Raw genomic sequence first — 115343 nt, 5'->3', positions numbered from 1 at the left:
AATAGTACTTCAAGTCTTTCTAGCGCTTGCTCGTAATCACTTTCTGTTTTAATAGGTCTAATTTCCATAATTCTTAAGTTTAAATTGTGTCCGCATTTATTTTATCATATTCAGCATGTGTCCCAATGAATCTAATGAATGCCCACTGCCTTTCGCAATTGAACTTTACAATAAGTCGATATGAATTTCCTTTTATATTAAATACAATCCTGCTGTCCTTCAATATACTTGCATTAATATACGTTTGTTTGATTTCATTTAGTGAATTCCAATTTGAATTCTTAGCCGTTTCGTTCCAAGTCTTTAAATATTGCTCAGCATCAGCGTGCTTTTCCCAAAAATCTCTCAATGTCTTTTTGGCAATGATTCTTTTCATATCGTCTAAATATAAGGCAAATACATACAAAAGTTCTTGATTAGCGAACTTTTGTGTTCGTTTTGATAAATTATACACAGTTCATTGCGAAGAATCCTCTGGTGCTCGATTGCATCGAGTACCTGCTTACTTATGAAAACAATACAGAGCGTTTGCAACGCGGCTCAATACCAATTCACCATAACGGTTCACTTTTCAGTACAAAACACAGTATTTGTTTCTTTACAATTACTATTCAGTTAATCTCTTTCGCGCTAATCAATTTCAGCTTAAATAGGAGTTATTCAAGTTGCAAGCGCTACGATTTATTTTTTAATTTAAGTAGGTACTCATCGCAGACGACACTTTACTTTGTATTTAATAAAAAACACTAAATTTATTCAAAGGAAAGCAGAGGTGAACTTTTATGTTAGTGCGCTGTTCACGTATCACACCAAATGATTCTTGAGGTAGCCGGGCTACTACAGGTATTTTATATTATTTCTTGTTATCCAAGATGGTTTTCCGTTATAGAGTAATTTTTCTTCGATACAATTTCCGTGCAAGTCATATTTGTACTCAAATTTTGTACTCTCTATCAACTTTTTCTCTCCATTAGCAATACTAAATTTTTCAATTTTTATTCTATCATTATTGAAATTGTATGTAGTTTTATACAATGTATAAAGCATATTTTCGGAACTATACCATTTAGATAGAATTTCATTTCCGTTTTCATCATATTCAAATGCAATTTTAGACTCTTGGTTTCCTAAATTGTTATAAAATATTATCTCAAATTCTCTCCATTTACTATTATACTTAAGTAATGAATTACTGGAAATAGATCCATCGCTTTCTCTAATAATTTCTCTATTCAGTTTGTTTTTTCTGTCAATATCGTTTTTGGTTATAGATTTTTTCCCTCCACTTATATATTCCCTTTCCGTTTGTTGTCCATATTTGTTATACTTATAATTGTTTTGAACATTTATAGAACTATCGATGTTATAAAAAATATTTTTAATCTCGTTTCCGTATTTGTCATAAGTATACTTAGTTCCTCCAGAACTGGGAGAGCCATCTGATTTAAAATCCTTGCTTTTAACTTTTCGTCCTTTAGTATCATAGGAAGAAATAACTTTAAAGCGCATTTCTTCTTTAGATAAACTATCCGTATATGTTATTCTATAGGTTATAGATTCAACTTCTATTGGTTCATTTTTAAAACCGTCATAAGCATCTAAATATTTTAAATTAGAGCAACTAGAAAAAATGAATAATATTATTAGATACTGAATTTTCCTCATATGTGTGGTAATGTTCTGGCGCTTTGCGAGCTTGGGGAATAAAGATGCGAGATTTTTCGGTTAAACGAAAATACGATTTAAAAACGATAATTCGTCCGCTACCGCTGTTGTGAGACGTTTTTATCTTATTATAATTTATATTTTTAAAAGCTATTGAACAGGCACACCATCTTTAATTTTAAACTCTCCAATTACTTTATCTTTCCAGTATATTTTAAAGCTCCCCGAATCTTTTTGAGTTTTAAAAATCGGGAAACTGAATGTTAGTTTTAAATTATTACTTTTAAAAGCTTCAGGTTTTAATCTATATCTATATTTCTCATTTAAATTAGCAACAAGTGCTTTAGAATAAAAGTCAAAGTTTTCAATTCCATTTTGTGAATATCTTATGAATGGATCTTCGTTTTCTATCAATTCTATTTTATCGGCAAACAAACCATTTGAGAAGCCATATTGAATAACCCCGTCAGGTCGGTAGCGGATTTTATTGTCTACATCAACTACAGATATATTATTAAAATCTAAAGTTTTTTTTGTAGAAAAATCGTAAAATTTTGCACTAAAATATACTCTAAATCTAGTTTCATCTGGGCCCGTCAGCGTTTTAGAGCATTTTAGTTTTGCTCCGTCCAAAACATTTTTTTTTACACCATGATGTTCAAGTTCTATTTCTACATTTTCAATCAAAGGATGTTTATATTGAGAAAATGAAAGATTAATTAATGATAGATATAGTGTTGATAGAAACAAGAATTTTGTCATAGTCTATTTTGATTTTTTAATGAATAATTGATTAAATCTACCTGAGTTCGTTCTGCAAAATGTCTCACAACTCCTTTATGGGAGCCATAAAGTAGCTCCAATCCAACCACCTTTGGGCGACTTTGTGCCACAACTGTAGCTTATTTTACTTTTTCAAACATACAAATTAATCTCCGAAAAATCTGAATAAATAATTCGATAATCAACTCATTTTCAAATATAACTCCTTCTTAAAAATAAACTTTACGGGAAACCACATACAAACGAATTAAACCATATATCCCCTAGCCCCGGTAGTAGTGAAAACCCCATGGAGGTAGAAAACCACTTTTACTGACAGTGGCAGAGCGACAAGCCTCACCCCCAACCCCTCTCCGAAGGAGAGGGTAGCCAAAAGCTCCTGCCAGCGCTTAGTAAAAGGGTTTGAGACCAAATGGGTTGTAACGAATGACGGTATTAGCTACTAAAAAAGGAAATCCCCAAAATCTATACTACTAGACTCTGGGGATTTGTATATAAAATCAAATAGGGATTTAAGCGATCCATAAATCGATTGTTTCTGTAACCTGCTCTAAAACTTCAAATGCGGTCTCGGCCATCTTGTTTCCTTTGGTATCTAATAAAGGGTTTACCTCCACTACTTCTAAACAAACGACTTTTTTACTCTTCACAATTTGGTTGATGATTTCAATCACCTCAAATTGATCAAAGCCTTTTGGAACTGGAGTTCCAGTACCATAAGAAATCATATCACAATCCATTGAATCGACATCAAAAGAGATGTAAATCATATCGCAATTTGATAATTTAGCTAAGGCTTCATCAACGCAAGTTTGCAAACCTCTATAACGAACTTCAGCAACCATATAGTTTCTGATTTTCAATTTCTCAATTTGTTTATCCTCTGCTTCTTCAGTATCACGAACACCAAAATAGACTAGATTTCCTGGGTCAATTTTTGCACCAGGACAACCAATATTTTTCATGTCCTCCCAGTGTTTTTTTGTTTCAGGAGTAATTTCATTGACTTGACAATCTAAATTATCATCAGCAAGTGCTGCAGATAAAGGCATACCATGAATGTTTCCCGAAGGAGAGGTATACGGAGAATGCAAATCAGCATGAGCGTCAATCCAAACAACACCTAGTGTTTTTCTAGGGTAAACTGCTTTAATACCACTTATTGTTCCTAATGCCGAAGAATGATCACCAGATAATACTATAGGAAAGTAATTAGCTTCAATATTATGTTTTACGGCATAACTAACACGCGTACATTGCTCTACAACATGCTCGATTCTTTTGGCAAAATTATTATTATTCTTGTCGTAGATACTTTCGTTATGCGTCTTAACATCCTCAAAAGGAAACCTATTAAAGTAACCGCTATTTTGATTGATAGCAGCAATTTCAATAGCGTCGATCCCCATATCAGAGCCGCGTGTTCCAGCTCCGATGTCAGACCGGTTTTTTATTAATTTTATAGCTCTTTCCATAATAATTTATTTATTTGAAATCGTTAAGCGCTTTTTCTATGATTGCAAGACAGTCTTGAATTTGAGCTTCAGTAATAACTAATGGCGGAGCAAAACGTATTTTGTTACCATGTGTTGGTTTTGCCAACAAACCGTAGTCTCTAAATCTTAAGCAAATTTGCCAAGCTAAATCAGACTCTTCATCACAATTAATTACTATAGCATTTAGCAAACCTTTACCTCTCACTAGTTCGATTAGTGGGTTTCTAGAAGCTATATCATTCAGTCCTTTTCTTAATATAATTCCTAAACGTTCTGCATTTTCGGACAAGTTTTCTTCACGAACTACTTCAAGAGCTGCAACCGCAACAGCCGCTGCAACAGGATTCCCTCCAAAAGTGGAACCGTGCTGACCTGGTTTGATTACGTTCATAATAGCATTATTAGCCAATACCGCAGATACGGGATATACACCTCCTGAAATTGCTTTTCCTAAGATAAGGATATCTGGTTTCACTTCTGGTTTATTTTCACATCCTTTTTCACAAGAACAATTTCCACAAGTTGCTAATAATCTTCCTGTACGAGCAATTCCTGTTTGAACTTCATCTGCAATGAACAATACATTATGAGCTTCACAAAGTGCTTTGGCTTTTGCTAAATAACCTTCGGTAGGAACATAAACTCCAGCTTCTCCTTGAATAGGTTCCACTAAGAAACCTGCTATATTTGAACTTGATTTTAAAGCTGCTTCTAGAGCGTCAATATCATCATAGGCAATTTTAATAAAACCATCTGTAAACGGACCAAAGTTTTTACGTGCATTTTCGTCATTTGAAAACGAAATGATAGTTGTAGTTCTTCCATGGAAATTATTCTCACAAACAATAATTTGTGCTTGATTTTCAGGAATTCCTTTTACTTCATAAGACCATTTTCTACAAATTTTCAAAGCCGTTTCAACTGCTTCGGCTCCTGTATTCATTGGTAATACTTTGTCAAAATCAAAATATTTAGTCACATATTCCTCAAAAACACCCAACTGATCATTATGAAAAGCACGAGAAGTCAATGTTAATGTTTGTGCTTGTTTTACCATTGCCCCAACAATTTTTGGATGACAATGTCCTTGATTTACTGCTGAATATGCAGATAAGAAATCATAATATTTTTTACCATCTACATCCCATACAAAAACTCCTTCTCCTTTTTCAAGAACTACCGGTAATGGATGATAATTATGGGCTCCATATTTATTTTCTTTTTCGATTAACGCTTCTGCCTTTGAAGAGAGTGTTTGATGTTTTTGTTCCATGATATGTTTTATTTTTATGATTCTGAAATACAAAACTACAAATATTTTTGTCTTTCGCAATAAAAATAGACGTTTTTGACTTATTAATTGTTATATAAAACTAATTTTACTAAAAAATACAGTTTTAAAAGTCATTTTATAAAAATTAAATCTGCATTTCTACCGGAAAAAGAAAAAAATAATTACTTTTATAGCTAATAAAGTTACGCATTTAAATTTAAAAAAAATTTCATGGATATATTAGATGAATTTGATATTAACATCATAAAAGAATTAGAGAAAGATGGTCGTATGGCCTACTCGGCAATTGCTACTACTTTAAAAATATCAAACACCATGGTGCATCAGCGTATCAATAGACTGATGGAGCAAGGAATTATTACTGGTATAAAGCCAATAATCAACGAAAAAAAAATAGGCTATGACTGGGGTGCATTTACAGGAATTACCTTAAATAAAGATGAGGATTCTAGTAGAGTCATTGATGAGTTGAAAAAAATCCCTGAGGTAACGGAATGTTATTTTATCACAGGCTCTTTTACCTTATATATAAAAATGATAGCAAGAGACCATGAACACATGAGAAAGTTGCTGTATGAAAAAATTGATACCATTCAAGGAATTGCCAAAACAGATTCCATGATTGAATTGGGTTGTGCTTTTAAAAGAAACATTAGCCTTTAAAGTTACAGCCAGACATTGCGGCTAATTAGTACAAGCCTTTTTTTTACCACATAGAAAATCATAGAAACTGAAATTCCATTAAAAGGAAAAATATAAAGTACCACTATTTTTTAAATAGTTTAGCCAGCTCATCAGTTAAAGAGCAATCAATCTTTGTTAAAAACCTCTACTCCTATGCTCTTATATAGCAATAGGAGTGACAACCAATAGTAAAATACTTTATTCTGTTGCTAAACAATTATTAAAAAAACTGTAAATTAGTAGGACATTTAATAGTTCGCCATTTAATTTCGGATATTTGTACATACAAACATATAGCATTATGAAAAATATAAAATACTTTATTCTGGGGCTCCTTATCTATTCAAACAGCTCTTTCGCACAGTTAAAAGCGACAACTTACAAAGACGGAAATCAGGTTTTAAATGGTTTTGAAATTTCACCAAAGAAAAAGAAAAGCTCCAAAAAACCGGGAATCCTTATCCTTCCAGCCTGGAGAGGAGTTGATAAAGCATCTAAAGATATAGCTGCTGATTTAGCAAGCTTAGGCTACTACGCTTTTATTGCCGATATTTATGGAGCGGGTAATTATCCAAAAGATAATGCAGAAGCGGGTCAAAAGTCTGGTTACTATAAAACGAACTACACCGAATATCAAAAACGAATTTGTTTAGCATTAGATCAATTGATTAAGGCTGGAGCTAATCCTGACAACATTGTAGTTATCGGGTATTGTTTTGGTGGTACAGGTGCGCTTGAAGCCGCTCGTGCACATCTAAATGTAAAAGGCGTGGTTTCCTTTCATGGTGGTTTAGCAAGAGACGAAGCCAGAGCTATTGAACCTATCACAGTTCCTGTTTTAGTATGTCATGGTGCTGATGACCCGTACGAATCAAAAGAAGAAATTACCGCTTTCCAACAAGAAATGCGTGATACAAAAGCCGACTGGCAAATGATTTATTATGCGAATGCGGTACATGGATTTACCAATCCTGAATACGGAGACGACAATTCTAAAGGAGCTGCATACAATGAAAAAGCGGCAAAGCGCTCTTTTGAACATTTAAAACTTTTCCTGCATGAAGTTCTAAAAAAGTAACTAGGGTTCATAACCCCAAAATTTCTTTATTATGAGTAAAAATCCTCAAAGAAAAGATAAGACTTGCTTAAATTGCAGATATGTTGTACAAAACAGATTCTGCTCTAACTGCGGACAGGAAAACATAGATATCAGAAAAACTTTCCATCAGCTTTTTATCCATTTCTTTGAGGATTTGACCCATTACGAAAATGCGTTCTGGAAAACCATCAAAAACCTTATTCTCAAACCGGCAACCCTTACAAAGGAATACCTGTCCGGTAAAAGGCTATCCTATCTGGCACCAATACGCCTTTATATTTTTATCAGTTTCATTACGTTTTTCTTGATTGGTGCCTTTCCAGATAATAAAATCGAACTCTCCGATCCCAACCCAAAACAAACGACTGATTTAAAAATAAATAAACTGATCCATCCGGACCAACTTGCAAAAGACAATTTAGACTCCATTCAAAAAACGATCAATAAATCGGTTGAACTTAACGACCAGGCCGAAAAACCATTAAATTTCGGAATTAAAACAGTTAGAGAATTAGACTCCATCCAAGAATTTGGCAAAGCAGAAGACAAATACAGTAGCTTTGAATATTCAATTATTAAGAAGGTCTTGACAGTGACTGAGCATAATACAATAGATGAAATTATAGCAAAATTCAGAACTTCCTTCCTTCATGATTTTCCAAAAGTATTATTTATCTACCTGCCTATTTTCGCTTTTTTTCTATGGCTTTTTCACAACAAAAAAAAGTGGTACTATTTTGACCACGGTATTTTTACCCTCCATTATTTTTCATTCTTGTTATTACTTATTTTAATCCTGTTCCTTACTGATAAAATCTTTTTGTTAATTGAAAAATCCAGTACGACAAGTTTCATAAGCGGATTAATATATTTTGCAGGCTTTGGCTGGATGCTTTATTACTTTTTTCCAGCTCATCATCGTTTTTATGGCGAATCAAGACTGGTTTCCTTCATAAAAACGATATTTTTATTTTTTATAAACTTCATCATAATAATTTTATTACTTTTATTGTTTGCCTTTTACACTTTTATAAATCTTCACTAAATCATAATGAAAAAAATCATTTCATTGAGCCTACTGCTGACTCTTTGCATCAGTTGTGCCACTACCAAAGAAGCTGTCGCCCAAGACAATTCTGACCCAACAAAATACATGGCTTCTATTACAGCAAATGAATTAAAAACACATCTTTATGTTGTCGCTTCTGACGGAATGGAAGGTCGTGAAACTGGTTCGCCTGGACAAAAAAGAGCTGGTGCTTACCTAATTAGTCAATATGAAAAAAATGGTGTTTCTTTTCCTAAAGGCGCCACTAACTTTTATCAACCCATTCCAGCAGCTTACCTAAACGCAAAACGCAATGAAGGCTTATCTGATTCAGAGAATATCTGGGCGTTTATTAAAGGTTCTGAAAAACCAGAAGAGGTGGTTGTTATTTCCGCACATTACGACCATGTAGGGGTAAAAAACGGAGATGTCTATAACGGTGCTGACGATGACGGATCAGGAACAGTTGCATTACTTGAAATTGCTGAAGCATTCGAAATAGCAAGAAAAGAAGGTCACAGCCCTAAAAGGTCCATCCTTTTTCTTCATGTTACTGGCGAGGAGCACGGTTTACACGGTTCGCGTTTTTACTCTGAAAACCCATTATTTCCATTAGCAAATACTATTGCCGACATCAATATTGATATGATAGGCCGTCGTGATGAATTCCATCCTGATTCAAACAACTATGTATATTTAATTGGTGCTGATCGTTTATCGAGTGATTTACACAACATCTGCTTCGCTGCAAATGACAAATACACGCAAATGAATTTAGACTTGAAATACAATGACCCTATGGATCCTCAACATTTTTACGAGCGCTCTGATCATTATAATTTCGCAAAAAATGGTATTCCTTCCGTCTTCCTTTTTAACGGGGTTCATGCTGATTACCACCAAAAAAGTGACACGCCTGACAAAATCGAATACGATGCTTTAGAAAAAAGAGCAAAATTTGCTTTCACAATTGCCTGGGAATTGGCTAATAGAGAAAATAGACCAGTTGTAGATAAAAAATAGCTGTTGCATTTGGGCACATCCCGCAAAAAAAGCGGGTCGGGCTATTCGCTTCAATCTTTTTAGTCTCGTCCTAAAAACGAGATAAAAAAGGATTTTCGCTACTATCCCTTGTGCAAAACCCATAAAAAAAGAGCTTTGAAGTGATTCAAAGCTCTTTTTTTTATTCTTAATTTCAAGACAACAATCTTGAAACAACATTATTCTTTTCCGTCCACAAAGTCTTGTAAATAACTAAATCTTGGCGTCAATTTACCGTTTTCGGTCATTTTAGCTCTTTCTAGAATTCCATCTTTATCACCATTAAAAAAAGCAGGAATCACATGCTGCATAAACATAGCTCCAAAACCCTCACTAGCATCTTTAGGCAACTCACAAGGTAAATTATCAACTGCCATAACCACAATAGCGGCCGGGTGAAAAACATCTACTTCCTTGTGCTCCGAAGGTAAATAGCCATACAAAGGCTCTGCAATGGTAGAGGCTCTAAGTGTACATCCTATAGGACCATCGATATCACAAGACACATCACCTACTACTTTTACTTTACAATCTTTAGACTGTAACATGGCTTTAGTAAGAATATCTGGCGCTTCATTTCCATGAAAATGCCCTGTAATCACAATATCAGAAACCTTAGTAAAACGTTCAAAGTTACCCACGTACTCTTTTGGGTTAGTGTAAAAATCTTTACAATTTAAAACCTGCCCGTCAATACGCTTGTTATAGTCTAATACATCAATTTGAGTATAAACGGCCTGAGCATATTTCTTTGTCAAGAAATTATCAACTGATACTTCAGTAATTTTGATAGCGTCAAGGATTTCCTTTATTCCACTACCTACCTTACCACTTCCAGTAACTACAAATTTAATAGGAGGAAAAACAATACGTTTTAATTGCGCAATCAACTCTTCTCTTCCAGATAGCGTTTCTGCTTTTGGTAATTTAAACAATTCAAATTTTATCCCAAAAGCACGAATAGTATTGTATGCTCCTACAATCCCAGCGTATCTTCCAAAACCAATTAATCGTCGCCCATTAGCGTCAACTATAGTTTCATGATCATACATTGTGATGTTTCTTTCCAGAATTGTTTGTAATAACGTTCTGTTATAGGGTTGCTTTTTTATAGTGTGCGAAAAAAAGAAATAAGATTTATTTGGAATCAAATTATACACAGGAACTTCCTTCACCCCAAATAAAACATCGCAATCACTAATATCTTCAGCAACTTCAATTCCTAAATTTTTATATTGATCATCTGTGAATATTCGAATGTCAGAGCTTTCCACTTTTACAATAGCATCAGGAAAAAGCTGTTTTAACTGCACTAATGCATTGGGTGAAAAAACTACTCTTCTGTCCGGTGGACTCTTTCTTTCTTTTAAAATTCCGAATTTCATATCTTAATTAATGCTTTAGTTTTTAATATAACTTTATTAGGTCGTATTGTTACAAATATAACAATATAAGCTGAAATATACTTGATTTCATGAAAATTTTAAAAGGTCTAAAACTATTAAAAGCTGATGCCCAAAATGATAGAAAAATAGGCATTTATTAGTCTTAATAAAATACTGTTAAGGTTTAAAAAAAACACCTAACTACAGAGATTGATTCTATATATTTGCTTCTCATAGAACCACACAAATGATTTTCATAAAAAAAGCAAATATACTACAAATACTCATGCTGTTATTGGTTTTGAGTTCTTGTAAGCAAAAGAATGACTCAACATCTAAATCCTCAAAAAAGAAAGCTGCTGACTCAGTTGTTTTAATAAAAGCTGGGCCAAAACTGAGTACGCAATACATTGACAACAAAAAAAAATCAATAGAATCTTTTTACAGTAAAAACTGGGGACGTCAAGGGGCTAATGGTGGGCTTTTAGTAGCGCAAAATGGGCAGATTATTTTCGAAAAATACGATGGCTATGCCAACTATAAAGAAAAATCACCCATGACCAGTACTACCCCGCTTCACATAGCGTCAGTAAGCAAGGTGATTACAGCCACCGCGGTACTAAAGTTGATAAGCGAAAAGAAACTGACTTTGGACCAAAAAGTTACCACGCTTTTAAAGGAGTTTCCTTATCCTAATGTTACCATCAAAACCTTACTGAACCACAGAACAGGTATGCGTAATTATGCCTACTTCACGGAAAAAAAGGGGATTTGGGACAGACATAAGATCTTAACCAATCAGGACATACTGACGCTTATGGCCACGAAAGGAATTGATTTAGAATTCAAAACGGATACTAGGTTCAGCTACTGCAATACTAATTATGCCATATTGGCACTAGTTATAGAAAAAGTAACGGGCATGAAGTATATAGATGCCATGGAAAAAATTATTTTCAAACCATTGGGAATGACAGACACCTATGTCTTCGATTATGAGAAAGACAAGAAAACTGCAACTCCATCGTATAGAGGGAATTTTTCCTTAGTTAATATGGATTACCTAGATGCGATATATGGTGATAAAAACATCTACTCGACACCTAGAGATTTATTGAAGTTTGACGATGGTCGTAATTCAGCCAATTTTCTTGACCCTAAGTTATTAAAGCTAGCGTATATAGCGTATAGCAATGAACATAAGGGAACAAAAAATTATGGTCTAGGAATACGCATGGTCAACTGGGACACTGGAAAGAACTTCTACTTCCATAATGGTTGGTGGCACGGAAATACTTCAGCCTACATTACTATGCCTGACGAAAAAGTGACCATAATTGCATTGTCGAACAAAATGGACCGAAGAACTTACAAAGTAAAAAATTTGGCAACGTTATTTGGTGATTATCCATTCAAATTGGCTGACGAATAAAAAAGGAATGATTATTGAAGGTAATATAAGTAATGCAAATGGGGCTATTTCTGTTAAAAAGGAATACCTTTGCACTTTCAAATTAATCCTTTGAATATAAATAAAGGGGTCGACTGGTTTTGACAGCAAGTCGAATTGAAAAGTAAGCACGTGGAGAACTGGGACAATTCTCGTTAATAAAAGGTTTCAAAACACATACACGGCGAAGGAAACTACGCTCTTGCTGCATAATCTGAATCATAGTAAGATTAGCCTAGTTCCTATTAGATAGGAAAGCAGGATTTACCTCGAAAGCTTTGGTTTATAGCGGTCGATAAAGGTGAATCGTAAATTTAAACCTAGATTTCCATAAGCTTCGGGTGGACTTCGAAATAAAGAAGATAAGTATTGGGTGGCTGTTTCTGGCCTGGCTCACTATCGAAAATCTAATCAGGAAATAAACGTGTAGAAAGCCTTTTAGTTGCTTGTTTGGACCCGAGTTCGATTCTCGGCGACTCCACAAAAAATCTGTAATTCATTGAATTACAGATTTTTTTTTTACAATTCACACACCTTCACAACTAGCAAAATGTACAATAGGAAAATTACAAGAATTGGCAATAAAGCAAAGTTCATTCGCTTTGGCGTGCAAGCTTAATGCTTCGTTTATTTTTTCAGTTTGGCTAATAGTAACTTTAGGATAAAGTCGCACTTCAGTAAAACGACCTGAACCATTCTCTAAAACCTCAAGTGTTGCTTCGGCTGCATCAGAATAAGAAAGCACTTCTATTCCGTTTTGACTACAAACATATAAATACGACATCATATGACAAGAAACGACGCTACTTAATAGTAGATCTTCTGGGTTGTATAATTGCGGATCTCCTTTGAAAGCTTTTGCAGCCGAAACATTTAAAATTTCTTTTCCCTCTATCGCAATCGTATGGCTTTTTGTATAATTCCTAGTAGTTGAATCCGCCTCTTTTCCCTTGGAAAACCAATCCAATTTTGCTTTAAATAAATGCTTGAAACCCATTTCTTGATATTTATTTCAAAAGTAATGAAAACTGACCGTTTTGTTCCCTTATTGGTCTTTCAGTAAATCATCTAGTTTTAATCTGAATGCATCACTGTTCCAATCTGCAGGGCCTATTTTTGCTATTATCACATTCTGATGCTGATCAATAACATAAGTTGCCGGTATCGTTTCAGATGCCATATCTATAGGTGGATTAGAAACAGATTGAAAAACAGGAAGCTGTAAATTTTCTTTCATTAAAAAGGCATTCGCTTTTTCGAAAGAATCAGTAGTCACAAACAAGAACCCTACTTTGTCCTGGTAGTCTGCATATAGTTTGTCCATACTTGGCATTTCGGCAATACAAGGCGGACACCAGGTGGCCCAAAAATTAACGAAAATTATTTTTCCTTTATATTCTTCCAAAGACACTGTGTTCCCATTAGCATCAAGCAATTGCCATTGGTATGATGAAAGTTTTTTCTGTTCGCTTACTTCTATCGTTTTAGGAGAAAAGGACATTAAACGACTGACTTGTACTTTTAAAAAAGTCCCTAGCGGACTAAACAAAACCAAGCCTAAAAAGACAATAAAAGCAATATTTTGTAGGGTTGATTTTTTTGGTTTTTTAAACGACATTTTTTATTTTTTAATAATGTTGAATTAAAGATTCGTTGAGAATCTTTTTAGATTTGTTATGAGCAATTGTATAGCTATAATTTAGATTTCTATTTGGTTTGAAAAGATATACTTACCGGCAAAATCGAAAAAAATTAATTCTTATAGCCTATTCATTAGCACGCAAATTTAGACATTCTATTGTTTGTACATGGTGATATTTGTTACATAGTATGACTCTATTGCTTTAATAATCATTTAGTATATTATAAACTCCCATTATCATAAATTATGTACTTTTGATTACTAAATAATTAAAAAATAAAGTGAAAAATAAACTACTCAACATACCTCCAATACCAGCCGTACTTTTTGCAATAATAAGTGTACAGTCTGGTGCCGCAATTGCAAAAGGGCTATTTCCTGCTATTGGCGCTGCTGGAACTGCCTCGCTGAGGATTGGTATTTCGGCAATCATACTCTTCGCAGTTTACAAACCTAATTTATTTAAGATTACCCCTAAGCAATGGAAAGTTGTAATTCCTTATGGATTGTGTCTGGGAGCTATGAATTTAATTTTTTATATGTCTATAGAGAGAATTCCTATTGGACTGGCAGTAACACTAGAGTTTATAGGTCCTTTACTGGTTGCTGTTTTTGGTTCAAAACGTTTCATCGATTATTTATGGGTACTTCTGGCAGCAGCAGGAATTGTTTTAATTGCTCCGTGGACAAATAACGGTATAAACGTTCTAGGTGTTTTATTGGCGTTATTAGCAGGAGCCTTTTGGGCTTTTTATATCGTTTTAGGAGGGAAAGTTTCAAAAGTAATGAAAGACGGAGAGGCCGTTGCGACCGGAATGCTCTTTGCTTCTCTATTGATTGTCCCTTTTGGAATTATGGGAAATGGACTCAGTAATATCACACCCACATTTCTTTCTTTAGGGGTAGCGCTTGCCCTTTTATCTAGTGCCATTCCGTTTACATTAGAAATGAAAGCACTTGGCCAACTTCCAGCTCGTACATTTAGTATTCTAATGAGCTTGGAGCCCGCAGCCGCTTCTATTTGTGCACTGATATTTTTACAGGAATACCTTGCTCTTAACGAGGTTGTAGCTGTTGTATTTGTAGTAGTCGCATCGGCTGGATCAACCATGACAGCTAAAGCATAGCTGAATTAATTGAATCCAATATGATTTTCGAAAAAAGTAATCTAGTTTAAATGGTAAAATTTATTTGTCAAATAACGTAATAGCAAAAATAATAAACCGGCTACAACGGCGAATGAAATGGCAAAACTAACCAGATTGACAATAATATTGGGAATAAACTTCAATCTAGGATGGCTATAATAAGGCTCCCGATGTAGTCTTTCGATTATTCCTTGCTTTGCTGATTTGAGTTTCTTTTTGATAATTCAGTGGTTTTAAAGTCAATCAAAAATGCTACTACTTCGATTGACTTGTTGTTTCCTATTTTACATCCCTAAATTAAACAATTAATTTAATATAAGCGAGGTATAGAATTGAAAAAGTAGAATCAATTTAGCGTTCTTTTATTTAATTATTAGAAAACCGATCCTTATTAAACGGGATTTTTGCCATCGCTCTTTCAGCAATTGCAGTGATAGAAAGGGATGGGTTAACGCCCGGATTTGCAGATATCATCGCACCATCAATAACGAACATATTTTTATATCCAAAAACTTCGTTGTTCTTATTTATAACCCCTTCTGAACTGTCCTTACCCATTACTGCTCCTCCCAAAACATGAGCGGTCGAGGGAATTCCTGCGATGGATTCCAGTATGAAAGAAGTAGGTTTGCCACCAATTATTTCACTGTATTTTTTAGTGAGTGCTATAGATGCCGGAATATCTGCAGTGGGTTTCACGCCTGAACTTACAGAGGAAGACATACCACCGAAAACATTATTTTTGAACTTCAAAGTACTGTCGATAGATTGCATGAATAACAAAACAGTAGTACTTTTTGACCAGCTGTTTACAAAATAGATTTTGAAGTAACTCAAAGGAAACCTAACTATTTGTTTGGTCATATTTGCAAGACGTGTTACTATATTCTTCCCATTAGACAGCGGTAAATGAAGTAGCTTCCAAAAACCCGAACCTTCGCCATAACGCACCATTTCTAAATGGCTATTTTCATCAGTGTGCAACAAACTACCTATTGCCACTCCCTTTGATAGATTTTTATTTTTATCCAAAGTAGAAACACTGATTAGCGTTTCGTTATTTGTTCGAATATTATCGCCTAATTTATCAGATAGTAAAACCAGAGATTTCTCTTTTAGCTTTAGCAATAACTTTACGGTTCCTAATACTCCACCAGAGAATATTACGCCTCTCGCAGTGTACTCTTTTTTATTTTTAAAAAGACTAGTACTGGACTTTAGGCTAACACTATAACCCGTTGCACCCTCTTTTTTATCAATCGGTTTTACATCATATACTTCATTTTCGGCAAGAATTTCTGCGCCTTTCTTTTGGGCTAAATAAAGGTAATTTTTGTCCAATGTGTTCTTGGCATTATGCCTGCAACCTGTCATACAAGCTCCACAAAAAGTACATCCAGCACGGTCAGGACCATTGCCATCAAAATAGGGATCTTTAACGTTTTGCCCTTCCTTGCCAAAAAATACTGCTACATCAGGATGCTCAAATTGATCTTCGCGTCCCAACTCTTTTGCTAGTTCTTTTAAAGCAATATCACTGTCAAATAATTTTGGATTTCTTGAAGCGCCAAGCATTTTAAGTGCCGTTTGGTAAAAAGGCTTCAGTTCCGTCTCCCAATCTTCGAGTGCACTCCAACTTCCTGATTTGTAAAAATTAGTTTTTGGAATGGGTAATGTGTTGGCGTAGACCAAAGAACCGCCACCAACTCCCGCACCCGATATTACAACAATATGCCTAAAAACACTCATTTTCATGATCCCGAAAAAACGCAAATAAGGCATCCATAGCCATTTACTTAGATTCCAATTCGTTTTGGCAAAATCCTTTGCATTATACCATTTCCCTTTTTCAATCACAAGTACCTTGTACCCCTTTTCAGAAAGTCGTAAAGCACTTACAGAGCCACCAAAGCCGCTCCCAATTATTATGTAGTCAAAATCGTGTTGCATGGGTTTCAATTGTATATCGAAAAGTAAACAATTAAATCGAATATAGTATGCGTACACAATAAAATTTAGATTCCACTGTACTACTTCAATGAAAAAACCATCCTACTTTAACAAATAGAATGGTCTTTTAGAATAGAAAAATACACCTTTATTTATCCTCCATTGTATAATAGAAGATTTGTGGCGCACCTTCAACACCAGCTTCGGTCATTATATTTTTCTGTGCTTCTGAGGTAATTAGTGCTTTCGCTTTTTCCATATTAGAAATGGCAAATACTAAGGTCACCATATTAGGATCATCTATACTTCGAGCCATTCCGCGATCAATAAGTCCATTTTCCATCCTTTTGGTCACTCCTTCTCCATCGTAGACCCTGAGCCAAGCATCAAAATCTTTGACACGGTGTGTTACCATTAATCGGTTTTTAATATTAATTTTAGAATCATCATTTCGAATTACATTATAATAAGCGAATTCTGGAGTGCCGTTTACACCTGCTTTTTTCATCGCTTCTTTGAGACTGGGCATTGCACTAAATTCTTTGGCTTTCATCACATCATCCATTTTGTCAATGACAATGATTGTATTGGGATCATCCATTCCCCTTCCAATTACAAAATGACTTATGCCATGGGCAACCCTTACCGAATCGTGCGCATCATACTCTTTTCTCCATTTATCATAATTAGCCACTTTGTGCTTAATTACGATTACTTTAAAAGGTTCCATTATAGCAGAAACACTGGCTGTATCCATAGGCATTTCTTCTCCGGACTCTTCTTTCTCCGTTTTATTGTTTTTACATGATATAAATATAATGGCAAAAATCAATATCAAAACCGGCAAAATTTTCCTTTTTACGTTTTTCATACTACTATTTATTTAAATTATTTTTACCATGTAAATATACTGATTATTAGGTAGTTACGACTAATAATGATCGCTAATTAAAATATATTTATGCTATTCCCTTCTTGAATTCTATCCTCGTTAATTTTATAATCAACAATATCATTATATTCGCTGAATTATACAGCGATTGACAACGATATATAGGGTAATTAAATAAAATTTAAAATGAAAAAAAAAATAATACAATTGTTATTTTTATTAGTGCCTTTTTTATGTAACTCGCAAGAATACATAGATTTACTTTCTGTAAATTATGGGAAATCGCAAAAAACTACTTTTGAAAACTCATCAATCGACACCTACATATCAACATTTCAAACAAACCTTACTTTACCCGTTGTTATAGATGAAAAATATACTGTTATCACTGGAGTAAATTTTAGTAGTTATAATTTGCAACTATTTCCTGACTCCAATAACAATAATTTATATTCAGCAAATTTAAGAGCTGGTCTACGAATAGCGCACTCAGAACATTGGAGTGGAGTCTATCTTTTTTTACCAAAAATAGCTTCCGATTTTATCAACCTGACCACCGAGGATATTTATGTAGGAGGAATAGCGCTATTAAAATACAAAAGAGATAAAAACTTCGGTTCTACTTTTGGGCTTTATGCTAGTAGTGAAGCTTTTGGTGTTACTATGACTCCTCTTTTTGGACTTTATTATCATAGCCCTGACAAACGTTTTGAGATGAATTTCTTATTGCCTAACGATGCTGATTTTAATTACAGCCTGACTGACAAAACAAAAATAGGTATTGATTTTCTTGGTCATGGAAACAGCTATAAGCTAACCACTGATAATGTACGTTATAGTTATGTACAAAATAATTCAATAGACTTTTCTTCTTATGTACAGCAAGCGGTATTCGACAAAAGAGTTCTTTTACGTCTGAAGGTGGGCTACAATTTAAACCAGTTTAAAATCTATCCATTGGATCAAAAACTTGACTTGCAAATACTAGCGTTAAAATTTGGTGATAACCGCGAAAAATTATTCGAAGACAAATCAAATACCTTTCTTCTAAAGGTGGAGGCCATTTATCGCTTTGATTTAAGTAAGGTCAAAAAGTAATTTCCCCCCATTTGATTTAGTTTAAACAGCTTGTAAATTTAAGATTCAAACATACTACAAGCTATTTAAACCCATAAAAAAAGCCGGCTCATAAATATGAGACGGCTTCTAATAAAACTATTCAATACTTACAAAATATAATCAGTATTGATAAAATTAGACTCTTTGCTGTTTAACAACTCCTGTAAAATGGCATTGTTATAGTCATTGTCTTTAGAAGCAACAAAGGTTCTGATAGAAAACGAGCGTAATGCATCGTGAATACTTAAAGTTCCCACAGCTGAATCTTTTCTTCCAGTAAAAGGGAAAACATCCGGCCCTCTCTGGCAAGAACTATTCAAGTTAACTCTACAAACTAAGTTTACTAAGGTATCAATTAGCGGAGCAATTGTTTTAATGTCTTTTCCAAACAAACTTACTTGTTGTCCGTAATTAGACTCAGCCATATCGTTTAATGGTTCTTGAATATCTTTGAAAGAAAGAATGGGCACTACTGGACCAAACTGCTCTTCGTGATACAAACGCATTTCTTTATTTATTGGATACAAAACAGCAGGGAAAATATAATTATCAGAATGCTCTCCTCCTTTTTCGTTGATTACTTTAGCACCATTACTAACGGCATCGTCAATCAATTCTTGTATGTAAGCTGGTTTGTCTTTTTCTGGTAACGGAGTCAAAAACACTGAATTGTCCCAAGGATTACCAAAAGTTAGAGCATCTACTTTAGCAGCAAAACGCTTGTTGAATTCATCAGCAATTGATTCATGTACATACAATACTTTTAAAGCAGTACAGCGTTGTCCGTTGAATGATAATGATCCCGCTATACATTCTTGGATAGCCAAATCTAAATCGGCATCAGCAAGTATTATCGCAGGATTTTTAGCTTCTAATCCTAATACCAAACGCAGTCTGTTTTTGTTTGGATGTTGGTCTTGCAAAGCAATTGCCGACTTACTATTTCCAATCAAAGCTAAAATATCAACTTTTCCTGATTTCATTATTGGTGAAGCCACTTCACGTCCTCTACCGTACACAATATTGATTGCTCCAGCAGGAAAACTGCTTCTAAATGCTTCCAATAAAGGTGAAATCAATAAAACTCCGTGTTTCGCAGGTTTAAAAATTACAGGGTTCCCCATAATTAATGCTGGAATTAACAACGAAAAAGTCTCGTTCAATGGGTAATTGTATGGTCCTAGACACAATACAACTCCTAATGGACCTCTACGGATCATGGCGTTAACACCTTGTACTTTAGAGAAATGAGCGCTACGAGCATTCAGCTCTTTGTAACTATCAATAGTATCGTAAATATAATCTACAGTTCTATCAAATTCTTTTTCAGAATCTCCTAATGATTTACCAATTTCCCACATCAAAAGTTTAACAACCTCTTGACGAGTCGCTTTCATTTGAGTAACAAAATTTTCCATACACTGGATACGATCCACTACTTTCATAGTTGGCCATAAACCTTGTCCGTTATTGTATGCAGCCGATGCAGCATCAACCGCTTCCATTGCTTCCTCTTCTCCCATAAAAGGAATAGAGCCCAATATGGTTGGCGCATATTTTTCTGTTGATGAAATAGTAGAGAATACTGGCGAAGTTTGACCTTCCCACTTTTTCAATTCACCATTCACTAAATACGTATCTTGATTTAATAACTCTTTAATCTGAAATTCTTCGGGTATTGTGTTCATTTTGTTGGTTGTTTTATTTTCTTGGTATATAAGTATAGATTGAGATTATACTTTGTTTTATTCTGGTGAAACGACATCTCCGTTCCATGCTAGAATTCCTCCTGTAAGGTTATAGGCATTTTCAATACCCAACTCATTCATAACTTCACAAGCTTTTGCGCTTCTGGCTCCAGAACGGCAATAGACATAATAGCTTTTGTTTTTATCCAATGCTTCAATTGCAGAGACAAAAACCTGCCCTTGATGGATATCTATATTTATCGCATTGGCGATAATTCCGTCGTTATATTCGTCCTCTGTTCTTACGTCTAGTATCACTGCATCACCATCTGCTTCAAGCTGGCTGATCCAATCTTCTTGTGTTAAATTCATATTGTTGTTTTTTGTAAAAATACGATGTTTTCATAAAACAACAAACCGGCTTTTTGTGATTTGAGGAATATTTCAAAGAAAACGATTTCGCGAATCGTTAAAAATCAACAAACTAGAAGTTAAGTTAATAAATCACTAAAATTAATCCCATTAAATCTATGGGAAATACGATAATAAGTATTTTTTATAATTGTTATTGCAATTACTAATTCTATCTAATATCCCTTCAACTTTCTTGGTATTTTAGCGTACTTTTACAATACTTAACATGGTTTAATTAGAATAATAAACCAACTTATTTACACACAAAAACACATTATAATGCACGATTTAGGCGATTTAAAAAAAGTGTTCCCTTCGTTTTCAGACGATTTAATAAATGAAATTGAAACTAATGCCGTCAGACACTCCTATAAAGCAGGAGATATTATTATGCGTACTGGTCAATATATAAACAACACGCTTTTGATTTTAAAAGGTCAAATTAAGATCTATCGCGAAGGAGAAAACGGTGGTGAGTTTTTAATGTATTATTTACAACCTGGTCAAGCTTGCGCCGTGTCTATGATATGTGCCACGAAGAGCCAAACAAGCCAAATTATGGCGAAAGTGGTTGAAGACGTAGATTTATTAATGATTCCACTTACGCTAATGGAAAAATGGATGATGGAGTACCGTAGCTGGTATGAATTTGTGATTTTTACCTATCGTACAAGATTTGAAGAGGTTTTGGAAGTAATTGATAATATTGCCTTTAGGGCTATGGACGAGCGTTTGGAATTTTATCTAAAACGTCATGCAGATGCTTCTGGCTCAAAAGACCTAAAGCTTTCACATCAAGAAATTGCAACAGAGCTAAACACTTCCAGAGAAGTGATTTCTCGACTGCTTAAAAAAATGGAACAACGTGGTATGGTAAAATTACATAGGAATCACATGCAACTTTTGACTTAAAAAAAGAGCTAATGTGATAAATGTTACTGTATGCAAATTAAATACCAGCAACCTTTGTACTAAAATTTTATAGATGGAATATTTTGGTTATTTTGCTTCAATTATAATTGGTCTTTCTTTAGGTTTAATAGGCGGCGGTGGATCAATTCTTGCCGTTCCTATTTTAGTATATCTTTTTAAAGTTAATCCGGAACAAGCAACTAGTTACTCCCTTTTTATAGTAGGGATTACTTCAATGATAGGGTCCTATAGTCACTACAAACTGGGAAATTTAAAAATAAAATCTGCTTTAGTTTTTGCTTTCCCCTCCATTCTTTCTTTACTCTTAGTTCGCAAAATTATTCTTCCTATAATTCCTGACACAATCCTTACGATTGCTGATTTTGATATTACCAAGAATTTCTTGATAATGGTGGTATTTGCCATTCTGATGATTGCGACCTCCGTATCGATGATAAAGAAATCAAAAAAAATCAAGGAAGCAAAACAAATTAATTTTCCAGTACTTGCCGTGATTGGATTTTTAGTTGGTCTAATAATTGGATTTTTAGGTGCCGGTGGAGGATTTTTAATTATTCCAGCTTTATTATTTTTCGCCAATTTACCAATGAAACAAGCCGTTGGAACCTCATTATTCATCATTTTTATAAATTCTCTAATAGGTTTTAGCGGAGATTTACTTGGTGGCGTTAAACTAGATTTTACACTTCTGCTTTCTATCACAATAATGGCAATGATAGGACTGTTTATTGGTACCAAATTATCTAAAAAAATAGATGGAGCAAAACTAAAACCTGCATTTGGTTGGTTTGTACTAGTAATGGGGATTTATATTATTGCAAAAGAGGTTTTCTTTAAATAAATTCAATAAGTGACATAAGTCACTGATTTTCAATGATTATTTACGTAATATTGTGGTAACCATAATACTAATCAATCATGAAAGAACATTTTCAAATTTTAATAATCGGTGGTGGTAACGCAGGACTTTCTGTTGCTTCGCAATTACTTCGCAAAAAAAGTAGTCTAAACATTGGAATCATTGAGCCATCAGAAAAACATTACTACCAACCCGCTTGGACATTAGTAGGTGCAGGTATCTATGACATTCAAGATACCGTTCGACAAGAAAAAAAATATATCCCTAAAAACACTACTTGGATTATTGATGCGGTAACTGAATTTATGCCAGCAGAAAACAAAGTGCTTTGTAAGAGCGGTAAAGAAATTAGTTACGACTACCTTGTTGTGAGTCCTGGAATTCAGTTGGACTGGGACAAAATAAAAGGACTCAAAGAGACTTTAGGTAAAAACAATGTAAGCAGTAATTACTTATTTGAATTTGCTCCTAAAACTTGGGAATTCATCGAGAATTTCAAAGGAGGAACTGCTGTTTTTACCAATCCTTCTACGCCTATAAAATGTGGTGGAGCTCCTCATAAAATCATGTATTTAGCCTGTGATTATTGGAAAACTAAAGGTATTTTAGATAAGTGTGATGTGCATTACATATCAGGTGGAGGCGGTATTTTTGGGGTACCAGAATATGCTGAAACTTTAGTGGAAGTATTAAAAAAATATAAAATAATTACACATTTCAATTCGAATGTGACTGCCATAAATGGTGATACCAAAACAGTAGAGTACGAAACTAAAGCAACTGATGAGACTATCAAACAAAGTCTTTCAACATTAGACGCTTCCTGTTACGCTATTGCTCCGCATGATGCCACTGCAGAGCTGAAAAAAGTTTCCATGAAATTTGATCTATGCCATGCCGTCCCACCACAATCGGCGCCAGAATTCATTAAAAAAAGTCCACTTGCCGACCCAAATAATCCTTATGGCTTTGTAGCTGTAGATAAATATACCTTGCAGCATTCTCATTTCCCTAATGTGTTTTCGTTAGGCGACTGTATTAATGCACCTTGTAGTAAAACCGGTGCAGCCATCCGAAAACAAGCTCCTGTAGTTGTTGCGAATTTATTAGCTGTTATGGATCAGCAAAAACCAACAGCTCTATATGATGGATATAGCGCCTGCCCTATTCCTACGCAACACGGTAAACTAATGCTGGCTGAATTTGATTATGATAACAAACCAAAAATGACTTTCCCATTTGATCAGGCAAAACCACGCTGGTCGATGTGGATACTAAAAACTAAAATATTGCCATGGTTGTATTGGAACAAAATATTAAAAGGAACTGCATAACTCGTTCTTAATCAATAAAAAACTCCCTTGTAACACTATGTTCACAAGGGAGTTTTTATATTTAATATGCGTTGATTTAATGTTCTCCGTACCCAATATTATCCATTTTTCCACTAAACACTTTATACTGTATAATAAAATAAGCGATCACCAATACGATAGCAATTGCAAACCAATACACTCCCACAGATAATCCATAATCGTCTGCTGCTACATTGTAGATTGTTAGTGAAGGATTAACGCTATTCGTAGAAGGCAAAACATCTGGAAAAATCGAAGCTGCAGTCGCCGCAAAACCACCTACAAGAAACAAACTCGAAAATAAAAATCCAGCGCCATCATGGATAAAGGTTTTAACTCTAAACAACCCGAAAATACCAATAAAACATAAAATAGGAAAGATCCAAAGAATAGGAGTTTCGAAAAAATTATGAAATGGTAGTGGTTCTATATTGTGCCAAATTAATAATGAAACTATCACTAAGCCAAGCAGTACAAAGTTTAGCCTAAAAACAACTTCTTTTAACTTGGGATTCAAATCTGAATTTGTTTTATATATGATCCAGTTCGCACCATGAATCATTAATGCTATCACGCTTACAACTCCTAAAAATAAAGTAAACCAATCTATAATTCCCAGTTGATCAGCTTGTGGACTGAATGTTGGATTCCACAAAGGCAAAAAGAAAAAATGCGCTTCCTGAGTTGAAACTCCATTCTCCACCATTCCCAAATTTACTCCGCGAACAATATTACCCAAAGCCACACCAAAAAACAAAGCCAACAGTAAACTGGCGATTCCAAAGGCTTTATCCCAGACTACTTCCCACATAGGATGGTGTATTTGTCCACGTAATTCTAAACCAATAGCTCTAAATATAAGCAACCACAAGATCATCATCAATGGCAGATAAAAACCACTAAAAGAGGAGGCGTACAATGTAGGAAAAGCAAAAAATAAAACTCCACCTGCAGCTATTAACCAAACTTCATTTGCATCCCAAAAAGGGCCTATTGCATTCGTTATTGCTTTTTTATCTTTTTCAGTCTTCGCAAAAAACAAATGAATGATTCCTGCACCAAAATCATAGCCATCTAAAACGATATAGACAGCCAATATCCCCATTAAAACAACATACCAAAAGAATTCCATAATCATTTATTTTTTTACGGTTTCAGGACCATTTTTAATTATTTTTCCAATTAAAAGTAGAAACAACAAACCCAACAATAGATACAAACCTACAAAGCCAAGCAAAGTAAATAGTGTGTTTCCTGAAGAAACGGTGGGCGATGCTCCTGCTGAAGTTCGTAATAAGTTATATACCAGCCAAGGCTGTCTTCCTAATTCGGCAGTGTACCATCCCGTTGTGTTAGCGATATACGGAAAAGGCAACATAAATAACAATGACCACAAAATCCATTTAGTAACAAATAGTTTTTTTCTAATTAATTGAAAAACGGCAGCAGCCATTAGACCTATAAAAACAGTACCCAAACCTACCATTATATGATAGGCATAGTACAATCCTGAAATATTAGTGGGATGCCTTTCCTCCTCAAACTGGTCTAAACCTTGCACCGCTTTATCCCAACTTCCATAAGTAAGAAAGCTTAAAACATTAGGAACAGCAATCTTATTATCTAGCTTTTTATCCTTGACATCGGGCTGTCCTATTAAAACAATTTCAGCACCTTTTTGTTCAGTATGAAATATTCCTTCCATTGCTGCAAAAGTTACTGGTTGGTACTTCACTACGTTTTTGGCTAATAAATCTCCCGTAGGAACCGCAACAATTATACTTGACACTAATCCAAAAATAATCCCTGTTTTTAAAAATAATTTACCATAGGATTCACTTCTTTTACTAAGAATATAAAAGGCGCCAATACCAGAAACCACAAAGGAACTTGTTACCATAGAAGCCGCTTGATTGTGCAAGTAAGAAGGCCACAACCAAGGATTTGTAAACAAAGCCCCAAAATTATTAAGTACAAATTGACCGTTGGCTAATATCTCATAACCCACAGGATTCTGCATCCAGGAATGGGTTGCAATAATCAAAAAACCACTAGCCCAAGATCCTAAACAAATCAGTAATCCGGTGACAAAATGCCATTTATGTCCCAATATTTTTTCGCCAAAAAGAAACATCCCTAAAAATGATGATTCTAAAAAGAAGGAAAACATTCCCTCCATTGCCAGTGTCTGTCCAATAATCCCTCCTGTCAATTCAGAGAACTTGGCCCAGTTAGTCCCAAATTGAAACTCCATTGGAATACCTGTTACGACACCCATAGCAAAATTAAGCGCAAATATTCTCATCCAAAAATGAGTCGCTTTATTATATTGTATGTCGTCTGTTTTTAGGAATTTCCATTTGAAGTAGACAATGATTAAGGACAAACCCATTGTCAGTTGTGGAAAAAGATAGTGAAAGGTAATTGTGAATGCGAACTGTATTCTATCATAAAAAAGCATTTCTTCCATACTGCTGTAATTTTTTGTAAAACTACCCGTAAATTTAACCAATTTAACTAACTCAGCCCCCATAAAAATCACTTAATATCCTGATAAATATCATAGTTTATTACAATAAATTGTAATAGCTTTGTTATGAGTCATTTCTGCAATTATGTGGTATTTATGTAACAATAGTCACTGTGTAATAGAAATACAAGAATTACCTTTGTATAAGAATAAAAAAAAAATGTCATGAAAATAGAACAAATATATACTGGATGTTTAGCACAAGGTGCTTATTATATAACTTCAAATGGCGAGGCTGCCATAATTGATCCGCTTCGCGAGACTAAGCCCTACCTAGACCGATTAGAACGTGATAATGTAAAATTGAAATATATTTTTGAAACTCATTTTCATGCTGATTTTGTTTCAGGACATGTCGATTTAAGTAAAGAAACCGGAGCACCAATTGTCTACGGACCAAATGCAAACCCTGAATTTGAAGCAATTATCGCAACTGACGGCCAAGAATTCACTATTGGTAAAATTACCATTAGAGCTTTGCACACACCAGGACATACGATGGAAAGTACTACTTATTTATTGATTGATGAAAATGGAAAAGAGCACGCTATCTTCTCTGGAGATACTTTATTCATAGGCGATGTAGGAAGACCTGATTTAGCTCAAAAAGCAGCTTCGATGACTCAAGAACAATTAGCCGGAATATTATTCCATTCGCTAAGAGATAAAATAATGACTTTACCCGATGATGTCATTGTATATCCAGCTCATGGTGCCGGTAGTGCTTGTGGTAAAAACATGAGTAAGGAAACTGTAGGAACTATTGGTAACCAAAAAGAAACCAATTATGCTTTAAGAGCTAATATGACTGAAGCAGAATTTATCCAAGAAGTGACTGATGGACTACTACCTCCTCCAGCTTATTTTGGTATGAATGTAGCTATGAATAAACAAGGTTATGAAAGCTTTGAAACTGTTTTAAATAACGGTATGAGAGCCATTAATGTTAAAGATTTTGAAGCTATTGCTGAAGATGCTGGAGCATTGATCTTGGACACCCGAAAAAATGGAGAGTTTGCCAAAGGATTTATTCCGCAATCTATAAATATTGGAATCGATGGCGATTTTGCCCCATGGGTAGGCGCACTGATTGCTGATGTAAAACAACCTATTATTCTTGTTACCGAACTAGGCCAAGAAGAAGAATCCGTTACCCGCTTGAGCCGTGTAGGATTTGACAATCTAGTTGGACACTTGGAAGGTGGTTTTGAATCTTGGAAAAAAGCAGGAAAAGAAATTGATACCGTGAATAGAATAACTGCGGATGAATTTGCCAACGAAGTAAAGATTGGCGAAAGCAAAGTTATTGATATTCGTAAAGACAGCGAATATGCTGCTGAACATGTAGACGAAGCATACAGCAGACCTTTAGCGAACATTAACGAATGGATAAAAGATATCGATCCTAAGGAGCCCTTTTTTCTTCATTGCGCAGGTGGTTACCGTAGCATGATCGCTGCTTCCATTTTACAAGCAAGAGGTTTTAGAAATTTCTCAGAAATTGAAGGTGGTTTTAACGCTATTTCTAAAACTGCTACACCAAAAACAAATTTTGTCTGTCAAAGCAAAACCCTATAATTTACCTAAAAACTATTGATATTCAGTTATTTATATCGTAAATTTACTATTCATCAGTCCACTTACATTAAATTTTTATATTCGTATTATGAAAAAAAACATGGGTCTATTAGATAAGTCAATTAGAGGGATTCTAGCTGCTATCGTTGGAATTTTGTATGTTACAAATGTTATTAGCGGGACTGTTGCTTTAGTATTAGGAGCGCTGGCGATTATTTTTTTAATCACGAGCTTTATTAGTTTTTGTCCGCTATATGCTCCCTTCGGAATAAGTACTCGCCCTAAGAAATTAGAAGACAATTAAAAACAAATAATATATGAGTGAAAAAGTAAACAAAAATTTAATTTTAAGAGAGAGTCTGGCTCTACAAAGAACCACTTTAGCCAATCAAACTACATTTTTGTCTTTTCTACGCACAGCAATGTATTTTGCGGTAGCAGGATTAAGTACTCGAAATGTTTTACAAATTGAAAATAGTTTACTGATTGAAATTTCATTCTACACCATCTCCTTTTTTATTTTAATTTTAGGAATCGTGAACTTTTTTAAACATAAAAAGATGATTATTGAAAATGAAAAACACATTGGAGATTATAAATTAGACTATTATGAATAACGAACAATGTTGTGTAGTTTCCTGTGACAAACCATTAGATCAAGACTATTGGGACGCACAATACAAAGCTAAATCTACAGGATGGGATTTGGGACAGGTATCACCACCTATTAAAGCATATATTGACACATTAACAAATAAAAATTGCAGTATACTGATTCCCGGTTGTGGGAATACTTATGAAGCCGAGTACTTATTGCAACAAGGTTTTACAAATATTACTGTTATAGATATAGCCCCTACATTAGTTGAGGACATAAAACAAAAATTTGTAGCTAATTCACATATAAAAATCATCCAAGGTGACTTTTTTGAGCATCAAGGAAAATACGATTTAATTATTGAACAGACTTTTTTCTGCGCTTTACCTCCTACAATGCGTCAAAAGTATGTTTGGAAAATGCACCAGCTTTTGACTGAAGAAGGAGTTCTTTCAGGACTTCTATTCAATAAGTACTTTGAAGTAGGCCCTCCCTTTGGCGGAAGTAAAGAAGAGTACGAAAACCTTTTTAAATCGGCTTTTGACTTTTTGAAAATGGATGTAGCTCCAAATTCGATAGCACCAAGAGCGAATTGTGAATTGTTTTTTGAATTTAAGAAAAACAGCAGTGTAAAAGTAAATCTTTATCAATTTATAGGGATAACGTGTAATGGATGTATGAACACGGTTACCACCAAATTTGAAGCTTTAAACGATGTGCTAAACGCAAGTATGAGCACGAATTTTGCTGAAGTCTTGATAGTAGGTACAAAGGAAGTAGCGGTAGAAAAATTACAAAAAATCGTCTCTTATGACGAAAAATATAGCATCATTAAAATACATTAAAATGAAAAAAACACTTTTTACTAATTGGCATGCCATGCGTTGGATTCGTTTAGCTATTGGGCTGTTTTTTATTCAGCAAGCTTTTCAATACCAACTATTTTTACTTGGTTTTGTTGCTGCCTTTTTCTTGTTTCAATCTATATTCAATACTGGTTGTCATTTAAATGGCTGTCAAGTTCCATCCTATAAAACAGATAAAAATGAGTAGTTTTCAAAATATTATCAGTTCAGATAAGCCCGTACTAGTTGATTTTTTTGCAACTTGGTGTGGCCCATGCAAAATGTTAGGTCCAATTTTGAAAGAAGTGAAAGACAATTTGGGTGACCGAATTTCGATCATTAAAATTGATGTGGATAAAAACCAGCAAGTGGCTTCCCAATATCAAGTTCGTGGCGTACCTACAATGATTTTATTCCAAAACGGAAAGCAGTTGTGGAGACAGTCAGGAGTATTACAAAAAGGGGATATCATAAAAGTTATATTAGAAAAAAGTAATCAATGACAAAAAAAGCATTAACCATCACGGGAATGGGAGTAGCTGTAGGAGCTATTGCAGGCTATCTCTATTACCATTTTGTAGGTTGTGCCTCTGGAACTTGTGCAATAACATCCAAACCGCTAAATTCTTCCTTATACGGAAGTCTTATGGGCGGATAAGCATTTAATATGTTTGTTAAAAAAGAAAAAAAGTAATCCTAATTACTTTTTTTTTCTACCTTTGTTAACCAAATGGTTAAACCAAAAAGTTAATTCAAAATGAATACCGAAGAAAAAATATTTAATGCAGCGAGAACCGTATTCCAAAAAAAGGGATTTGCCGGTGCTCGTATGCAAGAAATTGCAGATGAAGCGGGAATCAATAAAGCCATGTTACATTATTGCTTTAAAAACAAACAACTTCTTTTTGAAGCAGTATTCATGAATGCTTTTTCACAATTAGCACCGCAAATCAATGCTATATTCAACTCTAATGAAACTGTTTTTGAGAAGATAACGCAATTCACACATTCATACATTTCATTTGTTATACTAAACCCTTTTTTGCCTCCTTTTGTCATTCAGGAAATGAATAATAATCCCGAATTTGTAAAAAGCTTTTTTAAAAATAAAAACACTCCAAACCCATCACAACTGATTGATCAAATCAAAAAAGAAATTGACCAGGGAATAATAAAACCTATTGATCCTCAACAATTGCTATTGGACATATTCGCCATGACTGTTTTCCCTTTTGCAGCTCATATGCTAGTAAAAGGAATACTACATATCAATGATATAGAATTCAATAAAATGATGGAAGAGCGAAAAACGATTATTGCTGAACAAATTATTAATTCGATAAAAAAATGAGAAAAATAATTCTACTCTTACTTTTAGGTTTACCGCTAATTTCTGTGGCACAACAAACCTTGTCTCTGGAAGATTGTTATGCTTTGGCCAATAAAAATTATCCTCTAAGCAAACAAAATTCACTTTTGCAGCAAAAATCAAATTTAGACACCGAAGCCCTTAATAAAGGAAAACTTCCTAAAATAGATTTGAACGCACAAGCTACTTATCAATCTGATGTAACGGCATTGCCCATTAGCTTGCCTAATGTTACCGTAACACCTCCAAACAAAGATCAGTACCGAGCAACCTTGGATTTTAATCAATTACTGTATAATGGAGGTTTGATAGATGCCAACACCAAAATCAAAGAGGCTCAAACCAAATTGCAACAACAGCAAGTAGAAGTAAGTTTATACCAATTAAAAACCAGAATCAATCAGCTGTATTTTTCTACTTTATTGCTGCAAGAACGCGCTAGTTTACTATTGGCCAAAGACGAACAATTGGATTCTAAAATTAAAGAAGTTAAAGTTGGAGTGAAGTATGGCGCCATTCTTCCTGCCTCAGAAAAAGTTTTAGAAGCTGAGAAATTAAAAATTAAGCAGCAACTCACCGAAATTCAATTCGATAAAAAAACAGCCTTAAAAAGTCTATCCACTCTCACCTACTCAACAATTGATGAAAAGGCGATTTTGGTAAAACCAGAAACGGTAACCAACTCTAATACTACAAACAATCGTCCCGAATTGAAGTTGTTTGACTTACAAAACGAGCAAATCAACCTTTCGAAAAGCCTAATCTCTAAAAATAATTTACCAAAAGTAAATGCATTTGGTCAAGCTGGTTATGGAAATCCAGGACTCAATATGCTTGACAATTCATTTCAGACTTTCTATGTTGTAGGTGTGAAAGCGAATTGGAATGTATTTGACTGGAATAAATCAAAAACAGAACAGCAGGCTTTGACGGTTTCTGAAGCTATTGTTTCGACAGAAAAAGAAACGTTTGAACTCAATACCAATTTGCAATTGCAAGAAATGGAAAATGAAATCATGAAAACGGAAACAGTCATCACAACCGACTCAGAAATTATTGCTTTAAGAGATTATGTTGTAAAATCTTCGGACGCTCAACTGAAAAATGGCGTTATCACCGCATCAGAATATCTGGTGGAATTGACGAATTTATTCGAAGCAAAAACAAATGAAAAACTCCATCAAATTTCATTGGCTTTAGCCAAGGCAAATTATCAAGTTGTAAAAGGATATTAAAAATTATTATAAATGATGAATTTTAAATTTTGAATGAACCGTTTTTACAATTTCAATTTAAAATGTAGAATTCAAAATTCAACCCAAACATGAAAAAAACACTAGCATTATTAATTCTCGCAAGTTTGTTCTCTTGTAACAACAACGATGAAAAAGCAGACGGTTATGGTAACTTTGAAGCTACTGAAGTCACGATTTCGGCGGAAGCCAATGGAAAATTAATTTCTTTTACGATCGAAGAAGGAGCTGTTTTAGAACCCAATACTCAAATAGGATTGGTTGACACCACACAATTGTACTTCAACAAACAACAACTAATCGCTTCACGAAACACGATTTTTTCAAAATCTAAAAATGTATTGTCACAAGACCAAGTTTTACAAGCACAACTCAAAACGACTTTAATTGAGAAAAAAAGAGTTGAAAATATGTTTGCTGAAAATGCAGCTACGAAACGACAAGTGGATGAAGTTGTAGGTAAAGTAAATGTATTAAAAGAACAGATAAAAAGTGTAGGAACACAAAATGCACCTATAAAAAACGAAGCAAAATCAATTGATGTTCAAATTGAAAAAATTGAGGACCAAATCGAAAAAAGCAAAATTATCAATCCAATTAAAGGAACTGTACTGGCCAAATATGCTGAACCAAACGAAATAACAGCCTTTGGGAAACCCTTATACAAAATAGCCGATATTTCTGAAATGACTTTGCGCGTTTATGTAAGCGAAACACAATTGCCTAAAATAAAAATAGGTCAAAAAGTCACAGTAAAAATTGACTCTGGAGCAGAAATGAAAGATTATCCGGGTACGATTTCTTGGATAGCATCATCGGCAGAATTTACTCCGAAAATAATTCAAACAAAAGAGGAACGAGTAAATCTAGTGTACGCTATAAAAATTATAGTTAAAAATGATGGCAGTCTTAAAATAGGTATGCCTGCAGAAATGTGGATTAAATAGTCCCTTAATTTTTAGTTAAGTTATTGATTTTAAACTTACAAAGTGACTTTTATTACTCCCGTTAATTATTAAGTGCCCTAAATTTGAGTATTATTAATAATTAAATATTTGTATTATGAAAAACATACTTTTTTCTACTGTTCTAACTTTGATTCTATTAAGTAGCTGTACTAATGACAACGATATTCAATCTACGGTACCCATTACACAGGCAGAAGTTGACGATTTAAAATTTTTAAGAGAAGAAGAGAAACTGGCTAGAGATGTTTATATTTTTTCTTACAACAAATATCAAGTTAGTATTTTTAATTCTATTTCTCAAAGTGAACAAAAACACATGGATAGCGTTTTGAGCTTAATGAATACCTACGGAGTTTCTGACTCAGCATCAACAAAGATTGGCGTTTTCAACAATCCTGATATTCAAGCACTTTATAACAGTTTGACTGATCAATCTAATATCTCACTAGTAGAAGCACTAAAGGTAGGTGCAACAATTGAAGATCTAGACATCAATGATATTGATGATTTTATTGGAAACACCACTAAATCGAATTTATTGACTGTTTATAACAATTTAACTTGCGGTTCAAAAAATCATATTCGTTCTTTCACAAGCCAACTCTCATCAAATGGAGTGACTTATGTTCCGCAATTTATTTCTGAAGAATATTATAAAATTATTTTGAGTGAACCTAATGGTGGATGTGCTAATAATTAATTAAATTATATAAAATGAAAGTAAATATAATAATAATTCTAGTTGTACTTTTTTCTAGTTGTAAAAACAAACAAGCTATAGAAAATTTGGATAAACGAGAAACGAAAGAAGTGAATGTCACAGCGGCTGAAGGTCAAAAATTGATGGCTGAAAATTGTTATGCTTGCCATAGTGTTGCCACAAAATCACATGATGAAATCATTGCTCCACCCATGATTGCCGTAAAAAAAAGATATTCAATGGAATATAATAATAAGGCAGATTTTGTTAAGGCAGTTGTTGCTTATGCAACGGATCCAAAGGCAGAAAATGCACTGATGATTGGTGCCCTAAATAAATTTAATACAATGCCAAAGCAAGCATTTAATGAAGAGGATTTAAATAAAATAGCCTCTTATATTTACGAAAATGAGATCGAAAAACCAGAATGGTTTGAAACCCATTTTAGACAAAATCACGGAAAAGGAATGGGACGAAACTAAATAAAAAGAAAAAAATGAACTTAAATCACCTTCATACAGACAATAAACCAGTACAAACAAAACTCCTTTTCTCAGCAACGGAAGGCAAAGTGATCTCGTTGCAAATCGCCGCAGGAGAACAATTGAAAGAGCATATTACAAAAGTCCCTGTACTTTTAGTCTGTGTTTCAGGAAGTGCCGTTTATAAAGATGAAAAAGAATCTGTTTTTAATTTAAAATCAGGTGACTTTGTGAATATAGAACCTGATGTTAAACACAGAATTGACGCCATAGAAGAAAGCAATTTTTTATTGATTAAATAATGGGTATCCAAGTTCAAAATATTTCAAAATCCTACCAAAACAACCTTGCAGTTGAATCTATTACTTTTGAAGTAAAGAAAGGGGAATTATTTGGACTTATCGGTCCTGATGGGGCGGGAAAAACTACATTATTCAGAATACTGACTACGCTCCTACTTGCTAATGAAGGAACCGCAACTGTAGCTGGTTTTGATGTCGTCAAAGAGTATAAATCTATTAGAAAAGTAGTGGGTTATATGCCCGGAAAATTCTCTTTGTACCAAGACTTAACCATTGAAGAAAACCTGAATTTTTTCGCCACTATATTTGGTACCACTCTAGAAGAAAATTACGACCTCATCAAGGATATTTATATCCAAATTGAGCCTTTCAAAAATAGACGAGCGGGAAAACTTTCGGGTGGAATGAAACAAAAACTGGCATTATGTTGTGCTTTAATTCATAAACCTAAGGTGCTGTTTCTTGACGAGCCAACTACGGGAGTCGATCCTGTTTCAAGAAAAGAATTTTGGGAAATGCTGAAGCGCTTACAGCAAAAAGGCATTACCATTCTGGTTTCGACGCCATACATGGATGAAGCTACTTTGTGTGACCGAATTGCTTTGATTCAAAAAGGAAGCATTTTAAAAATTGATACACCCCAAAACATAATTACGAATTATGACAAAACCATTTATGATGTCCAGTCAAAAAACACGCATCAACTAATACTAGATTTAAAAAATTACCCAAGTCAATACAGTGTTTTTGCTTTTGGAGAATTCATTCATTACATCGATAAAAATGAAAATTTCAATCCGCTGGAATTAGAAAAATATTTGCAACAAAATAGTCATCAAGAAATTGTAATTAAAACATCAAAAACAACAATCGAAGACGTATTCATGGATTTAACAAACCTAAACCAATAAGTTTTGAACCAAGAAAAAATCATATCCGTACAAAACCTCAGCAAAAAATTTGGTGATTTCACTGCCGTAAATAATATTTCATTTGAAGTAAATAGAGGTGAAATTTTTGGTTTTTTGGGAGCCAATGGTGCTGGAAAAACAACGGCCATGAAAATGCTTATCGGAATTTCAAAACCTAGTTCGGGAGAGGCAACTGTTGCAGGTTTTGATGTCAAAACCAATTCGGAAATGGTCAAGAAAAGCATTGGTTATATGAGTCAAAAATTTTCGATGTATGACGATTTAACCATTAAAGAAAATATTACTTTTTTTGGAGGAATTTATGGTTTGTCAAAAAGCCAAATTAAAGAAAAAACGTCCAAATTAATTGCAGAATTACAATTAGAGGAAGTGGCTAATAAACTCGTTGGTTCTCTACCTTTAGGATGGAAACAAAAACTAGCTTTTTCCGTCGCTTTATTGCATGAACCTAAAATTGTATTTCTGGACGAGCCTACTGGCGGTGTTGATCCCATAACAAGAAGGCAATTCTGGGAAATGATTTATGCCGAGGCGCACAAAGGAACCACACTATTTGTAACTACGCATTATATGGACGAAGCGGAGTATTGTGATCGGGTTTCTATTATGGTTGAAGGACATATTGAAGCTTTAGATACACCAAAAAACTTAAAAACACAGTTCAATGTAGATTCTATGAATGAAGTGTTTTTAAAATTGGCAAGAAACATAGAGTAAGATTAAAGAAGACAGATCAGAGATAATAGAAAATAGACTACGATCAGTTTAAACTTTAAACCTGAAACATTAAACTTTTAATAAATGAAACGATTTATCGGTTTTGTAACCAAAGAATTTTACCATATTTTCAGAGATAAACGCTCCATGTTTATCCTTTTTGGGATGCCAATTGCCCAGATAATGTTATTTGGTTTCGCAATTACAAACGAAATCAATAATGTAAATATTGCAATTTTAGACTACTCAAAGGACACGGAAACACAAAAAATAATCAATAAAATCAGTGCTTCTCCTTATTTTCATATCGAACAGGAAATTGATAGTGAAACCCAAATAGAATCGATATTCAAAAAAGGGAAAGTAAAAGCAGTTTTAGTTTTTCAAAATCAATTCATAAAAGATTTACAAACTAAAAAACAAGCAAAAGTACAAGTCATAACAGATGCCACAGATCCCAATATCGCCAATACCATAACCAATTACATCAATGCTATTTTGCAAAACTACATGCAGGAAGCCAACAAAAACAATCAAGTTAGTTATCAAATACATTCACAGACTCAGTTGTATTACAACCCTGAATTGAAGAGTGTCTTTACTTTTGTACCAGGTGTCATGACAATTATTTTAATGTTAGTTTCAGCCATGATGACTTCAATTTCCATCACCCGTGAGAAAGAACTTGGTACAATGGAGGTGCTACTTGTCTCCCCGCTTAATCCATTGCAGGTAATTCTTGGAAAAGTCTTCCCTTATATATTCCTTTCCGTTATTAATGCCATTGTTATATTGACTTTAGGCGTATTTGTATTCGCAATGCCCATTCAAGGAAGTTTATTTCTGTTGGCTTTTGAAAGTATTTTATTCATTGTCACAGCATTGTCTTTAGGTATATTAATTTCAACTGTGGCCAATTCGCAACAAACTGCAATGATGCTATCTTTAATGGGACTGATGTTGCCCGTAATTATACTTTCCGGATTCATTTTTCCACTTTCAAGTATGCCCCTACCATTACAAATTATTAGTAATATCATACCCGCAAAATGGTTTATTATCATCATAAAAGCCATTATGCTCAAAGGTGCCTCCATCAGTATCATCTGGAAGGAAACATTAATTTTAATAGGAATGACGGTATTTTTCATTGCATTAAGCATCAAAAAATATAAAATTCGATTGGAATAATTTTTAGGAGCTATTTCCTGCTTTACGCTTCAATCTTTTCCCTCGTTAAAAAACGAGTTAAAAGGATTTTCACTTCAATCAGGGCTAAAAAATAAAAAATGAGAACAATATTATTCATCATACAAAAGGAGTTCAGACAAATCTTTAGAAATAAAGCCATGCTGCCTATTATATTTGTTTTGCCTTTTATTCAACTATTGGTTTTATCTAATGCTGCGAGTTTTGAAGTTAAAAACATAAAGTTTTCTTATGTTGACAACGATCATTCAGCTTCTTCAAGAGAACTAATCAGTAAATTTCAATCATCAAGCTACTTCGTCATGGTGGATGAATTTCCTTCAAAAAAGGAAGCCAATTTACAAATGCAAAAGGGCAAAGTCGATGTCATTCTTGAAATTCCCAATCATTTTGAACGGAATTTATTAAGCGAAAAAAAAGCAGCACTTTCAGTAAGTATAAATGCAATTGATGGTGCCGCCGCAGGAGTCGAAAATGTCTATATTTCACAAATAATAGCTAGTTATAACCAAAAGATACGGACTCAATTGTCTCAATACAATGAAGGTACTTTTATACAGCCTCAAAACATTATTACAATTCCTTCTTTTTGGTACAATAAAACTTTGAATTATAAAACACTAATGGTTCCTGGAATTTTAGTTTTGTTAGTTACTATGCTTACCCTTTTTCTATCGGCAATGAATATTGTCCGTGAAAAAGAAATTGGCACCTTAGAACAAATCAATGTTACGCCTATCAAGAAACATCAATTTATCATTGGAAAATTATTCCCGTTTTGGGTACTGGGCTTACTAATTTTGACCGTAGGATTAATCATTGCCAGAGTAGTATTTCAAATTCCCATAATAGGTAATATTGGATTAATCTACCTCTTTACGTCTGTTTATTTATTGGTAATTCTGGGAATTGGCTTATTTATTTCTAATTATACTGAAACACAGCAACAAGCTATGTTCATAGCCTGGTTCTTTACTGTTATCTTCATACTAATGAGTGGATTGTTCACTCCAATAGAAAGCATGCCTAATTGGGCACAGCAAATTACACTGGTTAATCCAATACGCTATTTTGTGGAAATTATTAGAATGGTGATGCTCAAAGGGGCTACTTTTTCAGATATATCTACACCTTTTTTTATAATTGTTTTTTATGCCTTTTCTATAAATGGACTTGCTGTTTGGAGTTACAAGAAAACGAATTAGCGATAAGAACGTAAGCGATTAGAAAATCATTTTGTTCTGTAAGAGAAACACAGTAGCTTCTTGCTTATGCACAGTCTATTTCTTATTCCATTTATGTAGAATTCTCATCAAATCAGCAATGATAATTGGTTTTGGCATATAGTCGTCCATTCCCACTTCAAAACATTTTTCTTTTTCACCTATTAAGATTCCCGCAGTCATGGCGATAATAGGAGTGTTTTCAGCTCCCCTTAGCTTTATAATATCAGATGCAGCATCATAACCATTTTTATTGGGCATCTGAACATCCATTAACACCAAGTCCGGATGCTCTTTTACATATTTGTCAATGGCGTCATTTCCATCAACAGCTTCAATTATTTCGCAATCAGGAATAATTCTTTTCAGCAGTGTTTTAGCCAGAAGCATATTAATCTTATTGTCCTCAACTACTAGTATTTTATTATAACTTAAAGGGGATAGAGGAATCCATCGCTCTTCCTCTTCCACAGTAAAGTCCTCACCGTCATTACTTTCAATTTGATTAGACTTTTTGAGCTGAACAGTGAAGAAAAAATTACTTCCTTCTCCAAATTTACTTTCCAGATTTAGTTTACTACCCATTAAATCTAAAAGTTGATTTGAAATGGTTAGTCCTAATCCAGTACCTCCAAACTGTCTGCAGGTGGAACTGTCACATTGCATAAAGGATTTAAATATTTTTTCATTATTAACATCTTCTATCCCTATACCTGTGTCTTTTACAGAAAAATTTACTGTTGAATAATATTTATTTAAAGAAGGAGTTTCAGTAACATCTAAAGTAATTGTCCCTTTATGTGTAAATTTTACGGCATTGCTAACTAAATTGACTAATACTTGTTTTAATCTTGTCACATCTGCTTGAACAAATTGTGGCACAGTCGACCCTATATTTAATATCAAATCTATCTCTTTTTTGATAGTTTGAAATTTGAATAAATCAATGACTTGATTCGATAATTGAAATAGATTTGTTTCCGAAATTTCTAATTCAAGCTTACCAGCCTCAATCTTAGAGAAATCTAATACTTCATTGACAATATGAATTAATGAATTAGCCGACTCATTAATTGTAGACATATATTGCATCTGGCTTTTCTCTAGTTTGGAGCTCATTAATAGGCCAGTAAAACCAATTATTCCATTTAATGGTGTTCGAATTTCATGACTCATATTAGCTAAAAAATCAGTTTTAGCTTTACTTGCAGCAGTAGCCTGCTCCTTAGCTTTCACTAATTCCATTTCAATCAATTTCCTTTCCGTAATATCAACCATAATAATATGACACTGCTTACTATCTTCAGAAATAATTCCTGTAAGCATTACATAAATGGGATTAGCATCCTTACCTGAAAGAACAACTTCACATGATTCCTTAATCCTATCTTTAAATATTTTCTCTAAAAAAAGATTAAAAACTGGTTTTGTCTCATCCGAAATAAAAAAACCAAGCCTGCTATCGATTAATTTAACTCGTTCTTTCCCTAACAATTGCGAACCATACAAGTTTGCCGCTATCACATTTCCTTCCTTAGTAAGATTAAAATAGGCTGACGGCAAAAAATCATACAATTCAATATATTTTTCAGTAGCAATTTCTTTTTGCTCCATGGCAAGCAAAAGCTCCTCATTTTGCAGTTCCAGTTCTATCTGATGTACTTCCAGCTCATGAATAAGTTTCATTGCTTCAACCTCAGTCAGCTTGGACTGCAAAACTGAAGTTTTTGCTTTAAGTCTACTTTCTGCTTTTTCACGAAGTAGTTGGGCTGCTTTTAATATGTCCACTGAGTTTTTCATGATTCTTACTGTTATTAAAGTACAATTTCATCTTTCTAGAAACTATATATAGAAATTAACTATTCCGTTCTTGCATCACTTATTTCTTTAAGATCTTTAGGTTTTGTAACCTGATGAATAAAACATTGTATTATCTTATTGTAATCTGTAAAATAGATGTTACTGGTAAATTCAATATGAATTTTATTTCCATTGGCTATTTTTATAGGAACATCTTCGTAGTGAATAAATTCCCTTTGTTGCAATTCCAAAAATTTACTTTTATTTGGTACAATAGCTTTAAAAAATTCCATATCCCAAACTTGATGTTTAAAGAAATACTCTCTTGGATAGCCTAAGAGATCAATCAAAAACTTGTTTATATCTACTATTTTACCAGCATCGGCATCAATGAATAAAACCCCTTCATCTATAGATTCAAAAGGCTGATGGTAACGAACCTCATGCTCTCCTAGTACCTCATCCGCTATACTTTTCTTATCAGTTGTCTCTCTAACTATGCACTGAATAATCTTATTATTATTTACGGTGAACACATTGCTTACAAACTCTACATTAACTATTTCACCTGTTGCGGTTTCAAGTGGTAAATTTTCATAGCGGATGAAATTTTCTTTCTGCAATTCTAAAAACTTAGCTTTATTAGCCTTTACGTCTTGAGCCTTTCCAATTTCCCAAATTGTTTTTTCCATAAATTGCTCGTGTGAAAAACCTAGTTTTTCAATCAAAAATGGATTAACATCAATAATTTTCCCCGTTTCAGCATCCAGAATAAGTATACCATCCTTTGCCGATTCAAACAATCGTAGATACCTGTTTTCATAATTAAGTGCCTCTTCTGCCTTTTTAGCTAAAGAAATATCTATGAACGTTATAACCAGTCCGTCGATACGATCATCCAAAGTGCGATAAGGCATGATTTTCACATAAAACCATTTGCCATCCTTAGTTGTGACTTTAGTTTGTATCGAAGTTAGATTTTTAATTACCTCTAAGGCGTGCATCTTCAATTCAGGATATTCCAATTCAGTTACCAGATCGGTAAAAGGTCTTCCTACATCTGAACTTCGTAACTTAAATATTTTGCAAACAGGTTCCGTAAACCTACGGATATTCAAATCCATATCGAGAAAAAGAGTGGCTATATCAGTACTGTTAAGCAAATTTTTCATGTCATTATTTGCCTGCTCAAAATCGATTAACTTGCTTTGTAATTCTGCATTTATCGTTTGTAGTTCTTCGTTTAAACTTTGCATTTCTTCTTTTGAAGTGGTCAGTTCTTCATTAGTAGACTGTAACTCTTCATTGGTAGACTGCAATTCTTCATTAGAGGATTTGAGTTCTTCCTGTGAAGTTTGCATTTCCTCTCTAGTGATTTGAAGATCTATATTACTTTGCTTTAACTCTGCTTCTAACTCGCTCAATTCATCTTTCCCAAATTGAATATTTGATTTTACATTTGATTCAACTGTATTAGGTAATTCATTAAAAACAATCATAATCATCCCTTTTATCTCAGATGGACTTTCAATCTGCTGAAGGGTAATATCCACCAAAATTGATCCACTATCATTACCTATTTTTATTCTAGGCAATACAACTGGTTCAAAACTTTTTTTAGCTTTTCTAAAAGCACTAGGAAGTACATTGCGCAATCCTTCTCTAGCCATAGCATGTATATTCCAATTTGCTTTTCCCGCAACTGGCTCTATGTATTTTCCGGTTCGGCCAGTAATATATAAAATATCCCCATTTTCATTAACCATCACACTGGCAGGCGCAAAACGTTGCAGCAAAATTTGGTCTGCAAATGTTTGTATGTTTTCTGTCATTTTTGGGGTAGTCTTAGTCATCGTTAATTTTTTTTTGCCTCCTATGAAAGAGCTTGGGAAATCTATAAACTCCGTTAATTTAGAACTTTTCGTTTTTTTAAAAAATTTCAACTTGGAATCAATTACATCAAAATCAGTATTGTTTTGTCCTAGAGTTTCCGCTGTTCCAAGTATCATAATACCTCCAGGTTTCAAGCTATAATTAAACAATGCCATTATTTTTTTTTGTAATGGTGGCTCCATATAAATAAGCATATTACGGCATGTTAGTATATCTAGTTTAGTAAAAGGAGGATCTTTAATTAAATCATGTGGAGCAAAAATTAACATCTCCCTAATTTCAGAATTTACACGAAAACCTGCCGCCTCAGATTTGAAATTCTTGTTGATGCGGTCTGCTGATACATCAGCAACAATATTACTTGAAAACAACCCCTTACGTGCTTTTTCGATAGCGTGTATATCAATATCTGATGCGAATATTTGCAATGATAATCCCCTATCATTTTCCATTTCGCTAATAACTTCCTTAAACAATATTGCTAAAGAATACGCTTCTTCACCAGTTGAACAAGCAGTGACCCATGCTCTTAGTACATAATTGTCAGCTAGTGTTTTAATGTATGCAGGAAAAATTTCCTCTTTAAGTTTTTTCCAAACCTCTGGATCCCTAAAAAAACTGGTTACACCTATCAACAATTCGTTAAATAGCAGTTCAACTTCTCCAGGATTTTTCTGTAAAAAAAGGACATATTTATCTAAATCATCAATTCCATGTATCCCTTTGCGTCTTTCTATTCGTCGCATCATGGTACTTTTTTTGTACATCGAAAAATCATGTCCTGATTGATCCCGCAGTAGGATAATAATTTTCTCTATACCACTTTTACTTTTGGCCTCAATTGTATTTTTTTCAGCAGGGAAAAATTTCAAAAATTTAATAAGCTTGGCAGGTAATTCTTCCACCGGAGCTATAATATCTGCGGTAACTGCTCTAATGGCATTAGAAGGCATACTATCAAATTTAGCCGATGAAGGTTCTTGTACCATCACTAAACCATTTTGTTCTTTTATTGCTCTAAGACCAAGGCAGCCATCAGATCCCATACCTGACAAAATTATTCCTACACTTTTTTCTTTATTATCTGCAGCTAGTGAACGAAAGAAAATATCAATGGGCAAACGTAGCCCTCTAATTTCCAACGGATCAAATAGATGTAATGTCCCATTTAGTATTGACAAACTCTTGTTTGGAGGTATTACATATACATAGTTTGGTTTCACTTTTAAACAGTCACTGGCCTGCAATACAACCATACCCGTTTTTCGCTGAATCAATTCAGGTAACATTCCTTCATGGGTAGGATCTAAATGCTGAATAATCACAAAAGCCATCCCAGTGTCGATGGGCAAATTTTTAAAAAATAATTCGAATGCTTCTAATCCACCTGCAGAAGCTCCTATACCCACGATAGGGAATTTTTCTTTTACAGTACTAGAAAAATCATTTTCCGAATGGTCTTTAGAGATTTGGTTAATTTTATTGTTTGTACTTTCTTTCGTAATTATTTTCATATTGCAATTTTACTTTTAATCTCCCACCACCTAAACCAATTGATTATTAAGTAATTATTAAATAAATATATTAAAAAAAAACATAAAAATCAAAGCTTTTCTTAAAATTCAATAATCACTACACTACAATATTAGCTTTTATTTTTCCTTAACAAAAGTTTCTCTTCTACTTTATAAACAAATAAATAGTTGGATAAATTAGCTAACTAAAATATGCTTTGAATTTTCACTCTAAGTAAAATGCAAAAGTTTTCATTGGGAAAAGCAAAGAAGATTAAATTGATAAATAAATATAGTAAAAGAGCTTACTTATTCAGCCATTTAACTAGCATTTTTTCTAAGTCAGATTCGATAATAGGCTTAGATAAATAGTCATTCAATCCCGCATCTAAACATTTTTCTTTATCATCTGCCATTATACCTGCCGTAATTGCTATTATGGGTATTTCGGAAGCGTTTTTTAACTGTCTGATTTCCATTGTTGCCTCATATCCATTTTTATTTGGCATTTGAATATCCATTAAAATAATATCCGGCATCTCCTTTTTAAATTGGTCAATTGCCTCAAAACCATCCTTAGCTTCATATATAATACAATCTGAAATTAGCCTTTTAACTAATGTTTTTGCTAAAAGCATATTTATCCTATTGTCTTCTACAATCAATACCTTCTTATATCCATGAATTTGCAAAGTGAGAATGACTTCACCCTTATTTAGCTCCTCTGCTTTAGGAATTAAGTTATTGTTATGTTCCAACATTTCAAATTCAATTTCGAAGAAAAAATCACTTCCTTCACCGTATTTACTGATTAAATTTAACTTGCTATTCATTAATGCCAGAAGTTGATTCGAAATAGCTAGGCCCAACCCTGTTCCTCCAAATTTTCGGTTGGTCGAGTTATCTTCCTGAACAAAAGATTGAAATATTTTAGCGTTATTGCTCCCTTTAATTCCAATACCAGTATCTTTTACAGAAAACTTTATTAGTGATGAATTTATATTATTATTTAGTATGGTATCAATGTCCAAACGTATGGTCCCCGTATTTGTAAACTTTAAAGCATTGCTCAAAAGATTCACTAATATTTGTTTTAATCTCACTGAATCTGCAAGAATGAATTGTGGAACATCTTCGCCTAGATGAAGTGTTAACTCGATGTTTTTTTGCTCAGCTTGATATTTAAATAAGTCGATTGCCTGATGCGTCAATTTAAATAAATCCAGCTCATCAATATTTAACTCTAATTTCCCTGATTCAATTTTTGAAAAGTCCAAAATATCATTTACGATTTCCAGTAATGAAGTTGCCGATTCATTAATGGTTGACATATATTCTGATTGATTCTTTTCTAAGTTTGATTTCATCAAAAGATGCGTAAACCCAATAATCCCATTAAGTGGCGTTCTAATTTCGTGGCTCATGTTGGCCAGAAAATCAGTTTTAGCTTTATTAGCTGATTCGGCCTGTTTCCTGCCCTCAGTAATTTCAATTTCCATTAATTTTCGTTCCGTGATGTCAATAAAACTGATTACAATTTCGACCAAATTTCCATTCGTATCAAAAAAAGGATAGCCATTGACCAGAAGCCATGCGGTATCATTACTTATTGGGCGAAAAACCCCAGCAATAACATTTTTAATTGATTCCTTAGTGTTAACTATTCGGTTTGCAGGAAAATCATCAATGACCATTGAAGAACCGTCCTCGTTTAAAAACCTCCATTCGGGGTCAATTGATTGTTTACCAAGCATTTGCTCCACTTTCAACCCTAATAATTCGGAAGCATTCTGATTGCTCATAATTATTGAAGTGTCTAAGGCATGAACAACAACTCCCGCATCTAAGTTATTTAGTAAACCGCGATATCTCTCTTCACTTTTAAGTAATGCTTCATCTCCTTTTTTAGCATCGGTTATTTCCCGTGACAAGCAAATAAAATGTGTATCGTGCTCCTCACTTTCTTGCATAGGTGCGATAGAAAGTTCGAACCAACGAATACCTGTTGGAAAATCTAAGCTATACTGCCTACCAGTAGAAAATCCATTAACAGTTGATTCATGTATGGCTGACAATGCCAAATTAGCAGCATCAAGTGGTAAAATATCAAAAAACGTTTTACCTATTACATTATTAGAATAAATTTCAGGAAAATCTTTAAGTCGGGAGTGAAAATTATAAATATGTCCGTCAATTCCAACTTCAAATAATAAATCTGGAATAGCATCAAGAATGGCTTCCATTTTTTCATGGATTTTCTCGAACTCTTCTTCTGCTTTTTTCCTTTCTGTAAGGTCTAGCCCCATGCCAAATACACATTTTTTGCCTTCATATTCTATGGCAAGTGAATCGATAAAATAGGGGGTTTTATTTTTATTTTTCGTGTAAAACTCAACTTCAATACCCGGGAGCTTATTTTCAATACCTGGCAAACTATTGCTAAATACGCTTTTTATCCTTGCCGTAATTCTTTCTTTTTCTCCTTCATCAAAAAGATCTTCTGGCTTCATTTTCGCTATTTCAAATCTATTATAACCAGTAGCACGTTCGAAGTTTTTATTCCATTTTACAAATTTGCCAGACTCATCATATAGATAGAAAATTCCTGGCAAATTATTTATTATGGTTTCAGAAAGTTGCTTTTCTTTTATAATTACACTCTCTACATTTTTACGGTCCGTAATATCCGTTATCGTTCCAATATAGCCAATAATCTCATTATCTAAATTTTTCTCAGGTATCGCTTGTCCCATTACCCAAGTCTCAGTGCCATCAGGTTTTACCAAACGGTATTCAGACAGTGATTTTTCACTCTTAATTGTTGCGTTTTCCCAACCATTGAGAATTGCCTTTCTATCTTCAGCGTGGACTGCATCTAGCCATCCGTTTCCTAAAGCTCTTTCATAAGACAAACCTGAAATTTGCGTCCAACTAGGATTTACATAGGTAGTATAGCCCGAAGCATCGGTACGAAAGATTCCAACAGGAGAGAATTCTGTAAGGGTATGGTACCTTTTCTCACTTTGGAATACCGCTTCCTCCGCTTTTTTTCTTTGAATTTCTCTATCAAAAACTTCAAGTGCAAAAGAGACGTCATCAGTTGCTTCTTGGAGTAAGGCAATTTCTTGGTCATCAAAAAAGTTTTTTTCAGAAGCATATAAAGTAAAAAGCCCGATTGTATTTCCTGATTTTTTTATTGGTAAACTAATTAAGGAATTAAAATCTCGACCCAAAGCCTCTTCTTTCCATGGTCTCATTTGCACGTCATTTTCGATATCATTGCAAACCATATATTTTTCTTTGCGAAGGGCATTCCCAGCAGGGCCTCTGCCTTCTGGAATATCGTCTTTCGATATACTTTTGATTATAGACAAGTATCCATTATCTTCCCCTGCAATCATAGCTGGAATTACTCTATTGGTGTTTTCATCTACTAGACCTATCCAAGCCATCTTAAACTCACCTACTTCAACAGCAATATTACAGGCTTCTCTAAAAAGGGATTGTTCATCAGTTGCCCGAACAATCATCTGGTTTATCTGACTGATAAATAAGTAAAGTCTATTGACTTTGTTTAGTTTCTTGTCAGCAATTACTCTTTCGGTAATATCAGTTATTATACCATGACAAATGACAGTTCCCTCTGGTTCGACTACAGGCAATGAGTTTACTTCGTGCCACACTAATCCCTTATCTGGGTGCAGATAACGATATATTCCTTTAAGAGGTACTAGTTCTGTTTTGGTAGTATTTATTTTTTGAATCACAAGTTCAACATCTTCGGGGTGAATTAAGGCAAATATCTTATCTGAATCGCTCTCAATTTCTTCATAACGAAACCCATAAATATCTTCAATTGCCTCACTTGCATATGGGTAACAAAGTGATCCGTCCTTGTTTTGCCTCATAGAATAAATCAACCCTGGCGAAGTAGCAGCAATTTTAGCAAACTTATCTCTTTCCTTTATTAACAGTTCATTAGCTAATTTACTTTCAGTTACATCTCTTAGGTTTGAAATCAAACCTTTAAGGTTTTTATCATGAAACATGTTTTTGAGACTGCCTTCGAGCCACACATAATTACCGTTTTTACACTTTACCTTAAAAAGCGCAGGAATTAATTCTCCAGGCGATGCCAATAATTTTTCCTTAAGTTTTTTTATATATTGATAAGAGTCTGGATGAAAAAATTCTTCTTCAGACAACCGATCAAACTCTTCGTCTGTCCAGCCAGTTAATCTCTTTGAAGAAGAACTTCTAAATAAACTGTTCTTGTCCTTATCCACCAATGAAATAATACTGTCTGCATTTTCTATTAATGTATAAAATCTCTTTTCTCTTTCTTCAACTAAATCTTTTGCAAGTTTACTGTCTGTGATGTCTTTTAGGTTGACTATGATACCATTAACACTCTTATCATCTAGGAGATTATTCAAAACACCTTCAAGCCAAATATAATTGCCTTTTTTGTGTTTCACTTGAAATAAAAATGGAATTGGCTTTCCTGGATTCTCTAATACTTCCTGCCTTTTTTGTTGAATATATTCTAAATAATCGGGATGGAAGTATTCATTATACTTGATTTCGTCAAACTCTTTATCAGTATAACCAGTAACGCGAAACGACGATACGCTGCGAAATATGACTTTTAGATTTTCATCAACTACAGTTATAATACCGTCATTGTTTTCAACTAATGCACGAAAGCGCTTCTCACTTTGTTCAATTAATTCTTGAGCAATTTTACTTTCAGTTACATCTTGCAAGTTGGCTACCATACCCTTCATGCTGCCATCAATAACCAGATTTTTTAAAACCCCTTTTAACCAGATATAGTTCCCTTTTTTGTGCTTGACTTGAAATAAAACCGGAACTTGAATATTTGGATTATCCACTGTTTTTTGAATATTCTTCTGCATATATTCAATATAATCTGGATGGTAATATTCTAAATCAGAAATAGTAGTAAACTCCTCATTTGTATATCCAGTTATTCGTTGCGAAGCTGGACTGCGAAATATGGTTTTTGATTTTTCATCAAGAACGGTAATAATTCCCTCATTATTTTCAACCAAAGCCCTAAAATATTTCTCATTATTAATGATAGTATCAAAAGCTTTTTTGGTTTCTGTTATATCTTTTACAAAAGCAACATAGTGATTCTCCAATAATTTTACAGCTTCAATGGAACACCATTTCACCTCCCCTATTTTCGTAGTAATTTTAAGTTCTTTCTTCGCAATACCCTTTTCTATAAGCTTAAAGAATTCCTTAATAGCATTCTCATTTAACTCTGCTCCTGATAAATCACCAAATTTCATCGTTAAAATTTTATCCCTTGAATAACCCGTCATAGAAACTGCTGCGGGATTAGCCTCTAAATAATTTCCTTCTTTGTCCACAACAAATACACCGTCAGGTGCATTATCAATATAATTTTTAAACTTACGATTACTTTCCTCTTCTATTAATCTTAGTTTTAATTCTGTCTCTGTTCGTATTCTCGTATCAAGCTCATCGCTACTTTGCTTTTGTTCGGTGATATCTTGCGTATTACCCCTTAATGCAAATACAATTCCTTTTTCATCGGTAACTGGATAAACAACGGCATGAACCCATTTTGTAGTAGCTATACTAACAATAGCGGCTCCCTCTATTTCAAATGACTGTTTATCAATTTTACACTGTGTGATTTTTTTTAAAAACAAATCAACATCTGTCTTTGAAAACCTACTTATAAATTCTTGAAATAAATCTTGATTATTCTTCTTTTCTAATTCATAAATTGAATACAATTCGTTTGACCAAATCATTTTATGATCAGCAAAATTGTACTCCCAGCTACCTATCTTTGATATTTTTTGTGCATTTTCAAGTAACACTTCACTTTCCAGTAGATCTGCCTGTGCTTTTTTTATATTAGTAACATCCCGCCCAATTGCATAAATATTTTCTTTCGAAGAGTCTACACTGGCTGTCCATTGTATATAAACAATATCCCCCTTTTTATTGATAAATCTATTTTCAAATTGTAATGATGACTTTCCTTTACTTAATTGATCAATTTCAGCATTCGTTTTTGCTACATCAGCATGATGAACAAATGAAATGAAAGGAGAACTCAATAATTCTTGTTTAGTATATCCTAGACTTTTAATAAAAGCAGGATTAATCTGCTTAAAAAAACCATCAGTCCCAGCTATACATACCAAATCTAAAGATTCATTGAAGTAGAAATCTAAATTTGTTGCTGATAGTTCTTTTTTATTTAAACGATTAATTTCTAACTCTTGGACTTTTACAATCTTGAGAAGTTCTTCGTAGGTAGGTTTGGCAAAATTCGTACTCATAAAAACAAACTAATTATTAATAAAATTTTTATGCAGCTTAAAATACTAATACATAAACTTTTTTATGATCTGACTTATATATAGGGCAAGTAAATTAAGCAAAAGTAGTATTATAAACTTAGCGTTAATTACTAAAGATAATACATTCAAAAAATGTAATGAAAAATACAATTTAATTCCCTATTAATGCACAGATATAAATATAATTCATGAAATTCATATACCAAATTAAAAATAACAGCTTTTACTACAGTAATTACCCCACATTTAATTCAACTAAAAATACGCTGATTCAATAATTTCTGACATAAAAAAAAGTGATTTCATCACTTAATCTCCATTTATTTACTTTTAATCGATTAATTATAAATTATTGATATTCAATTATTTATAATTTCAAAATAATTATTAAATTTATTAGAAAACAGGCTCTAATTAAACAAAAATAAATTCGTAAATATTTGATTTACTGATAATTATCATGTTTAATTATTATTTACAACCTTAATTTTACTTTAATATTAATTCTTAAATAAACAAGACATGAAAAAGATTTTATTAACATTAGTTTTTGCAATTATAGGAAGTACAACAGTATTTGCTCAGGACCGTGATCAAGACAAAGATCAAGATCGTGACCGCGATCGGTTAATGCTTGTAGACGGCGATGTTCTACAAATTAGAGACCGTGATCAAATACGGTTAAATGATAAGTTAACTCTTGCAGATGGCACAATAGTAAACCCAGATGGTACTTATCAAAAAAGAGGAGGAGATAGATTGCGCTTACGTGATGGCGAATGTTTAGACATGAGTGGTAACGTTTATTCTAACGAGTATCAATACAGATCAAAAATAAAACAAGAAAACAAAAATCTAACACAAACCCAAATGATGGAACGCAATCAAAATCGTTCCCATTTAACAATGATAGATGGAAATCTTTATCAAATTAAAAACCAAGAGCAAAACCGCCTTCAAGAAAAACTGACATTGAATAACGGGACTGTTGTGAACCCTGATGGAACCTATCAAAAAGGGAATCGCAGACAGTTAAAATTAAAAGAAGGTGAATGTTTGAATATGGATGGTAAAATGTTCAAAAACACATATCAACAAAGAAAAATGTTGATTAAAAAGAACATGAATATGAACAAAATTCAGAATAAACCTTCGATGCAAAAAATGAATAAGGTTCAAGGAAAAGCAAGAGGAAAATAGCTATTAATTTAATTAGATATAAAGGAGTTTTTAATGCTAAAACTCCTTTAGTTCTAATGTCTAAATTTATTCAAAATGAAAAATCACAGTCAATTATTAATCCTATTATTTTTTTGTTTACCTATCTACTTGATAGCACAAGATAATAAAAAAGTAGACAAGGCAAAATCCTATATATTAACCGACATTAGTTTTCAAAATGATGCTGTATTTATGGGACGACGTGATTCAATTACGGCTCCTTATATCGTTCCTTCCATAGGATATTATGATGCTTCAGGTTTTTTTGCAGATGCCTCTTTATCCTATCTTACTAAGTCAAATGATAACAGAGTAGATCTCTTTTTACTAACGGCAGGATACCATTTTAAGTCTAATAAGTTAAGTGGTGCTCTTTCTGGAACTAAATATTTTTTTAATGATAATAGTTACAGCATTCAATCTGAAATTGAAGCAGATATCTCAGCAATTCTAAGTTATGATTTAGATATTTTTGAAGCCTCATTAACTGCAAGTAGTTATTTTAGTAAAAACAGTAATACCGACTTTTTCCTAGGAGGACAACTTGCTAAATCATTATATACTACCGACAAAAGTCTAGAAATAAAACCCACTTTTAATATTTATGCAGGTTCTCAATATTTCTATCAGGAATACTACAAATACAATCGTGTAGGAAACAGGAAGGGAAATGGTAACGGACAAGACCAACTAATAGGTACCACCGTTGTAGGAATTAATGAAGTCGATGAATTCAAATTATTAGATATAGAGTTCAGCTTACCTATCAATTACTATTACAACTCATTTATTTTTTCATTTACTCCACACCTAGCATTCCCTCAAAGCAGCGCTACTATTACAACTGAGGATGCCGTAATAAAAGAAGATCTTAAGGAAGTTTTCTATTTTTCTGCTGGCATTAGCTATTGGTTTAATACTTCAAAATCCAGTAGTAATAAATAAAATTTTTACTCCAAATTTATGGTAGCAAGCATACAAAAAGTCTTAATAATAGCATTAGCTACAAAATACTAGTCATATCTTATAAGCTCATTTGATACCTAAGGATTCAAATGGGCTCAACTAATTGTAATTTCTACAAAGCGACAAACTATAACCAAATCAAACAATTTTAACACTATTTTAAAATAAATTTTAGGGTATAAAAAATTGTTGTTATCACACATTGTCGTACCCAAAGTGAAAATAAAAACTTATTCCAAATTTAAATCCCCCCCTTTACTAATTAACTTCAAGCATTTTAAACAAAATCATTCATAGCAATTACCATTTGTAGCCCAAGTGTGACATTTGTTACTGTGTATGGCTTATTGCCAATTTATCTTTGTCCAATAATTAGAAATAAAAATTATGAAGAAAATAAATTTAATAGTATTATTAGGAACAATTTCTATTTCGGCTATTAGCTATAGTCAGGATACTTTGGCTATTTCCAAGAGTGAACTTTTGCAAAAAGTATCGGACAAAAATTTACAAATTAAAATTGCCAACCAAGAATTTAAATCCGCACAGGCGGATTACAGACAATCCAATGCTGTTTTCTTACCCAATATAACTGCCTCGCATACAGCTATTTCTACTACAAATCCTTTAATGGCTTTTGGATCTAAACTAAATCAAGAGATTCTAACGGCTTCTGATTTTGACCCTAATTTACTTAACAATCCAAATCGCATACAAAATTACGCTACTAAAATTGAGGTTTTGCAGCCTTTAATTAATGTAGATGGAATCTACGGAAGACAAGCTGCTAAAGCAAAAATGAATGCGTTTCAACTGCAGACAGAACGTACCAAGGAGTATCTGGAACTGGAGGTCAATAAATCTTTTATGGAATTGCAATTGGCTTATAAAGCAGTGGCTGTTTTAGAGAAAGCAAATACAACTGCAGATGCCAATTTGAAATTAATTGAAAATTATTTTAAACAAGGAATTCTTCAAAAAACAGATTTGCTTTCGGTGCAGGTTCGTGTAAACGAAATTAAAAACCAATTGCAATACGCTATTAGTAATGTTCAAAATGCATCTGATTATTTGGCTTTTTTATTGAATGAAGATCTTGGAGACAAGGTATACAAACCAACTGAAGCATTAGAAAATACAATTGCAATTCAAAATATTGACACAAATCTTTCCGAAAACAGAAAAGATATTCAGGCAATGGATCTATCAACGGAAGCGTATCAAAAAATGTTTCTTTCTAGTAAGATGAATTTCTTACCTAGATTGAATGCTTTTGGAAGTTATGAATTATATGACGACAGCCTTTTTGGAACAAAAGCAAAAGGATATACTGTAGGGGCACAATTGTCATGGAATGTATTTGACGGTTATAAATCGATTGGAAAAATGGAAAAAGCAAAAGCTGATTTTCAAAAAGCAGAAATTGAAACTCAACAATACAAAGCGAAAAGCCAACTGGAACTAAACAAAACTACTCGTCAAATAAAAGATGCTGAGAATAAGGTCAATCTTTCTAAGTTGGATTTGGAACAATCACAGGAAGCATACAGAATTAGAAGCAATCGTTTTACACAAGGTTTAGAAAAAACAACAGACTTATTACAAGCTGAAACTCAAATGTTCAAAAAAGAATTGGAATACTTACAAGCTGTTTTTGAATACAATTATACACAACAGTACCTACAATTCTTAACGAAGTAATATAATTAAGAAGATAGAGTAAAGAATATAGATCAAAGAGCATCTAATAAAGACAAAAATAATCAAACGAAAAACCATGAAAAAAATAATAACACTAATTTCAATTTCACTTTTTATTTTAACATCCTGTAATGGAGAGAAAAAAGAAGCGGTTGCTCAATCTCCTGCAATTGCCGTTAAAGTAAGTGGCGTTTCTGAAAATGACAATAGCCCCTATGTAAGCGCTAGCGGAAAAATCGAAGCCGAAAACAGTGCCGATTTGAGTACTAGAATGATGGGATATGTAACTAAAGTATATGTTCAGATAGGACAAAAAGTACGTGCAGGACAGACATTGGTAAGTATCAACAACTCTGATTTACAAGCAAAAAAAGCACAGGCAGATGCTAATATTCTTCAAGCAACTGCGGGATACAATAGTGCTAAAAAAGATTACGATCGCTTTACGAACTTATTCAAACAGCAAAGTGCTTCACAAAAAGAATTAGATGATATGACTGCTCGTTATGAAATGGCCAAAGCGGGACTTGAAGGGGCAAAACAAATGCGAAATGAAGTTTTGGCACAATTCAATTATTCTAATATTACGGCTCCATTCTCTGGTGTTGTGACTAATACTTTTGTAAAAGAAGGTGATATGGCAAACCCAGGAATGCCATTAGTAAGTATTGAAGGTGCATCTAAATTAGAGGTAAGCGCCATGGTTTCTGAAACTGATATTACTAGTATAAAAAAGGGAATGCCTGTTAGCATTTTAGTAAAATCATCTAATGAAAAATTGACGGGTAAAGTAAGTGAAGTGAGTCTATCTGCAAAAAACACAGGTGGACAATATCTGGTAAAAATAAATTTAGATAAAACGGACAGTTCAGTCTTGTCAGGAATGTTTGTTAATGTGCAGTTTCCTGTTGAAAACAAATCGAATACTTCCAAAAGTAATGTGATTTTAGTTCCAGAAAGTGCCCTACTAAGACAAGGTCAACTTACTGGAATATACACGATAGGAAATGAAAATGTAGCGATCTTAAGATGGTTGCGTACTGGAAAAACTTATGGCGACCAAGTGGAAGTATTGTCTGGATTATCAGCTGATGAAAACTATATTATCTCTGCTGAAGGTAAATTGTTCAACGGAGCGAAAGTTAGTATTCAGTAAAAAAAGTTTAAAGTTTAAAAGTTCAAAAATCAGAACACCTAAACTGAAAATGAATAAAAAAATAGTCCTTAATTCTGCGTGAGGGATAGAAGTGAAAATCCTTTTTCGTCAGTTCGAGTTTCCGCTTTTTAGCGGAAGTATCGAGAACAAGAAAAAGATTGAAACGAATAGCCCGTTCGCCGCGGCGAACACGCCCAAATAAATAAAATATTATGCAAGAAGGAATTTCAGGTAAAATTGCCAATTTTTTCATCAATTCAAAACTAACTATTTTGATGATGATCGGTTTGATGATCATTGGTGTGTATAGTTCTTTTCTTATTCCAAGAGAAGAAGAGCCACAAATTAATGTTCCGATGGCTGACGTCATGGTGGGTTATCCAGGAGCGAGCCCTACTGAGGTAGAAAGCCGTGTGGCAAAACCGCTAGAGAAAATCATCTCAAATATCAAAGGGGTTGAACATGTGCATACCATGGCCATGAATGGTCAGGCGATGCTTATTGTTCAGTTTTATGTAGGTCAGGATGTGGAGCGTTCGTATGTGAAATTATACGACGAACTGGCAAAACACGAAGATATGTTCCCAAAAGGAGTGTACAAACCAATGGTAAAAACACGTTCTATTGATGATGTACCAATGCTTGGAATCACGCTTTGGAGCGACAAAATGGACGATTTTCAATTGCGCCAAATTGCTGAAGAAGTAACATCTGAAGTTGAAAAGGTAAAAGATGTTGCGATTACTAAAGAAATTGGTGGAAGAAGCCGAGTGCTAAAAGTGATTTTGGACAAAGATAAAATGGCAGAGAATAACATCGACCCTATGGGTATTATGCAAATGATCCAAGCGAATAATAGCAGTTCGCAATCAGGGAGTTTTGTCAATAACGATGAGGAATATTTGATTACGACAGGGAAGTTCTTAACCTCAGCTGACGATGTAGAAAATCTGGTTGTAGGGATTAATAAAAACATGCCTGTTTACTTAAAACAAGTGGCTACAGTTCAAGATGGCCCGTCTACCGCAAAAAGTTATGTGTCCTTTGGGTATAGTAAATCAAACGAAAAATACAAAGATGCAAAATCTGAATATCCAGCCGTAACAATATCTGTAGGTAAGGTAAAAGGTGCTGATGCGATGAAAATTTCGGAGAAAATCATTGATAAAGTAAACCATTTAAAAACTACAATGATTCCTAATGATGTTCATGTCGAAGTAACTAGAAATTACGGTGAAACGGCATCAGATAAAGTGGGTGAATTATTGCTACACTTAGGAATTGCAATTTTGGCAGTAACGTTCTTAGTGATGCTTGCTATGGGCTGGAGAGGTGGATTAGTTGTTTTCTTCTCGGTACCATTGACTTTTGCATTGACCTTATTCAGTTATTATATGCTGGATTATACATTGAATAGAATCACGCTTTTCGCCTTAGTATTCGTAGTGGGAATTGTCGTCGATGATAGTATTATTATCGCAGAGAATATGCACAGGCATTTCAAGATGAAGCGATTACCATTTAAACAAGCCGCTATTTATGCGATAAATGAAGTAGGGAATCCAACGATTTTAGCAACATTTACGGTTATTGCTGCTATATTACCTATGGCGTTTGTATCTGGAATGATGGGACCTTACATGAGTCCGATGCCTATTGGTGCTTCGATTGCCATGATACTATCACTGTTTGTTGCATTGACTGTTACGCCTTATTTAGGATATCATTTATTACAAGAAAAAGATACGCAAGAACATAAAGAGCAGGAAGGACTAGAAACTAGTTTCATCTATAGAATGTACAGCAAGCTGGAGCGTCCTTTACTGGAAAGCAGCATGAAGCGAAGAGTACTTGTGGGGGTGACTGTTTTATTATTGTTTGGTTCTGTTGGTATGTTTTTTACCAAATCGGTTTTAGTAAAAATGTTGCCTTTTGATAATAAAAATGAATTTCAAGTAGTAATTGATATGCCTGAAGGAGCGACTCTGGAAAGAACATCAGCAGTTACTAAAGAAATTGCGCAGTATTTAACCACAATTCCAGAGGTTGTTGATTATCAAAACTACATTGGGACATCGGCACCAATCACTTTTAACGGATTAGTGCGTCATTATGATTTGCGTGGTGGAAGTAATATGGCTGATATTCAAGTGAATTTATTGCACAAAGAAGATCGGAAATTACAAAGTCACGACATTGCTAAAAATGTACGTCCGCAAATTCAGAAAATCGCTAAGAAATATGGTGCGAATGTAAAAATAATCGAAGTTCCACCAGGACCTCCTGTTTTGTCAACATTGGTTGCTGAGGTTTATGGTCCAAATTACAAAGACCAAATTAAAGTAGCACAACAAGTAAAAGATATTCTCCATAAAACGGAAGGTATTGTAGATATCGACTGGACTGTAGAAGACAATCAAACAGAATACAAACTGGAAGTTGACAAAGAAAAAGCAATGCTGAACGGGATTGCACCACAACAAATAGTAGGGAATTTGACTTATCTATTGAAAGAATATCCTGTTTCTAATTTGTATGCTGAAAATTCTAATGACAATGTAGGTATTGTTCTTTCGCTTGACGATAAAGACAAAACAAGCTTGCAAGACATTCAGAACTTGAAAATAAAAGGAAGCCAAGGGAATATGATTCCGGTGAGTGATTTAGTAAAAGTAAAAACAGATACGTTACAAAAAACCATTTATAGAAAAGATCAAAAACGTGTGGTTTATGTTACCGCTGATATGGCTGGAGCATTAGAAAGCCCTGTGTATGCCATTCTGGGAATGACGGAGAAATTAGACAAAATGAATATTCCAAAAGGATACAAAGTCAATGAATTATACATGGATCAACCAACGGATGAAAGTGATTTTACGGTAAAATGGGATGGGGAATGGCAAATTACATTAGAAGTATTCCGTGACTTAGGTGTTGCCTTTCTAGTAGCTATCGTGATCATTTACATGTTGATTGTGGGCTGGTTCCAGAACTTTAAAACACCAATGGTGATGATGTTAGCGATTCCGCTATCCTTAATCGGGATCGTGTTTGGGCACTGGTTATTAGGTGCTTATTTCACAGCAACTTCTTTCATTGGTATGATTGCCTTAGCAGGAGTTATGGTAAGAAACTCGGTTTTACTGATTGATTTTATCGAAATACGACTGAATGACGGTGTGCAGTTAAAACAAGCGATTATTGAGGCTGGAGCGGTAAGAACCTCCCCTATCCTATTGACAACTGGAGCGGTAGTTATTGGAGCTTCCATTATCTTATTTGATCCGTTGTTTCAAGGATTGGCAATTTCATTAGTATTTGGAGCCATTGTTTCTACTATTCTAACATTGATTGTAGTGCCGTTGATTTATTATGTGACGGAGAGAAAGAAATGGGAAAAATAAAAATTGTTCAACGTTTAAGGTTTAAAGTTACAGCACTAAAACCTTAAACTTCAAACCTTAAACAAAAAAACAAATGAAACTACTTATCATAACAGCCATAGCGGCATTTGACCAAGACATTAAAAAAATGCTGAAACAAGCTGAGGTAAAAAACTTTAGCTACAAAGAGGTAACAGGATTTAAGGATATTTCTGAAATGTCAATGGAAGGAAATTGGTTTGGAAGCGAAATGAGCCAAAACGAATCCATATTGTATTACGCCTTTGTAGACAATGGAAATGTAGATACATTTATTGAAAAAGTAAACGAATTCAATGCGAAGCAAGAAAGTTTATCAAACATTCATGTGGCAGTATTAAATATTGAGAAACACAATTAATAAAAATTATAAAAAATGAAAAATAAAGTTTTTAGAATTCTAGTAGGATCATTTATCCTAACCAGTTTGTTATTGGCAATCTATGTAAATATAAATTGGCTGTGGTTTACCGCTTTTATAGGAGTTAATTTAATTCAATCTGGTTTTACTAAATGGTGTTTATTAGAGACTATTTTAACTAAATTAGGATTGAAAGACTAATTCCAGTTTTGATATAAAATTCAAAACCCGAGTTGCAACAGCAGCTCGGGTTTTTTTATGGTTTTGAGGGAAGTAAACTGGGGAAGCTATCCCTCATTGTGAAGTAAAAATTAAGTACTAAAGAAAATGATTACAATTCCATATAATCGGAAAAACCAAAAGTACATAAATACACAACGAAAAGTATCAAAAAAAAAAGCCTGTGCATTTAATGCACAGGCTTTTAAACTAAGTTTAAACACTAATTAAAGACCCATTAACTAATATTATGCGTCCATTGCTTATAGAGCATGATATCCGTGTAGCTTGAGTTGTAGTTAACTGTAGCGTTCATAGACTCCACTGCAGCACCCGTGAACGGATTACTCATAGGTGTTTTAGTTTCAATCCACTCACATAGCTCAATGATAGAGGACTTGTTAGACGTGAAATAAAAGTAATTTGTACCGTCCAACACCTGCAGCACGTCCAGATAATCCCTTAACTTCCAGTAACTCTTGTACGTTCCGGCATCAGTTGACAGGTAAGGAGGATCAACTAGAAATACCACATTAACGGTATCTTTGTGGTTCCCAAATAACTCTTTGTAGCATTTGCTCACTACTTCAATGCCTTCCAGATAGCCCACGCCACTATAATTGGACTTCCTAACGCAATTATAAAGCGTCTCCTTTTCCAAAGCTTCAAACGAAAGCACGTATTTCATACTGAACAAAATACTAGAAGACAATGTAATATAATCCACATAACCGCCCTCGTGAGCTAATTTGACGCACGCTATAACACTATCTCTTGTGCGCCCAATAATTCTACTATCTTTTGGATAATCGCTTAAAATAGCCCTTAAGCCTTCAATAAGCTGATTAGTCTTATCGATATTCTCAAGGCGTTCTCTAAAATTATCAAAATCATTATAAATTACTTTTGCATCTGGGTAAACTGACTTCACTGTGTGACTTAGCAAACCACTGCCGCCAAATAAGTCTACATAGACTGCATTGTCAGGGTATTGCTTTAAAGCGGTTTTAAACTGCTTTAGAAATTTGCGTTTTTGCCCCATAAATGGCAAAGGTGCTGCAGTGAAAATTTTCTTTTTTGTTTCCATTCGATTTTTGATTGATGATTGATTAAATTATTTATTATACTATATTTGCCTGACCACAGAATTATTACAACAGCAAAGCCACGAGCATAGAAGACTTTGTCCTCCAACGCTCGTGGCTTTGGCTATATTTTTAATTCTGTGGTAAGACTTAAATTTGTTGGAGGACTATTTTTACTTCCCATCCTCCGTAGGAACTACACTAAACTATCGATGCTTTTTGCACAATGATCAGGATCTATTTTGTCCAGGACAAAGGCAACTCCTTTACCTATCCCCGTGAGCGTGTTATCACGCTGATTTTTACCTAATACACTCGATATTGTTTCTTTACGTTTACCAAATTCATAACCTCCTTTCTTTATTAAAATCAGGTTAAACAAGTCTTTGCAAACTACGTTAGCCGAGGCATCTATACTAGTAGCAATGCTTAAAAACTGATCATCTAAACGCTTAAAAGAAAACTTCCAACGCCTTTTGTACAAATTGATAAAAAATGTTGTCAGCAGACCTAGAGGAAAAAGCCATATTGCTAAAAAAAGTGACAAAAATGATAATGCGGTACCCATATTACTGTAAGTTCATAAATATTAATTCTTTGACTGTCATAGGCTCATACCCAAATACTTCAGTGTTTAAAGCATTTAAGACTTCTGTGTTAGTTTCTGCATTTACAGCATTTACAAAAGAGCTACTGGTCCCTGTTTTCATGTAGTTACTATACTCAGCAGTATAGGCGGTATTTAAAAGGGTGTACAATGCTATATTCTTAGCTTGAAGGTAATCATCAGCTTTAAATCTTTCTTCTCTCAATACAGACCTCATTTTAGGACTTGAAAAACCTGTTAATGTTTCAGTACCATCTGCTTTAAATACAGGTTCTAAAGTAAAGTAGTAGGGTTGCATTTCTTTAACTTGAGCTTTTTCTCCAGCCCAATCAATCCAATTCATTGTCTTTCTTAGTCCTAAATAAACATCAGGATATACAACTCCATTGTATTGATAGTCTCCTACAATCTTACTATACTCAATACGTATGGCTTCTTTGGTATTTTCATAATAATATGACTTTGATACCTTTTCGCCTTTCATATTGTACACTGGTTCTCTCTCATTCAACCAACTGATTGAAGAGAAATCTTTGTCTGTAAGGGTATTGATATTAATACCCTTTTGTTCTATAATGTAGTCTATAACTAATCTTGCACTCATAATTATTAGTTTTTAGTTTATTTCTATATATTCTATATCTGAAACATCATAAACTTTTAATTTTAATTTAAAAAGTAAATTCTCTGTAACAACAAGGGTAGAAGACACAGATATAATACCATTTACATAGTAATAAAGTGACCCATATTGATACCTAAATTCGTGTATATCTTGAGGTTTAGGTACGTCCCAATAAGAAGCAGGTCTATGTGCATAAAATGACACGTTGCCGTTGCCTAGCCAACCTCCATAAGACTTAAACGATCCTGAATTTTTATACATTCCAAAGTAAAAAACTTCCTCTTTTGTTGACTCTTTTACTAAAGCAAAATTTCTTTCATTAGTATTTCCTTCTGCGGCTGTTCCCATAGGGTCACCTAATGGAGTCTTTTGTAGCATAAATTTTAGTCTCCAATTTTTTGTAAAATCAAAAGATTTATTCCATGTTGCTGACTTATACGTACCATATACCCCAATCTTTGCTGCACCTTCTTCACTCATATCATAAGAGGGGTCAAGGTCTACCCAAGAAGTTGCATTTGGTTTATAAACAACCCCATAAGTAATCAGTAAAGCATTGTTTTTAGTAGTACTTAATCCATTATTCATAGTAATAAAAAAACTACCCTCTATTGCTCCTGTAATAACATTAACTAAAATCTCATTACTACTTTTAAAGGTTGCGTAGTTTATAGTATTAACTCCGCCAATAACAATAGCAGTAGGATTAGCCACTCTATCGCACATAGCAGGAGTAAAGAAACTTCCTAATATTCTAATATTTCCCGTTGTACTGGGTAAATAACTATCAGGTATTAACTCTTGAATATAAGGCGCAGGAGCAGTAGCAATAGAATACAATTTAAGGTTTCCTAATGCATCTGTACTTAATACTTTATTCGTTGGAATTTGCCCATCATTACGAGTGTTAGGGTAATTACTCAATCGCACATCTTTATTTAAAAAATCTGTAACGTCCAAAACATCTGCTGCAACAATTGCCGCTTGACCCACGCCAAAGCTTCTACCTCTTAATCTCAATTCAAAAACACGTCCAGTATCCGTAGTATTGAATTTTACAATTTCATTGGCAGCAACTGCAAGAACTGGATTTAACGCATTGATATACGCTACTATTCCCGCTGTGTTTTGAGCCGTCAAAGCCGTGGAAAGAATGGGTTTAAATGTTGTAACCACATTACTAGTAATATTGCCAACGGTTGTGCTTAAAGCATCAATCAACCCTTTCAAACTCTTCCCCATCTCAGCCGTCAATGCCTTAGTGTTTCCACCCGTGGTCAAGTCATTCACCAAGATCGTGCTCAATGAAGTTTGCACCGTTTCAATAGCATCTACAATCTCCTGAACGCTGTCTAAATTGATATTGTATGATGTCAACAATAAATTTATCCCTGTAATTTGTGTCTGTAAAAGTTTCCCCTGCTCGGCACTCAACAATGAAGTTGCGCCACCGGTAACTAGGTCATTTACCACATTCAAATATTCTATCGCTAGTTTTTGAAACTCATTCAAAGGCGCATAGCCATTAGCAGCACCTTTTTTGTTTTTATCTTCTTTGCCTAAAAACAAATCAGCGTGAGCATCCTCCGCCACCTTGTGTGCATTAAACTGGTCGTTTTCCGTTTTAGCGTTCAATGTGTTTGTAAGGTTAGAAATAGCGCTTTGCGGAATCGTTTCGCTCTTATTCCAAAAACTACCCCACGAAGCCCAAAACTGAGCTTGCGTAGGCTTTTTGCCTGTCATGAACCAATCGTATATTTGTGCTAATGTTGCCATAATGTTATCCTATATAAATGATGTAAGCTAATGTGTAATAAGGCGGTCTGTTCTCGTGCGGAGTGCCCGAACCTGATTGTTCCGTTGTAAAGGAGCCAGTTTGCGTATTGCTTTTATTAATCGCTCTTACACCGCTTCCGTTACTTGAAACCTCTTGATCTAATTCGTATTGTTTATAAGTGTGGGAGTGAGCCCCATTATTGGTAGCGGTCAAGCTTACTTTTTTGCTTCCGCCAATCATCCCAATCGCATTATAATCGGCATCATCAGGGTCGTAACCCACAATAAATTGACCTTTTAAATTTGGAGTACCGTTGCTACCGTCACACAATTGCCAACCCGTTGGAATAGTAGAAACTGAGCCGCAGTACAATTGCGGGTTAGTTCCCGCAGGCAAAAGCCTAGCCTGGATACTTTTCAGGCTGTCCATTCGTTTAAAGTCAGTCCACGGCCACGAAGTTTCCGCCGTGCCAAAAGTGGCGTAGCGTATCGTGTGAACTTCCTTGAGGCCTCCGTTTTTAAATCCACGGTTTACGGCTTCTTCAATTATAACTACAGTCGATGTTAGCGTGACGGCCGCCGCTTTGAAAGCGTATAATTCGCCACCAATGTACACAGCACCATCTCCAATAGTCTTACCCGTCAATTTACAGCCAGATATAATGGTTAAATCTCCCGCCAAGGCTCCCAAAGCGTTAAAAATCGAATACGCCGTTTGCATTTCCTGCAATCGTTCGGTTTTTAATGGATAACCGCCTGTTTGATTAAAATTTGATCTATTCATCTATAATAATATTATAGCGTTTGCCGCCAGCTTTATAAAGTTCAATGTGAGCACGTAGCCCGTTTAATTGCGTGTTGTAAATGGTTTCTGGAACATAAACAATGAAGTCTAAACCCGTATCCGCCGTTTCAGCTTCGGTTCTAAGCCACACCATTTCCTCCTCGGCTTCTGTACCTAACCAAACGTCCTGTTCTTCCGCCTCGGTAAAGATGTACTGCGTGTCAAACAGCAATCCGTCACCTATATAAATACGCCTCTCAACTGGGTCAAACTTATCGTTAAGCGACCCTCTTAAATAGCAAATTTGGTTCGTGTGTTCCAGTTTATAAATGTTGTCAATGCGCCAATTGTACCATTTGTAATAAAGGCTATTAAGCGGCTTTAACAGAATTTGCGCCAAGGCAGAGACAGACGGCTTTCGCAACATCGTTGGCAAATTATCCAACGCCAGAATATTCCAGTCTATCTTATACCACATAATTGATGTTATCAAAAGTTACAATTTCAAAATAGCCGCTTTCGGCAATCTTAGAAACAAATATCGGTTGTGGAGTTCCGTAGCCATTTAGTGCGGGATCAATCCACGAACTTTCGGCACTCAATAAAGTAGCGTCAAGAACACCAGGAATAATTTGCAACTTATCGATCAATAAAGAGAGCTGTAGCTCACCATTAAATTTAAGTTCTTTCATAAACTCCTGTAACGCTTCATTAACGGGGTAATTAGCGTCGAGTTTGCTCATTCCACTTTCGTCAAGCACTAAAGCATCCCGTTTGATTTGTAGATTGATATACAGTCTGTCAGCTTTGTAATTAATAATCGTAACCTGAACACCCGCCACTCTAATCTCATTGATGTAAGCCTGAATCGCTTCCACCTGTGAGGGGTCGTCAAAATCAGATAAAACGCCGTTAGTTTCTCCCGCTATTTTTAGAATTACACGGCTACTATCAGCAGCCTCATTTACGGCTGCATACTTGATAATTTTCGAAAGCGCAATTTGTTCCGCCGTCGCATTTCCATTATCGAAATAATCTTTATCAGCCACCAAGTCAAAACCAAATTGAAAGCGCAAAGCCATCGTTCTATACCAAGGCAGCGTTCCCGCTTTTTCATTGGCTAATCGCTCGTTGACTTCCTTTGTGTGTTGATCAAAAAATAACTCATGTATAAAAAGAGCCAAAGCCACAATTTCAAAAAGGATATTCTCCAAACTCACCAGCGAAAATTCAGCATCAAACGAAGCACCAACCGCGTAACCGTATTTTGCAGCCAAAGTTTCATTAGCCATAAATGGCGTAGTGATTTCTGCTTTTATTTGTTTTTTAGTTCTTGCCATTATCCTACTATAAATGTGTTTTCGATTATCATTGCACCAATTCCTTCATCGGCTACAATGAGCTCGTGGTTTTGTTTGGTTATTGCGGTGGCTGATTTGCTATTATTTGTTTTAAAATAATTAGTCACCGCTATTTCTGTATAAATACTTTCGGGATTTTCCAGAATTTCGCCCGTTACAAGTTCCTCTGTAATGGACTTATTGTTTTTTAAAGCCCAATCAAAAACAGCCGCTACATTGCCACTTTCCTGAACAGCAATATCAAATAAAGTTTGTCCTTGATGTACAATTACATTACTCATAACTGGCTTCTATTTTTAACGGTTTCCCTTGTGATAATTCAACCGCCCTTACATTCAACCCATCTTTAGAAAAATGCTCTCGAATACGGTGACGAAAACGCAAATAATCATTATCTAAAGTCAATTCAACAATAGCCACTCCAAGCGTAGGAACAAATTTGATTTCGCCAGGATTAGCAATTAATAAAAGTGCTTGATTTTGACTCAAAGTATTACCTATTATCAAACCCTTAGCAATCTTTCCATTACCATCACGTTGTACTTCAATTTTTAAGTCAATTGCTTCCAATCCGCCATTACCATCTGATAATTGAATTCCTCTATCTTTCATAATTAGCTTATAGTTCCTGTTCCACTTCCTGATTGATTTGTCGCTGTACCCGTTGTAGTAACATTTACGTTTACAGTTCCCGACTTTACAAAGGAATCAATACCATCACTTAATCGAGTTGCAAATTCCTCTATGGAATTTTCTTCTTTTGCTAACATATCAGTCAAAAGAGAAACAATCGTAGTTTTTAATGTTGTTTTGTTTAATGCCATTTTAATCGCTGTTTAAAAGTGTTTTAAATTTCGCATCTAAAGCCTCAAATTTCGTTATTGACGATGGAGCTACTTTACCTGGTCCAGTAGGTGTCAAAATGATCATAGTCTTAATTTCAGTTATGAACTGGGTAACCAATGCTCCAAAATTATTACTCGAGTTTTTCAAAGTCACCTTTCCGGAAGTTCCATCAACAGCGAATTCAAAATCTCCTTTTTTGTATCGAATGCTTTCTACAGCATCAACTTTAATAAGCATCAAACTACTTAAAGTCCCTGTTTGGCTCATTAATATCACCTCACTATTTATCTTAGGAACAATCAAAAACCGATCTTCGCCATCTGAAATAGTCGCTTTCAATCGCACATCTGACAAAACCAACTCACTTAATAATTTTACGGTGCACGTATCATTTTCAATAGACACAACCGTTGCCGTAATAGCGAGGTTTGGAGTAATTCCCAAAGCTTTAATTAAGGCTTGTTTTATTTCTGCTGCTGTATCCATTACAAACTCAATTTTATACCCGGTTTAACCGTTCTTTTAAAGCCATTTTCACTTATCGAAGTGCTTACGCCAACTACATAGTATTTTCCATCCTGATCGGGATAATCCTCGTCTTTAATTTTAACTGAGTAGGTTGGTTTTACAAATGGTATTGCCCAGGTGTCAAAACTTCCCTCATACATATCAGCCGATCGCCTTATTAGTTCCGCATCGGCTATTTTTTTTAAATCAGCTGTTGCAATTGATCCTACTTTCAAAGTAATTTTATCGCCTCCAGTTGTCCCTCCAGTATAACTCTCAACCTTTCCGTTCAAATTTGTTTTTTCAACCGTTACTTCAACTTTTCGGTCAATAGCTTTTTTAAATTCCAAAGAACTATTTTCAACATTTCTTTGCATCGAATAAATAGCTTCACCACCCTTTTCAGTATAAGGTGCATGAATATGCAACTCTTTTTTTTCGGTGTCGAAATAAATATTAGCCTTAGTTTCTTCCGTTATTTTTTTTAATACATCATAAGCTGTGGCTTGATGAATGACAAATTTTTCATAACTGATACTATAATCACAAACCAACGTATAAGACGAATCTATCTGATCAATTAAAAGTTGTGCTATTTTTGGAACTGAGGTAGGTTTCAATTCTACATCTTTCACCTCTTTTCTAAATAAAAAAAGAGCATCTTCACAATTAATTTTCAATGAATTATCATTATTGACCACATCCAGTACATAGCCCACAAATTCCGTTTGCAATTCACCATCATAGCCCGCTTTTATAATCACTTCCGAACCTCGCTTAACCTCCTTTCCAATATTGAAAACATCATTCATAAACGCCTCTGGTAATGTGATCACAGCCGTATCGACTAAATTATCTACACTACAATCAATATCAATAGATTCAAAAGTTCGCAACGAATAATTGATACCTTCAGTTTTAAATCGAATATTCCAATTGATGTTGTACATTAAAAATCTTCTTTAATCAACAGTTCATAAGAGTAATCACTTGTTAGCTTCAGCTCAAAAGCTTGAACATTTTCACCCTTTGTAAACGGGAAACGATAATCCTCTACTACCACTTTTGTAATTCCTGCTAATTCCAAAGGATGACAATAAATAAACAGTTCCTTCGAATGTTTTAAAAATTCAAACAACTTAATAAATTGATCTTTTGGAAAACAATCTTCGGGCTTTCCCTGCATGATACTTCCTATCAATACACCTGTGACTGTTATGTCAAAATCCTTACGGTTCCAACGTTCTTTTATCGTGCCTATTAATTTCTCCCCTTGTTTAGCTACGTTGCGTTTTACAATGTTATTCCCTGATCCAAAATCAATCATAGGCTCATACGGAAAAACCCAACGAACACTATTTTCTTTAAAGGAAAAACTTAACGGAAAAAACTGTTCGTCTTCATTAACAGCGTTAGGCGTTGTCCAGTTGTCATTTATATTAATTGCTTTGCCCGGTACATCCGAAACGTTATTATCATTTTTTAAAGGCAAAAAAGGAATAACTGGCAAAACGTGTTTACGCAACTGACCGTTCAAAATATTTACATTCTGAATTAAACTAACTGCTCGACTTCCCATCAAACTAGCAAACAATAAATCTTGATTATCTAAAGCCATATTATCCGTTAGCTGTTCCAGCCATTGCTAAAATTCTTAATAACTCATCTGTAACACCTTCGCCCGATTGTTTAGCAGCAGTTGCACCGCCGTTTACATTATCGGCTTTCAAACCGATTAATTGCTCAATCTTTATAGTGATGTAATTGTGCTTAGTACCACCAGTGGCGACGGCTTCATTACTTTTTTTCATTTTGTCCGAACCGCCATTAGTATTGCCAGAACCACCACCGTTACCTAAATTAGTTCCGGGTAATCCGGGTGTACTTATTCCGCTGGCTTCACTGGCTTTTTTCTCCTTTTTCCATTTTACGGAGTCGTAAGCAGCTCTAAATTCACCTGCTGCCTGAACTGCTGTGTTTCCTGCTTTTTTATAACCATCAACAATTGATTTCTTACGAGCTTCAATCTGTGTATTAAGCTGTGAAATCTGGGCGTTGTTTTCGGCTTTGTTGCCTAATCCAACTATGTTTTTAAACTTATACCAAGCAATTTGAATTTTATTGATACCAATCATAAATCCGTTCACTAACATATTAAATTGTGCTTTTGCTGTTTGAACATAGGCTACAAAAAGTAGTTTTGCACCATTAACGGTATGTTTCCATGCTTTTCCCCATCCTTCAGTTTTTGAAACAACGAGAGCAATTACAGCCACTAGAGCAACAACACCAGCAACAATCAAAACAACTGGATTTATTGCCATTATAGCGTTAAATGCCGCTTGTGCGCCAGTCCATGTGCTTGTAGCTCCAGTAACTATCGATGTCCACAACGCTTGCAATTTTGTAGCACTTGTTAAAGTTGAAAACACGGTGCCAGCTCCTTGCATTATTGGCATTAGATTCGAAAAATCACGAGCGGTATTACCTAAAACATCTGCATAGCCTATCCAGCCATTCGTACCATTAAAAAGTGAAATTTTAAAATCATCTATTTGAGCCTTTAGCCGTTTGTTTTTCTCCAAAGGGCTTTCCATAATAATAGCAGCTTGTTCATACGCTGTATTAGTTCCGGTCACGGCTTTAGTCAACCTTTCGGCTTCATCAGTATTCGAAATCATAGCAATAGCTGCGTTGCTATTTTCTTTACCAAACAACTTAGTTACTAATGCCTGGTCCTGCATGATATTTTTAAGTGGCTTTATCCTTTCGGATAGTGACACCGAATTATCCGTTAACTTATTAATATCAACACCCGCTGCTTTTAATTCAGTCCTTACATCTTTTGGTAAAAATCGTCCTTGTGCTAATGTTGCCATTACATTACGCAATGCAACACCTCCTTCAGCTCCTTTTTTACCATTTTTATCCAATACCTGAATCCAAGCGTTTGTTTCCTCAAATCCTACACTTGCCGTTTTAGCTGCTAATCCTGATTGTTCTAAAGCTTGTGCAATCTGTGGCAATTCAGCAGAACCTTCTTTGGCAGATGCTGCCATTACGTTGTTCATTCGTGCCATTTCCTTCGACGCAGCTATAGGGTCATCAAGCGCAACTTGATATTGATTCAATGCCGTTGTTAAAACATTAGTTGCAGCCACAGTATCACCGCCCATCAACTTACTGGTTATCGATGCCTCTCTACCCATTGCCTGTAAAGCTTTAGGAACCTTGGCAATCTCAGGTGACAATTGAGAAAGAATCAACTTATATGACTCAGCTGATTGGGATGCTTCACCACCAAATGTTTTAGCATTTTGGCGGGCATACCCTTCAATATCTTTTAGTTTTTGTCCTGTAACTCCAGTAATTGCTTGAAGGTCGTACATACTTGTACTTAAATCCAGTCCGGGCTTGTTCATGCTCGCAATTCCGTCAGCAGCTGCGCTCACGTTTTGGATAAAAGCGTTCATATTTAGAGAATTGAACCTTTTTTGAATTTTATCAATACCAGTAAGAACGTTATTCGAAAATTTATCAATAGTAGAATTAGCCTTATCAACATTACTGTTGATTTGAATCATGTAGCTTAATGTATTGCTCATTGTGATTAAGGATTTTCTAGTTTTCTGATATAAATTAATTCAGCGTATTTATTTGCCCATTCCTTGTCTGTCAAGTCATCAGGATTAAGATGATAATAATACCTTAATTGAGCGTTCGCTATTCGGAGCCAGTCATTCTCATGAACTGCCGATGACTCTACAGCTTTTCCAGCTCAAATTTTTCAAAGGCGCATATTTCGTCTAGCATAGGACAAATTCCTAAAAACAAACTATCGTTTGTCATGATTTCCTCATCACCATGTAGCCAGCAACTTTTTAAAATTGAGGCATTAAAATTTAAAGAATCGGTTTCACTTGCTTTTGTAGCATAGATTAACTCTTGACGTGTTGGTTTTCTCAAATAACAAATCTTATCCGATTCCTTGGCTTTCAGCGCATAAACATTTAGATGTTGCGCTTTCCATTCTGCTATTTGTTCTGCGGTTGCTTTTTTCATTGTTTATTGTTGTGGTTTTTATAAAAGCACTCCCGAAGGAGTGCTTTAATGTTATGCTTGATTTAAAACTCTCAAGGCCATAAATGGAATTGTAATTTCCATGAATTTATCACCCTGTTTCAATTCCTTTGATGATTCACCAAAAGAAATTCCAACAATTCTATTTGTTGTCATAGCGTCTCCTAAAGACGGATTACCATAAGCGACAACTGCATCGAGGTTTAGTCCCAAAATAGATCCGTTACCTGCTTTTTCCAAAGCAATAAGCTCCGATTGCAAAACAGTGATCTCTCCTTCTACAGTGATATTTCCACTTTGAATACTTTGAGGAAATCTCCCTTTAGCATGCAATGGTTCTTGCTCTATCTTTTCTGTGTACTTAATTGCTCGGATTCCAGTTACATCCCTACCTCCTAAAATGAGAGTCATATCGCCCCATTCGTATTGTCTTGAATTAAATGCCATAATTATTGCCCTGTATTAAATCCGATTGTAAATTCTAAGAATCGACCGTATCCATGAGGACGCACTCTGATTCTTCCTTTTATTGTTGAATCCTGTGCGATGTTGTTAGTAACATCAATTACACATTCAGCTCCTGTATCATTTGCTACGGTCTCATCAACTGAAAGTTCCCCTTTAGCTGACATTTCCTGTGCAATTTTTCGCTCCACTTCAGCCTCTAATGCCTTAGCATAAGCCGCTTGTATTTTTCCTTCGTTCGTCAACGGAACGGTGTCCAGGACAAAATTGGTTAAGGTTTGATTTGCTAAAACAAAAGCCTTATCAATAACACGTCTACGAGTTAAGAAATGATAATCATCCTCAACCGTACAAGCCAAATGATCATCTACAAAATAGTAACCCGATTTACCTACGTGAGTAGTCAATGTGATAAATCCTTTGTCATACAAAGCATCAATATTAACCTGCTCAATTGGTGTGTCCAGGACAAAGAACTCTAAAGGTTTCAATGCGCCATCTTTCACACGCCCAACATTAACATGTACTTGGTTCTTAGCGATACGACCACCCAAAACTCCAACCGCAGCACCTTTCGATGCGGTTGTTCCGGTTCTTGTTTCGGTATCCCCAATTAAAACCGCTACACGGTTGTAAGTGGTCGTCGAGAAACCTATTAGATCGGCAGGAACTCCCGTGTAATTATATCCTTCGATAACAAAAACAACGGGGTGTATTTTGTTTTCGGTGAAATCATCAGCAATCGCTTGAGCCGCTGCTAACGTAGCTGGAAAACCTTCACGCAAACCGTTTTCACTCGTTACTTCAGCAACGCTTGGAGCATATTTGCATAATACAACACGAATACGTCTATTAGATGCCATTAAAAGTGTTGCGCTGTCTGCAACTAATTCGTCTAAAGTTCTGGTTTTGGCAACGCCATAAATCCAAAGTTCAGTCCCGTCTCCCGCTTCAGCATAAAACTCCTTGATGGTTTTGTGCAATTCATAGTTAGAAATTCCACCTATGATGCCCAATGTTTCGGCTTCTTTCAAACTAAACACTGTATAAACAGTATTTAAAGCAAAAGTTCCGTTTGCGGTAGCACTTGCTATAATAGAGCAAATTCCGTCGGGGCTTGTAGCGACAACCCCAAGGTTGCCGTTTTCAAAGCCTATACTTACTTTTGGTTTTCCCATTACTCTTGAGTATTAGTTCCTTCTTGTGCGCTTGCTTTTGCAGCCACTAACAAAGGAAAGATTGTGTCTTTTTTCTCGTTTTCAGCCTCCAAACCTAAAGCTTTGAATAGCTTTACCGCTTCTGGATATTTAGTAACCGCTGGATCAAATTCGGCTAATGACTTAGCTAATTCTGCCTTAGCTTCTTTTTCTTTTTCTTTTTCAGCTGCTTCGAATTCTGCCATTTCTCGGTCGGCATCCGTCAACTCTTCCTCATCCACGACCTGTAATTCCCTTTCGTTAAATACGGGTTCAACGCTTTTATCCTTTAAGGTTTTGGCGTGATTCTTTGCGTCAGTCTCTTGATAAAATGGTGTTCCATCTGAAGTGATGTACGCTTTCTTTAAGTCTGGATTTGTTTCAAAAATTTTGTGCATGATTTTATGTGATTTTAGATTTTACAAATAGCCAAACTGCTAATAAGAGCGAAATAATGGCAATGATTCTTAATAGTTTAATTTGTGTTTCCTGCCACCAAGTCAGTTTATTTACTTCGACCGGCACTCTGATGACTTCGTTACTCGTTTGATGTGTGTTTTTATAATGAGCGAGTAATTCCTGAGCTCGTGCTTCACAGTCAATTTTCAACTGGTTGTTATCCAGCCGAACCTTTGGGCTTTTTAATGTGCGCCCTGGTTCGGCTTGAACAACCTGCTTTATAACGACTACTCCGTTTTGACACTCTAATAATGCCTGATAAGAGCTACTGTCTTTTTCTATCTTAAAAATGGTGTCGTACACCGTTTCTTTGATGGTGATGGTTTGTGATCTGTTTTCAAACGCGGCGGGCTTCGCGCTTCCGCAGGAAGCCAGTACCACGAGTGAGAAAAACGACAACACAATGTGTTTTAGTGATTTCATCAATACTCTTTTTTAGCGTCAAACGAAGGACATTCTTTAATGCGCTCCCAACTTTCAATGATTCCGTTTTTGTTCAAATCAGGTGAAAAGTCACGATGTCCTTGAATGATAATTTTGTTAGTGTTTGCGTTGTTTTTTAACCATTCCTGAGCCTCTTTTATACAGCTTTTAATAGCTGTTTTTTGGGCTTCTGTTCGGGTGTCTTTGCCTTTCCAAATTGGTTGTCGCGCCGTTCCCTTATTTTGAACACCTCCTACATAGCAGATATTGATTGTTTGCTCGTTGAAACCTAAAACACCGTTTGATGTTTTACTAAAATCGAGTAGCTTGTGTATGGTTCCATCCACTTCAATTAATCGGTGGTATCCAGGAGACTTCCATCCTTTGGTTTTCCAAAAAGCCTCTATTGATTCCCGCTTGCCGAAACCAGCCGAACAATGAATAGCTATGTGTTTTATTCCTTTAGCCGTTCTCATTATATCTTACCATTTAATTGCTTGTACTTTGTCAACTCTGTTATTAAGTGTGCTACCTGCTCGGTTAGCTCATCAAACTGCTTGTTTCTATTCTTGAGCTTCGCATTCAAGTCTTGAATTAGTAAATCTTGAGTATCAATAACATCATCTCTCTTTTTTATTTGAGCAATGGCTTTATCCAGTTGTTCAGTAGCAAAATCCAAAAGACCTTTTGTTAAATCAAGTTGTGACTTGTCATTTTCAATGTCCTTAGCCTTTGCATCTGCTGTTTCTATATCTTTTTGCGCCTTTGGTTTTACCCAATCCCAAAACTTGGTTCCAGCTATACCCAAAAAGGCAAAAAGCGAAGGATATAAGACTATGTTTAAAAATTCGTTCACGTTGATTGATTTAAAAAAAGGCTACTACTATGAGTAGTAGCCTTTTGTTTATGGTCTAAATTTGATTCTAGTAGATTGCTCCAATTCCTTTCGAATCAAAAGGCATTGCAATAAAGTAATGTCTGTAATTCAATAAATTGGTTTGCGCTTCAGGATCGTTTTTAGCTTCTTTGAAGTATTGCTTAGTCAAACCTGACTTTTTAGCAATTTGACCAATCCAGAAAGCAAATGATCCTCGACGATCTCCCGCTGCTTTTAAAGCTCCAAAGGCTTTTTTCACACCTGCATCCGTGTACAATGGGTTACCGTTGTATTGGAACAATTGGAATCCTGCAATCTGTGGAGCTGGCATTCCTGTGTTATAATTCACTAATTTGTCCCCAAAGTTTTTACGATCCACCAAAAGGTCATTCCAGTGTGCTGTAGACAACACTAATCTTCTACCTTCAGTAGATACTTCAGCCGTGTCCAATGCTTCTTTCAGCCTTACCATATCTTCATAGGTTAATGAAGCATTACCTCCAACAGTACGTGGCGCACCTGTAGCGGCAATAACTGGAGTTGCAGCATCATTTGAAGCTGGCGCAATAGCATGAGCCGCTTTCTTATACTTTTTTGTATTGATCGCATTCGTGTGCGATTTTGTCGCTGGGTCAATTACGGCATACGATGCCCCGATGATTTTATCGTCAGAGATTGACGTTGGTTTTGTTTGGTATTTATCCAAACTTACCACCGTTTCATCATCTGTATAGGCTTGTACCGCTAATGGATAAGCCGTGTTGTTCAACAACACATCAGGATTGAATGAAGTTCTTGGAATGTGAATGACGTTCAATTCCGAAGCGTCGCCTGAACCCATTTCTAACACATTTGTGTCTAGTTCTGGAATTCCATCCAACCAAGGAGCTACATCTTGTGTAGTTAGGTTCTGGCGAACTCTGTCCAACCATACCTCTGCAAAATTTGCTGGCATATTTTTAAAATTTTAGTTTAATGATTTGCTGTTACGAAAACAGTTTTTTGTACCCGTCTGGATTGTCAGCTTTAAAAGCTAACTGGTCACCAATAGACAATTTTTGAAACTCATCCATCGTTTTCACTTCAACCCCTCCAGTTCCTCCTGGAACGGTAATACCAGCACCAAGATTTGTTTTACCCGGAATAGCGGCTAAAGTGGTTTCCAATACTTCAGGTGAGCTGATTCCCAACTGTACAAAAGCTTCTTTTTTGTCTGCAGGAATTTTTCCTTGCGTAATGGCTAAATCTACTTTTTGAGTAGCTGCCAATTTTACAGCCGTTTCATGGGCTTCTTTTTGCGCTTGAGCGGCTAATTTCAAGCCCTTGTTTTCTGTAGTCAAAGCGGTCAGCTTAGCCGATAAGTCCAATACTTTAGACTCTACATCTGCCACGTCCAATCCATCGGTTGGCTGGTCTTTAAAACCTAAAACCATAAGAGTAGCTACGCTTAATAAGATTTTTTTCATAGTATGATCAATATTTAATTTGTCTTCAAATTTGTTAGAAATAGAAAGTGTCAGGTTGGATACTTCATCTTCAGAGAGTAGTTTACCATCGATGCTATAAATTGCAATAGCGCCACGATTAGAAGGCACAGGGATCATTGAAACTTCAGCGAGCTCGCACTCCATCAATACCACTCGGTCACCAATTCTTTCCATCGAATCCCAATTAGGAATAATTCCCATCGAGCAACCTTTCAAAATGCCTTTGTCTACTTTTTTTGCAATAGATGCGCCTGGCTCACTCTCTTCGTCAAAGTGAGGTTTCAATTTTAATAAACCACCTTCTTTAAGTGGTTCAGACCAATTGCCAATTGCGTTTTCAGTGGTGTTAATGTGATTGTTCAGCATAATTGGATTGTCGTTGAAACGATCCATTTTGATACCCAAAGTGTTAATGAAAAAACCATACGAGTTTTTCACATTTTCATCATTACACACAAAAAATTGAGGTCTTGGCATTGTCTAATTTTTAAATTTGAGTTGGCAGTTCTTGCCGTTTGAGATGACAAATATTAGCCGAATGCCATTCTAAAAAAAACAAATGCACAGCACCCGAACACTTATGTACCAAGACTTAACAGAGTTGTAAAGCAAGTAAACAGTAATTTTTTTCAAAGCCTCTATTCTGTCAACTTTGCTAGTAAATACGCAAATATGGGAGTCAAAAAACAGGTCGAGCACGATCTAGCAAAAAGGTATTATGTTAACGATGGTTTAAGTCAAAAAGAGATTGCCGAACGCTTGAAGCTTACGGAGAAAACCGTTGGCTCTTGGGTAAAAAAAGGCGATTGGGACAAAGAAAAAGTTTCATTGCTAGTTACAAAGGACAATCAAATCACAACATTATACGGACAATTACAAGCCGTAAATGATGAGATAAAGACACGCCCGGTTGTTCGTGACATACCCAACTTTATGTTGAAGCCTATCAAACTAAAAGACAGTTCTGGTGATGAGAAATTAGAATACCCAAAATACGTTGCTGAGGACTATCCCATTTTGATTGGGAACTTTCCCAACTCAAAAGACACTGATATGATCTCTAAACTCACCACCGCCATAAAGCGACTAGAGACAGAAACAAATATTGGCGAAACCATATCAGTTGCAAAAGGCTTGGTACTATTTATTAGAAGTGTCGATTCTGTTTTTGCAAATCAATTAACGAGCTATTGTGATGCCTTTATCAAACAAAAGATGACCGATGGCACTAAGTAGAAAAGACAAAGAACAATTAGTCGCTTGGGATGCCTTTGTAGTCAATCAATATAGGGCAACGCCTGTTGATTTGAACGAAACGGCAACTGATAAACTAAAAAGAATAGCGCGTTTAGAAGCCAATGATGAGGAATGGTTTAAGGAATATTTTCCTAATTTTTACACTTCAGAACCAGCCCCATTTCACAAAAAAGCAACCAAGCGGGTAATGACCAATGCCGAATGGTATGAGGTGCGTTCTTGGGCGAGAGATTTATCCAAGTCGGGTAGGACAATGATGGAAGTCATTAAACTAACAATGACGGGTAAAAAGAAGACCGTAATCCTAACATCTGCCACTTATGATGATGCCGAAAGGCTTTTAAAGCCCTATAAAACGATTCTTGAAGTCAATGATCGTTTGAAAAATGATTATGGTGTACAGGAAGCTTTAAGCGGTTGGTCGGAGGGGGATTTTACCACTAAGAAAGGCGTTTCATTTAGAGCCGTTGGTGCTGGACAATCCCCTCGTGGAACTCGTAACGATGCCGCACGTCCAGATTTGATATTGATTGATGATTTTGATACGGATGTTGATTGTAATAACCCGGATACCATTGAAAAGAAATACTCTTGGTTGGAAACCGCATTAATCCCAACCCGTTCCATTTCCGTTCCGTTGTTGATTATTGCCTGTGGTAACATCATTGCCAAATATTGCTGTATTACTGAAATGGCCAAAAAAGCCAACATTCACGACATTGTAAATATTCGGGACAAAAACGGGGTTTCGACTTGGCCACAACGAAATACTGAGGCGTTGATTGATTTAGCTTTTAGAACGATGACCACCAGCGCCATTCAAAAAGAGTATTTTAATAATCCTATCCGTGTTGGTAAATTATTCAAAAAAGTACATTGGGCGAAGTGCCCACCGCTTCGAGCCTGTGAGCATGTTCTTGTTTATTCTGATCCTGCCACATCCAACAAGGATAATAAAAGCAGCTCTCGAAAATTTACTGGAGTCATTGGATACCGACAAGGAAACTTTTATTTATACAAGGTTTGGCTTGATAACATGACACAGCAAACCTTTGTCACCAATCTCTACCACGCACACGATTGGGTAAAAAGCAAAAAGGTAGACACCTTTAAAACTTGGATTGAAAACAACTCGCTGCAAGACCCCTTTTGGGAACAAGTTCTTAAACCCTTGGTTAAAACCGTTGGTAAGCTATTGAACAAATTCCCGATTTTTATGTCATTGGACAAACGGAAAAAAGACGATAAATACACTCGTATCGAGGGAACTCTAGAACCAAAACACAAACAAGGTTGCCTGTACTTCAATGAAGATGAAAAAGACAATCCGCACATGCAAAGAATGGCGGAAGAATTTTTAGGGGTTGCACCCAATTCTAAAATGATGGATGGACCCGATGGATTGGAAGGTGGTGTTTGGATTATTGAAAACATTTCAAGCAAAGAGAATTCGGAGTATGTCGTAGGACATATTAACAATCGTAAATATTAAAACTATGATAGTAGAATACCAAATTGGTGTAGATGTATTGGGTTTCCCAATCTATTTCAGACACGAAATTTATAAAGGAGAAACCAATCAATCCAAGTTTCAGCCTAAGCCTCGAAAATGGCTTAAAGTCATTCAATCCATAATTAAACAGCATTAATATGTTTATCAATAAAGAAGATTTAGGAAGTGTCATTTATGACTATCAACTAGACCAAATTACAGACGGTAATGATGATCTCGTAGTGCAAGCGTGTAATGCTGCCATAGAGGAAGCAAGAAGTTATTTAACTCCAAATACCGACAATAAAAAATGGCTAGACGGGCGACTGTTGTATGATGTCGAAAACATTTTCAATAAAGTAGGGAACGACCGCCACTCGCTTGTGGTGCAACATTGCTGCACATTAGCAAAATGGTATGTTGCCGAATTGTGCAATGCTGACTTTATATACGAAAAAGCAAAAGAACGCTATGATCGTGCTACGAGTTGGTTTACAAAAGTAGCAACCGGAACAATCAATGTTTCCTCGTTGCCACAATTAGTAAGAGACGAAACAACAGCAGGCGACAAACAACCTTTTGAATTTGGTTCAAGAGCAAAATTCAATCACGATTATTAAGATGGGAAAAATTACAGATTTTATAAAAAACCCGTTTGGGCAAAAGCCCGAAACGGTAAACCTTGGAGTAAGTGGTAGTACTAAGCCAGGGAATAGTTACATTCAGAACATTGTACCCAAAACCATTAGTCAAACACGTCAAGACATAAAGACCTGGACTAACGCTCAAAATATGGCGATGGTAGAAGAGAATCCAAAATTCTTTCCTATCCAAAACCTGTACGACAACATTCTGAAAGATTTACACCTGCAATCTCAGGTCAATAATAGAATGCTTAAATCATTAAGCCGTCCTTTCAGTATCAAAAATGCTGACGGAAAAACTAATGATGATTTAACGACATTACTTCAGGACAAAGGTTTTGTTTTTCAAATCAATAAAGCGATTTTAGAAACCGTTTATAGACGCCACTCTTTGGGTGAGTTCTCGTATAAAATGGTCAATAATGAGCCTGTATTAACTTTTGACACTATACCGCGTCAAAATGTTGACCCAGTAACCGGCTATATTTATTATGACTATACCGATGATAAAAAAATCAAGTACAGAGAACAAAAAGAATACGGCTCTTGGCTGATTGAATTTGGAGAAAAAAACACCACTCTAGGCTTATTGGATGGTTGTGTACCAATGGTATTATTCAAGCGTTTTGGTGGTAGCTGTTGGAGTGAATTATGTGAGATTTACGGAATCCCGCCTCGAGTTATGAAAACCAATACGCAAGACCGGGTAATGGTCAATCGTGCTAAACAAATGATGGCTGATATGGGATCAGCTGCTTACTTTATCATTGATGATTCTGAAAGCTTCGAGTTTGCCAAAGGGGTGAGCACTAATGGTGATGTGTACGCTAATTTATTGCAGTATTGCAACAATGAGTTATCAATGGGAGTGTCTGGAACCGTAGTGGGTCAGGATACTAAAAACGGTTCCAACGGAAAGGAAAAAACCTCTATTGGTATCTTGGACGATTTAGTAGACAGTGATTTATCCCTAATTGAACAATGCTGGCGTGACACGGTAATTCCTGCTTTGCAAGTTTTAGGAATATTGCCAGCTGGCGTGTTGTATAAATACGATGCTACGGAAGATTTAGACGTGCTTTGGAAAATGGTAACTGAAGCTGCCAATTTTTTGGAAGTTGATCCAAAATGGGTGGAAGAGAAATTTGGTATTAAAGTTATTGGAACAAAAAAAACGGCTGAAACTGCTAATTTATCTTTAAATCTGGGCGAAGGTTTTTTCGTCTAAGCCCTGAATATTTTGGGGCATTGCATTTGCGAATTTCCAATTTGTACGATTGCGGTTGTGAAGACTGTAAAACTAAATTATTGACGCTAGCGCCATCTAATAACAAAGCATTTAAACAGCTTTTAAACACTGGTGAAAGTGCCTTTAAACGATTGCATGAGATTGGGAGTTACAAACCAGAAGATTTAAAAACGGAGAAAGCCTATCAGGAATTAATCAATCAAACTTTTGAAGCTTTCAATTTCGCAATTACTGATAATGATATACCTGAAGTAATGCGAAACGCCTTGCAGGATAACGCTCGTTTATTTGGTGGGCTAAAAACACATGCGCAATTGTTTGAAGCTTCAAAACTATTGCTAGATGACAAAGGCAATTTAAAACCATTCAGTCAATTGTCGAACGAATACGATAAACTGAATATAACCTACAATAAAAACTATTTGGAGGCTGAATATGAGTTTGCAGTGGGTTCGTCACAAATGGCCGCGAAGTGGAATGAGTTTGCAGACAATGACCGTTATGAGTTGCAATACCGTACAGCTGGAGACAATCGAGTACGTGCGGAACACGATGCGTTAAGAGATATTACTTTGCCCAAGTCTGACCCTTTTTGGAACTCTTACACACCGCCCAATGGATGGAACTGCCGTTGTACTGTGGTAGAGGTTTTAAAGGAAAAATTTGAAACCAGCGACAGCGAAAAAGCAATTGCAGCAGGCGAAAAAGCCACAAGCCAAATAGGTAAGGATGGCAAGAACCGTTTAGAAATTTTTAGGTTTAATCCTGGTGCGCAAAAAGTGGTGTTCCCACCAGCACATCCTTATACAAAAGTGAAGGGAGCAAATGAGGTTAAAGTCGAAATAGAAAAAGGCTTTGTTCCTAAAAATATTGATAATTACGAAAAGAAATTCGGAGTAAAATTAGATAGAAGTTTTTTCGAATTACTGAACAAAGAAACCACTTTAACTGAGGTTAATTTAGACAAAAGAGTTCGTGCTACAGGAGCGTATTACCATCCAACGGAAAACTATGTTCGAATTCCATTTGACGAAAGGAAACAAAGAAGTAAATGGAATGCCCAATCAATCATTTATCATGAATTTGGTCACGCTGCTGACTGGCAAAGAGGATTTAAAAATCAAAAAGAAGTTACTGATTTAATGCAAAAACATAAAAAGATTTTTGCTAAAAATAAAAATCAACAATTTAAGGAACTTGATGTTAAATTAAGACAGATGCTATATAATGCTCATATAAGCAAAGATTTTGATATGATTGAAAAAATTGGAGCTAGTGCTGATACTGTAGCCTCTTTAAATTCAAATTTCGGATTTGGACATACAAAAGCATATTTTAAAACGGCTGGAATGTCAGAAGCTGAGTTTATTGCTCATACATTTGAAAACAGATATGCCGGTAATGATGTATTCAAGGAGATTATGCCAGAGCTTTATGAAGAAATGATAAAACTTGCTGATGTTTTAAAAACTAAATAAAAGTAATATCTGAAACGGTGTATTCGTCAACTAATATGTCAGACTCAGTAATGGATGGTTTAAGAGCAAGCCTTTTACTTTCAGATTGAGCTTTCTCTAATAACGGGTAAAGTTTCTCACCTAATTGAACCATAAGCGTGGATAGGAATTGAGCATACTCATCGGCTTCATTGCCTGAATAATCTCTTTTTGATAAAAGTTCGTTAAGTAGTTCTTTACCTTCCATAAAACAAATGTACAAAAAATATTAATATGCAAGATTTTATAAAAAATATTCTATCTGATATAAGGATTGATCTAACTGACGAATTCGACAGAAATTTTGAACGCAAAGCCTTTTTTGATAAGCCTTGGGAAAATTCAAAAATCCCAAACCACAAAGGAAGCCTAATGATGCGCACAGGTAAACTGAGACGTTCCATACGATCAAAACAATCTAATAATGACATTAGCTGGTCGAGTAGCTTGCCTTATGCCAGCCTACAGAATGAAGGTGGAGAAATTGAAGTAACTGCAAAAATGAAACGCTTCTTTTGGGCGATGTTTTACAAGGCAAATGGTGCCGTAACTGCCTCAGGAAAAGGAGAACGAAACAAACGACTTTCACAGGAGGCGCAAACATGGAGAGCCTTAGCCCTGCAAAAAGTGGGTGCCAAAATGAAGATCAAACAAAGGCAGTTTATTGGCGATCACCCGCAAGTGAGAAAACGTGTTGAGCATGTGATTGACAAAAATATGAAGGAATTAGAAAAAGACATATTTAACAAATTGAAACGATGAGTAAAGAAGTTTTACAAAATATCCAAAACAAACTAGAGACTATTCCGGCACTTAGATATGTGGATGAAGATTGGGGACAACTCGATGATTATTCGCCACATCCACCCACGCAATTTCCTTTGGCGTTGATAGATATTGGAGCGCTGCAGTATTCTGATATTGGAACACACAGAACGTCCATACCTCAAAACCGGCAAATGGCCACAGGTACTATTGTGATAAGTATTGCTAATCTCAAATTAACCAATTCCAGTGCCAGAGCTCCACAACCGCAAAAGGATAAAGCTTGGGCTATTTGGGATATTGTCGAAAGCGTTCACGCCAAATTGCATGGTATTCCTGTAGGTGGTGCTGCGGGTGCTTTGATGCGCACGGCCATGCGAAAAGTGAAACGAGACGATGGTATTCAGGAGTATGAGGTTACTTATACCATTGGGATGACCAATGTTTAATAAAACAATCGAGTTTGAACAGCAATTAAATCCTCGACTTTTTTAAGTTCCGAAGTGACTGGAGTACAAAGCACTTCGTAAAGTGTTGTTCTTGAAATGGGGTAAATCGGGCAAATGTATTTGCGCCAAACTACTGTAGTAGGAATGTCTTCGGTCTTGTGTTTTTGGTACAACTCTTTGATAAGTCTGTAACGTAACAGCTTATTGCGTTGAATACCAAGACTGCGATTTAGGGAGATAGACATATAAGCAAATGTAAATAGTTTTTATCTATTGTGCAACACCAATTGATAGGCATAAAAAAAACCGCTCTATTGAGCGGTTTTTGAATAGTTAGAATGATTTGATATTGTCCAGGTGGTTTCGTTTTTTCTAAACCAGTAATTAACACCAACAGCTCGATGTTTGAGCTCTAAAAGTGAATAATCTGAAAGTGCTGTTTCTAAAGTTGCATTTGTTTTAAAAACTCGCTGCCATGTAGAAAATAAATCTAAATACTTACCAGTAACCTCTCTAAAACGATATTGCTTAACTCCTTTTATTTCTAAATCTTTATTCTCTCCTTCAAAGTATAATACAAAATTCACTTCAAAACATTTTTCACATACTTCACTCCCTTTTGTTATTTTCTCTTTTAAATCAGCAGGCACAGATGGATCTATATACTTTACACGACAATATCCTATTTTTTCATTTTCAGTTATTTTTAAAAATTCCCATTTAGTTTTACCAGAATTAGCTATTTCATCAGCAAAATTCCTAACTTGTTCAATATTCATCTTTTCTAAAGACATTATGAAGTCAGCGTTAGGGTGGTTAAAAATTGCATCTTTTGCCGCTTGTGCATCTTTTGCCGCTTTTTCTTTTATATCGCTTTGTCTCACGCTTTCCATAGCTATTTCAGCAACTGTTTGGGCTTGACTAAAAAAGCCAATTAATAATGCTGTGAGTAGTAGTAGTGATTTTTTCATAATTATTTGATTTATATTTTTAGTAGCGACTCGACATCTATCCATTTCCTTTCGTGAACGTCCAAAAGCATTATATCTGGTATCGAACGCCCTTTGATATAGCTAATGACTTTATCTAAACTATCTGTTGAAATTTCGTAGACTCCATCAATAATAATAAAATACCTTGCGACTTTTTGTTCATAATAATGTATCTCCATAAATCAAATGTAAAAATTATTTGCACATATTATTATAAAGGTGGCAAATAAAACTATTGCCATTATTTTCAAAACCCTAATCCGCATTTTAAAGCGGTGGTCTATCTCTTGTATTTGGCGGTGATGATCGTTCCAGATATGTTGCATAATTAAAGGTATTTAGATTGTTTTATGATTCCTTACGGTTTTCCTCTTTCTCAAAATTAATTGTGTGAATGACTGGTTTAAAAAAAATGGGGTTCAAGTGGTAGTCTTTAAAAAACACTACCACTTCATCACTATAATGGTACTGTATTTTAACATCAAAATACCTTGAATGTTCTAAAATCATTGCTAGGCTATGATCTAGATAATTAGTCATTGGATAGCTAGTTAAAAGCTGTTGTAGCCAATTAGGTAAGCTGACAATTAATTCATCCGGGTTACAGTTCATTACTCTGAAGTGGTATATAGCATCCCTTAAAAAATTATGAATAGCTAGTATTTCTGATTTATTTATTGATTTTGTTCTCATGTTTTTAATATTTTTTATCTGTCCAGTGAATTAGTTTACCTGTAAAATCTTCATTGAAGTAAGCAAAGAATTCTTCTACCGTGTCGAAACCGTCGTTTTGGGCTAGTTCTAGCCATTTATCTTCTGATAAACGTTTGTCGTCAATGACAATAGCCCTTTTGGGTGGTAAATCATTTCGTAACACTTCTCGATCTGTATAGTAAACAATCTCAAAATCTTGAACACTCACTACTGGCAGAACCGGAGCAAACCGAAACATCTCTTTTCTATACATATTGATAAAAAAATCAATCTTCATGCCTGCTTTCCATCGGTTGGTTTTGTCTTCACGGATGGTGTGGAGTTTAGCGGGTTTTTTATCCTTTGCAATATAGTTATAGTCCTTTGGGTAATGCAATGCGGGGTTTAATCCCGCAATCATGTAAACTTCTTTTAAAGAAAAACATTTATGAATTTTCTCTACAAAATATGTAGGCTTCTTGTTTATCTGTGTGCTAAATCCTAGTATCATTTTCGTTTCTTTTTTTTAGGAGTTAAATGAGTTTGTTTGTTTCTCTTTTTTTGCCACATTAATTTTGATGCTCGGGCTACTTCTTGATATTCCCGAGCTTGCCTTTCTAGCTCTGCTAAATTTCTATCTTGCATCTTCTATCAGTTCTAATATTATACTTTTAAATACTCCATTTGGTTTGTGATCGTTAAGCCATTGCTCAGTCGTGGTGTTAGTTGCCATGCGGTATTGATCTGTCATTTCTTGCATGGGTCTGCTGCGTTTGTAAACCCCCTGTTGCATGGGCGTGAGTGCTTGAAAGGCTTTGGTGTTTTTTATTTTTTGATTCATTTTATGTTGCTTTTACCCAGTCATCGTGATAGTACTGGCGGTTAATGAATGTGGCAAGGTGTGCCGTTCCGGTTTGTTTTTTGGCGAGATACTTCTTGTATCCTGGTGTAGCGAGAAAGCATTTTATTTTATCGGCTTGTGATAATTTATTAAAGCTTTTCTGGGCGTCAAACTTTGATACTTTGTTGCCGTAAAAATCCCAAAGGGCTTCAAAGCTAAAGTCTGGTTCTCCCACCTCGATGGTGAGTTGCTTGAGTTTCTTTTTCCAGTCCTTTATGTGGTCTTCGAGGTAGGGAAACTTTCCTTTCTTATACAGCCAGTCTGAGTGCGCGGTGCTGAGTTCGCCTTCCATGACATTAAAGTGGATTAAAACCCCGTTTAAATTGTATTTAAACTGCCAGATACCACCGCTTTCAATCTTTACTGTGTAGGTTGTCGTGAGTTGTTCCATTGTTTTAGTTCTTCTAGTTCAAAAAATACAGGGATTGACAAATTAAATGATAGCCACAATTCAACTTTTGCACCTCTTGATTGCTCATAACACGGCATCGCTAGTACGGCATCGCATTTCATTAGTGCGTTAAGGCATTGTTTCATTGCGCTGTTCCACTCGGCTTCAGGGTTGTTGACTACTTCAATAGGACTAATAGGTTCTAAACCTTCCATAGCTACCCTTGCGCAGGTTGTTGCAAACTTTGCCGCTACTTCTTCTGGTGGTAATCCGGTTACTTTACCGGCGATGTATATTTTTTGTTTCATGCTAATTTTTGGTTTAAATCATTTTTAATATAGCGAATCACGTTACGGTCATATTCACTCATAGGGTAGTTGTCCACTATGGTGACAAAATACTCGAGATAGTGCGCCTCGTAATATTCTAAAGTAAGTGTGGTTTTCTTTTTCTTAGAAAATAGCGTCTGGTTCCAGTCGATCTCGATGTGTTTTTTCTTGAGCTTGACAATTACTTTGTCCAGGATAGATCGCGCCACTCTCACGTCTCTTGTGTTTACTGGTATTTTACCAATGGCGTTAAACGAGTGAACGAGTGCGCCTAATTGCTGTGGAGATAGTTTAAGAGGAATTTTCATTACATTAATTCGATTAGAATGTTAATATCTATTGATGAAAAGTTTTTTTTACCTAAAGCTGCGCCGTTAAACTCTAGGTAGGCATTTAAGAATTTATTGCCAGCCTCATACACGTAAGTAACGTGAAGTTCAGAGTCGTTTTTTTGAAGTCCCCACCAACGATAATAGCCATTATTATCTAAGGCATCGCCTTCCAGTTCCTTAAAACCCATTTTTGTGAGCTCTTCTATTGTAAGATGTGTTGTTGTCATGCGCAATCTGTTTTTGGTGGTTCTAAGGCTTCCCCGCATTGGGTACAAATAAGTTGAGTGGTTTCGCAAGTGGCGACACTTTCTATTACTCTAATTTCGGCTATGTCGTGCGGACATACCTCGATAATGCTATAGCTTTCCATGATTAATGAATTAAGCTGCAGTTAGTACAATATAAACTACCGTTTTTTTCTTTTGTTGACATTTCCATTTCACATTCGAAACAATAGAGGTCAGTAGATCCACATTGAACGGTGTTCTTTTTTCTTTTTTTTGCTTTTCTTTTTTTTTTCGGCTCAGTCCATGCTTCAAAAAACATCCCGAGAATAAAACCTACTATTACTGAAATTGATATCTCCATATTACTTATATTTTAAATTGAGTTTTTCCAAATTACTACCCCATCCAGGGCGACTATTATTTTTGATACTTCCTTTTCGGTCATTTCCTTTAAAGGCTTTTTAATTGGGCTTTTATCGCTCTTTAAAAAGCGGTCAAACCATCCTGTCATGTCGGCAACTTCGCCCCAGCGTTCGCTTTTAACCACTATGTTTGCAGTGCGCAGGTTTGCCATGATGCGCTTGTGTTGGGGGTTTTTGTAGTCGAATAGGCCGTAGTTGCTTTTATTGTGACATCTACCGCCCTGTAGGATGTTTATGAGTTGTTCCTTTGGTTTTTGGTAGTCATCTATGGCACTTCCTGTGCCTTCGTAGATATAGGGTGATTTAGTTTTCATTTGTAATTACTTTTTTTCGAACTGTTTTTCCGTAGAAAGCTTTGAAAGGAATACCACTTTCGTACATGTCTTGATGATCTTTGCACATTTATTTACCTTGTCCAATATTTTTTTTATTGCATCCATCGGCGGCACAATCTTCTATAAATACTATGTTCATTTTATTGTTGTTTTAAATTTGCTCCCGAGGCAGGAATTGAACCTGCAATGCAATGAAGTGATAACCTATTTCCACTCGGGACACCGAATTAACTAACCAATAGTTTTTTTATAGTTTTTTCGTTTTTACTAATTTCCTCTTATTGTCTTCTCGATCTTGCATTATTAATCTATTGCATAAATGATTAAATTCTAAAGGACCAGTTTCGTTGCTTGTTAATCTTGCCATAATCATTTGAGGAACTCTAGTCGCCAATACATGAAAGAAATCGTTTGGTGAAAAATCATCTGAGAGAACATCAATGTGATTTTCGTCTTCTTCATCAAAAATATTTGCGATTGCTCGTGAAATTTTAGCGTAATACTGAATTTGGTTTTCTTCGTTCATTGCCATAATTATAATTTATAGGTTGCTTTTGTGTGTGTTTTAAATCTTGGATTGTCAATGACTATTTTCTTATACCTGGAGAAAGCTCGATTCTCTGTGTCTGATAAATCCGTTCTTGAGATATAGTTACCGTTGGTATCCTTGTAAACAGTATGCCCATTGACACTATATTGCTGATGATCTTCTAGGGGCAGTATCGTTACTGTTGGTCTCATTTTTTAGTTGGTTAAAGTGGGTTTTGATTTTGAATCTAAGCCATAACACATAGGTAATTATGGCTTTTCCGTTCAGTAGTACTAGCAGTATCGCTAATAATATGCTGGTATTACTGTTGTTGATCTCCATGATCTGCTGGTATTACTTCGCTAAAAAAATCAAACTTGTAATTTCCTGAGAAACCTACTGAGGACATGGATAACGGCACATTAGTTTTAGAGCCATCTTCATTGATTAATGCGGCCTCAATAAACCATGAAGAGCGCACCGGCTTGTATGCTGACCCAATGATGGCCACACCGTCTTTAAATTCTTCATCGTTAGATTTAGCTGCGGCTTTTTGAAGCTCGAGAACTCGAGATCCTTTCAAATTTCCTTTGGCATCTTTTTTTAGTAGGTTGAAAAGCATGTCTACAAGTGAAGCAGTTTCTTCGTCTTTTGACAAGGAACCTATGTACTTTTCGACTTTTGCAATCCCTGCGGTTACGGTATCGTCCCAACCCTCATTGATGCGGTACCCGATGGTAATTTCTTCTTTATCTGTAGAAAAGGTGTGTGACTGTTGTTTCTCTTTTATACCGTAAACGATATTTTTTAAGTCTAAAACCTGCTCAAAAAACTGAAACGTTTTGGTTTTGGCTTCGCTAATTACTTCGGAAGCTGCGCAAAGCTGAAACATAGCTTTGGGTACCGTTTCAAGGACTAAAGCTTTGTAAGCTTCACGGTCTGTGTCTTTTTTGGCTTCTTTTTTGGCTAAGGCTTCTTTTAATTGTTCCGCACTGAACGTGCTTAGATCTAATGTTGCTGCATTCATAATTATTGGTTGATTTACTATTATATTATTGATGTTCATTTATTTTAAATATTGATCTTGATTGAATCCGCCCCAGTTGGTGGCTTGTATCTTCTCTACGGTGAACTTTATTTTTGCCTCTAATGCGGGTGGGCATTCATAACCTCTCACTTCGTGTAGATAGTTCTCGTTGTTGTCAAATGATAGTTGGCTAAATAATGACCCTCTTTCCTGATTAATGCAGATGCGTTCGCCCACTTTGAACACATATATCTTTCCTTCTTTTTGCAATTCTGAACAATAGAACAATACGTTCTGCAGGTCTTCTAGGCGTTGGTTGATTTTTCGGTTACTCATAATCTTCGTGGTGTAGGCGGTTTTCTAAATTCCTGATGTCGGTTTCAATCTCCACTCGGTTGGGATGATTGGGCATTTCGATGAGGAAGTTTTGCAGTTTTTCGATTCGGTCTTTAATTTTTGTTTCTGTCATGGTTAGTTTTGATTAATGATGGAGTATTCAATTCTTTTCCCGGCTACTTTTGTCAGCTGTGGTTTTGACTCTCTTTTTTGCGCCTGGTCTAACAATGCTTTTGGAAAGCGAGACATCATTTTATTCACGATAGTGCAATAAAACTGATCTTTATCTTTACCAGTGATCTCTGGGTAAGAGGCGGCTATTTCTCTAAAGTGTTCCTCGTGTTTTGCTAGTTCTTGCAGCCACCATTTATTAACAGAGCCACTCGCTAGGACGTTCTGGAAATCTCTAAGCCTTATTGTGACATTCTCTACCCAAAAAATATAGAACTCGAGTATAAAATTTTCTTTTGTTTCTTGGTTTTGTAGCAATTCCATTAAATAGGCTACTGCGTTTTCTTTTGTTGCTGTTTTTGCTGTGTTCATGGCTTTTGTTTGTTTTTTTAAATAATCTCTTTCCAATATTTAGCGGCTCTTTGAGCCCATATAACGAATGGCTGACCACCTCCGTTTAACCGTCCGTCAGGAAACATCTTGAATCCCTCAACCCATAATTTCAAATCGACATCAAACATGATATCATCTGCTAAAGCACCTTTTGGCATACTCCCTTTGGCTTGTGATATCCAAATGATCCCTTTCCCTTTTTTTAACATTAACTCCTTTAGTTGGTAATATTGAGCCTTAGTAATTCGAGTGTATTGAACCGAATCGACAAATAAGAAATCAGGTGATTTGGGTTTACTCATTCTAATAATTAACTCATCAAAAGGTTCACGATCTAAGAGAACAAATGAGTTACCACAACTTTCCATATGGTTTCGCACCAATGCATTTTGCATTGTTGACGAAAGCCCCTGTTCTAGGGAATCGTAGGCTACTTTCCCGAAATTTGTGAGGTACTTTGCAAACTTTATAGCCGCTTCGGTTTTACCGTTTGTAGTACCTCCCCAAATGATCGCCGAAAAGGCCTTGTCAGGTTTTCCTAGTGTAGATTCCCATTCACCAGAGAACTCTAAAGGATTGAATTTTTTTGAAAGAACGTTTGAAACAGAGTAGGCTCTATTTATTTTTTTTGCCATGCTTTTTTTTATAATAGTAATAAGAGCTTGCATTGACTTTTAACTCTTTTAGAACAATGGTTAATTTTTCATTTGCTAGCCTATCACTTATTGATTTGAAAAGGTCTTCAGTCATTCGTATACCTCGGTTATTCCATTTGTGTCCCACAATATTACTTTCGGTCATTCCTTTTTTACCCCAGTATAAATTGCTGTAATGATCTCCATTTGTTTCCACTGTGCGCCTTGCTGCGTGTTCTCCTGTAGGAGCTACGCCATGCCAAGCTTCACAAACTAGCCTGATAGTGTTTACCGTTTTTCTATTGACAAAAACTACTCTTCTAATTTTTTTTGTGTGAGGTAGTTGTTGGCTACTAATCTTTAAAACTTCATCATTAAGGAGTATTGTTGATCCGTCTTCATTAATCTTGAGGTATTCTATGATGGGGTGGTATCTAAATTCACTCATTATACTGCTCTTTTATTAGCGAAAACCATACGCTTGACACGTCTTAAATCTCCGTCGGCATCTTTCGCAATTCCTCTGATGGCCTGTTCGTCATTCAAATCATTGGCCACACATACTGCTTTTATATCTGAGAATGTAGTTTGATCTAATTCTATAAATCGTAACCCTACACGACTATAAATCTCACGATATCCTTTCTTTTGCATCGCGATTCCTCTACGGATGCGCTTTTCTAAATATTGAGTTGCCATGATGGTAATGCCACAATGTCCTTCGAGCTCGTTGTAGAGCGTGATGAAAAACAATAGAACCGTATCTGATAACTTATCGGCTTCATCTAATATGATCTTTGGTTTTGATGCTGATTTTAATGTCATAACTGCCTTGTGCATCATTTCAGGCAATGTCATACCGTCTGTCTCTTTTCCCATTTTAGAAAGTAACTCACGCAAAAACCATTTTTTGTCCCAGTATTCATTGCAGGAAAGTCTAAACACGTTTTTATTCTCTTCTTCATATTTCTTTGCAATGGCTGTTTTTCCGCTTCCTGCGTTTCCTGTTACGGCGATCACCAAAGAGAATATTTGAGATTCTGAAAATAATTTCATCAGCAGTTGAGAGTTTCCCGTCTCAGCAATTTTCCATTCGCTGGTACCGATGCCTAAAAAGGCAGAAACTTTACGCCACATTTCTTCAGATATGTTTTCCCAGTTATGGTTTCTCATTTGAGAAAGTAACGAGGCTGAAACGTTTTTCATTTCGACCGCTACTTTATTCTGAGACCCTTTTTGAGTGATGTATTGATCTAAATGTTCTACTATCGTTAATTTGTCTGTGTGTGTCATAATCTTAGGTTTAATCAGTGTTTAAATGGTTTTTAAAATATCTTTAAATGGTTAAAATCTGGAATGAAAAGCAGTCCTATCCGTTTCCATTTGTTCCTCCTTGGGTAAGTGTCCTTGAAACTTGATCATCATTTCTTGTTCCTCGATTAAGCTTTCACGGCTGATGCCGGTACGCTTAATTAAATTTTGATAAGCGAGTTCATCTCGTTTTAATTCTTCATCTCGAATGGCAATATCTTGATCTAATAATGCTCTTGAATTTCCTTTCATGAGTACTGGAATAGACTCATGCATTCTTTTTGATTGCGCGTAGGCAACAAATCTTTTTTCGCCTGAAGGGGTCAATGCATACAATCCTATAAATTCATCTAGTCGTTCAGGATCGTATCTTACAATTAGACTTTCGCCAACAAATTTTCTTCTAAATTCTGTATCGATGTTGTTTGTTTCGTCATACACCTCGTAGATGTAATCTTTGCCTTCAACAGTAAGCGGCATTCCGTGAGCGTAGTATTTTTTAACTTTGGTTTCATCAATCCAGAACATTGATAGCTGATCCATAATGCTAATTTCTTCGCGGTGCTCCGTTTCTTCATTGTATCTTTCGATGCGGTTGATTGCCCAATCTTCTTGTTTGCCAGCATTCCATTTATTAACCAGGGCAGAGAATATTTTATTGAATTGATCTACTGTAGGCAGGGCTTCTTTGTATTCCATGATAAAGTCCGTGTTGGGCTTATTAGTGGCGGTTCTTACCTTGATACTTTGCTTATCAGAAAACCACATTTTAGAAATTACTTGCTGTTGCAAGCGGTTAAAAATTTGCTCTGCTGGACTTGATTTCCTACCCACTTTATGGCTGTAGTGATGCCCTTTGACTGGTAACTTATCGTATAAATCTTGCATCTTTCCTGAGGTGTGCCCTGATTGCTTATCGTACGTGAACAAATGTGGACGACAACCGGAATGATTAACAGCCATTTTAATAGCTCTAAAGTGCGATGCATGGTTCTCGCTGTATGCAATGTCCCAACCAATTATTTTCTCGCTGTGAACGTCAAAAACAACGTTTATTTTAAGTGATGCCGCCATTTTCTGTTTGTTGTCTGCAAAGTGTACTAAGTCTAGCTTGGTACCATCAATTGCCCACCAAGCATTAGGGAACCACTGGGAACGGTTACGGGTTACGGTGTGGCCAAAGTGCTTCATGTATTCGTCTTTTCCGTCACGTGCTAGCATCCAAATCCTTTTTTGCTCCGTTTTATCAAGCCAAGCACCAACTGCTCTCTCGCTTAATGATTTCCATGCTTTAGCTTCTCGTACTGATTCGTAAATTCTAAGTACTTCAGTGATGGTGTATTTTACCGGCAAACAATATTGAGACATAATAAAATCGGCAACATCGTCAATGATTTTAGAAGGGTTAGAGTTCATCCATTTGCCTGAAACTATTGAACCGTAACTTTCAGTATCATATTTTTGGATAGCTCGCTTGAACGAAATCACGTTTTTGTACCGGGTGTGTAACCACGTTTCAGGTAGATTCCCGATTGCTTCGAGCATACGATCCCACATTTGTTTTTTACCTCCGAAGCGTTTTTGTACCACTACATTAAGTGCGATGTGTTTAACAGCGTTGAACATGATCGCCTGGTGTGTGTATTCTTTCTGCTTTTCTTCAGGAAGGTGTGAGCCGTTTTCTAATAGGTAATCTCTGAAATACTGTTCAGCGGTATGGTCCCAGTCCATGTAGTCGCTAAAAACAATGTTTTTCACGCTTGCGTATGGATCGCCTACTTTTTCACGTATCAGTTTCTTGAAACGGTCAGGGATGGACTCGTATGCTACTAAAGCCTTACGACCGTTACCGCCGATTGTTAGCTTTTTGATTTTACCGTTAGAGCATAGATATTTGTAATTTGCTTGTGACATTACTCCGGAGGAGTAAAGCCAAATACTAGCTACGCATAACGTGTTTTGTTGATACTCGAACATAAATTTGTTATTAAAGTTTATTCTGTAAATCCTTTACTAAATCTTCTCTATTGGTGATAATTCTATCCAAAGCATTAAATGCTTCAATATTACCACGGATGAATCGTTTTTTGGCAGCATCAGGAGAGCAACTTAGTGCAGCCCCGAGAGTTGTATAATCTCCATACTGCAATCTGTTTTCCAATAGATCGATTTCTTTTTTACTTTTCAGTCCGTTTGTTAGGACATTATTTATTTTCTCCATAGTTTTGTCTTGTTGTCGTGACAAATGTAGATAAAATAATATCTAAAAATAGCATTATGGATAAAAATATATCCTATATCAAGGAAAGAATATTGCAATACTCTGAATACAAAGGAATTGGGAAGGAAAAATTTATTGAGAATCTAGGTATGACCTATGGTAATTTTAAGGGAAAACAGAAGTTGACCTCTGTAAATTCTGATTTTTTAGATAGATTTTTATCTAAATATCCTCAGGTCAATATTGAATGGTTGCTTTCTGGAGTTGGTGACTTAGAAAAAAAAGCGGTAAATAATTCGATCTCGGACAACGTAAATTCAATTATTAAGGAGCCAACTGGATTAGTTTATGAAATTCATAATGAGGCTAAGCTTTTCGATGATAAACAAGAGCCCGAAATATTAGAAAACTCGAGTGGAAATAAGTACTTTATTTATCCCGATGGTACAATTAGGATTGAGGTTATGAAAGTTCCATTTTTAGCATACGCCTCTTATATAGAGTGTTACAATGACATAGTGATTTGCAAAGAAGAGTTTTCTACAATTACATTTAAAGTTGATCACATAGGCCGTGGAAACTATGTAGGGTTTGAATCCTTTGGTGAAAGTATGTGGAATAGTGGCGGTTATGACACGCCTTCCGGAGCCGATATATTAGGAAGAGAGGTGGGGAAGCATTTATGGGCTAATGGGTTTCACACTACAAAATACGGATTTATTATAATATCAAAAACAGGTATTTGGCATAAAGACATTATAGATTTAAAAGAAAATGGAGATATTACGTTATCATCACGAAATCCAACTTCACCACCCTTTGATTATCCCCTAAACGATGTTCTTCAGATTTTTCACGTAATTAAACGGTCTTTTTAAGTTAATTGTCTATTAAATAGATAGTTATAATATTAAATATCTTTACGTACATGGTATTATCCCTATGCGTAAGGATATTTTTTTATCTATATATGCTATTTTATTGGTACTATCTATTATTTTATAGATATTAAAATATCTAATTATCTAACCCCAACACTAACCCCAACACTAACCGCAAATATTAAATTACAAGTTCATGCCTTAAAGATCATTTATTGTTAATTGGGCGTAAAAAAACCGTTTAAATACTATTTTAAACGGTAGTGTTATTTGTAAAATCCTTTGTTTTATTGGGGTTATTAACCTTTTATGTATCCTTTTACTAGATAGCGGTAATTAATGTCTTTAAAGCGTTTAAAATGGTTCTTTAAACGGTAGTTAAATGGTAGTAAATGTACTTTTCGTTTATAGTTGCTTTCTCGACATTTTTTTCTTAACCCCTTATTTTATTGATGTTTTCGACCTTTTTTGTATTATGTGTTTATATACTTTTGGTTGTACCCCCTATATCCAGAACTGAAAAAAGTTGTATATATTTGATGGAATATACTAGTTGTGTGATACCTTAAAAAAGGACTAACGATTCAAAAACAGAATTAATTATGAACGAAGAAATAATAACTTGTCAAAATTGCAACCGCAAATTAGTAAATATGATTGACTCGTGTCCAAATTGCAATTCAATGAAAAAATTAATCCATTTAGAATTAGACGAAATTCTACCAGATATTTTCGATACAATTGCAGGTAAGAAGGAAAATCCAAATTTAAACTCGAAAAAGAAAATGTTAGAAAAGTTTTATGATGGTTATGATCAATCAGCAGATGGAGATTTAGCTTATAAAAAGCAAATAATAAGTCGAGAAAAAGACTATTACTTGGAAGAAGTGAAAAATAGTCAAGGAATTATTATTCATTACTGCGAAGAACCATTGTCGAATCATAAAAATAGAGGGTCTGCTAAATTTAAACATAATAATTAGAAAAATGGAACAAACTAAAACAAATGCTTGGTTCGAAAAAAACTGGTTAGTCATAATTTTATGTGTAATCTTCTTTCCTGTTGGTTTATATGCATTATGGAAAAATTCTACAATTTCTAAAGGATGGAAAATTGGACTTACGACCGTAATTGCTATTGTGGTTATTGCAAGTCTAACTGATGATAAAACAACTTCTAATGAAAACATAAAAGAAAATAACGAAACCGAAATTGACTCTAAAAAAAACGAAAACCTAACAGAAAAAAATCCCAACATAACTGCATTAGAAGAAATTAAAAAAGAACCAAAAGTAAAAGAAGCAATGATTACAGATGCAAATGTTCTTTACGTAAGTGTTAAAGATGATGGTACAAATCGAAATGGATTTGCTCAATATTTATGCGAAATATTAAACGAATATAAAGCAACTACTAAATGGGTAAAAGTTGTAAAAGTTAATTCAATTAATGACCCTAATAGTGATAATGCCTATGGAATTTTATTAGGCGAGTCAAATTGTAACTAATAAAGGCATCACACAACAACCATTCCTATGTAAAGCATCATTAAGTTAATGAAAGTAGAATATAAAATATTTATAAAATCGTTTTTACTATCTAGCCTGGTTTACACAACACTTATGGCAGGATTTGATTATTATGACGAGCAAAATTTTAGTGTACTCAAATTTATATTTCACTTTTTATTTTTTGGGCTATTTATGGGGTAATGACTAGATACAGCCATCGAAAACAACTAAAAAAGGAAATGACCAAAACGGAGTCTAGACCCCAAGATATATAATCATAAAGCTGTTGTGCATTACTCCCGAAACTTCGGGACTGTCCCTACACAATGGAGCAGCCAAAACAGCAAACAAACATTTCTGCTTCGTCCACATGATAAGTTTCCCCGCAAATAAATCGCAAATACAAAACAATTGACTACATTTGCATCGCACACGACATAAACGCCTGCGATAAAAATAAAACAATGAGTAAAACTATAGAAACTACGTTAACGCAAAATATTTTCAGAATACTATTAGCCTTTTTTATGGTCTATGCAGGATTCAGTCATCTCACTTTTAATAGAGTTGACTTTCAAGCACAAGTACCAGACTGGCTGCCGCTTAGCAAAGACTTGGTGGTAATACTATCAGGTATAGTAGAAATGGCATTGGGTCTCGGTTTGGCTTTTTGGAAAAAAGAACGAGCAACATTGGGTTGGGTACTAGCGCTCTTTTTCGTTTTAGTGTTTCCCGGTAATATTGCGCAATACCTCGACCACAAAGATGCCTTTGGTGCTTTAGATTCAGATAACGCACGTTTAATACGTCTGTTTTTCCAACCCGTACTGATTGCTTGGGCTTTATGGTCAGCAGGTTCGTATCAAGCTTGGAGAAATAGTAAAACAGACGACTAAGATGGATGATGCTCAATTAAAATTAAGCAGTCAAGTCTGTTTCCCGGTCTACTCGGCTTCCCGTTTGATCACTAAGGCCTATAAACCGTATTTAGACGAAATGGGGATTACCTATCCGCAGTATTTGGTATTACTGGTTCTCTGGGAAAACGATAGCCTTTCTGTAAATCAGATTACAGAAAAGTTGCTTTTGAACACTAACACTCTTTCGCCATTGCTAAAACGCATGGAAAAAATGGAATTGCTACAACGCAATCGCTCTGAAACAGATGAAAGAAGTGTTATTGTACAGCTTACAGAAAAAGGAAAAAACTTAAAAGATCAGGCAAAGCCTATTCCTGAGCAACTCATCAAAATATTGCTTACTGAAAACATCAAGATATCCGATGTACTGCAGCTAAAAGAGATGCTGAATGAATGGATTACAATACTCACAGAAGACAACAAAAATTTAGAATAAAACAATAAAATAAAACAGAGAATATGGAATTATTAGATAAATTAAATTGGAGATACGCTGCTAAAGCGATGAATGGTACAAAAGTATCGCAAGAAAAAATTGACAACATAATTGAAGCAATATCACTTGCTCCTACCTCAAGTGGTTTACAACCGTTTGAAGTAATTGTAATTACAAATCAAGAATTAAAAGAAAAAATCAGACCTATTTCTTGGAATCAATCTGTAATCACTGATTGTTCTCACTTATTTGTATTTGCAGCTTGGGATACTTATACTGCGGAACGTATTAATAAAATGTTTGATTTGACAAATTCAATTCGTGGATTTGAAAACGAAGGTTGGGAAAATTACCGCCAAATGTTATTAAACAGCTATCCGCAAAAGGATGCTGAGGAAAACTTTAACCATGCTGCTAAACAAGCTTACATTGCATTTTCTCAAGCCATCGCTGCTGCCGCTTTTGAAGGAGTTGACAGTACGCCATTAGAAGGTTTTGATGCTAATGCATTGGACGAAATATTAGGCTTAAGAGCTAAAGGACTTAGAAGTTGCGTTATGCTTCCTGTGGGCTATAGAGATACTGAAAATGACTGGTTAGTTAATCTTACTAAAGTTAGAAAAAGCAAGGAAGATTTGGTTACTTTAATTGATTAGTAACAAAAAAATAGCAAATTTATCATAATAAAAAGCGGCGTGGGTATTAACTCAAGCCGCTTTTTTTTATCGCGTAACTTGAAGTTAATAACTACGCTACTCATGAAAACATCCTTTAGTATAGAAATCATAAGTCTCAAGCTAGCATAGAATTTTAGTTTGCAAAAAAGACAAGTTTGCAAATAAATACGCAGTGATTCCCAACAACCAAAATTTTAATTATAGCCGTATATTTCTTATATTCGTTACCATCAAAACGAAACCAAAATGAATTTTTCACCTTTTCCAGAAATAAAATCAGAGCGTCTATTACTAAGAAAAGTTGAAGAATCTGATGCTCCAGTTATTTTATACTTACGATCGGATGCAACCATTAATCAATTCATCGAAAGACCAGAAAACCGAAAAACAAAAACGCTCGAACAAGCCTTGCAATTTATTACCGATATCAATCAAGACTTTGAGAACAATAAATCGGTGACTTGGGGAATCGTTTATAATAATCAACCTGAACTTATTGGTACTATTTGTTTGTGGAATTTTTCGGAGAACCACACCATTGCTGAGGTTGGTTATGGATTAAGTCCAGAATTTCAAAATAAAGGAATCATGACCGAAGTACTACAGCGTATTATCGATTTTGGTTTTAATGAACTAAAGCTAGCCAAGATCGAGGCATTCACCCATCATAAAAATGAAAGTTCTAAAAAAATATTAGAAAAAACGGGCTTTCATTTTATGGAAAATAGAAAAGATCAGCAGAATGATTCTAATGTTATTTACGAACTTATAAATAAGTAGAATTAATCCTTTTTTTCTTGTGGTAAGGAATCAAACATTTGCTTCTAATTCTAAATAGCCCAAAAAAGTAGGTACTAAAAGAGTTTTACACTACTCGTATTGCCTTTTAAAACTAATCTCAAAAGCACTATTTCATACTAATTTAAAAATATATCTTTTTAGACGGAAGATTTTTTTTATTTAAAAAAAAACAACTAATACATTAATATACAGCAACTTGATTATTTTTTGTTTTGGTTTAAATAAAACAATAACATTTTTTTAACCTAACATTTGTATATACAAATTAAAAAAGTGCTACATTTGTACCAACAAATAAGAAAAGCTTGTTATGAAAATTGAAGATGAAATAAAAAGCACAATACCGTTAGATATTTCTAAAAAAATTATTTTAAATATTTTGTACACACAAAATGTTACAAATGAAAAATTTAATGAAATATTAAAACCGTATGATTTATCTGGAGAACAATACAATGTTTTACGCATATTAAGAGGTCAGAAAGGAAATCCGGCTAATATGTGTGCCATACAAGAACGCATGATTGCTAAGACTAGTAATACCACTCGATTAGTAGATAAACTATTATTAAAAAATTTTGTAACCCGAAATGTTTGTCCTGACAACAGAAGAAAAATTGAAGTGATGATTACTCAAAAAGGATTAGATGTTTTAACTGAACTAGATCCCAAAGTGATTGAGCATGAAAACTATTTCTCCCAGAATTTAAATACAGAAGAATTAGAATTATTAAATACATTATTAGAAAAATACAGAAATCAATAAATATAAAAATTATGACTACCTTTTTAGATAAACAAAACTGGCGTTATGCTACAAAAAAATTTGACGCAGCAAAAAAAATATCAGAATCCGATTTAGATTTTCTTAAAGAAGCAGTTCGATTGAGTGCTTCGGCATTTGGATTACAACTTTATAAAGTTATAATTGTTGAAAATCCAGAAATTAAGGCACAATTATTGCCCGCTGCTTATGGACAATCGCAAATTATAGATGCTTCGCATTTATTTATTTTTGCTAATCAAACAAATGTTGGTGACGCTGAAATTGATGCTTACTTGAAAAACACAAGTGAAATCAGAGAATTACCAATCGACGCTTTGACTGGTTATGGCGATTACATGAAAGGATATGTAAAACCAATTCCTGAAGATGCTAAAGATGTTTGGACAGCAAAACAAACCTACATTGCTTTAGGAAACTTGTTAAGTGCAGCAGCTGAGTTAAATATTGATGCTACGCCAATGGAAGGTTTCAATGCAGCAGAGTTTAATGCCATTTTAGGTTTAGACAAACTAAACTTAAATGCAGCAGTGATTGCTCCAGTAGGATACCGTCATGAAGAAGATGCTACACAACACCACAAAAAAGTTAGAAAATCAAAAGATGATTTGTTCATCACACTATAATTATTAATCCATTTCAATTCAAACACAAAAATTAAACAAATGAAAAATTTAAAATCAATTGCATTAGCATTAGTAGTAGTTTTATCTACAGTGTCAGTATCTGCGCAAACAAAAAAAGTAGATGCATCAGCAAGTACAATCAACTGGGTTGGTAAAAAAGTAACTGGACAACATGAAGGAACAGTAAACATTAAAGATGGAGCACTTGTTTTTAAAGGAGCAAAATTAGTAGGTGGAACTTTTACTGTTGATATGAACTCATTGACTGCAACAGATTTAAAAGGGGAATACTTAGGGAAATTAAACGGTCACTTGAAATCAGAAGATTTCTTTGGAACTGAAAAATTCTCAACATCAACATTAGATTTCAAAACGATCACTGCTAAGGCAAAAGGTGTTTATGCTGTAACTGCTGATTTAACTATCAAAGGAAAAACAAGTCCTGTTGCATTTGATCTTGCTGTAACTGGAAATACTGCTGCAACTAAATTTAACGTTGACAGAACTAAATATGACATTAAATACGGTTCAGGAAGTTTCTTCGATAACCTAGGAGACAAAGCAATTTCTGATGAATTTGAATTGGCTGTAGCTTTAAAATTCTAATATTTTATAATACCCTGTTTACTAATTCACCCAACAAGAAATTGTTGGGTTTTTTATTTCATACTCTGAAATAATGTAACAAAAAAGATGAAAAAATCAGATTTTTTTTGGTTTAATGTATACGATTAACCAAATTACATTTATATATTTGTAGTATGAAAACAACAATGAACAATACTTGGTGGTGGAACAATTTACGTCAATAGTCGTGAACTAAGCTCCTATAGTATTATCATATATAAATATAAAAGGCTTGTCATGACGACAAGCCTTTTTTTTATGTCGATATTTTTTGCTTTTCATATCATTAAAAATCTTAAAATTTATTCATTTTGAAACTATTTACACTAAATACAAAATACAAACAAATACTCGCAGACACTATAACCCCTGTCAGTGTGTATTTAAAAATACGTGATAAATTCCCCAATAGCTTATTACTTGAAAGTAGCGACTATCATGGAAGTGACAACAGTTTTTCTTATATCTGTTGTAATCCTATAGCTTCGATAAAAATTGAAAATGAAACTATTTTCAAATCCTATCCTGATGGTAGCTCTGAGAAAATTGCTATCGATGTAAACACAAATATTCCTGAAATCATTCAAGAGTTTTCACATCAATTCAAATCAGAAAAAAACGATTTCAAATTTATCAATAATGGGCTGTTTGGTTATATCTCTTATGATGCCGTTCGCTATTTTGAAAAAGTAACTGTTGCCAAAAAGGACAATAGCATTTCTATTCCTGATGTTTATTATGCTGTTTACCAAAATATCATCGCGATCAACCATTTTAAAAATCAAGCGTATATTTTCTGTCATAGTCTCGAAGGGAAAAATAACATTTCTGAAATGGAGCAACTACTACAATCCAGAAATATTGCTTCGTACAAATTCACAAAAGAAGGAGAAGGTTTCTCTAACTTGACTGATGAAGAATTTAAGCATAATGTGGGCTTGGCCAAAAAGCATTGTTTCCGTGGTGATGTTTTCCAATTAGTATTATCCCGAAGGTTTACTCAAGGATTTAAAGGAGATGAGTTCAACGTTTATAGAGCATTGCGAAGCATCAACCCTTCCCCTTACCTCTTCTTTTTTGATTATGGTGATTTTAAAATATTTGGTTCTTCACCCGAAGCACAAATTATCGTCAAGGACCGTAAAGCCGAAATTCATCCTATAGCTGGAACTTTCAAACGTACTGGAGATGATGAAAAAGACGCCGTTCTTGCAAAACAATTATCTGAAGATAAAAAAGAAAATAGTGAGCATGTAATGTTGGTCGATTTGGCTCGAAATGATTTGAGTAGAAATGGACATGGTGTAGAAGTAGAAAAATACAGGGAAGTACAGTTCTTCTCTCATGTCATACACTTGGTTTCAAAAGTATCAGGATATTTACACCCAAATGCAACAACTATGCAAGTCGTAGCCGACACTTTTCCAGCAGGAACCTTAAGTGGAGCTCCAAAGCACAGAGCGATGCAGCTTATTGAGGAATATGAAAAAACAAACCGCAATTTTTATGGTGGCGCAATAGGCTTTATGGATTTTGAAGGAAACTTTAACCATGCTATTATGATCCGAACGTTCCTAAGTAAAAATCACCAATTACATTCACAAGCCGGTGCCGGAATCGTAGCCAGCTCAGATGAAGAAAGCGAAATGGAGGAAGTGTATAACAAATTAAGAGCACTGAATACCGCTTTGGATTTGGCGGAAACAATATAAGCCCCCTAGCCCCCGAAGGGGGAACTTCGCTGTGCGGAGTTGAATTTAAACTATAATAATAATTAAAAACTACGCTCCCCCTGTAGCTATTCCCCCTTCGGGGGTTAGGGGGCTGAAAGATGAAAAAAATACTAGTCATAGACAATTACGATAGCTTCACATATAATCTAGTTCACTATCTGGAAGATTTGAATTGTGAAGTAACCGTATATAGAAACGATGAATTTGATATCGATGAAATATCTAGTTTCGATAAGATATTGCTTTCTCCTGGACCTGGAATTCCTGAAGAAGCTGGTTTATTGAAAGCAGTGATTCGGAAATATGCCCCTACCAAAAGTATTCTTGGTGTATGTTTAGGACAACAGGCCATAGGTGAAGTTTTTGGAGGTACACTTTCTAACCTAGATAAAGTATATCACGGTGTCGCTACAATGGTAAAAACGGTGGTTGATGATGAATTACTATTTGAAGGATTGGGAAATGAATTTGAAGTGGGACGCTATCATTCTTGGGTGGTAGATACTACGTTACCAGATGTTTTGGAAGCGACTTCTTTTGATGAAAATGGTCAAGTAATGTCATTGCGACACAAAACATTTGATGTTCGTGGAGTGCAGTTTCATCCTGAAAGCGTTTTAACGCCAAACGGAAAAAAAATGTTAGAAAATTGGGTAAAAAGCCCCCTAACCCCCAAAGGGGGGATAAACTAGCAAAAGACATTATAAATTTAAAACCCTATTTACCCCAGTAGGTTGCTCCCCTCCATCGGAGGGGTTGGGGGAGGCTTATGAAAAACATATTAAATAGATTAATCAATCACGAAATGCTTTCGAAAGAAGAGGCAAAAAATGTATTGGTTAATATTTCAAACGGAAGCTATAATCCAAGTCAAATATCAGCATTTTTGACTGTATATATGATGCGTAGCATTAGTATCGAAGAACTTGCCGGTTTTAGAGAAGCCTTATTAGAATTGTGTATTCGCGTAGATCTATCCGCATACAATGCAATCGATTTATGTGGAACTGGTGGTGACGGAAAAGACACTTTCAACATATCAACCCTAGCCTCTTTTGTAGCGGCTGGAGCGGGAATAAAAGTGGCGAAACACGGTAACTATGGTGTTTCCTCTATTTCTGGTTCAAGCAACGTAATGGAAAAACTAGGAATCAAATTCAGTAATGAGAATGATTTTTTAGAAAGAAGTATTGATCAAGCTGGAATTTGCGTTTTACACGCTCCCCTATTTCATCCAGCTATGAAAAACGTAGGACCAATACGAAAAGAATTAGCGGTAAAAACCTTCTTCAATATGTTAGGACCAATGGTAAATCCATCGTTTCCAAAAAATCAATTAGTAGGTGTTTTTAATTTGGAACTCGCCAGAATGTATGCTTATTTGTATCAAAACACTGATGTGAATTTCACCATTTTGCATTCGTTAGACGGTTACGACGAAGTGTCGCTGACTAGCCCTACAAAGATTATTACTAGTAGTATGGAAGGAATGCTATCTCATGAAAGTTTTGATGTTCGTCTTTTATCACAAAGCGAAATCGAAGGTGGAAAAACCATCGATGAGTCGGCTCAAATGTTTACTGATATCATTTCTGGTAAAGGAACCGAAGCCCAAAACAATGTCGTTTGTGCCAATGCTGCAATGGCAATTGCAACCGTGACAAAATGTTCTCCTCTGGAAGGATTTGAACAAGCCAAGGAAAGTTTACTATCAGGGAAAGGATTGAAAGCTTTGAATAAGTTACAAGAGTTAAGTAAAGCCCCCTAACCCCCAAGGGGGGAATTTGCCAAAGTGTAAAATAAAAATTTAATATTAGAACCCAATCGAGTCCAATAGTTCCCCCTTCGGGGGTTAGGGGGCTAATACATTATGAACATTTTAGACAAAATAATAGTAGATAAAAAACGAGAAGTCATTCTCAAGAAATCCATCATTCCGGTATCACAGTTGGAAGCTTCGGTTTTCTTTGCAAAAGAAACTATTTCTTTGAGTCAGAATCTAAGAAACAGCAACTCGGGAATTATTGCGGAACACAAACGCCGTTCTCCTTCAAAGTCAGTAATCAATCACGGTTTCACCGTGGAAGAAGTGGTAAAAGGATATGAAAGTGCTGGCGCTTGCGGAATTTCTGTTTTGACTGATGGGAAATATTTTGGCGGTTCTCTTGACGATTTACTTTTGGCAAGAGCCTCAGTAAACATTCCGTTATTGCGAAAAGAGTTTATTGTTGATGAATACCAAATCCTAGAAGCCAAAGCACATGGAGCCGATTTGATTTTGCTAATCGCTGCAGTTTTAACTCGTGAAGAAATCAAATTACTTTCTGAATTTGCTAAAAGTTTAGGATTAGAAGTTCTATTAGAAGTACACAATCAAGAAGAGTTAGAAAAATCAATTATGCCTACATTAGACATGATTGGTGTCAATAACAGAAACCTGAAAACATTTGAAGTAAGTTTGGATTTTAGCAAGCAATTAGCGGCTCAAATACCAGATGAATTCGTAAAAGTTTCTGAAAGTGGTATTAGTTCAATTGAAGCCATCCAAGAATTAAAACCATACGGATACAAAGGTTTCTTAATTGGTGAAAACTTCATGAAAACCGATAATGCTGGTAAAGCTGCAACTGAATTTATCAAGCAGCTAGCTCTTTAGAGAAAAGAAGAAAGATTCAAGAATATAGAAAAGAGGATATAAACTAAAATCAGGGTACAGCTTAGTGAACTTTGCGAAACCCTAGCGTCCCGATAATTATCGGGATTGCGGTTAAATACGTTAAATAAAAGACTATGAAACTCAAAATCTGCGGAATGAAATATCCCGACAATATACTCGAAGTAGCATCGCTGCTACCCGATTATATGGGATTTATATTCTGGGAGAAATCGGCTCGATATTTTGATGGCGTGATTCCTAAATTGCCTAAATCAATTAAAAAAACTGGTGTTTTTGTAAACGAAACCATCGATATTATTCTGGATAAGGTGGCGCTGCACAATTTGCAGGCAGTGCAATTGCATGGAAATGAATCTGTAGAATTTTGTGAAGAATTAAAAAGCAAATTAGCAAAAGAAGTTGAAATCATTAAGGTATTTTCGATAATCGATAGTTTTGATTTTGATATTTTAAAACCTTTCGAATCCCTTTGCGATTATTTCCTTTTTGATACCCAAGGCAAATTGCCTGGAGGAAACGGAACCACTTTCGATTGGAAAGTATTGGCAAATTATCCATCATCAAAACCCTTTTTCCTGAGTGGCGGAATAGGATTAGAGGAAATGGACGCTGTTAATGAAATTATAAAAACCAATTTACCTATTTATGCTATTGATGTAAATAGTAAATTTGAAATAGAACCTGGATTAAAAAATATAGAATTGTGCGAAAATGTACGTAGAGACGCACGTAGAGACACACTGCAGAGTGTCTCTACAGATAACAAAATAAAAAACAAATAAAATGTCATACAACGTAAACGAAAAAGGCTACTATGGCGAATTTGGAGGTGCCTACATCCCCGAAATGTTATATCCTAATGTGGAAGAACTGCGCCAAAATTATCTAAAAATTACAGCTGAACCTGAGTTTCAAGCTGAGTTTGATGCCTTGCTAAAAGATTATGTAGGTCGCCCTACTCCTCTTTATTTTGCCGAAAGATTATCAGCGCAATACAATACTAAAGTCTACCTCAAAAGAGAAGATTTATGCCATACGGGAGCGCACAAAGTAAATAACACGATTGGACAAATTCTATTGGCCAAACGATTGGGTAAAAACCGAATCATTGCCGAAACTGGTGCAGGTCAACACGGTGTAGCAACTGCTACGGTTTGTGCTTTGATGGGATTACAATGTATCGTATATATGGGCGAAATTGACATCAAACGTCAGGCGCCAAACGTAGCTCGTATGAAAATGTTGGGTGCCGAAGTTCGTCCAGCACTTTCAGGATCTAAAACCTTAAAAGACGCCACAAACGAAGCCATCCGCGACTGGATTAATAACCCTGTGGACACTTATTATATCATCGGATCTGTAGTAGGCCCACATCCTTATCCTGATATGGTGGCGCGTTTTCAATCGGTAATTTCTAAGGAAATTAAAGAGCAATTATTAGAGAAAGAAGGCCGTGAAAACCCAGATTATGTAATCGCTTGCGTAGGTGGTGGTAGCAATGCTGCTGGCGCTTATTACCATTTTCTGGACAACGAAGAGGTTAATATTATAGCAGTCGAGGCAGCTGGCTTGGGAGTACATTCTGGCGAAAGCGCAGCAACTTCAGCCTTGGGTAAAGTGGGTGTCATTCACGGAAGTAAAACCCTGTTAATGCAAACTACTGACGGCCAAATCACTGAACCTTATTCTATTTCGGCAGGACTAGATTATCCAGGTGTAGGCCCTATGCACGCTAATCTTTTTGCAACCGGAAGAGCACAGTTTATCTCAATTACTGATGAGCAAGCCATGAACTGGGGATTAAAACTATCCAAAATGGAAGGCTTGATTCCGGCAATAGAAAGTGCCCATGCTTTTGCTGTTTTGGACGAAATGAAATTCAAACCAGAAGATATTGTAGTCATAAATCTTTCAGGACGTGGAGATAAGGATTTAAATACCTATATTGACTACTTCAAATTATAGAGGAGTTTGCCTTTAGTAATTTGTGGGTTTATCCTGAATTTATTTCAGGGCGTTCCCGTTTACCCTGAAAAAAATCAGGGCAATCGGGCGGGCTGTACGCTAAATTCCCGATAAGAAAAACTACGGCAAAAGCCTTGTTTTCTACATCGGGAGATACCGCTTCCATCCCTAACGCAAGTCAAAACAAGAAATTCGGATTTTACAATAAATTTCAAAACAGAAAACATGGAAAAATTATTTGCCTACGGAAACTTAAGAGAGGAAGACATTCAAGAAACCGTTTTTGGAAGATTACTAACAGGAATTCCAGAAACTTTGATGGGGTATGCTGTAAAACAAATAAAAATTGAGGAAGAATATGGAATAGAATCTTATCCCATTATTGAGGCAACCCAAAATACACAAGATACTATAAGTGGAACGGTATACGAAGTCAGCGTTGAAGAACTGCAACTAGCAGATAGATATGAGGGAAAACATTACAAAAGAATACAAGTCAATTTGAAATCAAATCAAGTGGCCTGGGCTTTCACAGCCATAACATAAGACATCAAAAAATAAAAGATAAAAAGCAGATTTTAAATCTGACAAAAAATACCCAAATGAACAGAATAAATCAAAAATTACAAGAAGGCAAAAAAATACTTTCCATCTATTTCTCTGCCGGATATCCCAACCTAAACGATACAGTTCAAATCATTGAGGATTTAGAGAAAAATGGTGTCGACATGATTGAGATTGGATTGCCATTTAGTGATCCATTAGCCGATGGGCCTACTATTCAAGCTAGTTCAACACAAGCCTTGCATAACGGAATGACAACTCAAGTTTTGTTTGACCAACTAAAAGATATTAGAAAAACAGTATCTATTCCCTTAGTAATTATGGGTTATTTCAACCCAATGTTGCAATACGGAATAGAAAACTTTTGTAAGAAATGTGCTGAGATTGGTATCGACGGATTAATCATTCCTGATTTACCCGTAGATGTGTATGCAGAAGAATTCAAAGCAACTTTCGAAAAATACGGTTTAAAAAATATATTCCTGATTACACCACAAACTTCTGACGAACGTATCCGTTTTATAGATAGCGTTTCTGATGGATTTATCTATATGGTAAGTTCAGCAAGTGTTACAGGTTCTCAATCTGGATTTGGAAGTATTCAGGAAGACTATTTCAGACGTATTGCTACTATGAATCTAAACAATCCTCAAGTAATAGGTTTCGGAATCAATAATAAAGAAACTTTCAACCAAGCGACTAAATTTGCCAAAGGCGCCATCATAGGTAGTGCTTTCATCCAGCATTTAACCGAAAACGGAACTGGGAAAATTGGTGAATTCATAAAAGCGATTCGATAACATACTTTTTATAAAAATTGACAACGGCGTTTAAGTAATTTAAACGCCGTTTTTTTGTGGTTACATTTTTCAAAATAAAAGTTCCCTTAGCTACTATTCATTTGACTAATTAGGAATTATTTTAAAAAAACCTCTAAACTTGAAAAATCACTCTAATGACTTATAAGATAATTATTATATATTTGATAATAGATAAAGTACGACTCTAGTCAGACCTATATACAAGTTAGCATTATTTATGAAAACATACAGAATAAAACAATCTTCACCGCTAATCTTTATAATAACTCTAATTTTTTTAATTTGTAGCCCAATAATTATTTTTAAGGATGTATTAAATGAAACTCATAATAAAAACTTTGTAATGATTTTAATTGTCGCTCTGTTTTTCGGAGTGTACTATTTGGCAAGATTTGTTTCAACAGCAAATATTCAAATTAAAATGGATGAATTAGGAATTAAAATAACTTGGGCAAAACAGTTTCTTCTACAGAAGCGTTCTGATTTTGAAATTGAATGGATTGACATTAAAGAATTTAAAATTGAACCTGACAGAAACTGGGACAAGTTTAAAATAATATCGAAATATTATGACAAATTTGAAATATTACATAATACCGATTATGACGGAAAAGACGACTATTCTGATTTTATAAAAGATTTTGAGACAAAAGTTAAAGAGATAAATTCAGTAAATATAGAGTCAAATAATATCAATAGGGCTCCAAATTTTTACGAGAGTACACTAGGCTTATTGTTTGCAATATTCCTTATAATTATCTTACTTGTACTTACTATAGTAATGATAAAATCCAAATATCATATTTCAAATATAGCCGCAATTATAGCAGTATACTTTGGTGCACTATATTATATCTTTGAAGTTTATAATCATCGAAAAAATAAGTAACCCGATAGCGCGGATTTGCAATCCGTGCCCACAAAGTAGATAAACAAAAACTAATATCGTAAAGTCCCCGCTGCCGCACAATTCCTTTCATGTGATACGTTTTTATGAGTAGTAATTGTAAATTAGCAACGCTTTAGAAGCGAAACCTTGGATAAAATCTACATCTTAATAGCTGTTTAGAATAACATATTCTTTTAACTTTATAAAACTGAACCATGGCAATCAAAAACATAACAATTACGCAAGGCTTCATCATTTCAGGTTTGATGAATCTAACGGTCTTAATTTTTTCAAGATTCTTCACCAATTCAACTATTACTGAATTCGATCCTGTCGTGATGTCAAATTTTGGACTATTAATGATTGTCCTTTGGGGACTAGCATATATTTCTATTGCTAAAAATTACCATCAGCTGAAATGGCTTATCGCGATATTTGCCGTTGAAAAATTTATTTATGGTTATGTTTGGATAAATTGGATTCTGAATAATACTATTTCAGATGTGTACAAAAAAGATATAATGGCAGGAATCTTTTACTCGATATATGGGATAAATGATTGGATCTTTTTTGTATTCTTCCTGTTGGTCTTCGTTAAAACATTTAAAACACCAAATAGCTTAGGCAATGCAGAATAACATCCTTACAAACATATCAAGTAAAGACTTTTTGGGAGGTTTGTATTTATTTACAAAGACCTACGCAAAGTGTTCTTCTAAAAAACAAATTATCGCATAAGCTTCGCAAAGTCCGGGGATGTAGCCATTTAAACGAAAACAAAAAATACGATAAATTAAAATCATGGATTATCACTTTAGAAAAGCTGAAATGTCTCAAGCGTCTCAAATATGGGCAATTTTACAACAGGCAATCATTCGAAGAAAAAAGGACGGCAGCGATCAATGGCAAGACGGATATCCAAACCCAGATGTCGTACAAAATGACATTGAAAAAGGAGTCGGTTTTGTTTTACTTGAAGGAGAAACCATCATCGGTTATAGTGCCGTAATAATTAATGATGAACCTGCTTATGATGGAATTGAAGGAAAATGGTTGACAAATGATGAATTTGTAGTCATTCATCGTGTCGCAATTTCTGAAGATTATTTGGGCAAAGGCTTGGCAAAAAAAATTATCAGTTATGTAGAAGATTTTGCATTACAAAACAACATATATAGTATAAAAGCCGACACTAACTTTGACAATATTCCCATGATGAAAATTTTTGAAAACTTGGGTTATACTTTATGTGGCGAAGTCTACTTTAGAGGATCTGCAAGAAAAGCCTATGAGAAAGTGCTGCCTAACTATTCCAGAAGATAACATGCTGAATTATAACAAAATTATATCTACATCTTTTGTCATCTGCACAAAGTACTGATACGACTATTGCCGTGCAGTAATACTATTTGGTCGCCTTTAGAAAAAACATTACTTTTAATTTTACAAAAAGATAGTCTTATGAAATGGAAATTAAGTCTTTACCTCCTTATTGCAGTTTGCCTTACCGCACACAGTCAAAAGAACAAGGAATCAGAATTGATTAAAAGCTTGCTAGAAAAAGAATCTGCAACATGGAGAGCTAAGGATAGTAAAGGGCATAGTGACTGCTGGTACATTCAGCCTTATAGCAGGATACTAGTTTCTACACCAAAAGGCGAAACTTATGATGTTCCCCCAACTGCTATGATTAATACTAAACCGGAAGCGATGGGAAATGGTGGTTTTGCAGTAAACATGAACTACAAAATCAGCATTAACGGTAAAAGTGCCTGGGTAAGTCATGATGAAGAATCAACGGCGAAAGATGGGAAGAAGACATTCTCCTATGAAATCAGGCTCTTAGAGAAAATAAAAAACAAATGGAAACTAGTGGGGCAATCGATTCACATTTATAAATCGGAATAAAAACGTACTATACCAGCTTTAAAATAATATCTTAAAAAACTCCTTTGTGAAATACTAAAAGAATCTAAAGAGTTTTTTCTATTCATTAAAAAAGAGGACTAAAAGTCCTCTTTTTTTATACTATTACCTATCGTAGCAATCTTATACAGCTGCTTCTTCAGTAGCAGGTTCAAATTCCATGTGATCTTCTATTTCAACAGCTACTTCAGGTTTTGAAGCTTTTAGTGCATTGAATCTTTCCATTTGTTCCAATTCCCCTTCTTCACCAGAGAAATAAGGAAATACATCCATAATAGGCGATTCCATTATAGCAGGAATACTATAATCTCCCATTGTTCCTTTCATCACGGTAGTTGTGTTATCAAACGCTTCTTTTACATCATTAGCCTGCAATAAAATATACATATTTGTCTTGCGTTCTTTACCACTTTCTTCGTCATAAGCTAACAAAGATACTTTTGATTTAAACCAACGGTCACAGTTTTCAAAAGGATGAATCTCAGCAAAATTAGCCACCTTTATGTTCGTAATTTTAAATTCTTCACTGATATATGCTGACATCTCTTCATTAATTCTGCTTTCAGCTTCTGTATAAGATAAAGCATCTACCAAATAAGGTTCTGTTGCCATCTTTTGTAGACCAGTATCATCCGTTTTTCTATATTTTATTTTGCATTCGTACCACATAGTCTATTTTGTTTTTAATTAAGGATGTCAAAGATAGATTTTAAAGAAAAAAAAATCCACAATTCGTAAAATAGATATTCACAATTTCGAATCGACATCAGGATTGCTATTCTTTGTATCTATTCAACTACTATATTCTCCAAAGCTAATACACATCATAAATACGAATTAAGCCTGACGCACAATTAAATACCCTTTACATAACAAACAAAGCACAAAAAATAATGACTAAAAAAAGAATAAAACTTTTCCATTAGCCCCATTTTCTACTCTTTATAAAATTCACTATTTTTGCAGTCTAAAATTTATCTGATGCCGAACAAAAAATACAAAATAGCAGTCATTCAATTGAATCTTAACGACGTTGCCGAAAACAACCTTAAAAAATGTTTGAGTTGGGTGCGCGATGCAGCCAGTCAAGGTGCCGAAGTTATTTCGTTACCTGAATTATACAGCAGTCATTATTTCTGTCAAAGTGAAGATGTTGATAATTTTTCCATTGCAGAACCATTATATAGCACTTCTTTTATCGCTTTTAGTACTTTGGCAAAAGAACTAGGAGTGGTAATCATTGTTCCTTTCTTCGAAAAAAGGATGGCAGGAATCTATCACAACAGTGCTTACATCATTGATACAGACGGCTCAGAAGCAGGATTATACCGTAAAATGCACATTCCAGATGATCCACATTTCTATGAAAAATTCTATTTTACGCCTGGTGATTTGGGTTTCAAAACGATTCCAACTAAAAAAGGAAAAATAGGAACTTTAATCTGCTGGGATCAGTGGTACCCAGAAGCAGCAAGACTTACTGCACTTCAAGGAGCTGAAGTTTTATTTTACCCAACAGCTATTGGATGGCATCCAGGAGAAAAAGACGAATATGGCGAAAACCAACATGGCGCTTGGATGAGCGTTATGAAAGGACACGCCGTTGCCAATGGAGTATATGTTGCTGCCGCCAATAGAATTGGACTAGAAAAATACTTGCCTGATACCGATGGAATTCAGTTCTGGGGATCATCATTTATTGCGGGACCACAGGGTGAAATTTTGGCGCAAGCCTCACACGACAAAGAAGAAATCCTAATTGCTGAAGTTGATTTAGATTTACAAGAAAACGTACGTCAAAACTGGCCGTTTTTTAGAGACAGAAGAATTGACGCTTTTGGTGACATTACTAAAAGAGCAATCGACTAATTATGGAAACTACAAATAACAGAAGATTCCCGGCAGAATGGGAAAACCAGCAAGGGATATTACTTTGTTTCCCACATAACGGAAACGATTGGCCTGGGAAATACGAAGCAGTTCAATGGGCTTTTGTCGAATTTATCAAGAAAGTAGCTACTTATGAAACCGTTTTCTTAGTTGTTGCCGATGAGAAACTAAAAGAAAAGGTTACTGAAATGCTAGAAAGAGCGCGTGTAAACCTTGATAATCTTTCGTTTATCATACAAAAAACGAATAGAAGCTGGATGCGTGATTCTGGTCCTATCGTGATTAAAAACGGAGATCAAAGAGAAGCATTAAACTTCAACTTTAATGGCTGGGCAAAATATAAAAATTATCAGCTAGACAAACATGTTCCAGCTACAGTAGCTAATTTTCTAGATATGCCGCTTACGCAAGTCATGTATAAAGGAAAGCCTGTAATTGTTGAAGGTGGTGCAATTGACACAAATGGAAAAGGAACTTTACTTACCTCGGAGGAATGCTTAATGCATCCCAATATTCAGGTTCGTAACCCTGGTTTTACTAAAGCAGATTACGAAGCCGTTTTCAAAGAATACATGGGAATAACTAATGTAATTTGGTTAGGCGACGGTGTTGAAGGTGATGACACTCACGGACACATCGACGATTTATGCCGTTTTATCAATGAAGACACTATTGTTACCATTGTAGAAACAGATCCAAAAGACAATAACTACGCTCCTTTGCAAGACAATTTAAAGCGTTTGCAAAATGCGAAATTGGAAAATGGAAAAGCTCCAATTATAGTGGCTTTGCCAATGCCAAAACGAATAGATTTTGAAGATTTAAGATTACCAGCAAGTTATGCTAATTTCCTTATTTTGAATAAATGTGTTTTGGTTCCTACTTTCAATGATGCTAATGATCGTAAGGCTCTAAACATTCTAGCGGAGTGTTTTCCAGATCGAGAAATCATCGGAATTAGCGCTATCGATTTGATATGGGGTTTTGGAACTTTGCATTGCTTAAGCCAACAAATACCAGCTTAAATAGAATTAAATATTTTATATAAAAAAACACCATTCGCCGCGGCGAGGGCACTGAAAAACTTCACTTATTTTGATTAGAGTCGTTTTTTAGACAATAAAAAAACGCTTATAACAGGATTTTAAAGATCCTTTATGAGCG

The 115343-nt window shown here is 35.1% G+C and carries 132 protein-coding genes and 1 other RNA gene (1 of these 133 running past the window's edge); 67 read left to right on the top strand and 66 right to left on the bottom strand.

Annotation, left to right across the window (positions count from 1 at the left end; all coding sequences use genetic code 11):
• From BLV91_RS08815 to rocD, 6 genes are all read right to left on the bottom strand, one after another.
• Positions 1–68, bottom strand: the 5' portion of a protein-coding gene (locus BLV91_RS08815) for a helix-turn-helix domain-containing protein (RefSeq protein ID WP_091431950.1). The gene continues 301 nt to the left of window position 1, outside the view; the window shows 68 of its 369 coding nt (coding positions 1–68); its start codon is at positions 66–68; its stop codon lies off the left edge, out of view.
• 11 nt (positions 69–79) lie between these two features.
• On the bottom strand, positions 80–376 hold the full coding sequence (locus BLV91_RS08810; RefSeq protein ID WP_091431948.1) for a type II toxin-antitoxin system HigB family toxin: 297 nt from the start codon (positions 374–376) through the stop codon (positions 80–82).
• Positions 377–837: 461 nt separating this feature from the next.
• The gene (locus tag BLV91_RS08805) at positions 838–1665 is read right to left on the bottom strand and encodes a hypothetical protein (RefSeq protein ID WP_091431945.1); all 828 of its coding nucleotides are present in this window, start codon (positions 1663–1665) and stop codon (positions 838–840) included.
• A gap of 150 nt (positions 1666–1815) precedes the next feature.
• Positions 1816–2352 carry a hypothetical protein gene (locus BLV91_RS08800; protein WP_139262310.1) on the bottom strand — a complete coding sequence of 179 codons (537 nt, stop codon included), beginning with the start codon at positions 2350–2352 and terminating at the stop codon, positions 1816–1818.
• Between the two features lie 608 nt (positions 2353–2960).
• Positions 2961–3923 (bottom strand): arginase, encoded by a 963-nt coding sequence (rocF, locus tag BLV91_RS08795; protein ID WP_091431940.1) that lies wholly within the window; start codon positions 3921–3923, stop codon positions 2961–2963.
• Between the two features lie 10 nt (positions 3924–3933).
• A complete protein-coding gene (gene rocD / locus BLV91_RS08790) occupies positions 3934–5217 on the bottom strand; it encodes an ornithine--oxo-acid transaminase (protein ID WP_091431937.1) in 1284 nt (427 codons plus the stop codon).
• 231 nt (positions 5218–5448) lie between these two features.
• Here rocD and BLV91_RS08785 point away from each other — a divergent pair, with 231 nt between their 5' ends.
• The 4 genes from BLV91_RS08785 (at position 5449) to BLV91_RS08770 (ending at position 9092) form a co-directional block, all read left to right on the top strand.
• A complete protein-coding gene (locus BLV91_RS08785) occupies positions 5449–5901 on the top strand; it encodes an Lrp/AsnC family transcriptional regulator (protein ID WP_091431935.1) in 453 nt (150 codons plus the stop codon).
• A gap of 322 nt (positions 5902–6223) precedes the next feature.
• On the top strand, positions 6224–7000 hold the full coding sequence (locus BLV91_RS08780) for a dienelactone hydrolase family protein (RefSeq protein ID WP_091431933.1): 777 nt from the start codon (positions 6224–6226) through the stop codon (positions 6998–7000).
• A 31-nt stretch (positions 7001–7031) separates the two neighbouring features.
• Complete coding sequence (locus BLV91_RS08775; protein WP_091431931.1) at positions 7032–8066, top strand: DUF3667 domain-containing protein; 1035 nt, start codon at positions 7032–7034, stop codon at positions 8064–8066.
• 6 nt (positions 8067–8072) lie between these two features.
• Positions 8073–9092, top strand: a complete 1020-nt coding sequence (locus BLV91_RS08770; RefSeq protein WP_091431929.1) for a M28 family peptidase — start codon at positions 8073–8075, stop codon at positions 9090–9092.
• Between the two features lie 197 nt (positions 9093–9289).
• On the opposite strand, the gene BLV91_RS08765 is transcribed toward BLV91_RS08770, so the two are convergent.
• Positions 9290–10495: an NAD(P)-dependent oxidoreductase gene (locus BLV91_RS08765; RefSeq protein ID WP_091431926.1), complete on the bottom strand. Its 1206-nt coding sequence runs from the start codon at positions 10493–10495 to the stop codon at positions 9290–9292.
• Positions 10496–10742: 247 nt separating this feature from the next.
• Between BLV91_RS08765 and BLV91_RS08760 the strand changes: the two genes are divergently transcribed.
• Both BLV91_RS08760 and ssrA read left to right on the top strand, forming a co-directional pair.
• Positions 10743–11927, top strand: coding sequence for a serine hydrolase domain-containing protein (locus tag BLV91_RS08760; RefSeq protein WP_175513984.1), 1185 nt, complete (start codon positions 10743–10745; stop codon positions 11925–11927).
• 105 nt (positions 11928–12032) lie between these two features.
• Positions 12033–12429: a transfer-messenger RNA gene (ssrA, locus tag BLV91_RS08755) on the top strand.
• A 42-nt stretch (positions 12430–12471) separates the two neighbouring features.
• Here ssrA and BLV91_RS08750 read toward each other — a convergent pair.
• Together BLV91_RS08750 and BLV91_RS08745 are read right to left on the bottom strand one after the other, a co-directional pair.
• On the bottom strand, positions 12472–12942 hold the full coding sequence (locus tag BLV91_RS08750) for an OsmC family protein (RefSeq protein ID WP_091431924.1): 471 nt from the start codon (positions 12940–12942) through the stop codon (positions 12472–12474).
• A gap of 48 nt (positions 12943–12990) precedes the next feature.
• Positions 12991–13563: a TlpA disulfide reductase family protein gene (locus tag BLV91_RS08745; RefSeq protein ID WP_091431922.1), complete on the bottom strand. Its 573-nt coding sequence runs from the start codon at positions 13561–13563 to the stop codon at positions 12991–12993.
• A gap of 305 nt (positions 13564–13868) precedes the next feature.
• On the opposite strand from BLV91_RS08745, the gene BLV91_RS08740 reads away from it, so the two are divergent.
• Positions 13869–14714 carry an EamA family transporter gene (locus BLV91_RS08740; RefSeq protein ID WP_091431920.1) on the top strand — a complete coding sequence of 282 codons (846 nt, stop codon included), beginning with the start codon at positions 13869–13871 and terminating at the stop codon, positions 14712–14714.
• A 387-nt stretch (positions 14715–15101) separates the two neighbouring features.
• Here the strand turns inward: BLV91_RS08740 and BLV91_RS08735 are convergent, their stop codons facing one another.
• Positions 15102–16685 (bottom strand): GMC family oxidoreductase, encoded by a 1584-nt coding sequence (locus tag BLV91_RS08735; protein ID WP_091431918.1) that lies wholly within the window; start codon positions 16683–16685, stop codon positions 15102–15104.
• Positions 16686–16833: 148 nt separating this feature from the next.
• On the bottom strand, positions 16834–17556 hold the full coding sequence (locus BLV91_RS08730) for a hypothetical protein (RefSeq protein ID WP_091431916.1): 723 nt from the start codon (positions 17554–17556) through the stop codon (positions 16834–16836).
• A gap of 207 nt (positions 17557–17763) precedes the next feature.
• Here BLV91_RS08730 and BLV91_RS08725 point away from each other — a divergent pair, with 207 nt between their 5' ends.
• A complete protein-coding gene (locus BLV91_RS08725) occupies positions 17764–18675 on the top strand; it encodes a DUF6268 family outer membrane beta-barrel protein (RefSeq protein ID WP_091431914.1) in 912 nt (303 codons plus the stop codon).
• A 128-nt stretch (positions 18676–18803) separates the two neighbouring features.
• On the opposite strand, the gene BLV91_RS08720 is transcribed toward BLV91_RS08725, so the two are convergent.
• Complete coding sequence (locus BLV91_RS08720; protein WP_091431912.1) at positions 18804–20384, bottom strand: NADP-dependent glyceraldehyde-3-phosphate dehydrogenase; 1581 nt, start codon at positions 20382–20384, stop codon at positions 18804–18806.
• A 57-nt stretch (positions 20385–20441) separates the two neighbouring features.
• Positions 20442–20756, bottom strand: a complete 315-nt coding sequence (locus BLV91_RS08715) for a rhodanese-like domain-containing protein (RefSeq protein ID WP_091431910.1) — start codon at positions 20754–20756, stop codon at positions 20442–20444.
• Positions 20757–21077: 321 nt separating this feature from the next.
• On the opposite strand from BLV91_RS08715, the gene BLV91_RS08710 reads away from it, so the two are divergent.
• The 3 genes from BLV91_RS08710 to BLV91_RS08700 all read left to right on the top strand — a co-directional run bounded on the left by BLV91_RS08710 (position 21078) and on the right by BLV91_RS08700 (position 23924).
• A complete protein-coding gene (locus tag BLV91_RS08710; protein ID WP_091431909.1) occupies positions 21078–21710 on the top strand; it encodes a Crp/Fnr family transcriptional regulator in 633 nt (210 codons plus the stop codon).
• 73 nt (positions 21711–21783) lie between these two features.
• Complete coding sequence (locus tag BLV91_RS08705) at positions 21784–22572, top strand: sulfite exporter TauE/SafE family protein (RefSeq protein WP_091431907.1); 789 nt, start codon at positions 21784–21786, stop codon at positions 22570–22572.
• A gap of 77 nt (positions 22573–22649) precedes the next feature.
• Positions 22650–23924, top strand: coding sequence for an NAD(P)/FAD-dependent oxidoreductase (locus BLV91_RS08700; protein ID WP_091431905.1), 1275 nt, complete (start codon positions 22650–22652; stop codon positions 23922–23924).
• A gap of 76 nt (positions 23925–24000) precedes the next feature.
• Here the strand turns inward: BLV91_RS08700 and cydB are convergent, their stop codons facing one another.
• Together cydB and BLV91_RS08690 are read right to left on the bottom strand one after the other, a co-directional pair.
• Complete coding sequence (gene cydB, locus BLV91_RS08695) at positions 24001–25077, bottom strand: cytochrome d ubiquinol oxidase subunit II (RefSeq protein WP_091432088.1); 1077 nt, start codon at positions 25075–25077, stop codon at positions 24001–24003.
• A 6-nt stretch (positions 25078–25083) separates the two neighbouring features.
• Positions 25084–26415, bottom strand: coding sequence for a cytochrome ubiquinol oxidase subunit I (locus BLV91_RS08690; protein WP_091432086.1), 1332 nt, complete (start codon positions 26413–26415; stop codon positions 25084–25086).
• Between the two features lie 225 nt (positions 26416–26640).
• Here BLV91_RS08690 and BLV91_RS08685 point away from each other — a divergent pair, with 225 nt between their 5' ends.
• From BLV91_RS08685 to BLV91_RS08610, 17 genes are all read left to right on the top strand, one after another.
• Positions 26641–28053 (top strand): MBL fold metallo-hydrolase, encoded by a 1413-nt coding sequence (locus tag BLV91_RS08685; RefSeq protein ID WP_091431904.1) that lies wholly within the window; start codon positions 26641–26643, stop codon positions 28051–28053.
• Positions 28054–28141: 88 nt separating this feature from the next.
• The gene (locus tag BLV91_RS08680) at positions 28142–28357 is read left to right on the top strand and encodes a YgaP family membrane protein (protein WP_175513983.1); all 216 of its coding nucleotides are present in this window, start codon (positions 28142–28144) and stop codon (positions 28355–28357) included.
• A gap of 13 nt (positions 28358–28370) precedes the next feature.
• Positions 28371–28670, top strand: a complete 300-nt coding sequence (locus BLV91_RS08675; RefSeq protein WP_091431902.1) for a DUF202 domain-containing protein — start codon at positions 28371–28373, stop codon at positions 28668–28670.
• Complete coding sequence (locus BLV91_RS08670) at positions 28663–29496, top strand: methyltransferase (RefSeq protein WP_091431900.1); 834 nt, start codon at positions 28663–28665, stop codon at positions 29494–29496. Before BLV91_RS08675 ends, BLV91_RS08670 begins: the two co-directional genes overlap by 8 nt.
• A gap of 1 nt (position 29497) precedes the next feature.
• Positions 29498–29704 carry a hypothetical protein gene (locus BLV91_RS08665; protein WP_091432082.1) on the top strand — a complete coding sequence of 69 codons (207 nt, stop codon included), beginning with the start codon at positions 29498–29500 and terminating at the stop codon, positions 29702–29704.
• On the top strand, positions 29697–29999 hold the full coding sequence (trxA, locus tag BLV91_RS08660) for a thioredoxin (RefSeq protein ID WP_091431898.1): 303 nt from the start codon (positions 29697–29699) through the stop codon (positions 29997–29999). Before BLV91_RS08665 ends, trxA begins: the two co-directional genes overlap by 8 nt.
• On the top strand, positions 29996–30154 hold the full coding sequence (locus BLV91_RS16990; RefSeq protein ID WP_175513982.1) for a DUF6132 family protein: 159 nt from the start codon (positions 29996–29998) through the stop codon (positions 30152–30154). The genes trxA and BLV91_RS16990 overlap by 4 nt, the downstream gene beginning before the upstream one ends.
• Positions 30155–30253: 99 nt before the next feature.
• Entirely contained in the window at positions 30254–30847 is a 594-nt protein-coding gene (locus BLV91_RS08655; RefSeq protein ID WP_091431896.1) for a TetR/AcrR family transcriptional regulator, read from the top strand.
• Positions 30844–32100, top strand: a complete 1257-nt coding sequence (locus BLV91_RS08650) for a TolC family protein (RefSeq protein ID WP_091431894.1) — start codon at positions 30844–30846, stop codon at positions 32098–32100. Before BLV91_RS08655 ends, BLV91_RS08650 begins: the two co-directional genes overlap by 4 nt.
• Positions 32101–32189: 89 nt before the next feature.
• On the top strand, positions 32190–33065 hold the full coding sequence (locus tag BLV91_RS08645; RefSeq protein ID WP_091431892.1) for an HlyD family secretion protein: 876 nt from the start codon (positions 32190–32192) through the stop codon (positions 33063–33065).
• Positions 33066–33180: 115 nt separating this feature from the next.
• Positions 33181–33786 (top strand): DUF2202 domain-containing protein, encoded by a 606-nt coding sequence (locus tag BLV91_RS08640; protein WP_091431889.1) that lies wholly within the window; start codon positions 33181–33183, stop codon positions 33784–33786.
• A gap of 14 nt (positions 33787–33800) precedes the next feature.
• Positions 33801–34268: a c-type cytochrome gene (locus tag BLV91_RS08635; RefSeq protein WP_091431886.1), complete on the top strand. Its 468-nt coding sequence runs from the start codon at positions 33801–33803 to the stop codon at positions 34266–34268.
• A 14-nt stretch (positions 34269–34282) separates the two neighbouring features.
• Positions 34283–34570, top strand: coding sequence for a cupin domain-containing protein (locus tag BLV91_RS08630; protein ID WP_091431884.1), 288 nt, complete (start codon positions 34283–34285; stop codon positions 34568–34570).
• Positions 34570–35481 (top strand): ABC transporter ATP-binding protein, encoded by a 912-nt coding sequence (locus BLV91_RS08625; protein ID WP_091431882.1) that lies wholly within the window; start codon positions 34570–34572, stop codon positions 35479–35481. Before BLV91_RS08630 ends, BLV91_RS08625 begins: the two co-directional genes overlap by 1 nt.
• A 3-nt stretch (positions 35482–35484) precedes the next feature.
• Complete coding sequence (locus BLV91_RS08620; RefSeq protein ID WP_091431879.1) at positions 35485–36219, top strand: ABC transporter ATP-binding protein; 735 nt, start codon at positions 35485–35487, stop codon at positions 36217–36219.
• Positions 36220–36303: 84 nt separating this feature from the next.
• Entirely contained in the window at positions 36304–37410 is a 1107-nt protein-coding gene (locus tag BLV91_RS08615) for an ABC transporter permease (RefSeq protein ID WP_091431878.1), read from the top strand.
• Positions 37411–37508: 98 nt separating this feature from the next.
• On the top strand, positions 37509–38633 hold the full coding sequence (locus BLV91_RS08610; RefSeq protein ID WP_091431876.1) for an ABC transporter permease: 1125 nt from the start codon (positions 37509–37511) through the stop codon (positions 38631–38633).
• Positions 38634–38708: 75 nt separating this feature from the next.
• On the opposite strand, the gene BLV91_RS08605 is transcribed toward BLV91_RS08610, so the two are convergent.
• The 3 genes from BLV91_RS08605 to BLV91_RS08595 all read right to left on the bottom strand — a co-directional run bounded on the left by BLV91_RS08605 (position 38709) and on the right by BLV91_RS08595 (position 50208).
• Entirely contained in the window at positions 38709–40451 is a 1743-nt protein-coding gene (locus BLV91_RS08605; RefSeq protein ID WP_091431874.1) for an ATP-binding protein, read from the bottom strand.
• A gap of 59 nt (positions 40452–40510) precedes the next feature.
• Complete coding sequence (locus BLV91_RS08600; protein WP_091431872.1) at positions 40511–43858, bottom strand: chemotaxis protein CheB; 3348 nt, start codon at positions 43856–43858, stop codon at positions 40511–40513.
• Between the two features lie 305 nt (positions 43859–44163).
• Entirely contained in the window at positions 44164–50208 is a 6045-nt protein-coding gene (locus BLV91_RS08595) for a PAS domain S-box protein (RefSeq protein WP_091431870.1), read from the bottom strand.
• Between the two features lie 543 nt (positions 50209–50751).
• Between BLV91_RS08595 and BLV91_RS08590 the strand changes: the two genes are divergently transcribed.
• The 7 genes from BLV91_RS08590 to BLV91_RS08560 all read left to right on the top strand — a co-directional run bounded on the left by BLV91_RS08590 (position 50752) and on the right by BLV91_RS08560 (position 59257).
• Positions 50752–51429 carry a DUF6799 domain-containing protein gene (locus tag BLV91_RS08590; protein WP_091431868.1) on the top strand — a complete coding sequence of 226 codons (678 nt, stop codon included), beginning with the start codon at positions 50752–50754 and terminating at the stop codon, positions 51427–51429.
• A 75-nt stretch (positions 51430–51504) separates the two neighbouring features.
• Positions 51505–52395 (top strand): hypothetical protein, encoded by an 891-nt coding sequence (locus BLV91_RS08585; RefSeq protein ID WP_091431866.1) that lies wholly within the window; start codon positions 51505–51507, stop codon positions 52393–52395.
• A gap of 408 nt (positions 52396–52803) precedes the next feature.
• Positions 52804–54117, top strand: a complete 1314-nt coding sequence (locus BLV91_RS08580; RefSeq protein ID WP_091431863.1) for a TolC family protein — start codon at positions 52804–52806, stop codon at positions 54115–54117.
• Between the two features lie 76 nt (positions 54118–54193).
• Positions 54194–55273 carry an efflux RND transporter periplasmic adaptor subunit gene (locus BLV91_RS08575; RefSeq protein ID WP_091431861.1) on the top strand — a complete coding sequence of 360 codons (1080 nt, stop codon included), beginning with the start codon at positions 54194–54196 and terminating at the stop codon, positions 55271–55273.
• 212 nt (positions 55274–55485) lie between these two features.
• Entirely contained in the window at positions 55486–58677 is a 3192-nt protein-coding gene (locus BLV91_RS08570; protein ID WP_091431859.1) for an efflux RND transporter permease subunit, read from the top strand.
• A gap of 73 nt (positions 58678–58750) precedes the next feature.
• A complete protein-coding gene (locus tag BLV91_RS08565) occupies positions 58751–59056 on the top strand; it encodes a hypothetical protein (protein WP_091431857.1) in 306 nt (101 codons plus the stop codon).
• A gap of 15 nt (positions 59057–59071) precedes the next feature.
• Positions 59072–59257, top strand: a complete 186-nt coding sequence (locus BLV91_RS08560; RefSeq protein WP_091431854.1) for a YgaP family membrane protein — start codon at positions 59072–59074, stop codon at positions 59255–59257.
• Between the two features lie 256 nt (positions 59258–59513).
• Here the strand turns inward: BLV91_RS08560 and BLV91_RS08555 are convergent, their stop codons facing one another.
• The 23 genes from BLV91_RS08555 to BLV91_RS08445 all read right to left on the bottom strand — a co-directional run bounded on the left by BLV91_RS08555 (position 59514) and on the right by BLV91_RS08445 (position 76330).
• On the bottom strand, positions 59514–60317 hold the full coding sequence (locus tag BLV91_RS08555; RefSeq protein WP_245709637.1) for a DNA adenine methylase: 804 nt from the start codon (positions 60315–60317) through the stop codon (positions 59514–59516).
• 239 nt (positions 60318–60556) lie between these two features.
• Complete coding sequence (locus BLV91_RS08550; RefSeq protein ID WP_091431849.1) at positions 60557–60928, bottom strand: hypothetical protein; 372 nt, start codon at positions 60926–60928, stop codon at positions 60557–60559.
• A 1-nt stretch (position 60929) separates the two neighbouring features.
• Positions 60930–61571, bottom strand: coding sequence for a hypothetical protein (locus BLV91_RS08545; protein WP_091431846.1), 642 nt, complete (start codon positions 61569–61571; stop codon positions 60930–60932).
• Between the two features lie 12 nt (positions 61572–61583).
• Positions 61584–63368, bottom strand: a complete 1785-nt coding sequence (locus BLV91_RS08540; RefSeq protein ID WP_091431843.1) for a hypothetical protein — start codon at positions 63366–63368, stop codon at positions 61584–61586.
• Between the two features lie 4 nt (positions 63369–63372).
• Positions 63373–64152: a hypothetical protein gene (locus BLV91_RS08535; protein WP_091431841.1), complete on the bottom strand. Its 780-nt coding sequence runs from the start codon at positions 64150–64152 to the stop codon at positions 63373–63375.
• Positions 64145–64579, bottom strand: a complete 435-nt coding sequence (locus BLV91_RS08530; RefSeq protein ID WP_139262308.1) for a hypothetical protein — start codon at positions 64577–64579, stop codon at positions 64145–64147. The genes BLV91_RS08535 and BLV91_RS08530 overlap by 8 nt, the downstream gene beginning before the upstream one ends.
• A gap of 40 nt (positions 64580–64619) precedes the next feature.
• Positions 64620–65492 (bottom strand): hypothetical protein, encoded by an 873-nt coding sequence (locus tag BLV91_RS08525; protein ID WP_091431837.1) that lies wholly within the window; start codon positions 65490–65492, stop codon positions 64620–64622.
• Positions 65492–65794 (bottom strand): hypothetical protein, encoded by a 303-nt coding sequence (locus BLV91_RS08520; protein WP_091431835.1) that lies wholly within the window; start codon positions 65792–65794, stop codon positions 65492–65494. Before BLV91_RS08520 ends, BLV91_RS08525 begins: the two co-directional genes overlap by 1 nt.
• Entirely contained in the window at positions 65787–66125 is a 339-nt protein-coding gene (locus tag BLV91_RS08515; protein ID WP_245709635.1) for a hypothetical protein, read from the bottom strand. Before BLV91_RS08515 ends, BLV91_RS08520 begins: the two co-directional genes overlap by 8 nt.
• Positions 66126–66127: 2 nt before the next feature.
• Positions 66128–66337, bottom strand: coding sequence for a hypothetical protein (locus BLV91_RS08510; protein ID WP_091431830.1), 210 nt, complete (start codon positions 66335–66337; stop codon positions 66128–66130).
• Between the two features lies 1 nt (position 66338).
• Positions 66339–66845 (bottom strand): hypothetical protein, encoded by a 507-nt coding sequence (locus BLV91_RS08505; protein ID WP_091431828.1) that lies wholly within the window; start codon positions 66843–66845, stop codon positions 66339–66341.
• On the bottom strand, positions 66845–67816 hold the full coding sequence (locus BLV91_RS08500; protein ID WP_091431827.1) for a hypothetical protein: 972 nt from the start codon (positions 67814–67816) through the stop codon (positions 66845–66847). The genes BLV91_RS08505 and BLV91_RS08500 overlap by 1 nt, the downstream gene beginning before the upstream one ends.
• Positions 67816–68484, bottom strand: coding sequence for a DUF6046 domain-containing protein (locus tag BLV91_RS08495; protein WP_091431825.1), 669 nt, complete (start codon positions 68482–68484; stop codon positions 67816–67818). The genes BLV91_RS08500 and BLV91_RS08495 overlap by 1 nt, the downstream gene beginning before the upstream one ends.
• A 1-nt stretch (position 68485) precedes the next feature.
• Positions 68486–70471, bottom strand: coding sequence for a phage tail tape measure protein (locus BLV91_RS08490; protein ID WP_091431823.1), 1986 nt, complete (start codon positions 70469–70471; stop codon positions 68486–68488).
• 157 nt (positions 70472–70628) lie between these two features.
• Positions 70629–70928: a hypothetical protein gene (locus BLV91_RS08485; RefSeq protein ID WP_091431821.1), complete on the bottom strand. Its 300-nt coding sequence runs from the start codon at positions 70926–70928 to the stop codon at positions 70629–70631.
• Between the two features lie 51 nt (positions 70929–70979).
• Positions 70980–71393 (bottom strand): hypothetical protein, encoded by a 414-nt coding sequence (locus BLV91_RS08480; RefSeq protein WP_091431819.1) that lies wholly within the window; start codon positions 71391–71393, stop codon positions 70980–70982.
• A gap of 2 nt (positions 71394–71395) precedes the next feature.
• Positions 71396–72589: a DUF2586 family protein gene (locus tag BLV91_RS08475; RefSeq protein ID WP_091431817.1), complete on the bottom strand. Its 1194-nt coding sequence runs from the start codon at positions 72587–72589 to the stop codon at positions 71396–71398.
• Positions 72589–73005, bottom strand: coding sequence for a hypothetical protein (locus tag BLV91_RS08470; protein WP_091431814.1), 417 nt, complete (start codon positions 73003–73005; stop codon positions 72589–72591). Before BLV91_RS08470 ends, BLV91_RS08475 begins: the two co-directional genes overlap by 1 nt.
• A 4-nt stretch (positions 73006–73009) precedes the next feature.
• A complete protein-coding gene (locus BLV91_RS08465; protein WP_091431812.1) occupies positions 73010–73489 on the bottom strand; it encodes a hypothetical protein in 480 nt (159 codons plus the stop codon).
• Positions 73489–73965, bottom strand: coding sequence for an N-acetylmuramoyl-L-alanine amidase (locus BLV91_RS08460; protein WP_091431808.1), 477 nt, complete (start codon positions 73963–73965; stop codon positions 73489–73491). The genes BLV91_RS08465 and BLV91_RS08460 overlap by 1 nt, the downstream gene beginning before the upstream one ends.
• On the bottom strand, positions 73965–74345 hold the full coding sequence (locus BLV91_RS08455) for a hypothetical protein (protein ID WP_139262306.1): 381 nt from the start codon (positions 74343–74345) through the stop codon (positions 73965–73967). The genes BLV91_RS08460 and BLV91_RS08455 overlap by 1 nt, the downstream gene beginning before the upstream one ends.
• Positions 74346–74412: 67 nt before the next feature.
• Positions 74413–75321, bottom strand: coding sequence for a phage major capsid protein (locus tag BLV91_RS08450; protein ID WP_091431802.1), 909 nt, complete (start codon positions 75319–75321; stop codon positions 74413–74415).
• A gap of 31 nt (positions 75322–75352) precedes the next feature.
• Positions 75353–76330 carry an HK97 family phage prohead protease gene (locus BLV91_RS08445; protein WP_091431799.1) on the bottom strand — a complete coding sequence of 326 codons (978 nt, stop codon included), beginning with the start codon at positions 76328–76330 and terminating at the stop codon, positions 75353–75355.
• Positions 76331–76525: 195 nt separating this feature from the next.
• Here BLV91_RS08445 and BLV91_RS08440 point away from each other — a divergent pair, with 195 nt between their 5' ends.
• The 6 genes from BLV91_RS08440 (at position 76526) to BLV91_RS08420 (ending at position 81973) form a co-directional block, all read left to right on the top strand.
• The gene (locus BLV91_RS08440; protein ID WP_091431796.1) at positions 76526–77089 is read left to right on the top strand and encodes a terminase gpP N-terminus-related DNA-binding protein; all 564 of its coding nucleotides are present in this window, start codon (positions 76526–76528) and stop codon (positions 77087–77089) included.
• Positions 77076–78602, top strand: a complete 1527-nt coding sequence (locus BLV91_RS08435; protein WP_091431794.1) for a hypothetical protein — start codon at positions 77076–77078, stop codon at positions 78600–78602. The genes BLV91_RS08440 and BLV91_RS08435 overlap by 14 nt, the downstream gene beginning before the upstream one ends.
• Before the next feature lie 4 nt (positions 78603–78606).
• Positions 78607–78759, top strand: coding sequence for a hypothetical protein (locus tag BLV91_RS16985; RefSeq protein ID WP_175513981.1), 153 nt, complete (start codon positions 78607–78609; stop codon positions 78757–78759).
• A gap of 1 nt (position 78760) precedes the next feature.
• Complete coding sequence (locus tag BLV91_RS08430; protein ID WP_091431791.1) at positions 78761–79222, top strand: phage protein Gp36 family protein; 462 nt, start codon at positions 78761–78763, stop codon at positions 79220–79222.
• Position 79223: 1 nt separating this feature from the next.
• Positions 79224–80474, top strand: a complete 1251-nt coding sequence (locus BLV91_RS08425; protein WP_091431789.1) for a phage portal protein family protein — start codon at positions 79224–79226, stop codon at positions 80472–80474.
• Positions 80475–80554: 80 nt separating this feature from the next.
• Positions 80555–81973 carry a phage head morphogenesis protein gene (locus BLV91_RS08420; protein ID WP_139262304.1) on the top strand — a complete coding sequence of 473 codons (1419 nt, stop codon included), beginning with the start codon at positions 80555–80557 and terminating at the stop codon, positions 81971–81973.
• Here the strand turns inward: BLV91_RS08420 and BLV91_RS08415 are convergent.
• The gene (locus tag BLV91_RS08415; protein ID WP_175513980.1) at positions 81966–82214 is read right to left on the bottom strand and encodes a hypothetical protein; all 249 of its coding nucleotides are present in this window, start codon (positions 82212–82214) and stop codon (positions 81966–81968) included. The two genes, BLV91_RS08420 and BLV91_RS08415, sit on opposite strands and share 8 nt — an antisense overlap.
• Positions 82215–82225: 11 nt before the next feature.
• On the opposite strand from BLV91_RS08415, the gene BLV91_RS08410 reads away from it, so the two are divergent.
• A complete protein-coding gene (locus tag BLV91_RS08410) occupies positions 82226–82753 on the top strand; it encodes a hypothetical protein (RefSeq protein ID WP_091431783.1) in 528 nt (175 codons plus the stop codon).
• Complete coding sequence (locus BLV91_RS08405; protein WP_091431781.1) at positions 82750–83205, top strand: hypothetical protein; 456 nt, start codon at positions 82750–82752, stop codon at positions 83203–83205. The genes BLV91_RS08410 and BLV91_RS08405 overlap by 4 nt, the downstream gene beginning before the upstream one ends.
• On the opposite strand, the gene BLV91_RS08400 is transcribed toward BLV91_RS08405, so the two are convergent.
• The 23 genes from BLV91_RS08400 to BLV91_RS08300 form a co-directional block, all read right to left on the bottom strand.
• A complete protein-coding gene (locus BLV91_RS08400) occupies positions 83202–83450 on the bottom strand; it encodes a hypothetical protein (protein WP_091431779.1) in 249 nt (82 codons plus the stop codon). The two genes, BLV91_RS08405 and BLV91_RS08400, sit on opposite strands and share 4 nt — an antisense overlap.
• A gap of 66 nt (positions 83451–83516) precedes the next feature.
• On the bottom strand, positions 83517–84176 hold the full coding sequence (locus BLV91_RS08395) for a hypothetical protein (RefSeq protein ID WP_091431776.1): 660 nt from the start codon (positions 84174–84176) through the stop codon (positions 83517–83519).
• 11 nt (positions 84177–84187) lie between these two features.
• Positions 84188–84376: a hypothetical protein gene (locus tag BLV91_RS08390; protein WP_091431774.1), complete on the bottom strand. Its 189-nt coding sequence runs from the start codon at positions 84374–84376 to the stop codon at positions 84188–84190.
• A 169-nt stretch (positions 84377–84545) separates the two neighbouring features.
• Positions 84546–84890, bottom strand: coding sequence for a hypothetical protein (locus BLV91_RS08385; RefSeq protein ID WP_091431772.1), 345 nt, complete (start codon positions 84888–84890; stop codon positions 84546–84548).
• Between the two features lie 4 nt (positions 84891–84894).
• Positions 84895–85401, bottom strand: a complete 507-nt coding sequence (locus BLV91_RS08380; RefSeq protein WP_091431770.1) for a hypothetical protein — start codon at positions 85399–85401, stop codon at positions 84895–84897.
• 123 nt (positions 85402–85524) lie between these two features.
• Positions 85525–85650, bottom strand: a complete 126-nt coding sequence (locus tag BLV91_RS17245; protein ID WP_262488615.1) for a hypothetical protein — start codon at positions 85648–85650, stop codon at positions 85525–85527.
• An 82-nt stretch (positions 85651–85732) separates the two neighbouring features.
• On the bottom strand, positions 85733–86182 hold the full coding sequence (locus BLV91_RS08370; protein WP_091431765.1) for a hypothetical protein: 450 nt from the start codon (positions 86180–86182) through the stop codon (positions 85733–85735).
• The gene (locus tag BLV91_RS08365) at positions 86152–86490 is read right to left on the bottom strand and encodes a DUF4406 domain-containing protein (protein WP_091431763.1); all 339 of its coding nucleotides are present in this window, start codon (positions 86488–86490) and stop codon (positions 86152–86154) included. Before BLV91_RS08365 ends, BLV91_RS08370 begins: the two co-directional genes overlap by 31 nt.
• Entirely contained in the window at positions 86487–86819 is a 333-nt protein-coding gene (locus BLV91_RS08360) for a hypothetical protein (protein ID WP_091431761.1), read from the bottom strand. The genes BLV91_RS08365 and BLV91_RS08360 overlap by 4 nt, the downstream gene beginning before the upstream one ends.
• A complete protein-coding gene (locus BLV91_RS08355) occupies positions 86819–87070 on the bottom strand; it encodes a hypothetical protein (RefSeq protein ID WP_091431759.1) in 252 nt (83 codons plus the stop codon). The genes BLV91_RS08360 and BLV91_RS08355 overlap by 1 nt, the downstream gene beginning before the upstream one ends.
• Entirely contained in the window at positions 87067–87213 is a 147-nt protein-coding gene (locus tag BLV91_RS16980; RefSeq protein ID WP_175513979.1) for a hypothetical protein, read from the bottom strand. The genes BLV91_RS08355 and BLV91_RS16980 overlap by 4 nt, the downstream gene beginning before the upstream one ends.
• Before the next feature lie 230 nt (positions 87214–87443).
• Positions 87444–87806, bottom strand: coding sequence for a hypothetical protein (locus BLV91_RS08345; RefSeq protein WP_091431754.1), 363 nt, complete (start codon positions 87804–87806; stop codon positions 87444–87446).
• A 268-nt stretch (positions 87807–88074) separates the two neighbouring features.
• Positions 88075–88359, bottom strand: a complete 285-nt coding sequence (locus tag BLV91_RS08340) for a hypothetical protein (protein WP_091431751.1) — start codon at positions 88357–88359, stop codon at positions 88075–88077.
• A gap of 2 nt (positions 88360–88361) precedes the next feature.
• Entirely contained in the window at positions 88362–88568 is a 207-nt protein-coding gene (locus BLV91_RS16875) for a hypothetical protein (RefSeq protein WP_139262302.1), read from the bottom strand.
• Between the two features lie 110 nt (positions 88569–88678).
• Positions 88679–89422 (bottom strand): hypothetical protein, encoded by a 744-nt coding sequence (locus BLV91_RS08335; RefSeq protein ID WP_091431748.1) that lies wholly within the window; start codon positions 89420–89422, stop codon positions 88679–88681.
• A complete protein-coding gene (locus tag BLV91_RS08330; protein ID WP_091431746.1) occupies positions 89423–89719 on the bottom strand; it encodes a hypothetical protein in 297 nt (98 codons plus the stop codon).
• Positions 89712–89852 (bottom strand): hypothetical protein, encoded by a 141-nt coding sequence (locus BLV91_RS16975; RefSeq protein WP_175513978.1) that lies wholly within the window; start codon positions 89850–89852, stop codon positions 89712–89714. The genes BLV91_RS08330 and BLV91_RS16975 overlap by 8 nt, the downstream gene beginning before the upstream one ends.
• Positions 89853–89854: 2 nt before the next feature.
• Entirely contained in the window at positions 89855–90262 is a 408-nt protein-coding gene (locus BLV91_RS08325) for a hypothetical protein (RefSeq protein ID WP_139262300.1), read from the bottom strand.
• A 17-nt stretch (positions 90263–90279) separates the two neighbouring features.
• On the bottom strand, positions 90280–90918 hold the full coding sequence (locus tag BLV91_RS08320) for a hypothetical protein (protein ID WP_139262298.1): 639 nt from the start codon (positions 90916–90918) through the stop codon (positions 90280–90282).
• Positions 90899–91366: a hypothetical protein gene (locus BLV91_RS08315; RefSeq protein WP_091431738.1), complete on the bottom strand. Its 468-nt coding sequence runs from the start codon at positions 91364–91366 to the stop codon at positions 90899–90901. The genes BLV91_RS08320 and BLV91_RS08315 overlap by 20 nt, the downstream gene beginning before the upstream one ends.
• The gene (locus BLV91_RS08310) at positions 91366–92211 is read right to left on the bottom strand and encodes an AAA family ATPase (protein WP_091431736.1); all 846 of its coding nucleotides are present in this window, start codon (positions 92209–92211) and stop codon (positions 91366–91368) included. The genes BLV91_RS08315 and BLV91_RS08310 overlap by 1 nt, the downstream gene beginning before the upstream one ends.
• Positions 92212–92262: 51 nt before the next feature.
• Positions 92263–93960, bottom strand: a complete 1698-nt coding sequence (locus BLV91_RS08305; RefSeq protein ID WP_139262296.1) for a hypothetical protein — start codon at positions 93958–93960, stop codon at positions 92263–92265.
• Between the two features lie 256 nt (positions 93961–94216).
• Positions 94217–94450 (bottom strand): hypothetical protein, encoded by a 234-nt coding sequence (locus tag BLV91_RS08300; RefSeq protein WP_091431732.1) that lies wholly within the window; start codon positions 94448–94450, stop codon positions 94217–94219.
• A gap of 56 nt (positions 94451–94506) precedes the next feature.
• Between BLV91_RS08300 and BLV91_RS08295 the strand changes: the two genes are divergently transcribed.
• The 22 genes from BLV91_RS08295 (at position 94507) to BLV91_RS08185 (ending at position 112271) form a co-directional block, all read left to right on the top strand.
• On the top strand, positions 94507–95328 hold the full coding sequence (locus BLV91_RS08295) for an XRE family transcriptional regulator (RefSeq protein ID WP_139262294.1): 822 nt from the start codon (positions 94507–94509) through the stop codon (positions 95326–95328).
• Between the two features lie 686 nt (positions 95329–96014).
• Positions 96015–96314, top strand: coding sequence for a hypothetical protein (locus BLV91_RS08290; protein WP_091431728.1), 300 nt, complete (start codon positions 96015–96017; stop codon positions 96312–96314).
• A gap of 4 nt (positions 96315–96318) precedes the next feature.
• Positions 96319–96840 carry a hypothetical protein gene (locus BLV91_RS08285; protein WP_091431726.1) on the top strand — a complete coding sequence of 174 codons (522 nt, stop codon included), beginning with the start codon at positions 96319–96321 and terminating at the stop codon, positions 96838–96840.
• 467 nt (positions 96841–97307) lie between these two features.
• Entirely contained in the window at positions 97308–97739 is a 432-nt protein-coding gene (locus BLV91_RS08275; protein ID WP_091431723.1) for a DoxX family protein, read from the top strand.
• A gap of 1 nt (position 97740) precedes the next feature.
• Positions 97741–98199 carry a MarR family winged helix-turn-helix transcriptional regulator gene (locus BLV91_RS08270; protein WP_091431721.1) on the top strand — a complete coding sequence of 153 codons (459 nt, stop codon included), beginning with the start codon at positions 97741–97743 and terminating at the stop codon, positions 98197–98199.
• A 23-nt stretch (positions 98200–98222) separates the two neighbouring features.
• Positions 98223–98855 (top strand): nitroreductase family protein, encoded by a 633-nt coding sequence (locus tag BLV91_RS08265; protein WP_091431719.1) that lies wholly within the window; start codon positions 98223–98225, stop codon positions 98853–98855.
• 267 nt (positions 98856–99122) lie between these two features.
• Positions 99123–99656: a GNAT family N-acetyltransferase gene (locus BLV91_RS08260; RefSeq protein ID WP_091431717.1), complete on the top strand. Its 534-nt coding sequence runs from the start codon at positions 99123–99125 to the stop codon at positions 99654–99656.
• 331 nt (positions 99657–99987) lie between these two features.
• Entirely contained in the window at positions 99988–100443 is a 456-nt protein-coding gene (locus tag BLV91_RS08255) for a MarR family winged helix-turn-helix transcriptional regulator (protein WP_091431715.1), read from the top strand.
• An 11-nt stretch (positions 100444–100454) separates the two neighbouring features.
• Positions 100455–101087 carry an NAD(P)H-dependent oxidoreductase gene (locus BLV91_RS08250; RefSeq protein ID WP_091431713.1) on the top strand — a complete coding sequence of 211 codons (633 nt, stop codon included), beginning with the start codon at positions 100455–100457 and terminating at the stop codon, positions 101085–101087.
• A gap of 39 nt (positions 101088–101126) precedes the next feature.
• Positions 101127–101693 (top strand): YceI family protein, encoded by a 567-nt coding sequence (locus BLV91_RS08245; protein WP_091431711.1) that lies wholly within the window; start codon positions 101127–101129, stop codon positions 101691–101693.
• 332 nt (positions 101694–102025) lie between these two features.
• Positions 102026–103426 carry an anthranilate synthase component I family protein gene (locus tag BLV91_RS08240; RefSeq protein ID WP_091431709.1) on the top strand — a complete coding sequence of 467 codons (1401 nt, stop codon included), beginning with the start codon at positions 102026–102028 and terminating at the stop codon, positions 103424–103426.
• A gap of 119 nt (positions 103427–103545) precedes the next feature.
• Complete coding sequence (locus BLV91_RS08235; protein ID WP_091431708.1) at positions 103546–104139, top strand: anthranilate synthase component II; 594 nt, start codon at positions 103546–103548, stop codon at positions 104137–104139.
• A gap of 77 nt (positions 104140–104216) precedes the next feature.
• Positions 104217–105215, top strand: coding sequence for an anthranilate phosphoribosyltransferase (gene trpD, locus BLV91_RS08230; RefSeq protein ID WP_091431706.1), 999 nt, complete (start codon positions 104217–104219; stop codon positions 105213–105215).
• A gap of 102 nt (positions 105216–105317) precedes the next feature.
• A complete protein-coding gene (trpC, locus tag BLV91_RS08225; RefSeq protein ID WP_091431704.1) occupies positions 105318–106103 on the top strand; it encodes an indole-3-glycerol phosphate synthase TrpC in 786 nt (261 codons plus the stop codon).
• A 134-nt stretch (positions 106104–106237) separates the two neighbouring features.
• The gene (locus BLV91_RS08220; RefSeq protein ID WP_091431702.1) at positions 106238–106906 is read left to right on the top strand and encodes a phosphoribosylanthranilate isomerase; all 669 of its coding nucleotides are present in this window, start codon (positions 106238–106240) and stop codon (positions 106904–106906) included.
• Position 106907: 1 nt separating this feature from the next.
• Entirely contained in the window at positions 106908–108089 is a 1182-nt protein-coding gene (gene trpB, locus BLV91_RS08215) for a tryptophan synthase subunit beta (RefSeq protein ID WP_091431700.1), read from the top strand.
• Positions 108090–108314: 225 nt separating this feature from the next.
• The gene (locus BLV91_RS08210; RefSeq protein ID WP_091431697.1) at positions 108315–108635 is read left to right on the top strand and encodes a gamma-glutamylcyclotransferase family protein; all 321 of its coding nucleotides are present in this window, start codon (positions 108315–108317) and stop codon (positions 108633–108635) included.
• Positions 108636–108691: 56 nt separating this feature from the next.
• Complete coding sequence (gene trpA / locus BLV91_RS08205) at positions 108692–109453, top strand: tryptophan synthase subunit alpha (protein ID WP_091431695.1); 762 nt, start codon at positions 108692–108694, stop codon at positions 109451–109453.
• A gap of 238 nt (positions 109454–109691) precedes the next feature.
• Positions 109692–110363: a hypothetical protein gene (locus BLV91_RS08200; RefSeq protein ID WP_091431693.1), complete on the top strand. Its 672-nt coding sequence runs from the start codon at positions 109692–109694 to the stop codon at positions 110361–110363.
• Between the two features lie 215 nt (positions 110364–110578).
• A complete protein-coding gene (locus BLV91_RS08195; RefSeq protein WP_091431691.1) occupies positions 110579–111001 on the top strand; it encodes a hypothetical protein in 423 nt (140 codons plus the stop codon).
• Between the two features lie 163 nt (positions 111002–111164).
• Complete coding sequence (locus BLV91_RS08190; RefSeq protein WP_091431689.1) at positions 111165–111686, top strand: GNAT family N-acetyltransferase; 522 nt, start codon at positions 111165–111167, stop codon at positions 111684–111686.
• Positions 111687–111824: 138 nt separating this feature from the next.
• Positions 111825–112271, top strand: coding sequence for an endo-arabinase (locus tag BLV91_RS08185; protein WP_091431687.1), 447 nt, complete (start codon positions 111825–111827; stop codon positions 112269–112271).
• Between the two features lie 141 nt (positions 112272–112412).
• On the opposite strand, the gene BLV91_RS08180 is transcribed toward BLV91_RS08185, so the two are convergent.
• The gene (locus tag BLV91_RS08180) at positions 112413–112958 is read right to left on the bottom strand and encodes a DUF4494 domain-containing protein (protein ID WP_091431685.1); all 546 of its coding nucleotides are present in this window, start codon (positions 112956–112958) and stop codon (positions 112413–112415) included.
• Between the two features lie 312 nt (positions 112959–113270).
• Between BLV91_RS08180 and BLV91_RS08175 the strand changes: the two genes are divergently transcribed.
• Positions 113271–114158: a carbon-nitrogen hydrolase gene (locus BLV91_RS08175; RefSeq protein ID WP_091431683.1), complete on the top strand. Its 888-nt coding sequence runs from the start codon at positions 113271–113273 to the stop codon at positions 114156–114158.
• 2 nt (positions 114159–114160) lie between these two features.
• Positions 114161–115204, top strand: a complete 1044-nt coding sequence (locus BLV91_RS08170; protein WP_091431680.1) for an agmatine deiminase family protein — start codon at positions 114161–114163, stop codon at positions 115202–115204.
• Positions 115205–115343: the final 139 nt, after the last annotated feature.

Source organism: Flavobacterium degerlachei (genome assembly GCF_900106645.1).
In the GTDB taxonomy this organism is placed as follows: Bacteria; Bacteroidota; Bacteroidia; order Flavobacteriales; family Flavobacteriaceae; genus Flavobacterium; species Flavobacterium degerlachei.
The sequence above is the reverse complement of the archived record's forward strand: the minus strand, read 5'-3'. Positions and strand labels throughout refer to the sequence as shown.

Coding starts and splice junctions, on each gene's coding strand:
- BLV91_RS08570 (WP_091431859.1), top strand. CDS start 55,486: ATGCAAGAAGGAATTTCAGGTAAAATTGCCAATTTTTTCATCAATTCA.
- BLV91_RS08540 (WP_091431843.1), bottom strand. CDS start 63,368: ATGGCAACATTAGCACAAATATACGATTGGTTCATGACAGGCAAAAAG.
- BLV91_RS08745 (WP_091431922.1), bottom strand. CDS start 13,563: ATGTCGTTTAAAAAACCAAAAAAATCAACCCTACAAAATATTGCTTTT.
- BLV91_RS08580 (WP_091431863.1), top strand. CDS start 52,804: ATGAAGAAAATAAATTTAATAGTATTATTAGGAACAATTTCTATTTCG.
- BLV91_RS08185 (WP_091431687.1), top strand. CDS start 111,825: ATGAAATGGAAATTAAGTCTTTACCTCCTTATTGCAGTTTGCCTTACC.
- BLV91_RS08250 (WP_091431713.1), top strand. CDS start 100,455: ATGACTACCTTTTTAGATAAACAAAACTGGCGTTATGCTACAAAAAAA.
- trpC (WP_091431704.1), top strand. CDS start 105,318: ATGAACATTTTAGACAAAATAATAGTAGATAAAAAACGAGAAGTCATT.
- BLV91_RS08715 (WP_091431910.1), bottom strand. CDS start 20,756: ATGAATTTAACACAAGAAGATTGGATCAGCCAGCTTGAAGCAGATGGT.
- BLV91_RS08500 (WP_091431827.1), bottom strand. CDS start 67,816: ATGTACAACATCAATTGGAATATTCGATTTAAAACTGAAGGTATCAAT.
- BLV91_RS08445 (WP_091431799.1), bottom strand. CDS start 76,330: ATGCCAAGACCTCAATTTTTTGTGTGTAATGATGAAAATGTGAAAAAC.
- trpA (WP_091431695.1), top strand. CDS start 108,692: ATGAACAGAATAAATCAAAAATTACAAGAAGGCAAAAAAATACTTTCC.
- BLV91_RS08630 (WP_091431884.1), top strand. CDS start 34,283: ATGAACTTAAATCACCTTCATACAGACAATAAACCAGTACAAACAAAA.
- BLV91_RS08305 (WP_139262296.1), bottom strand. CDS start 93,960: ATGGACTGGGACCATACCGCTGAACAGTATTTCAGAGATTACCTATTA.
- BLV91_RS08385 (WP_091431772.1), bottom strand. CDS start 84,890: ATGAGAACAAAATCAATAAATAAATCAGAAATACTAGCTATTCATAAT.
- BLV91_RS08655 (WP_091431896.1), top strand. CDS start 30,254: ATGAATACCGAAGAAAAAATATTTAATGCAGCGAGAACCGTATTCCAA.
- BLV91_RS08750 (WP_091431924.1), bottom strand. CDS start 12,942: ATGGGTTTCAAGCATTTATTTAAAGCAAAATTGGATTGGTTTTCCAAG.
- BLV91_RS08355 (WP_091431759.1), bottom strand. CDS start 87,070: ATGACAACAACACATCTTACAATAGAAGAGCTCACAAAAATGGGTTTT.
- BLV91_RS08770 (WP_091431929.1), top strand. CDS start 8,073: ATGAAAAAAATCATTTCATTGAGCCTACTGCTGACTCTTTGCATCAGT.
- BLV91_RS08765 (WP_091431926.1), bottom strand. CDS start 10,495: ATGAAATTCGGAATTTTAAAAGAAAGAAAGAGTCCACCGGACAGAAGA.
- BLV91_RS08440 (WP_091431796.1), top strand. CDS start 76,526: ATGGGAGTCAAAAAACAGGTCGAGCACGATCTAGCAAAAAGGTATTAT.
- BLV91_RS08245 (WP_091431711.1), top strand. CDS start 101,127: ATGAAAAATTTAAAATCAATTGCATTAGCATTAGTAGTAGTTTTATCT.
- BLV91_RS08265 (WP_091431719.1), top strand. CDS start 98,223: ATGGAATTATTAGATAAATTAAATTGGAGATACGCTGCTAAAGCGATG.
- BLV91_RS08175 (WP_091431683.1), top strand. CDS start 113,271: ATGCCGAACAAAAAATACAAAATAGCAGTCATTCAATTGAATCTTAAC.
- trxA (WP_091431898.1), top strand. CDS start 29,697: ATGAGTAGTTTTCAAAATATTATCAGTTCAGATAAGCCCGTACTAGTT.
- BLV91_RS08380 (WP_091431770.1), bottom strand. CDS start 85,401: ATGATACTAGGATTTAGCACACAGATAAACAAGAAGCCTACATATTTT.
- BLV91_RS08430 (WP_091431791.1), top strand. CDS start 78,761: ATGTTTATCAATAAAGAAGATTTAGGAAGTGTCATTTATGACTATCAA.
- BLV91_RS08450 (WP_091431802.1), bottom strand. CDS start 75,321: ATGCCAGCAAATTTTGCAGAGGTATGGTTGGACAGAGTTCGCCAGAAC.
- BLV91_RS08475 (WP_091431817.1), bottom strand. CDS start 72,589: ATGGGAAAACCAAAAGTAAGTATAGGCTTTGAAAACGGCAACCTTGGG.
- BLV91_RS08595 (WP_091431870.1), bottom strand. CDS start 50,208: ATGAGTACGAATTTTGCCAAACCTACCTACGAAGAACTTCTCAAGATT.
- BLV91_RS08810 (WP_091431948.1), bottom strand. CDS start 376: ATGAAAAGAATCATTGCCAAAAAGACATTGAGAGATTTTTGGGAAAAG.
- BLV91_RS08710 (WP_091431909.1), top strand. CDS start 21,078: ATGCACGATTTAGGCGATTTAAAAAAAGTGTTCCCTTCGTTTTCAGAC.
- BLV91_RS08310 (WP_091431736.1), bottom strand. CDS start 92,211: ATGACACACACAGACAAATTAACGATAGTAGAACATTTAGATCAATAC.
- BLV91_RS08400 (WP_091431779.1), bottom strand. CDS start 83,450: ATGTCTATCTCCCTAAATCGCAGTCTTGGTATTCAACGCAATAAGCTG.
- BLV91_RS08410 (WP_091431783.1), top strand. CDS start 82,226: ATGCAAGATTTTATAAAAAATATTCTATCTGATATAAGGATTGATCTA.
- BLV91_RS16990 (WP_175513982.1), top strand. CDS start 29,996: ATGACAAAAAAAGCATTAACCATCACGGGAATGGGAGTAGCTGTAGGA.
- BLV91_RS08180 (WP_091431685.1), bottom strand. CDS start 112,958: ATGTGGTACGAATGCAAAATAAAATATAGAAAAACGGATGATACTGGT.
- cydB (WP_091432088.1), bottom strand. CDS start 25,077: ATGGAATTCTTTTGGTATGTTGTTTTAATGGGGATATTGGCTGTCTAT.
- BLV91_RS08325 (WP_139262300.1), bottom strand. CDS start 90,262: ATGAACACAGCAAAAACAGCAACAAAAGAAAACGCAGTAGCCTATTTA.
- BLV91_RS08520 (WP_091431835.1), bottom strand. CDS start 65,794: ATGAGTAATGTAATTGTACATCAAGGACAAACTTTATTTGATATTGCT.
- BLV91_RS08535 (WP_091431841.1), bottom strand. CDS start 64,152: ATGAATAGATCAAATTTTAATCAAACAGGCGGTTATCCATTAAAAACC.
- BLV91_RS08545 (WP_091431846.1), bottom strand. CDS start 61,571: ATGAGTGCAAGATTAGTTATAGACTACATTATAGAACAAAAGGGTATT.
- BLV91_RS08480 (WP_091431819.1), bottom strand. CDS start 71,393: ATGGCATTTAATTCAAGACAATACGAATGGGGCGATATGACTCTCATT.
- BLV91_RS08235 (WP_091431708.1), top strand. CDS start 103,546: ATGAAAAAAATACTAGTCATAGACAATTACGATAGCTTCACATATAAT.
- BLV91_RS08460 (WP_091431808.1), bottom strand. CDS start 73,965: ATGAGAACGGCTAAAGGAATAAAACACATAGCTATTCATTGTTCGGCT.
- BLV91_RS08270 (WP_091431721.1), top strand. CDS start 97,741: ATGGATGATGCTCAATTAAAATTAAGCAGTCAAGTCTGTTTCCCGGTC.
- BLV91_RS08600 (WP_091431872.1), bottom strand. CDS start 43,858: ATGAAAATAATTACGAAAGAAAGTACAAACAATAAAATTAACCAAATC.
- BLV91_RS16875 (WP_139262302.1), bottom strand. CDS start 88,568: ATGAGACCAACAGTAACGATACTGCCCCTAGAAGATCATCAGCAATAT.
- BLV91_RS08340 (WP_091431751.1), bottom strand. CDS start 88,359: ATGGCAATGAACGAAGAAAACCAAATTCAGTATTACGCTAAAATTTCA.
- BLV91_RS08645 (WP_091431892.1), top strand. CDS start 32,190: ATGAAAAAAACACTAGCATTATTAATTCTCGCAAGTTTGTTCTCTTGT.
- BLV91_RS08405 (WP_091431781.1), top strand. CDS start 82,750: ATGAGTAAAGAAGTTTTACAAAATATCCAAAACAAACTAGAGACTATT.
- BLV91_RS08495 (WP_091431825.1), bottom strand. CDS start 68,484: ATGGCTTTAGATAATCAAGATTTATTGTTTGCTAGTTTGATGGGAAGT.
- BLV91_RS08320 (WP_139262298.1), bottom strand. CDS start 90,918: ATGGCAAAAAAAATAAATAGAGCCTACTCTGTTTCAAACGTTCTTTCA.
- BLV91_RS08425 (WP_091431789.1), top strand. CDS start 79,224: ATGGGAAAAATTACAGATTTTATAAAAAACCCGTTTGGGCAAAAGCCC.
- BLV91_RS08700 (WP_091431905.1), top strand. CDS start 22,650: ATGAAAGAACATTTTCAAATTTTAATAATCGGTGGTGGTAACGCAGGA.
- BLV91_RS08290 (WP_091431728.1), top strand. CDS start 96,015: ATGAAAAAATTAATCCATTTAGAATTAGACGAAATTCTACCAGATATT.
- BLV91_RS08625 (WP_091431882.1), top strand. CDS start 34,570: ATGGGTATCCAAGTTCAAAATATTTCAAAATCCTACCAAAACAACCTT.
- BLV91_RS08255 (WP_091431715.1), top strand. CDS start 99,988: ATGAAAATTGAAGATGAAATAAAAAGCACAATACCGTTAGATATTTCT.
- rocF (WP_091431940.1), bottom strand. CDS start 3,923: ATGGAAAGAGCTATAAAATTAATAAAAAACCGGTCTGACATCGGAGCT.
- BLV91_RS08640 (WP_091431889.1), top strand. CDS start 33,181: ATGAAAAACATACTTTTTTCTACTGTTCTAACTTTGATTCTATTAAGT.
- BLV91_RS08220 (WP_091431702.1), top strand. CDS start 106,238: ATGAAACTCAAAATCTGCGGAATGAAATATCCCGACAATATACTCGAA.
- BLV91_RS08775 (WP_091431931.1), top strand. CDS start 7,032: ATGAGTAAAAATCCTCAAAGAAAAGATAAGACTTGCTTAAATTGCAGA.
- BLV91_RS08560 (WP_091431854.1), top strand. CDS start 59,072: ATGAAAAATAAAGTTTTTAGAATTCTAGTAGGATCATTTATCCTAACC.
- BLV91_RS08470 (WP_091431814.1), bottom strand. CDS start 73,005: ATGCACAAAATTTTTGAAACAAATCCAGACTTAAAGAAAGCGTACATC.
- BLV91_RS08650 (WP_091431894.1), top strand. CDS start 30,844: ATGAGAAAAATAATTCTACTCTTACTTTTAGGTTTACCGCTAATTTCT.
- trpD (WP_091431706.1), top strand. CDS start 104,217: ATGAAAAACATATTAAATAGATTAATCAATCACGAAATGCTTTCGAAA.
- BLV91_RS08670 (WP_091431900.1), top strand. CDS start 28,663: ATGAATAACGAACAATGTTGTGTAGTTTCCTGTGACAAACCATTAGAT.
- BLV91_RS17245 (WP_262488615.1), bottom strand. CDS start 85,650: ATGCAAGAAATGACAGATCAATACCGCATGGCAACTAACACCACGACT.
- BLV91_RS08505 (WP_091431828.1), bottom strand. CDS start 66,845: ATGGATACAGCAGCAGAAATAAAACAAGCCTTAATTAAAGCTTTGGGA.
- BLV91_RS08705 (WP_091431907.1), top strand. CDS start 21,784: ATGGAATATTTTGGTTATTTTGCTTCAATTATAATTGGTCTTTCTTTA.
- BLV91_RS08195 (WP_091431691.1), top strand. CDS start 110,579: ATGGCAATCAAAAACATAACAATTACGCAAGGCTTCATCATTTCAGGT.
- BLV91_RS08485 (WP_091431821.1), bottom strand. CDS start 70,928: ATGAAAAAAGCAACCGCAGAACAAATAGCAGAATGGAAAGCGCAACAT.
- BLV91_RS08785 (WP_091431935.1), top strand. CDS start 5,449: ATGGATATATTAGATGAATTTGATATTAACATCATAAAAGAATTAGAG.
- BLV91_RS08735 (WP_091431918.1), bottom strand. CDS start 16,685: ATGCAACACGATTTTGACTACATAATAATTGGGAGCGGCTTTGGTGGC.
- BLV91_RS08730 (WP_091431916.1), bottom strand. CDS start 17,556: ATGAAAAACGTAAAAAGGAAAATTTTGCCGGTTTTGATATTGATTTTT.
- BLV91_RS08395 (WP_091431776.1), bottom strand. CDS start 84,176: ATGAAAAAATCACTACTACTACTCACAGCATTATTAATTGGCTTTTTT.
- BLV91_RS16975 (WP_175513978.1), bottom strand. CDS start 89,852: ATGACAGAAACAAAAATTAAAGACCGAATCGAAAAACTGCAAAACTTC.
- BLV91_RS16985 (WP_175513981.1), top strand. CDS start 78,607: ATGATAGTAGAATACCAAATTGGTGTAGATGTATTGGGTTTCCCAATC.
- BLV91_RS08675 (WP_091431902.1), top strand. CDS start 28,371: ATGAGTGAAAAAGTAAACAAAAATTTAATTTTAAGAGAGAGTCTGGCT.
- BLV91_RS08435 (WP_091431794.1), top strand. CDS start 77,076: ATGGCACTAAGTAGAAAAGACAAAGAACAATTAGTCGCTTGGGATGCC.
- BLV91_RS08515 (WP_245709635.1), bottom strand. CDS start 66,125: ATGAAAGATAGAGGAATTCAATTATCAGATGGTAATGGCGGATTGGAA.
- BLV91_RS08190 (WP_091431689.1), top strand. CDS start 111,165: ATGGATTATCACTTTAGAAAAGCTGAAATGTCTCAAGCGTCTCAAATA.
- BLV91_RS08585 (WP_091431866.1), top strand. CDS start 51,505: ATGAAAAATCACAGTCAATTATTAATCCTATTATTTTTTTGTTTACCT.
- BLV91_RS08170 (WP_091431680.1), top strand. CDS start 114,161: ATGGAAACTACAAATAACAGAAGATTCCCGGCAGAATGGGAAAACCAG.
- BLV91_RS08525 (WP_091431837.1), bottom strand. CDS start 65,492: ATGGCAAGAACTAAAAAACAAATAAAAGCAGAAATCACTACGCCATTT.
- trpB (WP_091431700.1), top strand. CDS start 106,908: ATGTCATACAACGTAAACGAAAAAGGCTACTATGGCGAATTTGGAGGT.
- BLV91_RS08720 (WP_091431912.1), bottom strand. CDS start 20,384: ATGAACACAATACCCGAAGAATTTCAGATTAAAGAGTTATTAAATCAA.
- BLV91_RS08680 (WP_175513983.1), top strand. CDS start 28,142: ATGAAAAAAAACATGGGTCTATTAGATAAGTCAATTAGAGGGATTCTA.
- BLV91_RS08510 (WP_091431830.1), bottom strand. CDS start 66,337: ATGGCATTAAACAAAACAACATTAAAAACTACGATTGTTTCTCTTTTG.
- BLV91_RS08610 (WP_091431876.1), top strand. CDS start 37,509: ATGAGAACAATATTATTCATCATACAAAAGGAGTTCAGACAAATCTTT.
- BLV91_RS08575 (WP_091431861.1), top strand. CDS start 54,194: ATGAAAAAAATAATAACACTAATTTCAATTTCACTTTTTATTTTAACA.
- BLV91_RS08665 (WP_091432082.1), top strand. CDS start 29,498: ATGAAAAAAACACTTTTTACTAATTGGCATGCCATGCGTTGGATTCGT.
- BLV91_RS08275 (WP_091431723.1), top strand. CDS start 97,308: ATGAGTAAAACTATAGAAACTACGTTAACGCAAAATATTTTCAGAATA.
- BLV91_RS08805 (WP_091431945.1), bottom strand. CDS start 1,665: ATGAGGAAAATTCAGTATCTAATAATATTATTCATTTTTTCTAGTTGC.
- BLV91_RS08530 (WP_139262308.1), bottom strand. CDS start 64,579: ATGTTGCGAAAGCCGTCTGTCTCTGCCTTGGCGCAAATTCTGTTAAAG.
- BLV91_RS08465 (WP_091431812.1), bottom strand. CDS start 73,489: ATGAAATCACTAAAACACATTGTGTTGTCGTTTTTCTCACTCGTGGTA.
- BLV91_RS08635 (WP_091431886.1), top strand. CDS start 33,801: ATGAAAGTAAATATAATAATAATTCTAGTTGTACTTTTTTCTAGTTGT.
- BLV91_RS08360 (WP_091431761.1), bottom strand. CDS start 86,819: ATGAAAATTCCTCTTAAACTATCTCCACAGCAATTAGGCGCACTCGTT.
- BLV91_RS08200 (WP_091431693.1), top strand. CDS start 109,692: ATGAAAACATACAGAATAAAACAATCTTCACCGCTAATCTTTATAATA.
- BLV91_RS08315 (WP_091431738.1), bottom strand. CDS start 91,366: ATGAGTGAATTTAGATACCACCCCATCATAGAATACCTCAAGATTAAT.
- BLV91_RS08555 (WP_245709637.1), bottom strand. CDS start 60,317: ATGGGGCAAAAACGCAAATTTCTAAAGCAGTTTAAAACCGCTTTAAAG.
- BLV91_RS08550 (WP_091431849.1), bottom strand. CDS start 60,928: ATGGGTACCGCATTATCATTTTTGTCACTTTTTTTAGCAATATGGCTT.
- BLV91_RS08760 (WP_175513984.1), top strand. CDS start 10,743: ATGATTTTCATAAAAAAAGCAAATATACTACAAATACTCATGCTGTTA.
- BLV91_RS08345 (WP_091431754.1), bottom strand. CDS start 87,806: ATGAAAACTAAATCACCCTATATCTACGAAGGCACAGGAAGTGCCATA.
- BLV91_RS08370 (WP_091431765.1), bottom strand. CDS start 86,182: ATGGAACAACTCACGACAACCTACACAGTAAAGATTGAAAGCGGTGGT.
- BLV91_RS08685 (WP_091431904.1), top strand. CDS start 26,641: ATGAAAATAGAACAAATATATACTGGATGTTTAGCACAAGGTGCTTAT.
- BLV91_RS08365 (WP_091431763.1), bottom strand. CDS start 86,490: ATGAAACAAAAAATATACATCGCCGGTAAAGTAACCGGATTACCACCA.
- BLV91_RS08260 (WP_091431717.1), top strand. CDS start 99,123: ATGAATTTTTCACCTTTTCCAGAAATAAAATCAGAGCGTCTATTACTA.
- BLV91_RS08335 (WP_091431748.1), bottom strand. CDS start 89,422: ATGAACATCAATAATATAATAGTAAATCAACCAATAATTATGAATGCA.
- BLV91_RS08690 (WP_091432086.1), bottom strand. CDS start 26,415: ATGGAAGAAATGCTTTTTTATGATAGAATACAGTTCGCATTCACAATT.
- BLV91_RS08605 (WP_091431874.1), bottom strand. CDS start 40,451: ATGAAAAACTCAGTGGACATATTAAAAGCAGCCCAACTACTTCGTGAA.
- BLV91_RS08210 (WP_091431697.1), top strand. CDS start 108,315: ATGGAAAAATTATTTGCCTACGGAAACTTAAGAGAGGAAGACATTCAA.
- BLV91_RS08615 (WP_091431878.1), top strand. CDS start 36,304: ATGAAACGATTTATCGGTTTTGTAACCAAAGAATTTTACCATATTTTC.
- BLV91_RS08590 (WP_091431868.1), top strand. CDS start 50,752: ATGAAAAAGATTTTATTAACATTAGTTTTTGCAATTATAGGAAGTACA.
- BLV91_RS08565 (WP_091431857.1), top strand. CDS start 58,751: ATGAAACTACTTATCATAACAGCCATAGCGGCATTTGACCAAGACATT.
- BLV91_RS16980 (WP_175513979.1), bottom strand. CDS start 87,213: ATGGAAAGCTATAGCATTATCGAGGTATGTCCGCACGACATAGCCGAA.
- BLV91_RS08330 (WP_091431746.1), bottom strand. CDS start 89,719: ATGAGTAACCGAAAAATCAACCAACGCCTAGAAGACCTGCAGAACGTA.
- BLV91_RS08390 (WP_091431774.1), bottom strand. CDS start 84,376: ATGGAGATACATTATTATGAACAAAAAGTCGCAAGGTATTTTATTATT.
- BLV91_RS08295 (WP_139262294.1), top strand. CDS start 94,507: ATGGATAAAAATATATCCTATATCAAGGAAAGAATATTGCAATACTCT.
- BLV91_RS08780 (WP_091431933.1), top strand. CDS start 6,224: ATGAAAAATATAAAATACTTTATTCTGGGGCTCCTTATCTATTCAAAC.
- BLV91_RS08285 (WP_091431726.1), top strand. CDS start 96,319: ATGGAACAAACTAAAACAAATGCTTGGTTCGAAAAAAACTGGTTAGTC.
- rocD (WP_091431937.1), bottom strand. CDS start 5,217: ATGGAACAAAAACATCAAACACTCTCTTCAAAGGCAGAAGCGTTAATC.
- BLV91_RS08725 (WP_091431914.1), top strand. CDS start 17,764: ATGAAAAAAAAAATAATACAATTGTTATTTTTATTAGTGCCTTTTTTA.
- BLV91_RS08490 (WP_091431823.1), bottom strand. CDS start 70,471: ATGAGCAATACATTAAGCTACATGATTCAAATCAACAGTAATGTTGAT.
- BLV91_RS08300 (WP_091431732.1), bottom strand. CDS start 94,450: ATGGAGAAAATAAATAATGTCCTAACAAACGGACTGAAAAGTAAAAAA.